This window comes from Pseudoalteromonas sp. BZB3 (genome assembly GCF_040104455.1).
GTDB lineage: Bacteria > Pseudomonadota > Gammaproteobacteria > Enterobacterales > Alteromonadaceae > Pseudoalteromonas.
The window spans coordinates 1-115,343 of the sequence record NZ_JBECOS010000011.1 but is presented as its reverse complement, the minus strand read 5'-3'; the positions used below and the strand labels follow the sequence as shown (position 1 = coordinate 115,343).

102 protein-coding genes, 4 tRNA genes and 2 pseudogenes (1 of these 108 running past the window's edge) are annotated in these 115,343 nt (G+C 39.9%); 39 read left to right on the top strand and 69 right to left on the bottom strand.

Going from position 1 to position 115,343, the window contains the following annotated elements; all coding sequences use genetic code 11:
- Window positions 1–11, bottom strand: partial view of a LysR family transcriptional regulator gene (locus tag ABMY35_RS12870; RefSeq protein ID WP_349286553.1) — the 5' end (the start) only. The gene continues 880 nt to the left of window position 1, outside the view; 11 of the gene's 891 nt are visible here — the first part of the coding sequence; it begins with the start codon at window positions 9–11; the stop codon falls past the left edge of the window.
- 125 nt (window positions 12–136) lie between these two features.
- On the opposite strand from ABMY35_RS12870, the gene ABMY35_RS12865 reads away from it, so the two are divergent.
- Window positions 137–658: an NAD(P)H-dependent oxidoreductase gene (locus ABMY35_RS12865; RefSeq protein WP_349286552.1), complete on the top strand. Its 522-nt coding sequence runs from the start codon at window positions 137–139 to the stop codon at window positions 656–658.
- Window positions 659–695: 37 nt separating this feature from the next.
- Here the strand turns inward: ABMY35_RS12865 and ABMY35_RS12860 are convergent, their stop codons facing one another.
- The 11 genes from ABMY35_RS12860 to seqA all read right to left on the bottom strand — a co-directional run bounded on the left by ABMY35_RS12860 (window position 696) and on the right by seqA (window position 15,609).
- Entirely contained in the window at window positions 696–1,370 is a 675-nt protein-coding gene (locus tag ABMY35_RS12860; protein ID WP_349286551.1) for a transporter substrate-binding domain-containing protein, read from the bottom strand.
- A 186-nt stretch (window positions 1,371–1,556) separates the two neighbouring features.
- Window positions 1,557–2,750, bottom strand: coding sequence for an organoarsenical effux MFS transporter ArsJ (gene arsJ / locus ABMY35_RS12855; RefSeq protein ID WP_349286550.1), 1,194 nt, complete (start codon window positions 2,748–2,750; stop codon window positions 1,557–1,559).
- Between the two features lie 5 nt (window positions 2,751–2,755).
- Window positions 2,756–3,766 carry an ArsJ-associated glyceraldehyde-3-phosphate dehydrogenase gene (locus tag ABMY35_RS12850; RefSeq protein WP_349286549.1) on the bottom strand — a complete coding sequence of 337 codons (1,011 nt, stop codon included), beginning with the start codon at window positions 3,764–3,766 and terminating at the stop codon, window positions 2,756–2,758.
- A gap of 167 nt (window positions 3,767–3,933) precedes the next feature.
- Window positions 3,934–4,959: a proline racemase family protein gene (locus tag ABMY35_RS12845; RefSeq protein WP_349286548.1), complete on the bottom strand. Its 1,026-nt coding sequence runs from the start codon at window positions 4,957–4,959 to the stop codon at window positions 3,934–3,936.
- Window positions 4,960–5,057: 98 nt separating this feature from the next.
- Window positions 5,058–8,045, bottom strand: coding sequence for a TonB-dependent receptor (locus ABMY35_RS12840; protein ID WP_349286547.1), 2,988 nt, complete (start codon window positions 8,043–8,045; stop codon window positions 5,058–5,060).
- A gap of 260 nt (window positions 8,046–8,305) precedes the next feature.
- The gene (locus ABMY35_RS12835) at window positions 8,306–9,862 is read right to left on the bottom strand and encodes a dihydrolipoyllysine-residue acetyltransferase (protein ID WP_349286546.1); all 1,557 of its coding nucleotides are present in this window, start codon (window positions 9,860–9,862) and stop codon (window positions 8,306–8,308) included.
- Between the two features lie 9 nt (window positions 9,863–9,871).
- Window positions 9,872–10,849, bottom strand: coding sequence for a transketolase C-terminal domain-containing protein (locus ABMY35_RS12830; protein WP_058029906.1), 978 nt, complete (start codon window positions 10,847–10,849; stop codon window positions 9,872–9,874).
- Entirely contained in the window at window positions 10,849–12,066 is a 1,218-nt protein-coding gene (locus ABMY35_RS12825; RefSeq protein ID WP_138478635.1) for a thiamine pyrophosphate-dependent dehydrogenase E1 component subunit alpha, read from the bottom strand. The genes ABMY35_RS12830 and ABMY35_RS12825 overlap by 1 nt, the downstream gene beginning before the upstream one ends.
- Window positions 12,067–12,313: 247 nt before the next feature.
- Entirely contained in the window at window positions 12,314–13,348 is a 1,035-nt protein-coding gene (gene astE / locus ABMY35_RS12820; RefSeq protein ID WP_349286545.1) for a succinylglutamate desuccinylase, read from the bottom strand.
- 71 nt (window positions 13,349–13,419) lie between these two features.
- On the bottom strand, window positions 13,420–15,057 hold the full coding sequence (gene pgm, locus ABMY35_RS12815) for a phosphoglucomutase (alpha-D-glucose-1,6-bisphosphate-dependent) (RefSeq protein WP_349286544.1): 1,638 nt from the start codon (window positions 15,055–15,057) through the stop codon (window positions 13,420–13,422).
- 9 nt (window positions 15,058–15,066) lie between these two features.
- The gene (seqA, locus tag ABMY35_RS12810) at window positions 15,067–15,609 is read right to left on the bottom strand and encodes a replication initiation negative regulator SeqA (protein ID WP_138478629.1); all 543 of its coding nucleotides are present in this window, start codon (window positions 15,607–15,609) and stop codon (window positions 15,067–15,069) included.
- A gap of 126 nt (window positions 15,610–15,735) precedes the next feature.
- On the opposite strand from seqA, the gene ABMY35_RS12805 reads away from it, so the two are divergent.
- The 5 genes from ABMY35_RS12805 (at window position 15,736) to fur (ending at window position 18,169) form a co-directional block, all read left to right on the top strand.
- Window positions 15,736–16,494, top strand: coding sequence for an alpha/beta fold hydrolase (locus ABMY35_RS12805; protein WP_349286543.1), 759 nt, complete (start codon window positions 15,736–15,738; stop codon window positions 16,492–16,494).
- 85 nt (window positions 16,495–16,579) lie between these two features.
- Window positions 16,580–16,801, top strand: a complete 222-nt coding sequence (locus tag ABMY35_RS12800) for a DUF2788 domain-containing protein (RefSeq protein ID WP_058029912.1) — start codon at window positions 16,580–16,582, stop codon at window positions 16,799–16,801.
- Between the two features lie 2 nt (window positions 16,802–16,803).
- Window positions 16,804–17,082, top strand: coding sequence for a LexA regulated protein (ybfE, locus tag ABMY35_RS12795; protein ID WP_058029913.1), 279 nt, complete (start codon window positions 16,804–16,806; stop codon window positions 17,080–17,082).
- A gap of 14 nt (window positions 17,083–17,096) precedes the next feature.
- Window positions 17,097–17,624, top strand: coding sequence for a flavodoxin FldA (fldA, locus tag ABMY35_RS12790; protein WP_058029914.1), 528 nt, complete (start codon window positions 17,097–17,099; stop codon window positions 17,622–17,624).
- A gap of 101 nt (window positions 17,625–17,725) precedes the next feature.
- On the top strand, window positions 17,726–18,169 hold the full coding sequence (gene fur / locus ABMY35_RS12785; RefSeq protein ID WP_349286542.1) for a ferric iron uptake transcriptional regulator: 444 nt from the start codon (window positions 17,726–17,728) through the stop codon (window positions 18,167–18,169).
- Between the two features lie 498 nt (window positions 18,170–18,667).
- Here fur and ABMY35_RS12780 read toward each other — a convergent pair whose 3' ends face one another.
- The 4 genes from ABMY35_RS12780 to ABMY35_RS12765 form a co-directional block, all read right to left on the bottom strand.
- Window positions 18,668–19,600: an ornithine cyclodeaminase family protein gene (locus tag ABMY35_RS12780; protein WP_349286541.1), complete on the bottom strand. Its 933-nt coding sequence runs from the start codon at window positions 19,598–19,600 to the stop codon at window positions 18,668–18,670.
- Window positions 19,601–19,609: 9 nt separating this feature from the next.
- Window positions 19,610–20,689: a Xaa-Pro peptidase family protein gene (locus tag ABMY35_RS12775; RefSeq protein ID WP_349286540.1), complete on the bottom strand. Its 1,080-nt coding sequence runs from the start codon at window positions 20,687–20,689 to the stop codon at window positions 19,610–19,612.
- A gap of 69 nt (window positions 20,690–20,758) precedes the next feature.
- On the bottom strand, window positions 20,759–22,093 hold the full coding sequence (locus ABMY35_RS12770; RefSeq protein ID WP_349286539.1) for a DUF1501 domain-containing protein: 1,335 nt from the start codon (window positions 22,091–22,093) through the stop codon (window positions 20,759–20,761).
- 9 nt (window positions 22,094–22,102) lie between these two features.
- A complete protein-coding gene (locus ABMY35_RS12765; protein ID WP_349286538.1) occupies window positions 22,103–24,136 on the bottom strand; it encodes a DUF1800 family protein in 2,034 nt (677 codons plus the stop codon).
- A 172-nt stretch (window positions 24,137–24,308) separates the two neighbouring features.
- Here ABMY35_RS12765 and rsmF point away from each other — a divergent pair, with 172 nt between their 5' ends.
- Complete coding sequence (gene rsmF / locus ABMY35_RS12760; RefSeq protein WP_349286688.1) at window positions 24,309–25,751, top strand: 16S rRNA (cytosine(1407)-C(5))-methyltransferase RsmF; 1,443 nt, start codon at window positions 24,309–24,311, stop codon at window positions 25,749–25,751.
- 261 nt (window positions 25,752–26,012) lie between these two features.
- On the opposite strand, the gene ABMY35_RS12755 is transcribed toward rsmF, so the two are convergent.
- A complete protein-coding gene (locus ABMY35_RS12755; protein ID WP_349286537.1) occupies window positions 26,013–27,515 on the bottom strand; it encodes an aldehyde dehydrogenase (NADP(+)) in 1,503 nt (500 codons plus the stop codon).
- A gap of 61 nt (window positions 27,516–27,576) precedes the next feature.
- Entirely contained in the window at window positions 27,577–28,578 is a 1,002-nt protein-coding gene (locus ABMY35_RS12750) for a 4-hydroxyproline epimerase (RefSeq protein WP_349286536.1), read from the bottom strand.
- Between the two features lie 377 nt (window positions 28,579–28,955).
- Here ABMY35_RS12750 and ABMY35_RS12745 point away from each other — a divergent pair, with 377 nt between their 5' ends.
- The 4 genes from ABMY35_RS12745 to map all read left to right on the top strand — a co-directional run bounded on the left by ABMY35_RS12745 (window position 28,956) and on the right by map (window position 32,515).
- The gene (locus ABMY35_RS12745; RefSeq protein WP_349286535.1) at window positions 28,956–30,197 is read left to right on the top strand and encodes an FAD-binding oxidoreductase; all 1,242 of its coding nucleotides are present in this window, start codon (window positions 28,956–28,958) and stop codon (window positions 30,195–30,197) included.
- Between the two features lie 9 nt (window positions 30,198–30,206).
- The gene (locus tag ABMY35_RS12740) at window positions 30,207–31,430 is read left to right on the top strand and encodes a Xaa-Pro peptidase family protein (RefSeq protein WP_349286534.1); all 1,224 of its coding nucleotides are present in this window, start codon (window positions 30,207–30,209) and stop codon (window positions 31,428–31,430) included.
- A gap of 115 nt (window positions 31,431–31,545) precedes the next feature.
- Entirely contained in the window at window positions 31,546–31,749 is a 204-nt protein-coding gene (locus tag ABMY35_RS12735) for a ParD-like family protein (protein WP_138478613.1), read from the top strand.
- Entirely contained in the window at window positions 31,742–32,515 is a 774-nt protein-coding gene (map, locus tag ABMY35_RS12730; RefSeq protein ID WP_349286533.1) for a type I methionyl aminopeptidase, read from the top strand. The genes ABMY35_RS12735 and map overlap by 8 nt, the downstream gene beginning before the upstream one ends.
- An 86-nt stretch (window positions 32,516–32,601) precedes the next feature.
- Here the strand turns inward: map and sucD are convergent, their stop codons facing one another.
- From sucD to sdhC, 8 genes are all read right to left on the bottom strand, one after another.
- Window positions 32,602–33,474 (bottom strand): succinate--CoA ligase subunit alpha, encoded by an 873-nt coding sequence (gene sucD / locus ABMY35_RS12725; RefSeq protein ID WP_349286532.1) that lies wholly within the window; start codon window positions 33,472–33,474, stop codon window positions 32,602–32,604.
- Entirely contained in the window at window positions 33,474–34,640 is a 1,167-nt protein-coding gene (sucC, locus tag ABMY35_RS12720) for an ADP-forming succinate--CoA ligase subunit beta (protein WP_058029927.1), read from the bottom strand. The genes sucD and sucC overlap by 1 nt, the downstream gene beginning before the upstream one ends.
- Window positions 34,641–34,815: 175 nt before the next feature.
- Window positions 34,816–36,309, bottom strand: a complete 1,494-nt coding sequence (gene odhB / locus ABMY35_RS12715; RefSeq protein ID WP_349286531.1) for a 2-oxoglutarate dehydrogenase complex dihydrolipoyllysine-residue succinyltransferase — start codon at window positions 36,307–36,309, stop codon at window positions 34,816–34,818.
- A gap of 10 nt (window positions 36,310–36,319) precedes the next feature.
- Window positions 36,320–39,133 (bottom strand): 2-oxoglutarate dehydrogenase E1 component, encoded by a 2,814-nt coding sequence (locus ABMY35_RS12710; RefSeq protein ID WP_349286530.1) that lies wholly within the window; start codon window positions 39,131–39,133, stop codon window positions 36,320–36,322.
- 83 nt (window positions 39,134–39,216) lie between these two features.
- Window positions 39,217–39,927 carry a succinate dehydrogenase iron-sulfur subunit gene (locus tag ABMY35_RS12705; RefSeq protein ID WP_058029930.1) on the bottom strand — a complete coding sequence of 237 codons (711 nt, stop codon included), beginning with the start codon at window positions 39,925–39,927 and terminating at the stop codon, window positions 39,217–39,219.
- A gap of 9 nt (window positions 39,928–39,936) precedes the next feature.
- Entirely contained in the window at window positions 39,937–41,709 is a 1,773-nt protein-coding gene (gene sdhA / locus ABMY35_RS12700) for a succinate dehydrogenase flavoprotein subunit (protein WP_349286529.1), read from the bottom strand.
- Window positions 41,710–42,057 (bottom strand): succinate dehydrogenase, hydrophobic membrane anchor protein, encoded by a 348-nt coding sequence (gene sdhD / locus ABMY35_RS12695; protein WP_058029932.1) that lies wholly within the window; start codon window positions 42,055–42,057, stop codon window positions 41,710–41,712. It lies immediately after the preceding gene.
- Window positions 42,048–42,425 carry a succinate dehydrogenase, cytochrome b556 subunit gene (gene sdhC, locus ABMY35_RS12690; RefSeq protein ID WP_058029933.1) on the bottom strand — a complete coding sequence of 126 codons (378 nt, stop codon included), beginning with the start codon at window positions 42,423–42,425 and terminating at the stop codon, window positions 42,048–42,050. The genes sdhD and sdhC overlap by 10 nt, the downstream gene beginning before the upstream one ends.
- A gap of 400 nt (window positions 42,426–42,825) precedes the next feature.
- Here sdhC and ABMY35_RS12685 point away from each other — a divergent pair, with 400 nt between their 5' ends.
- The 3 genes from ABMY35_RS12685 (at window position 42,826) to ABMY35_RS12675 (ending at window position 45,818) form a co-directional block, all read left to right on the top strand.
- Entirely contained in the window at window positions 42,826–44,112 is a 1,287-nt protein-coding gene (locus ABMY35_RS12685) for a citrate synthase (RefSeq protein ID WP_130253794.1), read from the top strand.
- 80 nt (window positions 44,113–44,192) lie between these two features.
- Window positions 44,193–45,410 (top strand): cysteine desulfurase, encoded by a 1,218-nt coding sequence (locus tag ABMY35_RS12680; RefSeq protein WP_349286528.1) that lies wholly within the window; start codon window positions 44,193–44,195, stop codon window positions 45,408–45,410.
- Between the two features lie 3 nt (window positions 45,411–45,413).
- Entirely contained in the window at window positions 45,414–45,818 is a 405-nt protein-coding gene (locus ABMY35_RS12675) for a SufE family protein (protein ID WP_349286527.1), read from the top strand.
- Here the strand turns inward: ABMY35_RS12675 and tcdA are convergent.
- The 7 genes from tcdA to ABMY35_RS12640 all read right to left on the bottom strand — a co-directional run bounded on the left by tcdA (window position 45,815) and on the right by ABMY35_RS12640 (window position 53,375).
- Complete coding sequence (gene tcdA, locus ABMY35_RS12670; protein WP_349286526.1) at window positions 45,815–46,612, bottom strand: tRNA cyclic N6-threonylcarbamoyladenosine(37) synthase TcdA; 798 nt, start codon at window positions 46,610–46,612, stop codon at window positions 45,815–45,817. The genes ABMY35_RS12675 and tcdA overlap by 4 nt on opposite strands.
- A 1-nt stretch (window position 46,613) precedes the next feature.
- A complete protein-coding gene (locus ABMY35_RS12665; protein WP_349286525.1) occupies window positions 46,614–47,273 on the bottom strand; it encodes a TIGR01621 family pseudouridine synthase in 660 nt (219 codons plus the stop codon).
- Window positions 47,266–48,024, bottom strand: coding sequence for a 3-deoxy-manno-octulosonate cytidylyltransferase (gene kdsB, locus ABMY35_RS12660; protein ID WP_349286524.1), 759 nt, complete (start codon window positions 48,022–48,024; stop codon window positions 47,266–47,268). Before kdsB ends, ABMY35_RS12665 begins: the two co-directional genes overlap by 8 nt.
- Entirely contained in the window at window positions 48,012–48,209 is a 198-nt protein-coding gene (locus ABMY35_RS12655) for a Trm112 family protein (protein WP_130253800.1), read from the bottom strand. The genes kdsB and ABMY35_RS12655 overlap by 13 nt, the downstream gene beginning before the upstream one ends.
- Entirely contained in the window at window positions 48,199–49,179 is a 981-nt protein-coding gene (gene lpxK, locus ABMY35_RS12650; protein ID WP_349286523.1) for a tetraacyldisaccharide 4'-kinase, read from the bottom strand. The genes ABMY35_RS12655 and lpxK overlap by 11 nt, the downstream gene beginning before the upstream one ends.
- Window positions 49,180–49,181: 2 nt before the next feature.
- Entirely contained in the window at window positions 49,182–50,930 is a 1,749-nt protein-coding gene (gene msbA / locus ABMY35_RS12645; RefSeq protein ID WP_349286522.1) for a lipid A export permease/ATP-binding protein MsbA, read from the bottom strand.
- Between the two features lie 213 nt (window positions 50,931–51,143).
- Window positions 51,144–53,375: a DNA internalization-related competence protein ComEC/Rec2 gene (locus tag ABMY35_RS12640; RefSeq protein ID WP_349286687.1), complete on the bottom strand. Its 2,232-nt coding sequence runs from the start codon at window positions 53,373–53,375 to the stop codon at window positions 51,144–51,146.
- 27 nt (window positions 53,376–53,402) lie between these two features.
- Between ABMY35_RS12640 and ABMY35_RS12635 the strand changes: the two genes are divergently transcribed.
- The gene (locus tag ABMY35_RS12635) at window positions 53,403–53,909 is read left to right on the top strand and encodes a DUF2062 domain-containing protein (protein WP_138478583.1); all 507 of its coding nucleotides are present in this window, start codon (window positions 53,403–53,405) and stop codon (window positions 53,907–53,909) included.
- 62 nt (window positions 53,910–53,971) lie between these two features.
- On the opposite strand, the gene ABMY35_RS12630 is transcribed toward ABMY35_RS12635, so the two are convergent.
- The 21 genes from ABMY35_RS12630 to ABMY35_RS12530 form a co-directional block, all read right to left on the bottom strand.
- A complete protein-coding gene (locus ABMY35_RS12630; RefSeq protein WP_349286521.1) occupies window positions 53,972–55,711 on the bottom strand; it encodes a DUF3466 family protein in 1,740 nt (579 codons plus the stop codon).
- A gap of 11 nt (window positions 55,712–55,722) precedes the next feature.
- Window positions 55,723–57,633 (bottom strand): ABC transporter ATP-binding protein, encoded by a 1,911-nt coding sequence (locus ABMY35_RS12625; protein ID WP_349286520.1) that lies wholly within the window; start codon window positions 57,631–57,633, stop codon window positions 55,723–55,725.
- 1 nt (window position 57,634) lies between these two features.
- The gene (locus tag ABMY35_RS12620; protein ID WP_349286519.1) at window positions 57,635–57,862 is read right to left on the bottom strand and encodes a glutaredoxin family protein; all 228 of its coding nucleotides are present in this window, start codon (window positions 57,860–57,862) and stop codon (window positions 57,635–57,637) included.
- Complete coding sequence (rlmKL, locus tag ABMY35_RS12615; RefSeq protein ID WP_349286518.1) at window positions 57,855–59,966, bottom strand: bifunctional 23S rRNA (guanine(2069)-N(7))-methyltransferase RlmK/23S rRNA (guanine(2445)-N(2))-methyltransferase RlmL; 2,112 nt, start codon at window positions 59,964–59,966, stop codon at window positions 57,855–57,857. Before rlmKL ends, ABMY35_RS12620 begins: the two co-directional genes overlap by 8 nt.
- Before the next feature lie 68 nt (window positions 59,967–60,034).
- The gene (locus ABMY35_RS12610; RefSeq protein ID WP_349286517.1) at window positions 60,035–60,562 is read right to left on the bottom strand and encodes a cell division protein ZapC domain-containing protein; all 528 of its coding nucleotides are present in this window, start codon (window positions 60,560–60,562) and stop codon (window positions 60,035–60,037) included.
- 122 nt (window positions 60,563–60,684) lie between these two features.
- Window positions 60,685–61,695, bottom strand: a complete 1,011-nt coding sequence (gene pyrD, locus ABMY35_RS12605; RefSeq protein ID WP_349286516.1) for a quinone-dependent dihydroorotate dehydrogenase — start codon at window positions 61,693–61,695, stop codon at window positions 60,685–60,687.
- A 79-nt stretch (window positions 61,696–61,774) separates the two neighbouring features.
- On the bottom strand, window positions 61,775–66,613 hold the full coding sequence (locus ABMY35_RS12600; RefSeq protein ID WP_349286515.1) for an NAD-glutamate dehydrogenase: 4,839 nt from the start codon (window positions 66,611–66,613) through the stop codon (window positions 61,775–61,777).
- Between the two features lie 200 nt (window positions 66,614–66,813).
- A complete protein-coding gene (locus ABMY35_RS12595) occupies window positions 66,814–69,144 on the bottom strand; it encodes an MMPL family transporter (protein ID WP_349286514.1) in 2,331 nt (776 codons plus the stop codon).
- Window positions 69,144–70,142, bottom strand: a complete 999-nt coding sequence (locus ABMY35_RS12590; protein ID WP_349286513.1) for a YCF48-related protein — start codon at window positions 70,140–70,142, stop codon at window positions 69,144–69,146. The genes ABMY35_RS12595 and ABMY35_RS12590 overlap by 1 nt, the downstream gene beginning before the upstream one ends.
- 99 nt (window positions 70,143–70,241) lie before the next feature.
- Window positions 70,242–71,609, bottom strand: coding sequence for a DUF1329 domain-containing protein (locus ABMY35_RS12585; RefSeq protein ID WP_349286512.1), 1,368 nt, complete (start codon window positions 71,607–71,609; stop codon window positions 70,242–70,244).
- 11 nt (window positions 71,610–71,620) lie between these two features.
- Window positions 71,621–73,732 (bottom strand): DUF1302 domain-containing protein, encoded by a 2,112-nt coding sequence (locus ABMY35_RS12580; protein WP_349286511.1) that lies wholly within the window; start codon window positions 73,730–73,732, stop codon window positions 71,621–71,623.
- 315 nt (window positions 73,733–74,047) lie between these two features.
- The gene (locus ABMY35_RS12575; RefSeq protein WP_349286510.1) at window positions 74,048–74,269 is read right to left on the bottom strand and encodes a DUF2835 family protein; all 222 of its coding nucleotides are present in this window, start codon (window positions 74,267–74,269) and stop codon (window positions 74,048–74,050) included.
- Entirely contained in the window at window positions 74,270–76,867 is a 2,598-nt protein-coding gene (pepN, locus tag ABMY35_RS12570; protein WP_349286509.1) for an aminopeptidase N, read from the bottom strand. It lies immediately after the preceding gene.
- Between the two features lie 55 nt (window positions 76,868–76,922).
- Window positions 76,923–78,383 carry a Na+/H+ antiporter NhaC gene (gene nhaC, locus ABMY35_RS12565; protein ID WP_349286508.1) on the bottom strand — a complete coding sequence of 487 codons (1,461 nt, stop codon included), beginning with the start codon at window positions 78,381–78,383 and terminating at the stop codon, window positions 76,923–76,925.
- A gap of 314 nt (window positions 78,384–78,697) precedes the next feature.
- Window positions 78,698–80,734, bottom strand: coding sequence for a carboxy terminal-processing peptidase (gene prc, locus ABMY35_RS12560; RefSeq protein WP_349286507.1), 2,037 nt, complete (start codon window positions 80,732–80,734; stop codon window positions 78,698–78,700).
- A gap of 10 nt (window positions 80,735–80,744) precedes the next feature.
- Window positions 80,745–81,398: an RNA chaperone ProQ gene (gene proQ / locus ABMY35_RS12555; protein WP_138478556.1), complete on the bottom strand. Its 654-nt coding sequence runs from the start codon at window positions 81,396–81,398 to the stop codon at window positions 80,745–80,747.
- 14 nt (window positions 81,399–81,412) lie between these two features.
- Window positions 81,413–81,691 (bottom strand): hypothetical protein, encoded by a 279-nt coding sequence (locus ABMY35_RS12550; protein ID WP_349286506.1) that lies wholly within the window; start codon window positions 81,689–81,691, stop codon window positions 81,413–81,415.
- Complete coding sequence (locus ABMY35_RS12545) at window positions 81,691–82,149, bottom strand: GAF domain-containing protein (protein ID WP_349286505.1); 459 nt, start codon at window positions 82,147–82,149, stop codon at window positions 81,691–81,693. The genes ABMY35_RS12550 and ABMY35_RS12545 overlap by 1 nt, the downstream gene beginning before the upstream one ends.
- Before the next feature lie 131 nt (window positions 82,150–82,280).
- Window positions 82,281–82,655, bottom strand: a complete 375-nt coding sequence (locus ABMY35_RS12540; RefSeq protein WP_349286504.1) for a hypothetical protein — start codon at window positions 82,653–82,655, stop codon at window positions 82,281–82,283.
- 154 nt (window positions 82,656–82,809) lie between these two features.
- Window positions 82,810–82,900, bottom strand: a tRNA-Ser gene (locus ABMY35_RS12535).
- 40 nt (window positions 82,901–82,940) lie between these two features.
- Window positions 82,941–83,031: transfer RNA gene (locus tag ABMY35_RS12530), tRNA-Ser, on the bottom strand.
- A 264-nt stretch (window positions 83,032–83,295) separates the two neighbouring features.
- Between ABMY35_RS12530 and ABMY35_RS12525 the strand changes: the two genes are divergently transcribed.
- The 5 genes from ABMY35_RS12525 to ABMY35_RS12505 are packed head-to-tail and all read left to right on the top strand — an operon-like array spanning window position 83,296 to window position 85,322.
- Complete coding sequence (locus ABMY35_RS12525) at window positions 83,296–83,964, top strand: Bax inhibitor-1/YccA family protein (protein WP_058029962.1); 669 nt, start codon at window positions 83,296–83,298, stop codon at window positions 83,962–83,964.
- A gap of 54 nt (window positions 83,965–84,018) precedes the next feature.
- Window positions 84,019–84,372, top strand: coding sequence for a sulfurtransferase complex subunit TusD (gene tusD, locus ABMY35_RS12520; RefSeq protein ID WP_349286503.1), 354 nt, complete (start codon window positions 84,019–84,021; stop codon window positions 84,370–84,372).
- A complete protein-coding gene (gene tusC, locus ABMY35_RS12515; RefSeq protein ID WP_349286502.1) occupies window positions 84,369–84,728 on the top strand; it encodes a sulfurtransferase complex subunit TusC in 360 nt (119 codons plus the stop codon). Before tusD ends, tusC begins: the two co-directional genes overlap by 4 nt.
- A complete protein-coding gene (locus ABMY35_RS12510) occupies window positions 84,725–84,991 on the top strand; it encodes a hypothetical protein (RefSeq protein WP_349286501.1) in 267 nt (88 codons plus the stop codon). The genes tusC and ABMY35_RS12510 overlap by 4 nt, the downstream gene beginning before the upstream one ends.
- A gap of 1 nt (window position 84,992) precedes the next feature.
- Window positions 84,993–85,322 (top strand): TusE/DsrC/DsvC family sulfur relay protein, encoded by a 330-nt coding sequence (locus ABMY35_RS12505; protein ID WP_349286500.1) that lies wholly within the window; start codon window positions 84,993–84,995, stop codon window positions 85,320–85,322.
- A 65-nt stretch (window positions 85,323–85,387) separates the two neighbouring features.
- On the opposite strand, the gene ABMY35_RS12500 is transcribed toward ABMY35_RS12505, so the two are convergent.
- The gene (locus ABMY35_RS12500; protein ID WP_349286499.1) at window positions 85,388–86,626 is read right to left on the bottom strand and encodes an amidohydrolase family protein; all 1,239 of its coding nucleotides are present in this window, start codon (window positions 86,624–86,626) and stop codon (window positions 85,388–85,390) included.
- Between the two features lie 9 nt (window positions 86,627–86,635).
- Entirely contained in the window at window positions 86,636–88,018 is a 1,383-nt protein-coding gene (locus ABMY35_RS12495; RefSeq protein WP_349286498.1) for an amidohydrolase, read from the bottom strand.
- A 439-nt stretch (window positions 88,019–88,457) separates the two neighbouring features.
- On the opposite strand from ABMY35_RS12495, the gene ABMY35_RS12490 reads away from it, so the two are divergent.
- Complete coding sequence (locus ABMY35_RS12490) at window positions 88,458–88,823, top strand: DUF3718 domain-containing protein (protein ID WP_349286497.1); 366 nt, start codon at window positions 88,458–88,460, stop codon at window positions 88,821–88,823.
- A gap of 69 nt (window positions 88,824–88,892) precedes the next feature.
- On the opposite strand, the gene ABMY35_RS12485 is transcribed toward ABMY35_RS12490, so the two are convergent.
- A complete protein-coding gene (locus ABMY35_RS12485; RefSeq protein ID WP_349286496.1) occupies window positions 88,893–89,585 on the bottom strand; it encodes a DUF445 domain-containing protein in 693 nt (230 codons plus the stop codon).
- 157 nt (window positions 89,586–89,742) lie between these two features.
- Here ABMY35_RS12485 and ABMY35_RS12480 point away from each other — a divergent pair, with 157 nt between their 5' ends.
- Together ABMY35_RS12480 and ABMY35_RS12475 are read left to right on the top strand one after the other, a co-directional pair.
- Entirely contained in the window at window positions 89,743–90,600 is an 858-nt protein-coding gene (locus ABMY35_RS12480) for a fructosamine kinase family protein (RefSeq protein ID WP_349286495.1), read from the top strand.
- Between the two features lie 81 nt (window positions 90,601–90,681).
- Entirely contained in the window at window positions 90,682–90,885 is a 204-nt protein-coding gene (locus ABMY35_RS12475) for a CPXCG motif-containing cysteine-rich protein (protein WP_138478534.1), read from the top strand.
- Window positions 90,886–90,903: 18 nt separating this feature from the next.
- Here ABMY35_RS12475 and ABMY35_RS12470 read toward each other — a convergent pair whose 3' ends face one another.
- A complete protein-coding gene (locus ABMY35_RS12470; RefSeq protein WP_349286494.1) occupies window positions 90,904–91,533 on the bottom strand; it encodes a riboflavin synthase subunit alpha in 630 nt (209 codons plus the stop codon).
- A gap of 138 nt (window positions 91,534–91,671) precedes the next feature.
- Here ABMY35_RS12470 and ABMY35_RS12465 point away from each other — a divergent pair, with 138 nt between their 5' ends.
- The 4 genes from ABMY35_RS12465 to ABMY35_RS12450 all read left to right on the top strand — a co-directional run bounded on the left by ABMY35_RS12465 (window position 91,672) and on the right by ABMY35_RS12450 (window position 94,269).
- Window positions 91,672–93,021: an MATE family efflux transporter gene (locus ABMY35_RS12465; protein WP_349286493.1), complete on the top strand. Its 1,350-nt coding sequence runs from the start codon at window positions 91,672–91,674 to the stop codon at window positions 93,019–93,021.
- Window positions 92,999–94,000, top strand: coding sequence for a DUF3080 family protein (locus ABMY35_RS12460; protein WP_349286492.1), 1,002 nt, complete (start codon window positions 92,999–93,001; stop codon window positions 93,998–94,000). The genes ABMY35_RS12465 and ABMY35_RS12460 overlap by 23 nt, the downstream gene beginning before the upstream one ends.
- Before the next feature lie 102 nt (window positions 94,001–94,102).
- Window positions 94,103–94,179, top strand: a tRNA-Val gene (locus tag ABMY35_RS12455).
- 13 nt (window positions 94,180–94,192) lie between these two features.
- Window positions 94,193–94,269 (top strand) — tRNA-Val (locus ABMY35_RS12450).
- A gap of 32 nt (window positions 94,270–94,301) precedes the next feature.
- Here the strand turns inward: ABMY35_RS12450 and ABMY35_RS12445 are convergent.
- Both ABMY35_RS12445 and msrA read right to left on the bottom strand, forming a co-directional pair.
- Window positions 94,302–95,333: a sensor domain-containing diguanylate cyclase gene (locus tag ABMY35_RS12445; RefSeq protein ID WP_349286491.1), complete on the bottom strand. Its 1,032-nt coding sequence runs from the start codon at window positions 95,331–95,333 to the stop codon at window positions 94,302–94,304.
- A 172-nt stretch (window positions 95,334–95,505) separates the two neighbouring features.
- A complete protein-coding gene (gene msrA, locus ABMY35_RS12440) occupies window positions 95,506–96,702 on the bottom strand; it encodes a peptide-methionine (S)-S-oxide reductase MsrA (RefSeq protein ID WP_349286686.1) in 1,197 nt (398 codons plus the stop codon).
- 220 nt (window positions 96,703–96,922) lie between these two features.
- On the opposite strand from msrA, the gene ABMY35_RS12435 reads away from it, so the two are divergent.
- The 7 genes from ABMY35_RS12435 (at window position 96,923) to asnB (ending at window position 104,469) form a co-directional block, all read left to right on the top strand.
- Entirely contained in the window at window positions 96,923–98,437 is a 1,515-nt protein-coding gene (locus tag ABMY35_RS12435; RefSeq protein WP_349286490.1) for a leucyl aminopeptidase, read from the top strand.
- 142 nt (window positions 98,438–98,579) lie between these two features.
- Window positions 98,580–99,227: a 5-oxoprolinase subunit PxpB gene (gene pxpB / locus ABMY35_RS12430; RefSeq protein WP_349286489.1), complete on the top strand. Its 648-nt coding sequence runs from the start codon at window positions 98,580–98,582 to the stop codon at window positions 99,225–99,227.
- Window positions 99,227–100,162 (top strand): biotin-dependent carboxyltransferase family protein, encoded by a 936-nt coding sequence (locus ABMY35_RS12425; RefSeq protein WP_349286488.1) that lies wholly within the window; start codon window positions 99,227–99,229, stop codon window positions 100,160–100,162. Before pxpB ends, ABMY35_RS12425 begins: the two co-directional genes overlap by 1 nt.
- Window positions 100,163–100,166: 4 nt before the next feature.
- Window positions 100,167–100,895 (top strand): DUF969 domain-containing protein, encoded by a 729-nt coding sequence (locus tag ABMY35_RS12420; protein WP_349286487.1) that lies wholly within the window; start codon window positions 100,167–100,169, stop codon window positions 100,893–100,895.
- The gene (locus ABMY35_RS12415; protein ID WP_349286486.1) at window positions 100,892–101,914 is read left to right on the top strand and encodes a DUF979 domain-containing protein; all 1,023 of its coding nucleotides are present in this window, start codon (window positions 100,892–100,894) and stop codon (window positions 101,912–101,914) included. Before ABMY35_RS12420 ends, ABMY35_RS12415 begins: the two co-directional genes overlap by 4 nt.
- On the top strand, window positions 101,907–102,590 hold the full coding sequence (pcp, locus tag ABMY35_RS12410; RefSeq protein ID WP_349286485.1) for a pyroglutamyl-peptidase I: 684 nt from the start codon (window positions 101,907–101,909) through the stop codon (window positions 102,588–102,590). Before ABMY35_RS12415 ends, pcp begins: the two co-directional genes overlap by 8 nt.
- 217 nt (window positions 102,591–102,807) lie before the next feature.
- Complete coding sequence (gene asnB, locus ABMY35_RS12405) at window positions 102,808–104,469, top strand: asparagine synthase B (protein WP_349286484.1); 1,662 nt, start codon at window positions 102,808–102,810, stop codon at window positions 104,467–104,469.
- 94 nt (window positions 104,470–104,563) lie between these two features.
- Here asnB and ABMY35_RS12400 read toward each other — a convergent pair whose 3' ends face one another.
- The 5 genes from ABMY35_RS12400 to ABMY35_RS12380 form a co-directional block, all read right to left on the bottom strand.
- The gene (locus ABMY35_RS12400; RefSeq protein ID WP_349286483.1) at window positions 104,564–104,884 is read right to left on the bottom strand and encodes an AzlD domain-containing protein; all 321 of its coding nucleotides are present in this window, start codon (window positions 104,882–104,884) and stop codon (window positions 104,564–104,566) included.
- Window positions 104,874–105,689 carry an AzlC family ABC transporter permease gene (locus ABMY35_RS12395; RefSeq protein ID WP_349286482.1) on the bottom strand — a complete coding sequence of 272 codons (816 nt, stop codon included), beginning with the start codon at window positions 105,687–105,689 and terminating at the stop codon, window positions 104,874–104,876. The genes ABMY35_RS12400 and ABMY35_RS12395 overlap by 11 nt, the downstream gene beginning before the upstream one ends.
- A 140-nt stretch (window positions 105,690–105,829) precedes the next feature.
- A complete protein-coding gene (locus ABMY35_RS12390) occupies window positions 105,830–106,657 on the bottom strand; it encodes an AraC family transcriptional regulator (protein WP_349286481.1) in 828 nt (275 codons plus the stop codon).
- Window positions 106,658–106,864: 207 nt separating this feature from the next.
- Window positions 106,865–107,470: a DUF2987 domain-containing protein gene (locus ABMY35_RS12385; RefSeq protein WP_349286685.1), complete on the bottom strand. Its 606-nt coding sequence runs from the start codon at window positions 107,468–107,470 to the stop codon at window positions 106,865–106,867.
- Between the two features lie 46 nt (window positions 107,471–107,516).
- Window positions 107,517–108,341 (bottom strand): glucosaminidase domain-containing protein, encoded by an 825-nt coding sequence (locus tag ABMY35_RS12380; protein WP_349286480.1) that lies wholly within the window; start codon window positions 108,339–108,341, stop codon window positions 107,517–107,519.
- 232 nt (window positions 108,342–108,573) lie between these two features.
- Here ABMY35_RS12380 and ABMY35_RS12375 point away from each other — a divergent pair, with 232 nt between their 5' ends.
- Window positions 108,574–109,866, top strand: a complete 1,293-nt coding sequence (locus ABMY35_RS12375; RefSeq protein WP_349286479.1) for an anti-phage deoxyguanosine triphosphatase — start codon at window positions 108,574–108,576, stop codon at window positions 109,864–109,866.
- Between the two features lie 127 nt (window positions 109,867–109,993).
- On the top strand, window positions 109,994–110,455 hold the full coding sequence (locus ABMY35_RS12370; RefSeq protein ID WP_349286478.1) for a hypothetical protein: 462 nt from the start codon (window positions 109,994–109,996) through the stop codon (window positions 110,453–110,455).
- Between the two features lie 480 nt (window positions 110,456–110,935).
- On the opposite strand, the gene ABMY35_RS12365 is transcribed toward ABMY35_RS12370, so the two are convergent.
- Entirely contained in the window at window positions 110,936–112,645 is a 1,710-nt protein-coding gene (locus ABMY35_RS12365; protein WP_349286477.1) for an ATP-binding protein, read from the bottom strand.
- Between the two features lie 376 nt (window positions 112,646–113,021).
- Here ABMY35_RS12365 and ABMY35_RS12360 point away from each other — a divergent pair.
- A pseudogene (locus ABMY35_RS12360) lies at window positions 113,022–113,135 on the top strand (IS110 family transposase); the annotation flags it as partial.
- 39 nt (window positions 113,136–113,174) lie between these two features.
- On the opposite strand, the gene ABMY35_RS12355 reads toward ABMY35_RS12360, so the two are convergent.
- The 3 genes from ABMY35_RS12355 to ABMY35_RS12345 form a co-directional block, all read right to left on the bottom strand.
- The gene (locus ABMY35_RS12355) at window positions 113,175–113,432 is read right to left on the bottom strand and encodes a hypothetical protein (RefSeq protein WP_349286476.1); all 258 of its coding nucleotides are present in this window, start codon (window positions 113,430–113,432) and stop codon (window positions 113,175–113,177) included.
- Window positions 113,433–113,510: 78 nt separating this feature from the next.
- Complete coding sequence (locus ABMY35_RS12350) at window positions 113,511–114,068, bottom strand: GNAT family protein (protein WP_349286475.1); 558 nt, start codon at window positions 114,066–114,068, stop codon at window positions 113,511–113,513.
- A gap of 176 nt (window positions 114,069–114,244) precedes the next feature.
- Window positions 114,245–114,373, bottom strand: a complete 129-nt coding sequence (locus ABMY35_RS12345; RefSeq protein WP_349286474.1) for a hypothetical protein — start codon at window positions 114,371–114,373, stop codon at window positions 114,245–114,247.
- A gap of 238 nt (window positions 114,374–114,611) precedes the next feature.
- On the opposite strand from ABMY35_RS12345, the gene ABMY35_RS12340 reads away from it, so the two are divergent.
- Both ABMY35_RS12340 and ABMY35_RS12335 read left to right on the top strand, forming a co-directional pair.
- Window positions 114,612–114,773, top strand: coding sequence for a hypothetical protein (locus ABMY35_RS12340; protein ID WP_349286691.1), 162 nt, complete (start codon window positions 114,612–114,614; stop codon window positions 114,771–114,773).
- Window positions 114,774–115,092: 319 nt separating this feature from the next.
- Window positions 115,093–115,343 (top strand): annotated as a pseudogene (locus ABMY35_RS12335) (IS110 family transposase); the annotation flags it as partial.

The following is a 115,343-nucleotide window of genomic DNA, read 5'->3' as shown; positions in this document are numbered from 1 at the left end:
AGCTTATTCATAGTCATATGGAAATAGTGAAAACCCAATCGAGGGATTAATAACTAGATAAAGATAATATAGACTAAGTTTCATCGAGTCGAGCAATGAATTGAAGACTCATCACTTAATTAATGAGGAAGAAATCATGAAAGTATTAGCATTTGCAGCAAGTAGCAGCCGCCAATCAATAAACAAACATTTGGCTCAGTACACGGCAAACCAAATTGAAAACGCAGACGTTGAATTATTAGATTTAAACGATTTTGAAATGCCAATCTACAGCTCAGATCGTGAAAATGAATCAGGTATTCCAGAACAAGCACAAACTTTTTTCAAAAAAATTGGTGAAGCAGATGCCATTGTTATTTCTTTTGCTGAGCACAATGGCTCTTATACTGCTGCTTACAAGAACATTTTTGATTGGGCATCACGTATTGATATGAAAGTTTACCAAGGTAAACCGGTTATTTTGTTAGCGACTTCACCAGGTCCCGGTGGTGCGCAAAGCGTACTCGCTTCTGCAGTTGGTTCATCTCAGTTTTTTGCGATGGATGTAAAAGGCTCACTTTCTGTACCAAGCTTCTATGATAATTTCGATTTAGAAACTGGTCATTTAACGAACTCTGAACTTGTAGATCAAATCAAAACTATTACTGCTTTAGTTTAGAACATTCTATGAGCTGTGTATTAAACACAGCTCAGGTTTAAAATTTAATCACTTTTGCTAAAAGTTGATCATAACGACCTGATTGCTTCATTCTAAGTAAAGCTTCATCAAACATCTTCAGAATATCTGCGTTATTCTTATCTGCTTTCGATAAGATAATGTGGCTGTTTTTGCGCATGAACGGCTGTTCAATATGACCTATTTTATTCATGTTTTGCTCTGAAAAATGCTGACGTAACAGATAATACCCCACCGCCATCTCCTGAGGGTAAATCGATACTCTGTTTTTTAATAACATGCCAAATGCTTGTACATCATTAGACACTCTGTGCATGTTGATTTGTTTCGCTCGAATAATGTTATCTAGATCTATGCCATAACTGAAATCTTCAAGGCCAACATAACTATATGACTTTAATGCTTCAAAGCTATCTAATATCGGCTTATCTGTTCTGTTGTAAAAAAATACATGCTTTTCTTCTAATACTGGCTCAGAAAAATAGAATTCACTTTCTCTATAGTCAGTCTTAAGCCATAGGCCGGTGCCATCAACTCTTCCTAGTTGCGCTTGTTCCATCGCTCTCGCCCACGGGTAAAATTCAAAAGCAACTTGATACCCGATATCTGAAAATGCTTCTGTGATTATCTCTCCAATGGCACCATTATTCGGAAGATCGCTCCCTATATAGGGCGGCCACTCTCCTACAGACAAAGTTAATTGCTTTGCTAAAGCATTAAAATTTGAAAATAAGGATAGTAAGAGAACAAAAAAGATGTATTTAAACTGTTTCAACGTGACACCAATCATTATCAAACCTACATTAACTGTAGTTGATAATTATGGGTAAAAAGTGGAAGTAAAACCCAGAATTTAAGTTTCTGGGTTTTATAAAGGAGATTAAAGTCGCTTAGTTAGTACTATGGCAATGCCTAACATAACTGACGAAACCAATAAGCAGGCGCTTAAGCCATAATATTGATACATAACACCAGACAATACAGTACCAGTTAAGCGCCCTGCCGCGTTGGCCATATAATAAAAGCCCACATCCATTGATACGCCGTCACTGTCTGCACACCTCACAATAAGATAGCTGTGTAACGATGAGTTGATGGCAAATACAGCACCAAAAATTAGCAAACCACCAACAAGGATAAGTTCTGGTGAAAAGTTTGAGTCTAAACCCAATACTATCATTGCCGGAATTATCGCAAGAGTTGTTACCCACGACGCAGCTGATTGCTTACTTTGGGTTAACGCCATATTTCGACCAGTTACTTTGGGGGCGTTTGCCTGTACTAAGCCGTATAAAATGACCCAAACAGCCATAAAAGTGCCTACAGTGCTACTTTGCCAGCCCAGTTCACTGACAAAATAAACCGGCAATGCAACCACAAACCATACATCTCTGGCTGCAAATAGAAATAGTCTCGCAGCTGAAAGGCGATTGATTTGCGGGCTTTTTGAAAACATTTCAGTGAATTTAGGTTTTGCTTTCTTTTTACCTAAGTCTGCTTTTAATCGCCATATACTCAATAGCCAAACAAGTGTCAGCATACCTGCCATTAACCATAATGCGCCTTGAAACCCAAACAAGGTCAATAGCAAACCACCTAGAAAGAAACCGACACCTTTTAGCGCATTTTTAGAGCCTGTTAAGATTGCAACCCACTTATACAAAACACCATCGGCGTCTTCAGGGACCAATTTTTTTATGGCACTTTTGGCGCTCATTTTATTGAGATCTTTTGCAATGCCAGATAATGCCTGTGCACACATGACATAAGCGACACTCAACCACTCTGGGTTAATAGCCAGCATGACCAAAGCAAAGATTTGTATAGATAAACCCAGATTCATGGTTTTATTCAATCCAAGTCGCGCACCTAGCCAGCCACCCACCAAATTCGTAACAACACCAAAGAATTCATAAAACAAAAACAACATGGCGACTTCAAGTGCGCTGTAGCCAAGCTGGTGGAAATACAACACCACCAGCATTCTGAGCGCTCCATCTGTCAATGTGAACGCCCAATAATTACTGGTGATGAGTAAATATTGTTTTATGTCATCCGAGAGTTTGGACAACATTTAGATTATCCCCACTTTTGCTCAATAACATAACGAACTAGATCTGCAGTTCTATTTGCATAACCCCATTCATTGTCGTACCACAGATACATTTTTACTTGCGTACCATTTATGACCATGGTTGATTGGGCATCAACAACACTGCTTCTTGGATCTGTTTTATAATCAATTGACACAAGTGGACGAGTCTCAAAGCCTAGAATGTCTTTTAGTTCACCTTCTGCCGCTTCTTTCATCCATTCATTGATTTCTTCAGCGGTAGTCGCACGGCTTACTTCAAATACACAATCTGTGATTGATGCATTTGCCAATGGAACACGAACAGCATGACCGTTTAGTTTACCTTTCAATTCAGGGAATATATGTGTAATTGCAGTAGCAGACCCCGTTGTGGTTGGGATCAAACTCATACCACATGCCCTTGCTCGACGAAGGTCTTTGTGTGGCGCATCAAGGATGGTTTGAGTATTGGTGATATCGTGAATTGTTGTCATTGAGCCATGTACAATACCAATTTTTTCTTGTAATACTTTTATAGGTGGCGCTAAACAGTTCGTTGTACATGATGCTGCGGTCACAATTTTATGCTTCTCAACATCAAATAAATCATGGTTCACGCCATACACTACGTTTAATACACCATCTTCTTTAACTGGCGCAGTCACGACTACCTGTTTTACACCTTGATCAAAATAAGCTTGAAGTTTGGCTTTGGTTTTCATTTTACCTGAGGCTTCAATCACTAAATCACAGCTTGACCAATCAGACGCTTCAATCATTTTATTCTGAGTAACTGAAATAGTGTGACCATTGATTTGCATGGTATCGCCTAAAAAATCCACTTCATGGCTCCAACGACCATGCACCGAGTCAAAATTCATTAGATGCGCCAATGTTTCTGCATTGCCTGCGGGGTCATTGATCTGAATGATCTCAATGCCAGCAGTATCATATAAGGCACGCATAGTTAAGCGACCCATACGGCCAAAGCCATTTATTCCAACTTTTATACTCATGTTTACTCCCAGAAATTAAATGAAGACACATCGATTATGGTCAACTTTCTTGAAAATGTGATTACTAGTTTTTAGGAAAAACTGTCAACCTCAACAATATATGGAAAATCATATATTCGATTTTCCATATATTCAAGTTTAATTTTCGTTCTGGGTCATTCGGCGCGTTATTTTAAGAAAAAACCATATTTGAATGGATCTGAGTCTTCTAAAACGAAGTTAGAAAATGCAGTGATATATGCAGTCCCAAATACTCGTGGTATCACAGCGTTATAATCATGAAATTGTGATTCTTTTTGAATTTGTACATCAAAGCTACTATCAACAATACTTTCAATGGTAATTTTGTCACCAACGTTTATTTGCTTTCTAGCATGAAGTATTGCGGCTCTTGCACTTACCCCTGTTCCTGTTGGGCTTCTATCAAGCTCACCATCAGCAAATATACACACATGTTTACTATGGCTTTCTTTGTCTCTAGTTTGGGTAGACGAGTAAAAAATCACACCATATAAAAAACTCAAACTTTCATCTTCTGGGTGTGAAAGCGCTAAAGAAGCGTTAACTAAAGCTTTAATCTCTTCACCAAGCTCAGATAATTTAGAGGCATTTGCTTTTGACAACGAGATATCAAGCTTATCTGCATCTACGTAAGCATAATAGGCGCCACCAAAAGCAACATCAGTTGTAAAAGACCCAATAGCAGGATGATTAATTTGATGATCGAGTTTCACTACAAAACTGGCGACATTATCAAAAAACGCCTGCCCATTTTTATAATATGCAGTTACCTGCCCTGCTGGTGAATCAATTTTTAGATCGTCTTTTTCTTTAAAATGGCCTGCTTTTTCAGCCAATGTAGACAATGCAATGATGGCATGACCACACATAGTGCTATATCCTTCGTTGTGAAGGAATAACACACCAAAGTCACTGTCTGCTCTTTCATTTTCAGTGATTAAAGCACCATACATATCTGAGTGACCTCTTGGCTCTCCCATAATGGCTGTTCTTAATTGATCTTGATGTTCAAGACATTCAAGCCGTTTATCGAGTATGCGCTTACCTTTAATGGGCGCAAAGCCACTTTTAATAACTCTAAGCGGTTCACCACCTGTATGCATATCAATGCACTTTATTTGTGTCCCAGACTGAATGTTTAGTGTTTCTAATTGTTTAATAAAATCTGACATGAAACTTCCTTAGATCGAAAAATGCCAAGCAAGCTTGGCATTGGGTGAATGCTGAGCGTAGGTACTTCGCTCAGCGCGCACGGGTATTTTCAGGGAGATTAGAAAACCATACGTGCAGTCAGTGAGACATAGCGAGCCGCTTGACGACTAGTCACCATGCCGTAGTCTGGGTTTAACTCAATACCATCATCACCATAACGAGTACGCTCTTCGTTGATGTTTAATGCACTATCAGCATTTAATAAGTTATAAACAGTGGCTTTCAGTGATACTTCATTACCCATTAGCTCTGTGAAATATGACATTGAAAGGTCAACATTCGTTACCCATGGTAGTGTGCCTACGCTACCACGAGGTGCTGGGTTACCATTTTCGTCATAGTGTGAGGCATGATCATAGTAACGACTGATACATGCGTCCCAAGGGTTACCTTCTGCACAACTATCGACATTCTTAGGGTGCACTGAGAAATAACTTTGCGGACGACCTGAAGTAGTACGAGCAACTAAACCAGCAATTAGGTTATCCGTGATATTATACGAGCCAGAAAATTTGAAGGCATGACGGTGGTCATTTGGTAAGTTACCGTAGCCATGGTCCATTAGGTCAGCATAGTCGTATGAAGTCGTCCAACCTGGATCTGCCTGGTTATTATCAGTTTTAACTAGGCCTTCTGTGTTACCGTAGTTTTTAGACCAAGTGTAAGATGCATTAATTCTTAAATCATCCGTCACGTTGCCATCTAAAGTGAACTCAACCGCTGTGTACTTACGTACTGCTGCAGGTAAAGCTAGCTCTTCTGCAGATAAGTTAATTACATCAACTGTACCATCGCCATCAAAGTCATAAGACATTTCAATCGCTTCACCTGGGTTGTTCAACACATAATATGAGCCTTGACCCACATTATCTATGATACCCATTTCAGCTAATTTCTTAGCAAGTACAGGACCTACATCTGTGTCTTCTACACTGCGACCTAGGTCACGGTGAACCACACGTACACCCGCTGACATAGTGTCAAAAATTTCCTGCTGATAACCAATGGTGATTTCATCAGAATACATAGGTTTCAAGCTTGAAGAAGCGATAAGGCCAGGTTCAGTAATACCACGTTGACGCCAGCGACGGTCACGTAACATATCGCCACGACTTGGTGAACCATCTGCTAACAGTACTGGTGTACCATCTGCATTTACGTCGCCCATTTCATGATATTCGAACCATTCAACTGACGCTGAGCCTTGCGTGATATTCATGTTTGCAGAAACCGGTTGGTAATAACGGCCAAATGTTGCGAACACTTTAGCTGTACCATCACCATGTAAGTCATAGATTGCTTGAAGACGAGGCGAAATTTGGTCTTTCATATCAACGTATGCACGACCATCTGTTACCGTGTTTTCGAATTCACTATAACGTAGACCTAAATTAAGCACTAAGTTGTCAGTTGCTTGCCAAGTGTCATTAATATAGAACGCAATTGAAGTTGAATCAGAATCTACATCACGTGTTCTTACACGTCTTTCGATGAAAGACTCACCTTCTGCTGCACCTGAGATATCATCAACACCTGCGTTTTTGATTTCCCACCAGCCCATACCATCACCGATACCATTTTGACCTGAGCTAAATTTAACTTTTACTTTGTTATAGTCGATACCGAATTGCAATGCATGCTCATCTAAATCAAGCGTAAAATCTACACGCGCTTGCTCACGAACATATTCCTCTTCAGATACAGTTGAGGTTGTGTGTTGACTTAGTGTTGTCCAGCCATTTCTAGAATCCCATACGCCAGGATCTGTCGATGCAACCACATTTTCAACATTCTCAGTAACCTGACCAACGACAGCAGACACTGACATAGTATCTGTTAAGTAACCGTTATAGTTCACACTGAAAACTTTACCGCCATCTTCACCTGGTGCAGCAACCCCTTTTTGATCGCCGATGACATTCGTTTGCCAATCATATACAAAGTTTGTTGTATCCCAAGTACGTTTGTTATTCATCGCTGAGAAACCAAATGAATGATCTTCATTAATGAACCAGTCTAACTTAGTGAACCAACGGTCTTCTTCTGTTGATGTTGAGCTGAAGGTTGTTTGTCCTGCACCTTCACCGTCTGAACGACGGGGTGAAAATAATGCATAGGCAAAAAGTTTATCTTCAACTAATGCGCCTGAAGCCCATACCTGAAACTCTTTAAAGTCGTATTCATCGCGTTGATTATTTGTAGAAATAGTGCCATTGCTCTGGTAGATAGAGTCATGGTGTGACTCTAGGCTTGAAGGATCCCAACGTACTTCAGCACCAAAATCAAAATCATTTTCACCCGATTTAGATACCGCGTTTACGATACCACCCATAGCGCCACCGAATTCAGGGCTTACACCACCCGTTTTGATTTGCGTTTGAGAAATTGCTTCCCAAGGTAAGCGAATTGAACCTAGGCCAGTTTTGATTGAAGCAACATTTAAACCATTGAAGTAGTATCCATTTTCAGCTGATGACGCACCACCAAAGCTTGATGCACCATTGAAACTGCTACCACCAGGCGCAGACGTACCCGGTGCAAGTAGTGCAATGCTTTCGAAACCCGTATTCACTGGCATCATGTTTAATTCTTCATCACTGAATGTCACACCTGATGTCGAGTTACTTAAATCAACTCGACGAATTGAAGCACCTGTTACAGCGATGCGCTCAATATTTTGACCAGCTTGCGACATTTGTGCATCAATGATCATAGATTGACCAATGGTAACGTTTACATTTTCTTGTAGTACACTTTGATAACCATCTTTGACGATTGTTACGTCGTAAGTACCAACAGGTACATTACGTAACAAGTACTCACCTTCAGCATTGGTTGTCACTGTATATTTCAAACCTTTAGTTTTGTGTTTGAAAGTCAATGTTGCACCAATAATATCAGAGCCCGTACTTGCTTCGATATGACCCTTAACAATACTGCTACCGTCTACAGCTAACGTTGGCGCGTGCCAACTTAATGCTGCAGCGATTGCAGTCGCTGCAAGGCTTTTTCTTAGATAGTTACCTTTTTTATTATTGTACTTCATGAGTTGTCCTACTCCTGTGAGTTTTGCGTTTTTCATAATGACGCGTAACACAATACATACAATTTATATTGTATACAATATTTTATTTGATCTTTTGTTAACTGGAATATGTAACAAAATATACATTTGCTCATAAATTAAGGGTTAACAGGTACAAAAAAGAAATATCGACAAGGTAGGGTTAGAATAAAAACGTGAAGTGGTCATTAACAAAAAACCCCGCACTTGACGGGGCTTTACAAATTTATTTTGAAAATAACTTAACGCATCGCCATCATCATTTTCGCAGGGTTTTCTAGGTAAGCTTTCCAAAGGTTATTGAATCGAGCAATTGTGCCACCGTCAATAACTCTGTGGTCGCCAGACCAACTTACTTGCATAATTGCGCGAGATACAACATTACCTTGTGAATCAAAACGTGGGAGGTGCTGTAATTTACCGAGTGCAACAATGGCAACTTCCGGCTTATTGATAATTGGTGTAGCGGTTGTGCCACCAATTGCACCAATATTCGAAATCGAAATTGTGCCGCCCTTTAAATCATCAGGTGAAACGCGCCCTTCTCGAGCTGCATCAGTTAATCGCGTAACATCCTGCGCAACATCAACGATAGATTTACTCTGACAACCTTTGATATTTGGCACCAATAAACCAAGTTTCGAATCTACGGCCATACCGATATTGTGATCATCAAAATAGGTGATTTCAGTACAGTCGTCATTTACTTTTGAGTTAACGATTGGGAACTCTTTAATCGCAAGCGAGAGTGCCTTGATAAAGAATGGCATCATTGTCAGCTTAATACCTTCTTTCGCATACTGCTCTTTAAGCTCTTTACGAAGTGCAATAAGATCGGTTAAATCGATTTCATCACTGAATGTGAAGTGTGGAATAGTCGAGACCGACGAAACCATTTGTTTTGCCATTGCTGCTTTCATGCCTCGAATAGGCTCTACACGTGTGCCACCTGAAGTAACAGCTTGAGCTGCCTGGACAACTGGCGCATTGTTGTTTGTTAAAGCTGGTTTAGTTTCAACAACCGCATGATGCTCAGTCTCACCACTTACAAACCTGGCAATATCTTCTTTATACACTCGGCCATTTTTGCCAGAGCCAGGTACCAAGTTAATGTCGATATCTTGCTCACGTGCTAAACGACGAACAGCTGGAGACGCGATTGCTTTACCATTTTTTGGTAATTGCGTTTTCACTGCAGTATTTTGTGTTTTGGCTTTTGCAGCTGGCTTACTCTCAGCTACCGAAGAAGTTTGAACATTGCCACCTGCTAAACGCATTTGGAATAACGGACTGTGAACCTGTGCAATTTCACCCTTTTGATAGTAGAGCTTTTCAACTACACCATCGTATTTAGCAGGGATCTGTACCAAGGCTTTGTCTGTCATTACGTCACACACAGCTTGGTCTTCTACAATGGTGTCACCTTCACTAACTAACCACTCAACGATTTCACACTCAACAATACCTTCACCAATGTCTGGCAAAATAAAGTCTTCTAAATGAGAACCTGAAGTGTCTGATGACGTTTGAGTGTCATTAGCTACTTCGGCAGGAGCAGCACCTGCTACATCCATTGCAAAAAGCGGCTCATGTACTTTGGCAATTTCGCCTTTTTCATAGTGTAACTGTGTAATCACACCATCATGTACAGCAGGGATTTGTACCAAGGCTTTATCGGTCATTACGTCACAGATAGGTTGATCTTCTTTTACTTCATCACCGACTGATACTAACCATTCAACAATTTCGCATTCTACTATGCCTTCACCAATATCTGGTAAAATAAATTCTTTTGACATGTCTAATCCTTAAAACTCAACCGACTTTTTAATCGCAGAGAACACTTTAAGTGCATCTGGTACATACTCTTTTTCAAGTGCAAGTGGGTAAGGAGTATCTAAGCCACACACTCTTAAAATCGGCGACTCTAAATGTAAGAAACATTCTTGCTGAATAGTTGCAGCAACCTCAGCACCAAAACCATTGGTGATCGGTGCTTCATGACTAATAATCAAGCGACCTGTTTTGGTGACTGATTTAGCAATGGTTTCAACATCCCAAGGCAGAATACTGCGTAAGTCAATGATCTCACAGCTGATACCTGCTTCTTCTGCTTTTTCAGCAGCCTGCTCGATGATTTCCATCTGCGCACCCCAAGCGAGGAGCGTCACATCTGAGCCTTCTTTTACGACTTCAGCTTTACCCAGTTCAATTTCGTAGTCTTCTTCAGGTACTTCACCAACTGAAGCACGATATAAACGCTTAGGTTCGAAGAAAATGACCGGGTTATCGTCTTTAATACATGCGCGCAATAAGCCTTTAGCTTGGTAAGGGTTACGAGGTACAACTAGCTTCAAACCTGGCGTATGCGCAAAGTAAGCTTCTGGAGATTGTGAATGGTATAAACCACCCGCAATACCACCGCCGTAAGGCGTTCGAATTGTTAGATTACCAACATTGAACTCATTACCACTACGGTAACGGAATTTTGCAGATTCGTTCACGATCTGATCGAATGCCGGGAAGATATAATCAGCGAACTGAATTTCAGCCAGTGCCGGTGCGCCAAAAGCAGCTAAACCGTTTGCGAAACCAAGAATACCTTGCTCTGTCAGAGGTGTATTGAATACACGGTGCTTACCGTATTTTTCTTGTAAGCCTGATGTCGCACGGAACACACCGCCGAAGTAACCCACATCTTCACCGAAGATACACGCTTGCGGATGCTCTGCCATGGTAATGTCTAGCGCCGAGTTAATGGCGTGTAGCATGTTCATTTTAGCCATTATTTGATTCTCCCTGCAGTCACTGGGTACGCTTCTGGATGTTGCTTGATATGTTCTTTTAATTCTTCGTATTGTTTTTGAAGCGCTGGAATTGGTGTGTCGTATACATCAGAAACGAGCTCTTCTAGTGCTGGTTTTTGTACTTTTTCAGCAACCTTTAATGCAGCAAGTATTTCTTCACGGATCTTATCTTTTGCCGCTTCGTCTTCTGCTTCGTTTAACCAGCCTTGCTTTAATAGCCAGCTTTTGAATCGCTCGATTGGGCAAGCCGCTCTGAATTCAGCTTCTTCATCTTTACTACGGTAGCCAGATGGATCATCTGATGTTGAGTGAGCACCTAAGCGATAAGCAATAGATTCAATTAGTACAGGGTCGCCCTGCTCTGCTGCGATTTTACGTGCAGCTTGTGTTGCGGCATAAACCGCCAGTGTGTCAGTACCATCAACACGAATAGTCTTAATACCATAACCAACACCACGTGCAGCAATACCATCGCCTTTAAATTGTTCATCTGCTGGCGTTGAAATCGCATAACCATTATTACGCGCGAAGAAAACAACCGGAGCTTTGTGCACAGCAGCCATGTTTAAACCGGCATGGAAGTCACCTTCAGATGCAGCCCCTTCACCGAAATAACAAATTGTCACATTATCGATTTCAGAAGCTAGTTCACCAGTTGCAGCATCAATATGGTTCAATTTTTGACCATACGCATACCCTGTCGCTTGCGGGATTTGCGTACCAAGCGGTGAAGAAATCGTCATATAATTAAGTTCGTTAGAGCCATAGTGGATTGGCATCTGACGACCTTTACCTAAATCAAGTTCATTGGAAAACATTTGATTCATAAAGTTATCTAGGCTAAAACCACGATAAGCAAGCGCTGCTTGCTCGCGGTATTGGGCCATAATCATGTCATCATGTTTAAGCGCTGCAGCACTTGCTGTCACTGCGGCTTCTTCACCAAGACATTGCATGTAAAAACTAACACGACCTTGACGCTGTGCAGCCTGCATACGTTCATCTAGTAAACGAATGAAGCGCATAGTGCTATATATTTTTAATGCTGTTTCTTTATCTAGCTCTGGTGCGGTTGCACCATCAAGGATCTCACCATTGTCACCGAGAATTTTTAAGGTGGGGATATTCAGTGCATGGCCATCAATAAATTCCAGCGCGTGGCTGATATTTAGAGATATGTTATTCGGGTTAATCATAACCTACCTTCTCTTGTTGTCATTATCCATTTGCATGCAAATAACTACTCAAAAGTATTTATTCGTTCGCTATGTTGTTTTATGAATAATCTGTGCGATTTATGCAATTGGTTTAAATTAAACCAATCGACACTTTACGTTAACGTAAAGTGTTATTCAACTGATCATAGATGAATAACACTTAATTTGCATAAATATTACTGGAAAGAAAAGAATACGCTATGTTATTAGCTTTTAATTCAGTTACTTATATGAACTTTTCATTAATTTGCATAGGAATAACGGTTAATAATGCACGTTGACCTAGTGCAACTTTAGCATTTGGGAAAATAATGGCTTCACCTTCAACTTCTGCAAAATACTGCTTTTCGCCGTCATTTGCTAACAACTCACCCTTTGCAAAGCCTGTGAAGTTCACTGCGCTGTCAGGGAAAGTAAAGCTAAATGCTTCTTGTGTTCTATTAATCGTTCGATACACTTCGAACAACTCAAAGTCTTCAGAATTAAATTCCTTATATTCGACCTTTTCTTGGCTAATTAATGCATTGAGAGTTTGTTTGGTTTTCTCAAAGCGCGCCATATCATTTTCACCAAAAGGCCTAACTTGACCCAGCTCTATGGTAAACGCATCAGCTCCAAATTCATTTGAAGAAAAATAACTGAATGTCGTTGCCGGTGCTGCCATCATTAATACGGTGTTAACACCACAAGAAAGTAAGAACTGAAGTTGTGACTTTTTCCAAGGCTTGCCATTTAAAAACGGATAAACTGCAAATTTCTCGTTTTTTGAACCTCGAATAGCCGTGTGTAAATCATAGTGACAACGATAACGTCCAGCTTCTACCTCATTAAAAAAGTCAGACACATAAATTTCTAATTTTTTTGCTCTGTCTCTTTCTGCATTGTGCACATCCCCTTTGCTATGCGAACCACTGAACAAACGGTTCAAGTTCTCTTCTACAAATCGCTCACCAATATTAATTGACTTAGGATTACCAAAAATAAACAACACACGTTGATTAAGTTCTAATTTGCCTAAGATAATGTTTTGGATCAGTTCATCGCAAATTTCAATGGGGGCAGTCTCATTACCATGAACCGCGCTTGATAAGACAATATCTTTTGTTGTTTTTGCACTAGGTGTGAATTTAATAACACCCGTATCAAGTACATCAACTTGGGTACCATTTGCTAGTAAAAATGATGTCGGTTCTAAATGAAATTCGTTTTCACGAGTGATAGATAAAAAGTCACCAGACTTTTTAAGTGTTTCAAGGTACATACTGTCCCCTTTTGTGAGAGTGTATAAATAAAAAAGCCATGCTTGAGCATGGCTTTTATAGAATAAATTGTTTAGCTGATTACAGAATCAACAAGCGCTTTGGCCTCTTGTTCTAGTAACGCTAAATGTTCTTCACCTTTGAAAGATTCAAGGTAAATTTTGTAAATATCTTCAGTGCCTGATGGACGAGCAGCAAACCAGCCTGACTCAGTTACGACTTTTAAGCCACCAATTCCAGCTTTGTTACCTGGTGCTTCAGTGAGCTTTTCAACAATCTTGTCACCTGCTAGTGTATCTGCAGTCACATCTGCAGCACTAAGCGCTTTTAATTTTGCTTTTTGCGCTGCATTAGCGGGGGCATCAATACGTTTGTAAAGAGGCGCACCAAATTCTGCTTCAAGCTCTTTATAACGTTCAGATGGTGTTTTACCGGTTACAGCTAAAATTTCTGCTGCAAGTAGACCTAAAATAAAGCCATCTTTATCGGTATTCCAAACACTTCCATCACGACGTAAGAATGAAGCGCCTGCACTTTCTTCGCCACCGAATGCAAGCCACTGCTCACTTAGACCTTTTACAAACCATTTGAAACCAACAGGTACTTCAAACACTTCTTTATCTAATGATTTAACCACTTTGTCGATCATCGCCGAAGACACAAGTGTTTTACCCACTTTAATGTCTTTCGCCCAATCACGATGAGTAAGCAAATAATCAATTGCAACCGCTAGGAAATGATTTGGGTTCATTAAACCATCTTTGGTTACTATGCCATGGCGGTCATAATCTGGATCGTTACCGATACCAATATCGAAGTCATCTTTTAACGCAATTAAGTTTGCCATCGCATAAGGTGACGAACAATCCATGCGGATCTTGCCATCTTTATCTAAAGGCATAAATGCAAAACGCGGGTCAACTTCAGGATTTACAACGGTTAAATCAAGGCGATACTTTTCTTTAATTACAGGCCAGAAATTAATACCAGAACCACCCAGAGGATCGATACCAATTTTTACACCTGCTTTTGCAATAGCGTCTAGATCAACAATATTGATTAAATCTTCAACATAAGGTGTGATTAAATTTTCGTACTTAATGAAGCCAGATTGCTTAGCCTTCGCGAAAGGAAATAACTCAACTTCGACTAAATCTTCAAGCAATAACTGATTGGCTCTGTCTTCGATCCACTTTGTAATATCAGTATCAGCTGGGCCACCATTTGGCGGGTTATATTTGAAACCACCATCTTCAGGTGGATTGTGCGAAGGCGTGACAACAATACCATCACTTAATTCGTGTGGATGCACTTTGTTGTAACACACAACCGCATGGCTGATCACAGGTGTTGGAGTATAGTCATCATTTTCTTGCGTAATGACTTGTACTTCATTCGCTACTAACACTTCTATGGCTGAGTTAAAAGCTGCTTCAGATAACGCATGCGTATCTTTACCTAAAAATAACGGACCAAAGATATTATTTTCTTTACGATAATCACAAATAGCTTGTGTAATAGCTAGAATATGAGACTCGTTAAACTTAACATTTAACGAACATCCACGGTGGCCTGATGTGCCAAAAGCAACACATTGCTCAGGGTTTTGTTCTAAATCTGGTTCATTTAAATAATAAGCCGAGACAAGTTTTGGAATATTCACTAATGTGTCGTGTTTTGCTGGTTTGCCAGCACCTGGATGGATAGACATAAAACGTCCTTATAGGTAATCTCTAATAGTTTCAGCGTCAGCTTCTTTATACCCTAAACCTAGGGCAACCTCATGTAACATCATCTTCTTACGTGTGGTATTAGAATTGGTCATGACCCAATATTCACTGTCTGCGATATTTTTAGGGTTCATACTACTGCCACTTTCTAATAAAGCTTCTTTACTTTTCGCAAAATAAATTCTATCACGGCCTTTGATTTCTAATACTGAATCAAAGCTGTCTTTATGAGTGCGGTGTAATGCACTTAAAATAAATAAGAAGCGACCTACTACACCTTTTTGCATAGCGAGCTCTTCTTTATTAAGAATATTAAAAACATTAGCAGTTTTAGTGGTCACTTTTGTGACGCTTTGTTCTTCAACTGTCTCTTGCTGTGGTTCTTCTTCTAATACAACATCATCAACTTCTGAAGATGTGTTGGGTGATAACTTTAATAAACGACGCAGAATGTCTGAGGCACTTTCACCAATGCTTTGCGTATTACTGGCGATATATTGATAAAGCTCGTCATCTATTTCTATTTTTTTCATGCTTTTCCTGTCATTACTGATTTTGGTGCACCGAGCTGATTATATAATGAAATGAGCCAAGACACTATGCCTTTGCATTTCACCAATACACTGGCAAAATTACCTCATAATTTATCGGAGTGCAAAATGCTATTAAATTTCAAGCAAACAGGAGCTGGTCCCGTTGTCGTGATCATGCATGGCCTATTCGGTTCATTGGAGAACCTTAACGTTATCGCAAAAGCCCTTAGCGAACATTACACTGTCATTAATATAGATTTAAGAAATCATGGTGTATCTTTTCATGAAGATGAAGTAAGTTACCCTGCTATGGCTCGAGATGTGCTCAATTTGCTTGATGAATTGAATATAGAAAAAGCGCATATAATCGGCCATTCTATGGGTGGTAAAGTTGCAATGCAATTAGCCATGCTTGATGAAGCACGTGTTAATAAACTGGTGGTACTTGATATTGCACCTGTTGATTACCACCCTCGCCATAATTCAATTATAAATGCCCTGCAATCTGTTCAGAAACAAGGTGTCAGCTCGCGAAGTGAAGCTGACGCAATAATGAAAGAATTTATAGATGAGATGGGTGTTAGACAATTTTTATTAAAAAGCTTGTCTAAGTTTGAAAACGGTTACGCTTGGAAATTCAATTTAAATACCATTGTTGAAAACTATTCAAAGATCATTTCAAATATTAATGCGACTCATTCTTGCCAATGTGATACCTTATTTATTAAGGGGAATAATTCGGACTACATATTGCCAGAACATAGAGAAGCAATCGTCTCATTATTTCCAAAGTCGAAAGCAAAAGTCATCCATGGCGCTGGTCATTGGCTGCATGCTGAAAAACCACAAGCCGTAAATCGGTCAATTATTGATTTTCTTCAATAATTAGCGAGTTTTTCACTCACACTATTAAATTATGATACTCGGTTATGGTATAGTAGCCGCCGTTTAAATATTAGTTAGAGCAAGTATGGCCAATCAGTATATTCAACAGTTTGAAACTATGGGACTGTATTTCGGTTTAGCAGGCATCTTTTTCTTTATCGGAATGGCAATCAACGATGTTTTAAAAAAAGGTGATGTGCCTAAATTTGGTCGATATATTGTTTGGCTCGTATTGTTTCTAGGCTGTTCAGGTTTTATTGCGAAAGGGCTTATACAAGCATTTTGGCAAGGCGCTGGCGTAGGATAAACATGGCCAAGTCAGAAACAGATCGTACAACAATCGATCTTTTTGAAAATGAAAAACGTCCTGGTCGTCCTAAAACTAACCCGCTTCCACGTGAAGTGCAGTTAAAAGTTAATAAGCGGAACCAGATCAAACGTGATAAGGCAAGAGGGTTAAAGCGTATTGAGTTCAAAGTATCCTCTGAGCTTTACCAAGCTCTAAGTGATATGGCACAAGCGCAAAATATCAGTAGAAGCGCACTGATAGAAACCATTTTGCAAGAGAAATTAGCGAATAATAGATAGAAGGTAAGTATTACATGGCAAGCGTAGGTATTTTTTTCGGTAGCGATACTGGTAACACTGAACACGTTGCTAAAATGATTCAAAAAGAGCTTGGTAAAAAGCTTGTTGATGTAAAAGACATCGCTAAAAGTAGTAAAGAAGAAATTGCTGAGTTTGATTTAATCCTGTTCGGTATTCCAACTTGGTATTATGGTGAAGCACAGTGTGATTGGGATGACTTCTTCCCTGAGCTTGAAGAAGTTGATTTCGAAGGCAAGCTAGTTGCTATTTTCGGTTGTGGTGACCAAGAAGATTATGCTGAATATTTCCTTGATGCAATGGGCATGATCAACGATATCGTTACTGAGCGAGGTGCTATTGTTGTAGGTCATTGGTCTACAGAAGGTTATGACTTCGAAGCATCTAAAGCGATGGCTGATGATAATCACTTTGTTGGTCTGGGTATTGATGAAGACCGTCAGCCAGAGTTAACTGAACAACGTGTTAAAGCATGGTGTGCACAAGTTTTTGATGAAATGTGCCTTAGCGAACTTGTTGACTAATCAATAAGTTTTGCACTTATAGTTAATGCACGTTACCTTTAGTAATGAAGTCGTGCTCATTACTAGAGTAAATAGAATTAATAAAATTACTGAGACAGATAATGACTGATCATAATTTAGAGTTGAAGAAAGCAGGGTTAAAAGTTACTTTGCCACGAATTAAAATTTTAGAAATCTTACAGTCTCCTGATAACCAACACATCAGTGCTGAAGATGTTTATAAAATTTTATTAGACAAAGGCGAAGAAATTGGCCTTGCAACAGTTTATCGAGTGTTAAACCAATTTGATGATGCAGGCATTGTTACTCGCCACCATTTTGAAGGTGGTAAATCTGTCTTTGAATTAGCGGGTAGCACTCACCACGATCACCTAGTATGTTTAAAATGTGGTCGAGTTATCGAGTTTGAAGATGAAGTTATTGAAACTCGACAAATTGAAATTGCAACTCAAAATGGTATTAAGCTAACTAACCACTCTCTGTACCTTTATGGTGAGTGTGTTGATACCGAAGCGTGCAAGAAATACGCTGAAGAAAATAGCTAAGTCAAAAAAGCCGACGTAAGTCGGCTTTTTGTTGCTCTATTGAAAGTACAATTTCTTTTATAGATACCTACTGTCTATATTTAAGCAATCAAGTATTTTTTAACAAAGCGATTAGAATTAAACAAGCACTAAGACAAAGAGAAAGATTCACCCACAACTTTACATATCTAGTTTGCTGACAAGCATTGTAATAACACTGTTTGGGATTCTCAGGATCAATTAAAATGAAAGTGGCCTTTTGAGCTTTAAACGATTCATATAAATCGGGTCTAAAGGCAGTTTGACAACAATAGCTAATATTATTAAAAGTAAACTCAACTAAAAGGCTCGACTCACCTAACATTTCTAATGGCCCAGCCTTATGCTGCTTTACTTTAACTAAGTTCTCGACTTGCACCTGACGCCAAATACGTTTGTTTAATTGTTTCTTTTTGCTCTGCCACATAATGAATGTGGCAGCAAAAAATAACGAGGTAACGAGTATACTTAACCAAACCATTACTGTGTCTTATACACCATATGTGCTGTTATAAGGTCACTTAGCGCAGTGCCAACTGATTTAAATAAGGTAATGTCGGTTTTAGCTCTTAAAGTATTAAGTTGATGCATTTCGCTAAGATCAGCGATGATCTGTTGTTCAGAAAAAACGCCTTCTGAAATAGGAATGAGTATCTCCCCTGCTTCATTAAGCACGTTCTTTCTACTGTCGACAAACACTTTTGAACGAACAACAGAAACTGAATCACACTCTCTAAACTGTCTGTGATGATTGCCAATTAAGTCTATATGCGCGCCATCTGTTACCCAATTTCCATCAAACAAAGGGTTATGTGCCCCCGTACCACAACTGATGATGTCAGCCGAACTAATGGTTGCTTGATTTGACTCTCCAAGTAAAAATTCTACTTGTGAATATTTTTCAGCAAGTAACGATCGTAAACTTTCTGCTTTATCTATGTTTCTTGCAATGATGGTTACTTTCTTAATATCACGTACACTCATATGGGCTTCAATCATGTAACGTGACAAATTACCTGAACCAAAGTACACCAAATGGGCACTATCTTGTCTTGATAGATATTGACTTGCTAGCGCGGACACTGCAGCAGTTCGCCAAAGTGTCACACTCGTCCCATCTACCAATGCCAGTGGCTCACCGTGACAGCGGTCAAACAACATAATTTTAGAATATAAACTTTTATAGCCATGCTCTGTATTCGAAGGAAAATAAGTAAAAGATTTAACACCGATAACTTCTTCATTCCATGCAGGTAAAACGGCAAAAGCATCATGGTTCTCTTCAGACTCTGATAATTCAAACACTTGTCTGGTCGGTGTGCCCGCAGGTCTTGAAAAGCCTTCTTTTAATGCGTCGATGACCTTGTTGAAACTTAAACTAGCATGTACTTGTTGTTCGGTAACTATTTTCATTTCTTTTCCTTATTTAATCACAAACGATTTTGGTGCATGGGTTATAAACTCAAAACCATCATTGGTTACGAGTACATCATCTTCAATGCGAATGCCACCGACGTCAGGTATATACACTCCAGGCTCAATAGTAATAATATTGCCTGCTTCTAACCGATAATCTGTATTTGGGTTTATAAAAGGCATTTCATGTAATGCCAAACCCACACCATGTCCCAACCCTTTGCCTGCATACTCTAAAAAACCAGCTTGAGCCAAAACATCTAATGAAATCTGATTTAGCTGCTGACAATCAACTCCTGCTTTAAGACTCTCTAAAGATTTGCTTTGAGATGCGAAAACAGCATCATACATAGCTTGCTGATGGGAGTTTGGTTCGCCATAAACATAAGTACGCGTCATATCTGAGCGATAGCCATTGACCACAGCACCAAAATCAATCAGTAACAAGTCACCATAATTAAGCTTTTTATCTCCAGGCTTTCCATGGGGCAAAGCACTGCGCTCAGCAAACAATAAAATGGTGTCGAAGCTTACCCCATCAGATCCAAGCTTTTTCATTTTATAGTCAAGTTCAGTTGCCAAATCTAATTCGGTCACCCCTTTTGAAACTTGTGTGAGCAAATCTGCAAGGGCCAAATCTGCAATAGCTGCTGCTTTTTTAATTGAAGCAACTTCGAACTTGTCTTTAACCATCCTGAGTTTTTCAATGTAGCCATCAAGTGGTGAAACGTCATATGAAGCTAATTCATTCGCAATAGATAACCACACGCCATAATTGACGGCTTGGCTTTCAAATCCAGTCTTTTCGTGAGGTAAAAAACGCTTGATACATGCGCCCAATGATTCTGTATCTCTGTCTCTGCAAATAATGTCACAACCATTGCTTTCTGATTTTGCTCGTTCAAAATATCGGTAATCAGTGATCAGCCATAGACCTTGTGTAGAAACGATGAGGTAAGCTGCGTTACCACTGTAACCTGTTAGATAAAAGATGTTTTCGTAGTTAAACACCAACAAGTTTTTTACGTCTTTCTCTTGTAAAGCTAATAATAAACGCTGCTGACGTTGAAGATATCGTGTTTGCATTTGAGTTATACCACCACCAATAATGGCAATAACATAACTCAAACTACGATTGTATACAATATTCTTTTGTTAGCTACGCATAAATGGTAAGGTATGCGAGTTAAAATTAGTTAAGTTTGGAAAGATATCAACCAACTCTGTGTTATCTAAACCAAACCACTGTGCCAAAGACGCAAAGTATTGCTCGTTCGCAACTTGTGGGATCAAACGCCCTCCCCGCGTATCATTCGGGCCATCTAGGTGTTGCGTCATCAGTGAGCCATAAATTTCTCCGCCATTTACCGCGCCACCCATAATGATTTGATTTCCCGCCCAACCATGATCAGTACCGTCACCATTCGACGTTAAAGTGCGGCCAAAGTCACTCATCGTAAATAAGGTTACATCATCGTTTGCATTGATGGATGACATCGCTGTATTGAACTCTGACAAAGACTGAGATAAAGCGCCTAATAATGCTGGATGAGTTGTGAGCTGATTATCATGTGTATCAAAGCCCCCCATACTCACAAAGTAAATTTGTCTTTTTGCATTGAGTGTTTCTCTAACTGAGATTGATTTAGCCACAGTATGCAGTTGTTGTGACAAACTACTATCAGAAAAATAGCTGCTTAGATCTTCGCTGGACTCAATAGCACTGTTCATTGCTTCTGTATTTGTGATCGCTTTTTGCATTTTTGTACCATATGCACTCGCTAGAGGGTGGGTTGACTGGGCAAGCACTCTATTCATTATACTTTTTACATGGGCTGCGCGATTTCCAGTACCATTAATTGGGTTTATTTTACTGACACCACTTCTATGTAATGAGAATGGCGTTTGATTAACACTGGTTTGCCACGGGTTGGTTCCCGCTAATGAAATGTTATTTACGAATGAACCACCTTGTTCTATTCGCTCTAATAGTCTTGCGCCCCAGCCACTGTTTAAAGAGACTTTTTCTCTGCCATGCATCCAAGTAGCTTGCTGATCATTATGAGAGAATAAGTGTTTAGGAAGAGGCACACTTTCATTTTGATATTCTGCTTTGCTAGTTGGCACAATCAAGCTGCCTACACCGGATATAAAAGCTAAATTTCTATTATCAAAAATATTTTTTATTGAGCCCATAGCAGGATGAAGACCTACTCCACCAGCAAATTCTGTAACTGGAGCGAGTTGGAGTGCATCTGTCACCGCTAAGTTTTGTCGACTTGCTTCATATAAAGTCCGTTGTTCGCCCTCTAACGGTACCAACATATTTAGGGAATCATTGCCACCGAATAAAAATACACAGACAAGCGCTTTATGATCGTCAAAGCTATAAGACAAAGATCCCTGAAAAGCCTGTAGTTGCAATTGAGTTAATGCAGCAACCGATACGCCACCTTTCATACAATAAGATAAAAACTTTCTTCTATTCATGTCCGTCTCCTACTGCTGCAAGGTAAATTCGGGTGAAATTGAAATTAAATAAACAAGATTGGAAATACGTTGATAACTGTCTCGGCTTGCAAAAAACTCATCCATATCGATCAGTGCTTGTCTCATTTCTTGTGACATATTACCGGCGAAAAATAGCAAATCGTATTTATCTAAAACTGCACTCAGCCCATTCATATTGATTAAGTCGTGGTCTGCTTGCATATATAGATAAAGGCTGTTTTCATTTAACTCATCATGACGCTCAGCCACACGCCAAACGAGATCTGCATAGTGCGTGTTAATAATACCGATTAACGCTGCGTCATTAGCGATTTGCAGTTCGGGAGCAACAAATTCAGTGCTTGCCAGCTCCCCAGGTTTAAAGTCAGGTCTAAAGAAGTTGAAAACCGAAGGCGATTGCAAAGGGCCCTGACCATAAGTTGAGGATAAATTCCAAGTGTAATAACGGTGATTAAGGGTTTTAGCGTTAAAAACCCGCCAGAACTGAACTGTTTTGAGTAAAGGCTCTTTTATCTTGCCAAAATGTGCAAGCGGTGTAGCGAGGCCTCTAGCTTCATTATCTAAATAAATCGCTTTCACTGTGGCAGCTAAATCTCCTCTTACCCCCTCACCATTATCATTGAATACCATAGCGACCCGCTCTACGTAACCTGGGCTTGGATTAGAAGTAATTAATCGTTGTATTAGCTGCTTTGAAATAAATGGTGCGACATTATCGTGATTAAACAAATTATCTAACGCAATTTCTAGGCTTTGTTCCGCGCTCGTATTTGCTGGAATAACCTCACCATTTAGCAATGTTTTTTCAGCTCTTGAGTGATAGTCTTCAAAAGCTTGCATTGGCAAAGTATAGTTTCTACTTGGTCGGCTCCATCTTGCGCTATAAGCAAATGTCCAACCAGTAAACACTTTTGCAAACCCTTCAATTTCAGTTTGACCGTATGTTGGTATGATTTCGCCATTCTCATCTTGCTTATTCATACCGTTTAAGTTTAGTTCGTTAAGACCTATAGTGAACAACTGCATAACTTCACGTGCATAATTCTCATCAGGGCGAATATTACGCTCAGGATCCGCTTTTTCATTTCCTAGGTGGCTTAGGTATACGCCCATCACAGGTGATAAAGTGACTTGCTTTAATAAGTCTCTATAATTTCCAAAAGCATTTTCAAGTAAAATGTCATAATAAGCAGCCATGCCTTCAGGCTCACCACTAAGTGATGTATTTAGATCGGATACAACAAAGATTTCACTCAGGGCAAAAGCAACACGCTGTCTTAACTGATCTTCTGCGTTTAAACTTGCTTTCCACCATGCATCTATACGGTTAATTTGATTAGGCTCATCTCGATCTGGGTAATTTTCGACGAGTGGACTATGATAAGTAATCGGGAGGTTAAATTGATCATCAAGCCATTGTTCGTAACTTTTACCTGTAACTGCCAGAATTTCATTGTAAGTCGGTCCAAAACTTGCCTGGTGGAGAAGCCTTGCAGCTTGTATATCGTTCATATCCTTCAATACTGAAAATCTAACTTCTTGTTGAGAGGAAAGACCAGCTGAATTGGTCACTGTCACTAAGAAATGATACTTTTCATCTAGAGCAGTGGAATTATTAGAAGCTGTAAACTCTAACGAATCAGTCGTTGTCAGTGCGATTTCAGGTCCTGATAATTGTTGCCATGCAAAACTGAATGATTCTGAGCCTTGCTCTGTTACCTCGACCTTAACTTTAACTATTTCACCTTGTTTAAAGGTATCTGAATCTATTTTTATGGCTATAACCGGTGGTTTGGCTTCATCGCTACTATCATTATCAGAATCGTTCCCTGAATCCTGGTCAGACCCACTGCTAGAGTCATCACTAGAACCGTCTCCCCCCCCATCTGAATCCGAGCCATTTTCATTATCAGAATCGGATACTGCGGGCTGTTCTGGTACTGGCTCTTCAGATTGCGATCCGCCACCACACCCTGTTATCAAGCAAACTATCAGTATTATAAAAACGTACCTAGCGATCATGTGTAATTATTCCAATTCGAACAATTTATAAACTTTAGTACCAACTAGCATATGTTTAAATACGAATATTTGAGTAAATTTAGATTTTTACACTAAACATCTTTTTTATTTGAAAGAAATTTATCCTTTAAATGATAAAATCATGTCAAAAGCAAATTTGCTAGAGATTATTTTGAATACCGATACCTTCATACCACAGAATTTCATCGACGATGTGAAAACCTATTTACCTGACAGCTTGAGTATTGAATCTTTTATAGAGTATTGTCAAAAACCGCTTAGGCGCTCAGTCAGAGTGAATACATTGAAGATGACAGTCAATGAATTTAAGCAATATTGCTCAACGAATAATTGGAAAATTGAAGCTGTTCCTTGGTGTGACACAGGTTTTTGGCTTGAGCGAAGTACTGAAGAGGAAGAGACCCTTCCCCTGGGCAGTACGGATATACATTTGAGTGGTGGTATTTATGTTCAAGAGGCCAGCTCAATGTTGCCCCCTATGGCACTTAAATCGAGTTTAAAAGAAGACGACATAGTCCTAGATATGGCTGCCGCACCTGGCTCAAAAACATCGCAAATAGCTACAATGATGAGTAACCAAGGCATTCTGGTTGCAAACGAGCTTTCTTCTTCACGCTTAAAAGTACTGGCTGCAAATATGAAGCGTATGGGCGTGCATAACTGTGCACTGTCTCATTTTGACGGTGCTGTCTTTGGCGATTATATGTTTGAGTGTTTCGATAACATTCAGCTTGATGCACCTTGTTCTGGTGAAGGCACAGTCAGAAAAGATGCTGACGCTTTAAAAAATTGGTCTGTTGCGTCAAATATTGATATAGCCAATGTACAAAAACAACTTATCAAGAGCGCATTCTTTGCTCTTAAACCCGGTGGCTCTTTAATTTACTCAACCTGTACACTCACGCCTGTCGAAAACCAAGCGGTTTGTCAGTATCTGCTTGACCAATTTGGTGATAATATTGAAATCGAACCATTAAATGCACTTTTTGAAAATGCAGATAAAGCCTGCACAACAGAAGGCTATTTGCACGTATGGCCTCAGGTTTTTGACAGTGAAGGCTTTTTCATCGCTAAATTTAAAAAATTAAAATCGGTTGATAACCCGAATTTAAAAACTAAAAAAGGCGCTTTCCCATTTTCATCGGCTGGTAAAAAGTTAACACAAGCCTTTATGTCAGCAATCAAAAAACAATTCGGTATTAAATCACTACCTGGTGAACTAACAGTTCGAGACAAAGAGCTCTGGCTTTTCCCTGAGCGATTCTCTGAAATTGAAAACAAGATCAAATATTCTCGTATCGGGATCAAGTTAGGCACAACCCATAAAAATGGCGTACGGCTTGAACATGAATTTGCAACAGCACTTGGCAAACATGCAGAAAATAACACCTATGCGCTTACCCAATCACAAGCTGCAGATTATTATCAAGGCAAAGATATTCGACTTGAAACAGTCTCTAATCATAGTGGTGAGGTTATTTTAACCCTTTGTGGTGCACCGATAGGTTTAGGAAAATGGCAAAAAAATAAGATAAAAAACTCATTACCTAGAGATTTGGTTATGAATAATAGAGTTATTGAATGGTCGCGTTAGCAGTCTAATTCAGTTTTTAGACTAAATTCTTATAAGGATATATACTACTGATAATTATAGAGTTTATTTTATGTTGTTTATTTGTAGTTTTTGTTAAGAGTTAACTACAATTAAATTACTTTCTTACTTCTCCCTGATTGTTAGAAAGGTGTTTTAAGTTAACGCATTGGCTCAAATGAGCCGTCCCCTAAGCCCAGAGTAACCTGTACTCTGGGTCTTTTTTTGCATTAAATATGCGAATTAAGTAATTCAATACTTAGATTAGATCGCACTTTGGCGACAGATCGGACGTAAGAAACGTTGAATCGCATTCAAGCCAACAGAGGTTGAACGTACATCTGTTGAAGATGGGAATGGACCACCATGGTTCATTGATGCACAAACTTCAACGCCCGTAGGCATTTGATTCTCGATTAAACGCCCTACTTTGTACTGTAGATCTTCACTTAGATCAGACGCAGACGCTAAATCGCTGTCCGTACCATGAATTGATGCTGTTAACTGACCTTCTAGAGCATCAACCAAGGTTTCTAGCTTTGCCATAGAGTCGTAGGTCACCAACATAGCAGCAGGACCAAATACTTCTTCATGTAATGAAGGTGAATTCAAGTAAGTGTCAATATCAGTTTTAAAGATATGGGCATTTGCATGAAACGCTTCAGATAACTCTGCCGCAGCCAAAAGCTCTACACCCTCGATATCTGAACGCTCAACCATGGCTTGTTTGAAGCTATTCAGAATATTTGGTGATAATAAAGTATCTGAACTGCTTGCAGCCACAGTTTTCTTAACGCTTTCTAGTAGCGCATCAGAGCCATTAGGTACTAACCAAAGACCTGGGCTAGTACAAAACTGGCCATTACCCATCAACATTGAATTACATAAATTCGCACCAAGCTCTTCGCCATTTTGTTCTGCCATTTCTGGTAACACAAACTGCGGGTTAATACTGCCTAATTCACCATAGAATGGAATAGCTTCTTTACGTGTATTAATCGTCTCGATTAATTTACTCGCGACAGACATGGAACCCGTGAAGCCAACCGCTTTAACCGACTCTGCTGCAACAAGTGCATGTGCCATGTCGTACTTCTTAGCTTGGATCATTGAAAATACGCCTTTTGGCATATCACACTTCTCAATCGCTTTTTCAATAGCACGGGTCATTAACTCGCTGGTTGCTGGGTGCGCAGTATGGCTCTTCATAACAACTGGGCAACCTGCAGCAAGTGCCGATGCCGTATCACCACCAAGCGTCGAGAATGCATATGGGAAGTTTGAGGCACCAAAAACAGCCACCACACCAACTGGAATAAAATCAAGTTGGGTACGCGGCTTAGCTAACGGTGCACGTGCAGGATCTGCCTCGTCTAGTACACTTAGGTTCACAATGCCGTTTTGACTTAGCTCTAAACCTTGAGCAAAAGCACGTAACTGATTCATAGTACGGCCGCGCTCGCCTTGTAAACGTGCAAACGGCAGGTTTGTCTCTTCGTGAGTTACCTCTAGTAATTGATCACCAAGGGCTTCTATCTCATCTGCAATAGCATGTAAGAATGTTGCACGCTCAATAAGAGAAGTCTTTCTATAAACTTTAAATGCTTTTTCAGCTTCATTGATCGCTGTTGCAAGCATGTCTTGGCTTGCTTCGAAAAACTGAGTATCGATTGGCTCATGGCGCTTTGGTGAAAAGGCATGAAATACTGATGCGTCTGCATCTTTTAACCATTCACCTGCGATAAAACTTGCACCGCTAATTTCCATCTTTTTCTCCTCAATGAAAAAACCAGCTACTAATTGCTGGTTTTAGTCTAGTTTAAATTTGTTATACAACTTGAAAGCCAAAAGCATACGGGTCACTATCATCCACGCTAATGTTGCTAGTGCCCGTTACTTTCGACCATCCTTTGATACTTGGTAGAATTGCTGTTGTACCCGCTACTTCTGTAACGCCTTCAATGCAACCTACGAACTGGCTGCCTATGTAACTTTCGTGTACAAAATCTTCACCAGGCTGTAATTTACCTTTTGCAAATAACTGCGCCATTCTTGCGCTGGTGCCTGTGCCACAAGGCGATCTGTCTATAGCTTTATCGCCATAGAAAACCGCATTGGCTGCGCTTGATTCTGCGTGTTTTGGTTTGCCAGTCCAAAGCAGATGCGACGCACCTTTTACGGTTGGATCTTCGGGGTGTACACACTCAAGCAACTCATTTATTGCAGTGCGAACAAGCGGACTATATTTAAGAATTTCTGCGGCAGACCAATTTTCAATACCCGGGAAGTTTTCTTGTGGCTCGACAATAATGTAGTAGTTACCACCATAAGAAATATCAACCGTTAACTTGCCTAGCTCTGGCACTTCAACTTCAATATTTTCATAGGCTAAAAAAGCTGGCACATTGAATATTTTTACCCATTCAACTTTGCCATCAATCATTGAGTATTCTGCATTTACACGCCCTGCTGGCGTATCAAGTTTTAATTTACCAGGTACTTTTGGATGCATTTGTGCATTTTCAAGTGCAAATGTCACAGTGCCTATGGTGCCGTGACCACACATAGGTAAACAGCCAGAGGTTTCAACAAATAAAATAGCTGCATCGCCATCATCAGTTGTCGGTGGATAAATAAATGAACCTGACATCATATCGTGCCCGCGCGGCTCAAACATCAGTGATTGACGGATCCAATCAAACTCGGCAAGAAAATGCTGACGTTTTTCGCTCATCGTTTCACCCTTAAGATATGGGTGACCACTGGTGATTAAGCGTACAGGGTTGCCACAAGTATGGCCATCGATACAAGCAAATGTCCCTTTACGCATATTAATAACCCTGCTTGACTAAGCTAAGAACCGTATTCGTGTTCATAGCATTTTGGAATTGATTAGTGAAAATATCATTTAATTGCGGAGCAACTACTGAATACAGAACTTGGCAATTAATGTTCATTGTCTTTCCTCTTTACCTCTTATGGTTTACATCCTACGCATATTGTATACAATGTTCAATATTCTGCTATGTATTTTTCTTTAAAAGTTTTTATCGTTTTAAATACATATTGACAATTAAAAGATTAAGCATATGAAAGTATATATAAATTCCATTAATAGAAGACAACTAAAGTTTTCTATACGAAGTAAAGAATAGAGACATGCAATATCTTGAAATTAGGCTTTCAAGGTGTTTGTGGAGATTATCAATGCAAGAAAAGCAACATATTGCTGTAATCGGCGCTGGGATCATTGGCCTTTGTAATTCGAAGAGTCTGACTGATGCTGGCTTTTCAGTCACATTATTTGATGAACACGGTATTGCAGAAAAATGTTCGAAAGGTAATGCCGGTCACTTTGCTACTGAGCAAGTTTTCCCACTCGCACAAGCGAGTTTATTACCAAAACTTCCAAGTATGTTGCTAAACCCAAAAGGTGCATTAAGAATAGATTGGTTATATCTGTTCAAGGCCTTACCTTGGTTCACTCGCTTCCTAATCAATATGTCTAAGTCAAAATATAGTGCGCACACCAAGGCACTTAGGCAATTAAACGAAGCCTCATTACCTGCATATAAAACTTTATTAGGTGAGGAGAATTTCGAAAGGTTGGTCCATGTAGATGGCAGCCTACTCAGTTTTGAACATGAAGATTTTAAACTGGCTGCGTCTATCGCTGAATCATTTCGAGCTAATGGCGTTGCAGTTAAACACTTAAAAGGTGATGAGGTTTTTGAACTAGAGCCAAGTCTAAGCAAGAACATTAAACAAGCTTTATATTTTACTGAGGTTGGCCACAGCGTTGACCCATATGACTTATGCCAAGCTATATATAAAATGTCAGAGTCTCAGGGCTTAGTATTTAAAAAAGATAAAGTGACACAAATTATCCCGAACAAAAAAGGCGTGATGATAGAGCTCGCATCAGGTGCTAAACATCAGTTTGCAAAAGTGGTAGTTTCAACCGGCGCTTGGAGCAAACCTTTAGCAAAACAACTTGGTTTCAAAGTACCGATAGATACCGAGCGTGGTTACCATGCCATGGTTGATAATTCGACTTGTTTGAAACGCCCTGTAGCTTCAGCCGATAGACAATTTATTATTACCCCAATGAAGCATGGGCTTAGACTTGCTGGGACAGTCGAGTTTGCAGGACTAGAAGCCGCTGAAAACATGACAAGAGCAACCATGCTTTTAGATCACGCTAAAGCGCTAGTTAACGGTATCGAAAAACAAACCGTTAAAACCACGTGGATGGGTCATCGCCCTTCTCTTCCTGATTCATTACCTGTATTAAATACAGCACCCAATAATAAAAATATTGTATTTGCCTTTGGCCATCAACATTTAGGTCTGACCCAAGCGGCAATTACAGCACAAATTGTCTCACAACTTTGCTTAGGTGAGAAAACTAGCATAGATTTAACCCCTTACAGAATAGACAGATTCTAGGAGCAAAATATGAAGCCATTAGGCGTTGGTACGAAAACCAAACAAGAAGCTTTAGAGTCATTACAAAATATGACTCATGACTTAAAGCCAATTAGCATCGAAGAATACCAGCAGCGTATTAAAAAAGCGCAGCGCTATATGCAAGACAACGATATTGCAGCTTTATATTTGAATGCAGGCACGAATTTAAAATACTTCACAGGTATGCAGTGGTATGCCAGTGAACGCATGGTTGGTGCTATTTTGCCAGCAAAAGGCGATGTGCAATTCATCGCGCCTTATTTCGAAATTGGCACACTATTAGACTACCAAGTCGTTGAAGGTCCAATTCACGGCTGGCAAGAAGAACAGAGCCCTTACCAATTATTTTTAAACGTGCTTGAACAGTATGGCATTGGCTCTGATGCTAAAGTTGCTATTGATGAAAGTGCGGCGTTTTTCATTTTTGATGGTATTCGTAACCATGCTCCTTCTCTTAACCTAATTAACGGTAAAGAAGTCACTGCACATTGTCGTATGCATAAATCAGAAAACGAATTGAAGCTTATTCAACGTGCTATGGACATGACTTTAGAAGTACATAAGGCAACGGCGAGCATGTTGCATGAAGGGATCACCACGACAGAAGTTGAAGCTTTCATCAACGAAGCCCATAAAAAAGTGGGCGCCCCATCAGGAAACTACTTCGTCATAGTACTGTTTGGTAAAGCAAGCTCGTTTCCTCATGGTGTGAAAGATCCGCAAACATTAAAAGAAGGTGATGTGGTTCTGATTGATACTGGCTGTAAAGTACATGATTACCTATCGGATATCACCCGCACATTTGTATTTGGCGAAGTAACTGAACGCCAAAGAACAATGTGGCAACATGAGAAGAATGCGCAAGCCGCTGCATTTGAAGCGGCACAAATCGGTAATACATGTGGCGATGTAGATAAAGCGGCAAGAGATTATTTAGCGTCAGTTGATCTTGGTCCTGATTATCAAACACCTGGGTGTCCACACAGAACAGGCCATGGTATTGGCTTAGATATTCATGAATGGCCTTACCTTGTAAAGAATAACCCACAACTATTAGCCCCAGGTATGTGTTTTAGTAACGAACCTATGCTAGTGATCCCAGATGAGTTTGGTATTCGTCTTGAAGATCATTTCTATATGACGGAAAACGGCCCTAAATGGTTTACTGAGCCAAGTCATAGTATTGATGACCCATTTGGATTAGAAAAATAGCAAAAAGTTAAAAAAGCATTTTAGATGTAATGTTAAGGAAACCAAAGGAAGCATTCGCTTCCTTTTTTTATTTTACGATATACAATGCATATATGTTTTATATATGGAATATATAATGGGTATTGTAAAAATTTCAGATGAACTACACGAAGAAATTCGTACAACGTCGTCAGTTATGTCTCGCTCTATCAACTCACAAGCCGAATTTTGGATAAAAATCGGTCGCTTATGCGAAATGCATCCTGACAAAACATTTAACGAGTTAATTCAACAAGAGCTCATGTTACAGCGACAAAAAGAGGCATCACTGAATGAATGAAGTTACCATTAAATCGGTAGATGAAATTGAACTGATGCGAGAATCAGGCAAATTGCTCGCCCAAGTGTTCAAAATGCTCGATAATTTCATCAAACCCGGTGTTTCAACGCTAGATATAGATTCGCAAGTAGAAAGCTATATCATTAATGAATTAAAGGCGCGCCCTGCTTCAAAAGGACAATACGGCTATCAGTATTGTCTCAATAGCTCAGTTAACGAAGTAGTCTGTCACGGCGTTCCTAGTGCAAGCCAAATTTTAAAAAGCACCGATATCGTCAATATCGACATTACCTTAGAGAAAAATGGTTTTATCACAGACTCAAGTAAAATGTATGTCATGCCGGATGCTAAACCTGATGCCAGAGCATTAGTCAAAGTCACAACAGAAGCGATGTGGTTAGGTATAAAAACCGTAAAGCCAGGTGCAAAGCTAGGTGATATTGGATTTGCAATACAGAATTATGTGAGTAAATTTGGCTACACGGTTGTAAAAGAGTATTGCGGTCACGGTATAGGCCGAGAAATGCATGAAGAGCCAAATGTTTTACATTATGGCCGCCCTAACACTGGCCTAACATTAAAAGAAGGCATGACTTTCACCATTGAACCAATGATCAACCAAGGCACAGCTCGCGTTAAAACAAAGAAAGATGGTTGGACTGTAGTGACTAAAGACAGAAAGCTTTCAGCACAAGCTGAACACACTATTCTTGTCACAAAAGATAGTTTTGAAGTACTCACACTTCGTGAAGAAGAACAAATTTAAATTTTATTTTACATTCCTAGCTTCTAGCTATAGAAATTTAAATACAAAAAAGGCTCCCTCAGGAGCCTTTTTCAAGCAAGGTTAGATTACCAACCCGCTTTTTCTTTAAGTGCAACACCGATGTCAGCTAGTGAACGAACAGTCTTAACACCTGCAGCTTCTAGTGCAGCGAACTTCTCGTCAGCTGTACCTTTACCACCAGAGATAATTGCACCAGCATGGCCCATGCGCTTACCTGGAGGAGCTGTAACACCAGCGATGTAAGAAACAACTGGCTTAGTTACGTTGTGCTTGATGTACTCAGCTGCTTCTTCTTCAGCTGTACCACCGATCTCACCGATCATTACGATAGCTTCAGTCTGCTCGTCTTTCTCGAACATTTCAAGTACGTCGATGAAGTTAGTACCAGGAATTGGGTCACCACCGATACCAACACACGTTGATTGACCGAAACCTGCGTCAGTTGTTTGCTTAACTGCTTCATAAGTAAGCGTACCAGAACGTGATACGATACCTACTTTACCTGGCTTGTGGATGTGACCAGGCATGATACCGATTTTAGTTTCACCTGGAGTGATAACACCTGGGCAGTTAGGACCGATCATACGAACGCCAGTTTGCTCAAGCTTCTCTTTCACGTCAACCATGTCTAGTGTAGGGATACCTTCAGTGATACAAACGATCAGCTGGATACCAGCATCGATTGCTTCTAAGATAGCATCTTTACAGAACGCAGCTGGAACGTAGATAACTGAAGCAGTTGCGCCAGTAGTGTCTACAGCTTCACGTACAGTGTTGAATACAGGAAGACCTAGGTGAGTTGTACCACCTTTACCTGGAGAAACACCACCAACCATCTGTGTACCGTACTGGATAGCTTGCTCTGAGTGGAAAGTACCTTGACCACCAGTGAAACCTTGACAGATTACTTTAGTATCTTTGTTAATTAAAACAGACATTATTTGCCCTCCGCAGCAGCAACTACTTTCTCAGCAGCGTCAGTTAGAGACTCAGCTGCAATGATGTCAAGATCAGAGTTAGCAAGAACTTCACGACCTAGTTCAGAGTTAGTACCTTCAAGACGTACAACAACTGGTACGTTTACACCAACTTCTTTAACAGCACCAATGATACCTTCTGCGATCATATCACAACGTACGATACCACCGAAGATGTTAACTAGAACTGCTTTAACATTGTCATCAGAAAGGATGATCTTGAATGCTTCAGCAACACGCTCTTTAGTAGCACCGCCACCAACATCTAGGAAGTTAGCTGGCTTACCACCGTGTAGGTTTACGATGTCCATAGTACCCATTGCTAGGCCTGCACCGTTAACCATACAACCAACGTTACCGTCTAGCGCAACGTAGTTTAGCTCGAAGCTTGCTGCGTGAGCTTCACGTGCGTCTTCTTGTGAAGGATCGTGGAATTCACGGATCTTAGGCTGACGGAATAATGCGTTACCGTCTACACCGATCTTACCGTCTAGACAGTGAAGGTTACCAGCGTCTGTGATTACTAGAGGGTTGATTTCAAGAAGTGCGAAATCGTGATCGATGAACATGTTCGCAAGACCTAGGAAGATCTTAGTGAACTGTTTAATTTGTGCAGGAGTTAGACCTAGTTTGAAGCCTAGCTCACGACCTTGGTATGCCTGAGGGCCTACTAATGGATCGATTTCTGCTTTGTGAATTAGTTCTGGTGTTTCTTCAGCAACTTGCTCGATTTCTACACCACCTTCAGTTGAAGCCATGAACACGATTTTACGTGAAGCACGGTCTACAACAGCACCTAGGTATAATTCATTTGCAATATCAGTGCAGCTTTCTACTAAGATTTTAGCAACTGGCTGACCTTTTTCGTCTGTTTGGTAAGTTACTAAGTTTTTACCTAACCAGTTTTCTGCGAATGCGCGGATTTCGTCTTTGCTGTCAGCTAGTTTTACACCGCCAGCTTTACCACGTCCACCTGCGTGCACTTGACATTTAACAACCCACTTGTCACCACCGATTTTACCAGCAGCTTCAACTGCTTCTTGTGGTGTATCACAAGCGAAACCTTCAGATACAGGTAAACCATAGTCGGCAAAAAGTTGTTTTGCCTGATACTCATGCAAATTCATGATGCTTTATCCAATTTCTTATACTATTAAAGCTATCTACATTTCATAAATAGCTATCCCAAATTGCGCCCCTAGTATAGATCCCAAGGCTAAGTATGAAAACCCTAGTTAGACCAAAGCCGCAAAAAAAAAGCTGTATGATGAGTCATACAGCTTAATATCTAAACAATAACTATTATACGTCTAGAAGAAGACGCGTTGGATCTTCAAGAAGTTCCTTAATTGTTACCAAGAAGCCTACTGATTCTTTACCATCGATTTGGCGGTGGTCGTAAGAAAGCGCTAGGTACATCATAGGTAAAATTTCAACATTACCGTTTACAGCCATAGGACGCTCTTGGATTTTGTGCATACCAAGAATTGAAGACTGAGGTAAGTTGATGATAGGTGTAGAAAGTAATGAACCGAATACACCACCATTAGTGATAGTGAAGTTACCGCCTGTCATATCGTCAACAGTTAGTTTGCCGTCACGACCTTTAAGCGCTAATTCACGGATACCCTTCTCGATTTCAGCAACTGAAAGCTTGTCACAGTCACGAAGAACTGGTGTAACAAGGCCACGTGGAGTAGAAACCGCGATGCTGATATCAAAGTAGTTGTGGTAAACGATGTCATCACCGTCAATTGACGCATTTACTTCAGGGAAACGCTTAAGTGCTTCAGTTACAGCTTTCACATAGAAAGACATGAAACCTAAACGGATACCGTGACGCTCTTCAAATACGTCTTTGTATTGCTTACGAAGGTCCATGATTGGCTTCATGTTAACTTCGTTGAACGTAGTAAGCATTGCCGTTGAGTTCTTAGCTTCAAGAAGACGATTAGCAATTGTCTTACGTAGACGTGTCATTGGTACACGTTTCTGTGAACGGTCACCTAAAGGCGCAGCAGGTGCTTGTGCAGATGCTGCCGAAGGAGCCGCAGCAGGCTTAGCCGCTGGAGCTTTAAGGAATGCATCAACGTCTTCTTTCGTGATACGACCGCCTTTACCAGTACCTTTGATCTGCGAAGCATCAAGGCCTTTTTCAGCGATTAAACGACGAACTGACGGTGTTAATACGTCTGAAGACTCATCAGAAGCTGGTGCCGCTTCAGCAGGTGCCGCCGCTGGAGCAGAAGCGCCAACAACGATATTACCAATGACTTGTTCACCAAGTACAGTTTCACCTTCAGCATGGATCTGCTCACCCATCACACCGTCTTCAGGTGCAACAACTTCTAGTACAACCTTGTCTGTTTCAATATCAACAAGATTCTGGTCACGGCTTACCGCTTCACCAGGTTGAACATGCCAAGTTGCAATTGTAGCGTCTGCTACTGATTCTGGAAGTACAGGTACTTTAATTTCCACGTCTTTACCTTCTGTTGCTGCAGCAGCTACTGGTGCAGCTTGTTCATTTGATTGTTGAGCTGGTGCAGCAGCTTCGCCAGCAGCACCAAGTTGAGCAATCACTTGCTCGCCTAATACAGTTGCGCCTTCATCTTCAGAGATAGAAACAATTACACCATCTTCTGGTGCAACTACCTCTAGAACAACTTTGTCAGTTTCGATGTCAACTAAGTTTTGGTCGCGTGATACAGCGTCACCAACTTTAACATGCCAAGTCGCGACAGTAGCGTCTGCTACTGACTCAGGAAGAACTGGAACCTTAATTTCGGTTGTCATCTCTTATCCCTTATTTCTTAATTGTTAATGCGTCAGCAACTAACGCGTTTTGTTCTTTAGTATGAGTAGACATATAACCACATGCTGGAGCAGCTGAAGCCTTACGTCCTGCGTAAGAAAGATTTGCACCTGCTGGGATTGCTTCCCAGAAGTGGTGTTGAGAGCAATACCAAGCACCTTGGTTTTGTGGCTCTTCTTGACACCATACAAAATCTTTAACATGTTGATAGCGAGACATGATGTCTTCCATTTCCTGGTGAGGGAAAGGATATAGCTGTTCAACACGAACAATAGCAACATTGTTTAATTCAAGTTTACGACGCTCTTGCAATAGTTCGTAATAAACTTTACCACTACAGAAAACCACTCTTTCAACATTTTCAGGATTGATATCGTCAATCTCATCAATCATGTTGTGGAAAACACCTTCCGAAAGCTCATCTAAAGAAGAAACAGCTAGAGGATGACGTAATAGTGACTTAGGTGTCATTACAATCAGAGGACGACGCAAAGGACGAACCGATTGACGACGAAGCATTGCATAAACTTGAGCTGGTGTTGAAGGAACACACACCTGCATATTATGGTCAGCACATAGTTGTAGGTAACGTTCTAAACGTGCAGAACTGTGCTCTGGCCCCTGACCTTCATAGCCATGTGGAAGAAGCATAGTTAAGCCACATAGACGACCCCACTTTTGCTCGCCTGAGCTCAAGAACTGGTCAAATACAACTTGAGCACCGTTAGCGAAGTCACCGAACTGAGCTTCCCAAAGAACCAGTGAAGTAGGCTCTGCTGTTGCATAACCATATTCAAACGCTAATACAGCTTCTTCAGATAACACTGAGTCATAAACTTCAAATGCGCCCTGACCTTCACGGATATTCTGTAGAGGTAGGTAAACAGATGCATCTTCTTGGTTGTGAACAACAGCATGACGGTGGAAGAAAGTACCACGGCCAGAATCCTGACCTGTCATACGGACGTCTGTGCCTTCATCTACTAAAGTTGCATACGCCAAAGATTCAGCCATACCCCAGTCTAGTAATTTGTCACCGCTCGCCATTGCTTTACGGTCGTCATATATTTTCTTAACACGAGACTGTGCTTTGTGGTTTTCTGGATAAGCAGCAAGCACATTACCAAGCTCTTTCAGCTTCTCAACAGATACCTTCGGATCGTAAGCTACATCCCAATCATGACCTACAAACTTAGACCAATCAGATGAGTGCTTAGTTTCTTCTTTAACTTCTTCAACAACACATACACCGTTGTCTAAGCCATTGCGGTATTCATTCGCAAGCGCTTTTGACTCATCAGCAGAAATCACACCTTCAGCAGCAAGCTTGTCTGCATAAAGCTGACGAGGAACTGGGTGCTTTTTGATTTTTTGATACATCAGTGGCTGTGTTGCATTTGGCTCATCTGCTTCGTTGTGACCGTGACGACGGTAACAAACTAAGTCAATAACAACATCGCGCTTAAACTGATTACGGAAATCAAGTGCTAGCTGAGTTACAAATGCAACTGCTTCTGGATCATCAGAATTCACATGGAAGATTGGAGCCTGAACCATCTTAGCGATGTCAGTACAATAATCTGTAGAACGCACATCTTCTTGCTTAGATGTTGTGAAGCCTACCTGGTTGTTTACAACGATTCGAACTGTACCACCAACGCCAAATGCACGTGTTTGCGATAAATTGAATGTTTCTTGAACAACACCTTGACCAGCAATTGCTGAGTCACCGTGAATAGTAATAGGTAGCGCTTTAGAACCGTTCTTACAACCTAAACGGTCAAGACGTGCTCTTACTGACCCCATAACTACAGGATTAACGATTTCAAGGTGAGATGGGTTGAATGCAAGCGCCATATGAACATCACCACCATTGGTAGCGAAGTCAGACGAATAACCCATGTGATATTTAACATCACCCGAACCAGCTAGTTCACCGTATTTACCAGCAAACTCATCAAAAAGAACCTGTGGATTTTTACCTAGTACGTTTACAAGAACGTTTAAGCGACCACGGTGTGCCATACCAATTACAGCTTCTTCTTGGCCGCTTTCACCTGCACGGTGAATAAGCTCTTTAAGCATAGGTACCAATGCATCACCACCTTCTAAAGAGAAGCGTTTTGCACCAGGGAATTTTGCACCTAAATACTTTTCAAGACCATCAGCTGCAATTAGACCTTTAAGAATTCTAAGTTTAGTTTCTTTGCTAAATTGAGGCTGTGAGAAGGTAGATTCTAAACGTTTTTGTAACCAACGTTTTTCTTCTGTAGAAGTGATATGCATGTATTCAGCACCAACAGAACCACAATAAGTGGTTTTCAAGGCTGCATACAAGTCTTTTAGTTTCATTGTCTCTTTGCCACAAGCAAAAGAGCCAACGTTAAATTCTTTGTCTAAGTCAGCATTGTCTAGATCATGGTAAGACAAATCTAGATCTCTAACACGTTCACGTTGCCACAAACCTAACGGATCTAGGTTTGCATTTTGATGGCCTCGGAATCTAAACGCATTAATAAGCTGTAGTACACGTACTTGTTTAGCATCTGTAGTACCAGCTGCTGCAACAACTACTTCTCTGTGTTTGTTTTTCGCAAGTTCAGCAAATTGTGCTTTCACTTCTGAATGTTTTACATCAACATCCACACCATCAACTTTAGGAAGTTGATCAAACACTTCACGCCATTCTTCTGGCACTGAAGTCGCATCGTCTAGATACGCTTCATAAAGCTCTTCTACATAAGCTACGTTTCCGCCATATAAATGCGAAGATTCTAGCCATGCCTTCATCACACCTTCGTGCATTAATTAGCCCTTTTTATTCGCGCAGAAATTAAACTAAAACAAGATGGCATCTGCAGATGCCATCTTGTGGATTTAACTATGGATTAAACCGAACGATTTAACAACATAGATTTAATCTGACCAATGGCTTTAGTTGGATTTAAGCCTTTTGGACATACGCTTACACAGTTCATGATACTGTGACAGCGGAATACGCTAAATGCATCATCTAAATCTTTCAGACGCTCTTCAGTCGCAGTATCACGGCTATCCGCTAAGAAACGGTAAGCGTGTAATAGACCTGCAGGACCGATGAACTTATCTGGATTCCACCAGAATGAAGGACAAGATGTTGAACAACAAGCACATAAAATACACTCATAAAGACCATCAAGCTTTTCACGATCTTCAACACTCTGAAGACGCTCAATACCACCTGTTGGCTTATCATTAATTAAGAAAGGCTTAACTTTCTCGTATTGAGTGTAGAACTGAGTCATGTCGATAACAAGGTCACGAATGACTGGTAAACCTGGTAAAGGACGTAAAATAACTTTGTTGCCCTTTAATGCAGATAACGGAGTAATACATGCAAGGCCGTTTTTGCCGTTCATGTTTAAACCATCAGAGCCACATACACCTTCACGGCAAGAACGACGGAAAGATAGTGTTGGATCTTGCTCTTTTAATAATAAAAGCGCGTCCAAAACCATCATATCACGGCCTTCTTCTACCTCGAGTTTATAATCCTGCATACGTGGCGCGTTGTCCACATCAGGGTTATAACGATAAACAGAAAATTCTAATGTTGCCATCGTTAACTCCTAGTAAGTACGTGCTTTAGGTGGGAATGCTTCACGCGTAGTCGGCGCAAAGTTTACATCACGTTTAGTCATCACATCTGACTCAGGGTGATGTAATGAGTGACATAGCCAGTTTGCATCGTCACGCTCTGGGAAGTCAAAGCGAGAGTGAGCACCACGGCTTTCAGTACGGAAATTTGCAGCTACTGCTGTAGAGTAAGCAGTTTCCATAAGGTTGTCTAACTCAAGACATTCGATACGTTGTGTGTTGAAGTCTGACGACTTATCGTCAAGACGTGCGTGCTTAAGACGCTCACGAATCGCTTTAAGCTGTTCAAGGCCTTCAGCCATTGAGTCACCTTCACGGAATACCGAGAAGTTAAGCTGCATACACTCTTGTAAGTCTTTCTTGATTTGCGCTGGATCTTCACCTTTACCAGGTTCAGAGTTCTCCCAACGATTGAAACGAGCAAATGCTTCGTCAATGTTATCTTGCGTCGCATCACCTGTAGACTCAAAGTCTTTCAGGTAAGTACCTAAGAAGTTACCTGCCGCACGACCGAATACAACAAGGTCAAGAAGTGAGTTACCACCTAGGCGGTTTGCACCGTGTACAGATACACATGCAATTTCACCAACAGCGAATAGACCTTCAACGATGCGCTCGTCACCGTTTTCATTCACATTTAGTACTTGGCCATTTACGTTAGTCGGTACACCACCCATCATGTAGTGACATGTTGGGATTACAGGGATTGGCTCTTCTGCAGGGTCAACGTGTGCGAATGTCTTAGATAGATCACAAACACCTGGAAGACGTAGGTTAAGCATTTCAGCACCAAGATGGTCAAGCTTAAGTTTGATATGTGGACCCCAAGGACCTTCACAACCACGACCTTCACGGATCTCAGTCATCATTGCACGTGCAACAACGTCACGACCTGCTAAGTCTTTAGCGTTTGGCGCATAACGTTCCATGAAGCGTTCGCCGTCTTTATTAAGAAGGTAACCACCTTCACCACGACAACCTTCAGTTACAAGTGTACCTGCGCCAGCAATACCCGTTGGGTGGAACTGCCACATTTCCATGTCTTGCATAGCAATGCCTGCACGAACTGCCATACCAACACCGTCACCAGTATTAATGTGTGCATTCGTTGTAGACGCATAAATACGACCAGCACCACCTGTTGCAAGTACAACAGCTTTTGATTTGAAGTAAACAACTTCACCTGATTCAATACAGATGGCTGTTACACCAACAACGTCACCCTTGTCATTTTTAACAAGGTCTAACGCATACCACTCAGAGAATACGTTTGTTTTGTTTTTAACGTTTTGTTGGTAAAGACAGTGAAGTAGTGCGTGACCAGTACGGTCAGCTGCTGCTGCAGTACGCGCAGCCTGTTCGCCACCAAAGTTTTTAGATTGACCACCAAATGGACGTTGGTAAACACGGCCGTTTTCGAAACGCGAGAATGGTAAACCCATGTTCTCAAGTTCTGTGATAGCTTCTGGACCTGTCTTAGTCATGTATTCGATAGCGTCTTGGTCACCGATGTAATCAGAACCTTTAACCGTATCGTACATGTGCCATTCCCAGTTATCTTCATGAGAATTACCAAGAGCAACTGTAATACCACCTTGCGCAGACACTGTATGCGAACGAGTTGGGAATACTTTAGAGATCAGGGCACAGCTTTTGCCTGATTCAGAAATCGCAAGAGCAGCACGCATACCAGCACCACCGGCGCCTACTACTACTGCATCAAATTCACGAACATTATATTTCACTTAAACACCCCATAAAACGAATAGACCAATTGCTACGTAAGCAACGGCCATAAGGTTTAATACGAAACCTAAAACTGAACGCAACGCAGATGCTTTCACATAGTCTGTTAGGACTTGCCAAAGACCAATGCGAGTGTGAACCATAATGCACACTAAAGTGATAAACGTTGCTGCTTTAACGAAAAGGTTTGAGAATAAACCCGTCCAAGCTTCATAAGTAAGTTCAGGGGTAAGGAATAAATAACCAACGATAAAGAATGCATATGCTGCAATAATTAACGCGGTAGCACGTAATGATACATAATCTTGTACACCATCACGCTTCAGAGTTGCTTGATTTAAGACCATATCCACACTCCAGCTAGAATTGCAACGATTACCCAAAGTGCAATCGCAATTTTAGCGCTGCTATTGCCCGATTCTAATTCTTCCCAGTGACCCATGTCTTGGATCATGTGGCGAATACCACCGATTAGGTGATATGAAAGCGCCGCGAAGGTGCCCCATGCAATGAATTTTGCAATAAAGCCAGTGAATAGCTCTTTTACAAATTCAAACCCTTCAGGAGAAGAAAGAGACTCAGACCAAGCCCAGATAACAAAAGTTAAAGCAATGAACAATGCCACACCCGAAATACGGTGAAGAATTGATGCTTTAGCAGTTGCTGGCATAGATATAGTCGTAAGATCTAGATTTACAGGTCTTTGCTTTTTCACAGTTACTTGCCCATCTTGCCCACATAAGGAGCTTCATCTACTTGTTTTTATAAAACCATTTATACCGAATGTATAAATGACACACTCTAAGTAAACCTTTTTTGCAACAGAAACGGATTTTTGTTGTAAAAATAGGTTTACCCACAGACGACATGGTATTAAACCGCATACAGTATATAAGGCCGTGAGTGCTTTTACAATTCTTGTTTAGATTGAGAAGCTTGCGAATTAGCCAATGGTATAATATTTAAACTCGAGTAGAATATTTATTATCCATTTTTGCATAATCCTTATAAAAATTGACTTTATACCCCTGTTATACGTTAAAATGATCTGAATTTGCTTAACATTAGTATCACAACATAACAATCGACATTGTTATTTCATAGGAGATAAATAGATGGCAGATAAAAAAGCCACAGTCCATATTGATGGTCATGATCCAATCGAACTTCCAATTTACTCTGGCACTGCTGGTCAAGACGTAATTGACGTTCGTACCTTAGGCGCTCACGGCCACTTCACATATGACCCAGGTTTTATGTCTACTGGCTCTTGTGAGTCATCTATTACCTACATCGATGGCGGTAAAGGTGTACTACTTCACCGTGGTTACCCTATCGAGCAGTTAGCTGAGAACTCAAACTACATCGAGTTATGCTACTTACTTCTTAATGGTGAACTTCCTACAGAAGAACAACATGCTGAGTTCGCTGAAGAAATCACAACCAACACTATGATGCACGAGAAGATTGCTGCTTTCTTCCAAGGTTTCCGTGTAGATTCACACCCAATGGCTATGCTATGCGGTGTTGTTGGTGCACTTTCTTCATTCTACCATGATGACTTAGACATCTCAGATGCTGAACAGCGTCACCGCAGTGCGGTTAAACTAATCGCTAAACTGCCTACTATCGCGGCTATGTGTTACAAGTACAACATCGGTCAGCCATTTGTATACCCACGCAACGACCTTAGCTACGCTGAAAACTTCCTACACATGATGTTCTCAGTACCAGCTGAAAAGTATGAAGTAAGCCCTGTTCTTGCTAAAGCAATGGACCGTATTTTCATGCTTCACGCTGATCACGAGCAAAACGCTTCAACGTCTACTGTTCGTCTTGCTGGTTCTTCTGGTGCAAACCCATATGCATGTATCGCTGCTGGTATCGCGTCACTATGGGGCCCTGCTCACGGTGGTGCAAACGAAGCATGTTTAAACATGTTAGAAGAGATCGGTTCAGTTGATCGTATTGACGAGTATGTTGCTAAAGCGAAAGACAAAAATGACCCATTCCGTCTAATGGGCTTTGGTCACCGTGTTTACAAAAACTTCGATCCTCGTGCAACAGTAATGCGTGAAACGTGTCACCAAGTACTTGAAGAGCTAAACATTCAAGATCCGCTACTAGACGTTGCTATGCGTTTAGAGCAAATTGCGCTTGAAGACCCATATTTCATCGAGAAGAAACTATACCCTAACGTAGACTTCTACTCAGGTATCATTCTTAAAGCGATTGGTATTCCAACAAGTATGTTCACTGTAATTTTTGCAATGTCTCGTACAGTTGGTTGGATCTCACACTGGGATGAGATGCTTTCTCAACCAGGTCACAAAATTGGTCGTCCTCGTCAGCTTTACACAGGCTATACACAGCGCGACTACAAAGCAAAATCTGAAAGATAATGCTTTAAGATTTGAAAAAGGCCGCACTCGCGGCCTTTTTTATTGTTATAATTTGCAAAATTTTACTTAATTTCTTTAGTATGTGCCCTATCTCTGAGCTTAGACAACAGTTCCCTATCTTTAACACTTCTAACAATGAAGACCTTTTTATCTATCTTGATTCGGGTGCAACGAGCCAAAAACCAAGACAAGTTATCGAGGCTGTAGATTCTTTTTATCGCGAGCAAAATGCAAATGTACACAGAGGTTTACACACATTAAGCGCTCAAGCCACCTCAGCATTTGAGCTAGCCCGTGAAAAAGTCGCTAATTTTTTAAATGTTCAGAGTAAAGAAGTCGTTTGGACATCAGGTGCAACAGATAGCATTAATATTATAGCTAATGGAATTAAAGCGCAGCTAAACCAAGGTGACGTGATATGCGTATCTGCTTTGGAACATCACGCAAACATCGTACCTTGGCAAGAATTATGTAAAGAAAGAGGCTGTATTCTTAGAGTTTTACCTATCAAAGAATCGGGGATTTTAGATATAAAATCATCTGTTGAACTAATTTGTGAACAGAAACCAAAAATTGTTGCCATAAGCCACGCTTCAAATGCCTTAGGAAATATTCAACCTGTAGAGAAAATTATTGAAGCTGCTCATAAAGTTGCAGCAACTACCGTTGTTGATGGCGCACAAGCCTTTATGCACCTTCGTCCTGATCTTCGTAAACTTGACTGCGATTTTTATGTATTTTCTGCACATAAGGCATTGGGACCGACAGGATTGGGAGTTTTGTATGGTAAATATGACCAATTAAATGCACTTAATCCTTTAAGGTTTGGTGGCGAAATGATCAAAGAAGTTTCGTTTGAGCTGACATCATTTCAAGATGCACCAAGCAAGTTTGAGGCGGGTACTCCAAATATTTCAGCTGTCATTGGTTTTTCTGCTGCGCTCGACTTTTTAAACTCAATTGATCACAAAGAATTACAACAATATGAGCAAGGGCTTTATGACTACTTGCTAACTCACTTGCGCAGCATTAATGGCATTATCATTTATGGTGATACTGAAAATAATATAGGCACGGTGAGTTTTAGGTATAAAAATGAGCACCATTTTGACCTGGCAACATTTTTGAATGGCTATGGGATCGCAATACGCAGTGGTCACCACTGTACACAGCCCTTAATGAAGTCACTTGGTATCGATGGCACAATCCGTGTTAGCCTTGCTTTTTATAATAATCATGACGACATTGATGCATTTATTCATGCATTAAAAGAATCCATTGACTTACTTGAAATCTAAAAAATGACGTATAAAGAATTTAAAGAAAAACTCTCTAATTTAAAATCTTGGCAGTTAATGTATCGAGAGATCATGTTACTCGGCAAAAGCTTACCAGAAATGCCTGAGCTGCTAAAAACAGACGATGTTTTGATTAAAGGCTGTGAAAGTAAAGTCTGGCTGAGAGTTGAATTGAGTGATGATCAAATACTTGTGCTGATTGGTGATTCTGACACGCGCATTGTGAAAGGTCTGATGGGACTAATTATGCTTATGCACCAAGGAAAAACGCCAGAGCAAAGCTTAGATATTAATACCTACCATGAGTTTGAAGAGTTGGGCTTAATCAAGCATTTGAGTCCATCAAGAGGCAATGGTATCAAAGCCATTGCTGATACCATTCATGAACAAGTAAAACAGTGGCTTTAAACTGCCACTGTTTTTTTCTTTTTCTCTAGATATTTTTTTATTGCTTTTGATGAAGCGAAAAAGCCAAAACTGGCTGTGACCATAGTGGCAGAACCAAACCCTGTCGCGCAGTCCATATTCTTTGCCCCCTCAGTGCCCTGCTTTGCAAGACAAACTTCACCATCAGCTGTGGGATAAGCCAATTGCTCAGTTGAGTATACACAGTCCACTGCAAACTTACGCTTAGGATTCGTGGTGAAGTTATACTTCTTACGCAATAAGTAACGAACTTTAGCCAATAACGGATCTTGCGTCGTTTTTGCCACATCACCATATAAAATCTGGCTTGGATCGATTTGACCACCCGCACCACCGGTTGTGATTACTGGTATCTTGTTTCTTTTACAATGCGCGATCAACGCTGCTTTTTCATTTACCGCGTCGATACAGTCAATAACATAATCAAAGCCAGTAATATATTCACGAATGTTCTCTAGCGTTAAAAAATCATCAATGAGTTGAACATCGCACTCTGGGTTGATTTGTTTAATACGCGCAGCCATAGCTTCAATTTTTTGCTCACCCACAGAGTCAGTCATTGCATGGATCTGACGGTTGATATTGGTCACACAAATATCATCCATATCAATCAGCGTGATTTTACCAACACCTGTACGCGCTAGAGCCTCTGCAACCCAGCTACCAACACCGCCAATACCAATGACACAAAAATGTGCTTCACCTAGCCAAGTTAAAGCTTGTGCACCATATAGACGGCCAATGCCACCAAATCGTAATTGTTGCTCTTCTGTCATGTTACCAATCTAAATTCAAAGGCGCTTTCCATTGTTGAAAAGCATCTGTTGTTACTAGTTTACTAAATTCTTTGCCCGTATCAGGCAAATAAGTAAAATACTTGTCTTGACCTTGCCATTGAAATGACAAAGCAAAGGCATGCAGATATACCCTGTCGGATGGCGAGGAAGTATATGCGGTATCGCCCAATATTGGACTTGAGATACTTTTCATCGCCACTCGCAGCTGGTGTGTTTTACCTGAGAATGGCTTTAATATTACCCCTCTTAAGCCTTCACCGAGACTTGTTGAATAAAAGCGTGTTACAGCAGGGTTATTAGATGTTTTCTCGAGCTTATAAGTACCACGCCTTGACGCTGACATATCGCCTTTTATCCAACCTTGTTTCTTCTTCGGCTTGCCTTCAGTGATAGCTAGATAAAACTTATCTACTAATCGATTTGAGAATAACTCAGTTAGGCTAGCCGCTGCTTGGCTAGATTTAGCCAAGACGATTAATCCAGAGGTGACCTTGTCTAACCTATGAACCGGGTAGAGTTTGTACTCTTGCTGCGCTTCCAAAAGCGCAACGAAACCCGCGCCTTGCTCAGAGTGAAAGCTAAGTCCAGCAGGTTTTATTGCAACGATAAAATCAGCTTCGTCAGAAATAACTTTAAGCATTGCCACTCAGAATGTTATTAACTCGAAGTAAGTCCTCAGGGGTATCAACACCAGCATAAACAGGTTTACACGCTTTGGTGATTTTTATTTGATAACCGTGGTACAAAACACGCAACTGCTCAAGTGATTCTTGAACCTCTAATGGTGAAACATCAAGATTTAAATATTCAGAAATAAAACCCGCTCTGTAAGCATAAATACCCACATGTCTTTGAAAATGCTGCAAAGGAATCGCTTCTTTTTTCGCTAGCATACTGTCTCTTTGAAACGGAATAGACGCACGAGAAAAATATAACGCGTTGTTATACACATCTTGAACAACCTTTACTGCATTTGGATTGTAAACCTCTTCTTCGTCTGCAATATCCACACTTAGCGTTGCCATTGGTGCTGTAGAGTTAAATAGCAGCTCTGCAACTTGGTCGATATTTTCAGCTTCTAATAGCGGTTCATCACCCTGAACGTTAACGATGATTGTATCTTTATCTAGCGATAATTTTTCAACCACTTCAGACAAACGCTCAGTACCTGACTGATGGTCTTCTCTAGTCATCAAAACATTGTCTGTAAAGTTTGTTGCGCTTTCAAACACTTTTTGATGATCTGTAGCGATATAGACCGCAGCAGCTTTTGACTTACAAGCTTGCTCATAAACTCTTTGGATCATTGGCTTACCGCAAATATCAGCCAAAGGTTTGCCTGGTAAACGAGTTGATGCGTAACGTGCAGGAATAACGACTACGAATTCCACTGCTCTACCTCATCAGCAGAAAGTTCACGCGCTTCATTTTCTAATAGTACTGGAATATCATCATTTATAGGGTATGCAAGCTTAGCCGCTGTGCTGATCAACTCTTTATTTTCTGCATCGTACTGTAACTTTCCTTTTGTTACCGGACACGCGATGATCTCAAGTAATTTTCTATCAAATGCCATGTGTAATACCCTTTTGTTTTAATAATTGATTAATCTGTTCAATCAATTCTTTGGTTGGTGTGGCGTCTACTTTTAAGTAATACCAATTATTTTTTGCAAATTGCTGACATTTTACGGCATCTTTTTCCGTCATAAATACAGCGTTTGATTCTGTTTCTATAAAGTCTTGTTCAGTATAGGCATGATGATCACGGAAATGCTTACATTCAATCAACTTTTTACCGAGTGTTTCAAGGCTTTTTTCAAATCGCTTCGGAGAGCCAATGGCACTGACAGCAATCCCCTCGTTCGGTGTGTTCTCAGCAAACTCTTTATTTTTCACGCTATAAAAGCCTGAAGTCGCTAACTGATATGATAAGAGACTATCACCGCCATTTTCTATCGCTAAATCAACACTGTTAATACGCGAAGGTAATTCTCGTAATGGCCCCGCGGGAATTAAAAAACCATTTCCGAAACGCCTTTTTGAGTCAATAATACAAAACTCAATGGCTCTTGGCATTTTATAATGCTGCATGCCATCATCAGAAACGATGACATCTACTTTGTATTTTTCTTTGAGTATTTTATAACTCGCTTCTCTATCTGCACCTATCACCAAAGGGCATAGCAAGCGATTGTAAATTAGGAAGGGTTCATCACCGGCTTCTTCTACCGTCGAGGTACTTGATAATTCATATGGGTAAGCAAGCGCTTTAGCACCATACCCTCGACTAATCACACCTACTTTCAGCCCCATACTCTCCAAGTGCGGTACTAGCCATAATACAAACGGAGTTTTACCATTGCCACCAATACCAATATTACCGACAACTATAATTGGAATGTCAGCCTTAAATGATTTTGCAATACCGAGTCTAAACAGGAGTTTTCTAAAACTTGATAGGATGAAAAAAAGGCCACTTAATGGCGCGAGCAGCCAAGTCAAAAGTGACTTTTTTTTATACCAAGATGATTCAATATAGCTCATGATTATTCGCCATATTGCATTTGGCAAAGCGCAGCATAGGTGCCTTTTTGAGCAAGTAACGATTTATGATCGCCCTGCTCAATCACTTTGCCTTTATCAAGTACATAAATACAATCAGCGTTTTCTATCGTCGATAATCTATGAGCGATAACAATAGACGTTTTTTCTCTCATCAGTTCATCAAGGGCTGCTTGAATCAAACGCTCAGACTCAGTATCGAGTGCAGAAGTGGCTTCGTCTAGAATTAATATCGGTGCATCCTTAACGATTGCACGTGCAATTGCAATACGTTGTCTTTGACCACCAGACAACATCACTCCATTTTCACCTACCACTGTGTTAAGACCATGCGGTAAGTCTTTTACAAACTCCCAAACATGGGCTTTTTTGGCTATTTCGATGATTTCTTGTTCAGATAAAACCTTATCGGCACCATAACAGATGTTGTTTGCCAACGTATCGTTAAACAACACCACTTGCTGAGAAACGATGGCAAATTGTGCACGAAGATCTTTAAGCGGATATTCTGAAATATTGTGTTCATCTAATAAAATTTCCCCCTCTTTGAAGTCATAAAAACGAGGCAATAGAGATGACAATGTAGATTTACCAGAGCCAGAGCGACCAACTAACGCGATACTTTCACCGGCTCGGATCTTTAATGACAAATTACTTAAAACCGGTTCCCCCTTCGTAGGGTAAGTAAATGTAATGTTGTTAACTTCAATATCACCCTGCGCTTTTTTGAGCTCGCGTGTGCCCGTGTCTTTTTCAATGTCTAGATCTAAAGTTTCAAAAATACTTTGTGCTGCAGTAATACCACGTTGCAACTCGACATTGACATTCGCTAATTGTTTTAGTGGCTTTAACATCATCATCATTGATGACAAAAGAACCACAAATGTGCCTGAAGTAATGGTATCGATAACACTTGGCATCGCAATAATGGCTAGAATTAATGCCATAGCACCAGCCGCTAAAAACTGAATAACAGAGACACTGATAGCTCGTGTTGCATCCATTTTTACTCTTTGCTGACGGTTTTGATTATTTACTTGAGCGAAATTGGCAATTTCTTTATCTTGGCCACCATAGCCATGGATCACTTTATGGCCTGCCAACATCTGTTCTGAGCCACGAGTCACCCCACCCATGGCGTCTTGAATATTTTTTGATATTTTTCTAAAACGTTTTGCGACTACAGCCACAATTATTGCAACTACAGGAATGACGGTTAAAAATATTGACGATAACTTCCAGTTCGCTTCGAACATAACGTACAGTAAGAAAAAGACAAACGCGCCTTCTCTGATAATGACTTGTAAGGCTCTAGTAATGGCTTGTTGAACTTGTTCAGTGTCAAATGTGATTTTAGATATCAGTTCACCATTGGAGTGCTGATCATGAAATGAAACGGGTAAAAACAACATATGCTCAAATAATTGCTGTCTTAGTTTTTGTACTACCCTAGAGCCAACATAACTTAAGCAATAAGAAGCCATGTAATTAAATACACCGCGACCTAGCACAAGCACAATAACAACCACGGGGGCCCAAGTTAATACTTCTGTATTTCTTGATGTTAAACCATCATCAATAAATGGCTGCATTAAGCGTATGAACTGGGCATCCATCGCCGCGTAGCCCAGCATACCAATGACTGAGAATATGGCTGCTAATTTGAAATCATAGGTGTATGAAAAAAGACGTTTATAAATTTGCTTTGCATTATGCTTGGCATTGGTTTGCATAGAAGCTCTCAACTACTTAATAACCTTGTTATTGTACTTCTCAAATGCATAAAACTAAATGCTCTACTTAAAATAACCTCAGCTCTATATAAAAAACTAGTTATTACACTCGCTTTAGTTGTTAAATCAGATGGGTAAAGTTACAACGAATGGTGAACATTTATGTTAATGTTTCATTTTACTTTAAAACTAAAGCTGCATTTAAACACTCAGTCAAAATCTATATCTATGCTTTACCCAAAAGTTAGTTTTTTCTCTTGCCTGTTCTACTTCATAATAATCATCAAAGAAATTAATAGTGATTTGACCAGAAAGTGCGGTGTCAATTAATTTTATATTTTGCGAAGAGTAGCGTTCTTTAACCGTTTTATGGGGTAAATGCCAAGGAGAGAAATAATTTCTTGAAATTAAGCCTATCTCAGGCTTTACAGCTTCTAAAAGTTCAGCACTTGAAGAGGTTTTACTACCATGATGTGGTACAAGTAAGATATCTGACCTTAATATTTGCCCATACTGTTCAACGAGTCGCTTTTCTGCTTCAAATTCAATGTCACCTGTTAATAAAATACTTCCACTAGGGCCTGTCACTTTAGCTACACATGAATTGTTGTTATCAGAGTTCATGTTTTCAATAGGCCAAATAGTCTGAATACTTATATTTTTCATTTTTATATTCTTAATATGACAGAAATTTAGCGGTTCTCCGTTATGAAATGTCCTTAATGAAGCAAAATTATCAAACGCATAAAGCTCCTCAAGGCCGCCACTGTGGTCTTTATCGTCGTGGCTAATAATGGTGTGCCTTAACTCTAATCCACGCGCCTTTATTTCAGGTAAAGTGACATGTTCAAACAGTGAATAAAAGTTAAAGTATTTGGCTCCTAGATCATACAATAATACTTGGTTATCAGACGCTATAAGTACTGATGTACCATGACCCACATCCATCACATCAACCTGCCATAATGGTTTTGAAATGGCATAACTAGATACCATTGAAAATGCTGGTACAAGTGAAAATACTCTGAAGTGTTTGATTAGCAACAGCATCACAATCAGATAAAATAGCACCACAGTTTCAAGTGATAACTGTGACCATTTCAGCCATGCGAAGTCGAGAAGGTAATGCTTTGTCATATCTAATCCTGCTGACAATAAATAATCAACAAACATAAAATCTATGTTGCTAGATACACCGTTTACTAATAAACATAAGATAATGTAAGGAAAAATAACCGTACTTAATAATGGGATGACGCATAGGTTAACAAGCAAGCCAACAATACTCACCCCATTGAAATAGTAAATGCTGAGTGGCGCTAAGCTAATTAACAAAGCAAACTGAATTAAAAACAACCTAATTATAGAATTTGAAAAAAAGCTATGGGCTTTGGTTTTACTCAAAACCCATACAACGGTTGAGTAACCGATAAAGGATAAATATAAACCTGGATCAAGCAAAGAAAAGGGGTTTAACAGTAACACTAATACCAGTGCATAACTTAACATTTGAGCTACTTTTACTGCTCGCCCTGTAAGGAATATATACGAGAATATGGCCACCATTAGCCAGGCTCTGATTGCTGAGACGGGAAAACTACAAAGATAAATATATTGAAATGATATTAATAAACTTAAAGAAATATAGAGTTTATTAAGGTTTAGGCGCTGATAACTAACCGGCAACACACTTAATGTCACCCAAGCTGCGCCCTTAACTAGATAAAAACAAATGAAAACAAGGATCCCGACATGTAACCCCGAAATTGCCAGGATATGCCCAATGCCTAGTTTAATGACATGATCTTTTGTTTCTTCGGGTGTTTTTGATTTATCACCTGTACTTAACCCATATAAGAGCCAGTTTAATTTTTTCTTCTCAAATACCGTCCAGAGCTTATCTCGATAAATTTGCCTTATAGTTTTTTCTGCTGAAGTTCGCCCTTCAAGTGCTTCGATTGTTCCTTTAAAGTAAATTTGTTGTCTAAAAGCATATAATTCTGAATTAAAGCTATGATTATTTTTCCGAGTTCTAAAAACTTTTAGCTTAACCTTCGCTGTGATTTCGTCTCCTTGGGCTAAATTTACAAAATCTGGTTGTATTGCTAATTGCGCTTTAACTGATTTGTAAAAGGGGATTTTTTGATTATTTATTGCGATTAATTTTACTTCTACGAGTGAGTTTTTGTGAGGTGCAATCGCCTCTGTGACAATACCCTTTAACTCACTCACTTCATTCAGTACCCTTTTATCCGGTTCATAGCTATAAAAAAGTTCAGATTGTATGCCTACGACAAAAATAGCAAAAATAAACCCTAACAATAGATTCAAAATGGGCTTAAAATAGCAACTCATTACGATGAGGAATATCAGTGAGCTGTAAAACTGCCAAGTGTGAAAGTAAAATACCGCTTGAACACAGCCGTACAGAAATCCCCAGCACATCAACATTGAAGTATATGGTTGCTTGTTATGCCAAAAAAAACGATCCAAAAATTTTTACCTGATCACAATAAGGTCAAACAGCAGAAATCTTTGAAGATTTTTGGCAGTTTACTCCACGATGCTAACCTTTGGCATCTCAATCGCCGCTCTGCACGGGGCGCTTTTTCTGTAGGCTTATTTTTCGCTTTCATCCCTGTTCCTTTTCAAATGGTATTAGCAGCAGCTTGTGCAATTCCTTTTAGGGTCAACTTACCTTTATCTGTTGCATTAGTTTGGTTAACAAACCCTTTAACTATGCCGCCTATTTTTTACTGCTCTTACAGAGTAGGTGTATTTGCATTAGGCCAAGAGACACAACCTTTCCACTTTGAAGCAAGTTGGGAGTGGCTTGTGGAAAGCTTATCAACAATTGGCCCTGCATTCATGGTTGGCTCTCTCATCTGTGCATCCATCGCAGCACTCATTGGTTATTTCGGCATTGATTGGTTATGGCGACATTCAGTCAACAAGGCTTGGAATTCTAGAGGCCAATAACTATATAAACTATAGACATAAAAAAAGCCCTTACGGGCTTTTTTTATGTCTTGAGGCAAATTTTATGCTTTTCGTCTTCTTAACCACAATAAAGGAAGTGCAAAGATAGAGAGGAATCCAAAGCTTGCTGATTGTCTTTCATATTGCTCAGCTTCAGGAGGTGTACACTCTTCGATTGTGCCACCTGCGATAGGCGTTAAAAGGACGGGAACAGCAACAGTTTCTTTCTCAATGTTACCTTCTGAATCCTTCATTACTTGACCTAAGCTGTCACGACGCTCTACAGTTTTTGTTGCATTTGCGTATATATGACCGGATTCAGTGATTTTTGTTGCTTCTGCAATTGTGTAAGGAAACGCAGTACCGTCTTCAGCTCTACAAGGCAGGAAATCATTGATGTTTGTAACTTTGTCTGAACCAATTTCATATAAAAATGCTTCATATTTTGGCACTGAGGTGTTCTTTTCGACCTCACCTTGACCAATGATTTGCCCTTTGTCATTAATATCTCTTAACGTCGCTTTTGAGCCATTAAAGAATGCTGGAATTTCTTCGTAAGTATCGGAGTTAATATCATAGTAGAAGCCAACTTTTTTTCTTACTATAACACCACCACCAATGCTTCTACCCTGTTCATAGTAATTACCAATAACAATATTATTGTTATTGATGTCAATGGCTTTACCACCTTGAATATAGTTTTCGTGAGGATGGATTCGAATAAACTGGCCATCTTTAAAGTAACCAGCCTGCTCATAAGAATAAAGCCTGTCATCATCAGTATTTCTTACAACTGAATATCCTACCGATATCCCATTTTTATTCGTAGCAAGCGCTAAACTACTGAAGGCACTTTTTTCATCTTCTTTACGAACTAAACCCAAACCTAATTTTGCAGTACTTACCACATTTAAATTATTATCTAATTCCCATTGATAAGCTTCAGTGTTATAAAAACTTCCCCTTTGCAGATCCCATGAACAGACTTGTACCAGTTCATCAATCCCGTCACATTGTTCATTATATCTTTCTTGACTATTTTCTGGGATAGATATACTACTGCTACCAACTGCAATGTAATTACCAGAATCTAATTGAACAATATCTGTAACTAATGAAGAACCACCATAAGTATCAATTTCAGGTTCAAGCGTTACCTTTTTACCACTAGGCGAAATAACTATTCCACGAGAAGACCAATCTCTGACAAAAACGGTTTTATCGTCTTCGCCTTCTTTTTTGAAAACTTCCGGTCTGTATGGTGCAGAACCCCAAGCGACAATGACACCGTCGTTAGTAATTGCAGTCGGGAAGTTAGTTACTGAACGTGTTAGTGAATCAGCATAGGTTGCTTGAGTATCAAAAATAACGAGTTCATCTGCAGAGTTAGCAGTAATTGTTAACCCAATACGATCATTGAGTTTTTGGTATTCAGCATCGCTGCTTTTACCAGCCAAAAATCCGAGCATAAATGCGTTAGCATCCGCATTTGTAGTAGAAATACCATTTTTTACATCTTCTAACGTAAAGGTGGCTTCTTTGTTTATGTCAGAAAGCGCATCGACATACCTATCATAGGCTGTCTTTAAATCTGAATCATCGAAGTTTAAATACGACACATCGATAGCATAATTAAATAATTGTGTTGCGGCACCTATGATATCCCCAGACTCATTTACATCTGAAACAAATGTATTTTTGCCATTTTCATATCTTGGTAATTCAGTTAACTGGTAAGTAGCAGCTATTGCTGTACTACTTAGTACAGACAACATGCTTGCTGCTAAAATTGTTTTTTTCATTTTAATCCTTACTACTGATTCTGTAATTCTTCTAACTCTTCCCAGCGGACATAAGCAGTTTCAAGCTCAGACTCTAGATTTGCCAATTGGTTCAATGCCGCTTGCGTTTCTTGTTGAGGTTGTTTGAAAAACTCTGGATCATTTACCAAAGCTTGATGTTCTTCAAGCGCAAGTTCAAGGGCTTCTACTTTACTAGGCAGTTGTTCTAATTCAAGTTTTAATTTGTAACTTAGCTTACTGCTTTTGTTACTTGTTTTATCTTTTTTTACTTCTTTTACAGCTTGTGAAACTTGCTGCTTTTCCAATTGCTTTCTTTTTTCATCAAGTTCTGCTTTATAGACCTGATAGTCTGTGTAACCACCAATAATATCAATTACTTCACCGTCACCTGAAAACGCCCAGACACTATTACAAGTGTTATCAATGAACTCTCGGTCGTGACTTACAATTAGGATCGTGCCTTGATATTGGTTAATAATATCTTCTAACAACTCAAGTGTTTCAATATCCAAGTCATTAGTCGGTTCATCTAGCACAAGCACATTGGAGGGTTTCAAGAAAAGCTTGGCCAATAACAAACGGTTTTTCTCACCGCCTGACAATGCCTTAACGGGTGTTCTTGCTCTGGCTGGCGGAAATAAGAAGTCTTGTAGATAACCCAACACGTGTCGGCTACGACCGCCCATCATGACTTCCTGCTTACCTTCAGCAACATTGTCTTGCACCGTTGCCTCTTCGTCTAACTTTTCTCGATATTGATCAAAATAAGCAACTTCAAGGTTTACGCCTTGCTTTACACTACCTGACACGGCTTCAAGTTGACCGAATAACAATTTAAGCAAGGTTGTTTTACCAACACCATTTGGCCCAATTAAACCGACTCTATCTCCACGCATAACAAGAGTAGAGAAATCATTGACAATAGGCTTGTCTTTAAATGCATGTTTTAAGTGTTTAGCTTCAAAAACAAGCTTGCCAGAGCGTTCTGCAGTTTCGATATTGAAGTCAGCTTTACCAACTTGCTCTACTCGCTGCTTTCGCTCTACACGCAGTGCTTTTAACGCTCTTACACGACCTTCATTACGAGTACGACGTGCTTTAATACCTTGTCTGATCCAGGCCTCTTCTTCGGCTAACTTTTTATCAAATAAGGCATTTTGCGCTTCTTCTACTTTCAAGTCATGCGCTTTTTGCTCAAGGTATTTTTCGTAGTTACCTGGATAAGAAATTAACTTACCGCGATCTAAATCTAGAATACGTGTTGCAATACTGCGGATAAACGCCCTATCGTGCGAAATAAATACAATGCCGCCTTTAAAATCTTTTAAAAACTGTTCAAGCCAAATAACACTGTTCATATCTAAGTGGTTCGTTGGCTCATCAAGTAGCAACAAATCAGGTTCACTCACTAGTGCTTTTGCTAGGGCTACTTTTCTTAACCAGCCACCTGATAGCTTCTCTAAACGCATATCAGGAGTCAGTTCTAGCTGTGCTAAAACCAACTTAATACGGCTTTCGAAGCGCCAACCATCTTGTGCTTCAATACGAGAAGACAATTTCTCAAATTTATTTAGTACAGACTCAGAGTAGTCTGATTGCATTTGCTCGCTGACATGATGATACTCAATGAGTAAATTAGCGATGTCTGGAATGCCATTCGCTACATAATCAAACACTGAGCCTTCAGCACCTTTAGGCGGATCTTGCTCTAATCGTGATACCTTTAAATCACCAACTTGGTTGATTTCACCATCGTCGAGTTGAACTTGCCCGTCTAGTACTTTGAGTAAAGTTGATTTACCTGCGCCGTTACGTCCAACAATACAAACGCGTTCACCGGCTTCAATCACCGCATCAGCATTATCTAATAGTGGGTGTGTACCAAAAGCTAACTGCGCTTTTGCAATTCTGATTAAATCCATCTTAATTTATAAACTCTTTTAATTTTTGCTCGTCGAATGGCCAACCTAGCTCTTGATTGTTGTTATTTGCCACGACAGGAATGGTGTACTGATACTTCTCTACCAATTCTGGCTCTTCGACAATATCTCTTAGAATTATTTGCTCAGATTGTAACTGAGCATTCAGTAACGCAAGGGCTTGCTCACATAAATGGCAGCCCTCGGTGTGATAAAGGGTAAACTTATCCATGGGTTATCAACCAACTATTATGGATCTGTTTATTGCGTTTGAAGTCAGGTGAGAGTGTCTTGTCGGAGATATTCACCGCTTTCAATCCTAGGCCCATCAATGCAACCTCATCCATTTTGAATCCACGTTTATTATTAGAAAACAATAAGGTACCCTTTGGACTTAAGATTTTCTTTACCCACTCCATCAATTTGATATGGTCTCGTTGTACATCAAATTCTGCTTTCATACGCTTTGAGTTTGAGAAGGTTGGTGGATCTAAAAAGATCAAATCATATTGACCTTGAGCGTGTTCTAGCCATTTTAAGCAATCTGCTTGCTCGAATCTAAAGCGAGGGTTTTTGAGGTGGTTTAAAGCAAAGTTTTCTTCAGCCCACTTTAAATATGTTTTTGACATGTCGACGGTTGTAACCGACTTCGCACCACCCACTGCAGCATGAACAGATGCACTGCCAGTGTAAGAGAATAAGTTCAATACACGTTGACCCTTTGCATTTTGCTGGATATAACGACGTGCTAGACGGTGATCTAAGAATAAACCCGTATCTAAATAGTCGAACAAGTTTACTTTAAATTTTGCACCAAATTCTTCAACAACATCAACTCGATTTTGCTTATCAAAACTGTTATATTGCGCATCGCCTTTTTGCTTTTTACGAACCTTAACTGCAATATTCTCAGCTGGAATTTTAAGTTGTTCAGACGTTAAGGTGATGACATCTTGTAGACGCTTTTGAGCAACGGTATCGTCAATTTCTTTCGGTGCTGCATATTCAAAGATAACCGCAGAATCGTTATAAATATCAACAGCGACATTGTATTCAGGAATGTCAGCATCATATAAACGATACGCATTAATGCCCTCTTTTTTAATCCAAGACTTAAGCGCGTTTTTATTTTTCTTTAAACGGTTTCCAAAAGCTGAAGAACCTTCAAAGTTAAGTCCTGTTTTCTCTTGGCTTTGACTTACCTGTTTTTCGTTCACATCGTAAAGATAGAGTGCAACATCAAGTGGACCATTTTTAAACTTATAGGTTTTAGATTTAGCTAACTTGAGTAATTTAAATAAACTTTCGTCAGTGCCTAAAAGTGCCAGTTGCCAATTTTGGAAGTACTTTTTAAACCCTAGACCCATATTTCTGTATAGGTTTATAAGTTCTGCCATCGCACCTAAACGCTCACCATAAGGTAAGTTACTTAACACAACCCCAGAACGTTTAGCAATTTGAGACAATTTATTTGCATCTTTAACACTAAAATCGATAATGTTTTCAACACCTGCTCTGCGCGCATTTTGCTGTGCAACATTGATCACTCGCTCATCAAAATCTGACCCCATGATCCATAGGTTGTTTTCTGTTACTTCACTTTTTAAAGCCTGTTTGATTTCATCAAATTTTGCGGGTCTGAAGCTAGGTAAGTTTTGGAATGCAAACTTGCGATTAATATTTGCAGGCACATTGTTTGCCATACCCACAGCTTCAATGAGTAAAGTGCCCGAGCCACAACATGGGTCAAATAGAGGTTGGCTTATATCATTCAACCAGCCACTTCGCTTAACCAGTGCTGCTGCTAAGTTTTCACGAATGGGCGCTTTACCCTGACGAGTTCTATAGCCTCTATCTGATAAGCGTGGGCCTGAATAATCAAGATAAAGCATACAATGGCTTTTATTTAATTTGGCCACAATACGAATACTTGGTTCGGCTTTGTCTACGTTCGGACGTTGCTCGAACAAGTCATTAAAATAATCTACGACAGCATCTTTAATCACTAAGCCTGAGAATTGCGTATTTTTTAAAGCTTGGTTTGTACCATTGAATTCAATCGCAAATGTTTGTTTTGGGCCAAAGAATTCTTGCCAAGGCTGGAAACGTGCAAATTTATATAAATCTTCTTTGGTGTTTATCTCAGCATTTTCTTCTAGAAGCAGCATGACACGTGTTGCAAAACGTGTGACTAAACAAAATCGTTGTGCTTGGCTATTATCCGCCTCAAACTTTACCGAACCAACAGACTGTTTGATAACTTCTAAGCCTTGCTCTTTGATTTCATCTACTAATAAATTTTCAATACCAATGGAAGTAAGTGCGATAAATTGCAATGTTTTAACCCTATATACTTTAATGGTTGAAAGTATATCACAGGTTGTTTGTAGCTTGCGTTGTTGAGTTAAGCTCTTTTAGTAATTTTGTCAGTTAACATTAGAGGGTGAATACGATTATTCAATACTCGTATTGCTTGAAATGGCTCTAAAGTAAGATGCTCATCTAGTTTGAACTCAGCGTTTAAACTAATACACAAAGAACTCTCAGAGTCACACTCAACGATGAAAAATTCACCGGTTTGCTCAGATGAAGTAAGTGCAATGATGGCTTCCGTTCTATCAGCATTTCCTGTGTATTCGCTAAAAAACCAACTTTTTGCCAGCATGGGTTTTAAATGAAACTTAGCAGCTGTGGCATTCAAAGCTATTTGACAACACTGGGCGTCAGTCCAGACCTTAAAGTTTTGCAAATAGAAGTATACGTTTTGGTAGAATTCTGCATCATCGATACAAAAGTTCGGATTAGATAAAGAATCGCCTGTGAGTTGGTGTAGCTTGTAGGGTGTGCAAAGTTGAAGCTCATCGCCTAAGTCAATGAGAAGACGGTTGCGTTCATTGCAACGTAACCACTGCCATTCTTTAGAAGCTTGCACTGTGAAATCTCCTGCCTACTAGCCATATCTAGATAGAGACAGGAGTATAGCGAAAAATAACGAATGTTAAAAATGTTTATAAGAACAAATTTAAAAGGATCGTTTAGTTATATAACTGATCATTATAAAGCGTCAACAATACGCTTAACCAATTGCGGTCCTTCGTAGATAAACCCTGTATATACCTGGACTAAATCAGCACCCGCATTCAGTTTTTCTTTCGCAGAATCTGCTGAGTCGATCCCACCTACACCAATGATCGGAAGTTTGCCTTCAGTGATCCTTTTCAATTCGTTAACAACAAAGGTCGATTTTTCGCGAACTGGACGACCAGACAATCCACCCATTTCATCAGCGTACTGTAAACCCTTAACCGCTTCACGCTCAAGAGTTGTGTTTGTCGCAATCACACCGTCAATACGATTCTTCATAAGAGACTCGGCAATTTGTTGAACTTGCACAGCATCAACATCTGGTGCAATCTTCACAAGCATTGGTACCGACTTATCATGTTTTGCGATTAAATCCACTTGTTCATTTTTCAGGCTTTGTAGTAAGTCATCCAGAGCATCGCCATATTGTAGATCTCGAAGCCCTGGGGTGTTTGGTGATGAAATATTCACAGTGATGTATGAAGCATGTTCAAATACTTTTCGCATGCAGTGAATGTAATCATCTTTACCCTTTTCGTTTGGCGTGTCTTTGTTTTTACCAATGTTGATACCTAAAACACCGGTGTATTTTGAAGCTTTTACATTGTTTACTAAATTATCAACACCTTTGTTATTGAAACCCATGCGGTTAATAACAGCATGTGCTTCAGGTAGCCTGAAAATTCGTGGTTTATCATTACCAGCTTGAGGACGTGGTGTTACTGTGCCTACTTCAATAAAGCCAAAACCCATTTGGCCAAATGCATCGATACATTCAGCATTTTTGTCTAATCCGGCAGCGAGACCGACTGGGTTTTTGAAATCTATACCAAGAAAGTTTACAGGTTTATCTGCAACAGATTGCGACCAAGCCATACTGAGCGGTGTATTGGCAAAACGACGAAGGTTACCCAATGCAAAATCATGGGCCCACTCGGCATCTCGACCGAACATATAGCGACGCGCTAGTTCATAAAACATGAAAACTCCTTAGTAATCGTTAAAAAATCTGGGCAAAAAAATACCCCAGCAAGGCTGAGGTATTTTAGCGGTTTATAAATTATTTGGAAGTGTCACAGTTGTGGCTAAGTAACATTAATTCACGTAGCGCAACTGAAATCTTAGCAAAGTCATGACTCTGTGACGTCTTAAACTCTTGAAGCATATGCTGCCAACGTGTTAGCAACACAGATTGAGTATCCATCCAAGACTCTACAAGTTCATTAACATCTGCTGTTTCAGTCTCTAGGCTGTTAAGTACAACTTCAGACAATGAACGCTGTTGCCAGTCTAGCTCTTCACGATATGAGGCACGTGCTAGTGCTTGCCAGTGGTTTGTCACTGGCTGAGCTGTAATTTGGTCTAAGAACCAATGCAGACCCATTTTCGCACCTAACTTGAAGTAAGTATTAGATACCATATCAATTGCTTTAGACGAGTTGTCTGCAACTTCAGCTAAGTCCATTACTGAGAACAAGCTAGATAGAGAGACAATTCGTGTCGCAATTTCAGAAGGAACGCCTTGTTCAATCAACTTATCTGCATTTTTAGCAATAGATTCAGCTTCGTCAGCAACTAAGTAATCACTTAGATTTGCACTTACATCTTTAAATGTCGGTGCAAAGAACGCAATTGTTTGTTCAATAGTCATAGCCTTGTTACGGTGACGCAAGAACCAACGCGTTGCACGACGAACCGTACGACGAAGTTGATATAGCATTTCAGTTTGAACATCTGCCGAGATTTGGTTATCTAAATCAGCAATGTCGTTCCAAGTGCCTGTCATTTCAAAAATCGCACTTGCAATTGAGTAGCAAAGTGCAATCTCGCTGTCTGACGCACCTGTTTCTTCATGCATACGAACCATAAAGTTAAGACCCATGTCATTAACAATATTATTCGCAAGTTTAGTCGCAATAATTTCTTTGCGTAGTGGATGGTTATCCATTGCCGCATTGAATTTGTCACGAAGCGGAACAGGAAAAGAATTCACCAATAACTGGCGGTAATAAGGGTTTTCAGAAACTTCATCTGTTACTAAAGACTCTTTTAGTACCATTTTAGAGTAAGAAACAAGAACAGAAAGCTCAGGACGCGTTAAGTCTTGACCTGCAGCTGCACGTTCTGCTAACTCTTCATCTGTCGGAAGGAACTCGATTGCTCTGTCTAACTTGCCATCTTTTTCTAAAGCATGAATAAAGCGGATCTTCTCTTTAAGCGTCGCTGGCCCCTTAGACTTAGTGATAGAAAGCGTGTGAGTTTGACGGTAACAGTCAGCCAATACAAGCTCAGACACTTCATCTGTCATTGCATAAAGTAATTCATCACGTTGCTTCTTAGTTAAGTCGCCTTCTGCCACTAAACCATTTAGCAAGATTTTGATATTTACTTCATTATCTGAACACGCAACACCACCTACATTATCGATGAAATCAGTATTGATACGGCCACCTTTAGCAGCAAACTCAATACGACCTAATTGCGTCGCACCTAAGTTACCACCTTCGCCAAACATTTTTGCACCTAGCTCAGAACCATTAATACGCAGAGCATCATTCGCGCGGTCACCAACATCAGCATCTGTTTCAGATTTAGCTTTAATGTAAGTACCAATACCACCATTCCATAGGAGATCTGAAGGCATCATTAATAATGCTTTGATCAATTCGTTTGGTGTCATGCTGGCTTTTTTAGTGCCTAGCATTTTCTTAATTTCAGGTGTCAGCGTAATTGATTTAGCAGCACGAGAGAATATACCACCGCCTTCAGAAATTAATGACTTGTCGTAGTCTTCCCAACTTGAACGAGGTAGTGCAAATAATCTCTCGCGCTCTAGGTAAGAGCTTGCCGCAACTGGGTTCGGGTCGATGAAAATATGCATGTGGTTAAATGCAGCTTGTAAACGAATATGCTTAGATAGAAGCATACCGTTACCAAATACGTCACCTGCCATATCACCAATAGCGACCGCTGTAAAATCAGTTGTTTGACAATCGATACCCATTTCTCTGAAATGACGTTTAACTGATTCCCAAGCACCTTTGGCTGTGATACCCATCTTCTTGTGGTCATAACCAATAGAACCACCTGAAGCAAACGCATCGCCTAACCAGAAATTGTACTCTTCAGCAATACCATTTGCGATATCTGAGAATGTTGCCGTGCCTTTATCAGCTGCAACAACTAAGTAAGGGTCGTCTTCATCGTGTCGAACAACATCAACAGGTGGCACAATGTCACCATGAATGATGTTATCAGTGATGTCTAATAGACCACGGATAAATAGCTTGTAACATTCTTGACCTTCTTTAAAGAAAGCCTCTCTTTCTGTAGGAAGCTGCTTACAAACGAAGCCACCTTTTGAACCAACAGGGACGATAACCGTGTTTTTAACTTGTTGTGCTTTTACAAGACCCAGTACTTCAGTACGGAAATCTTCACGGCGGTCAGACCAACGTAGGCCTCCACGAGCAACTTTACCACCTCGTAAGTGAACACCTTCTACACGAGGCGAGTATACGAAGATTTCAAACGCTGGCAGCGGTAATGGCATTTCAGGGATAGCACTTGGCTGGACTTTAAATGATACATACGATTTGTTCGTACCATCAGCTTCTTTCTGGAAGAAGTTTGTACGAAGTGTTGCATTGATCATATCAACATATAAGCGAATGATACGGTCATCATCCAGGTTTGCCACATGTTCTAAGTCTTCATGAATAATTGCAACTAGCTTGTCTAAGGTCTTCTGCGCTGCAGGTTTTGCAGGAGAGAATTTTTTGGTGAATAGCTCAACAATCTTGCTTGCGATCTGAGGATAATGCTCAAAAGTATTTTCGATATATGACTGAGAGAAAGTCACACCGATTTGACGCATATACTTAGCGTATGCACGAAGAATTGACGCTTCGCGACCTTTTAAGCCACCCATAAGCACTAGACGGTTAAAACCATCATTTTCCAAACGGTTGTTCCAAACATTTGTTAGTGCTGCACGGAAACGCGCTGAAACTTGATTGAAATCAGAAATTCCTTTGCTATCAAGTAGCATAGAGAAATCCATGATCCAGTTTACTTGACCATCGCTGGTTTTCACTGCATAAGGTGTTTCACCAATAACACGTAAACCAAAGTTTTCAAGCATCGGCATTACATCTGACAAGTGAATAGGCTCATCTTTGTGGAATAAGCTTAAACGAACAATGTTAGAGTTTGCTTCTTCTTGAGGACGATAGAACAGCATTTCGAGCTTGTTCTCTTCATCTAGCGTTTCAAGCTTTTCGATATCGACAACCGCAGCTGAAGGTAAAACTTGATCTTTATATGCCGATGGGAACGCATTGCTATATTTACGGTTTAGCTCATTACCACGAGACTCGCCATTGCTTTCTAAAAGCGCTGCTTGAAGCTTATCTTCCCAAGTGCGGGCCGCTTCAACTAAATTATTTTCGATATCTTTCACGTTATATTCAATATTGTTGTCAGCTACACGCACAATATAATGTGTACGCGCTAACGTAGATTCTGAGAAGAAAGTGGTAAATTCAACTTTATCCGTTGAATTAAATGAACGGGCAAGGAGTTGCTGAGTTTCACGACGAAGCGCTGTGTTATATCTCTCTCGAGGTACATACACCATACAAGAGAAGAAACGGCCATAAACATCTTTACGGATGAATAGACGGCACATGTTGCGCTCTTGAACCTGTAAAACACCGGTTGCAACTTCTAAAAGCTCAGCTTCACGCGCTTGAACTAATTCATCTCGAGGATAAGTTTCAAGGATGTTCAATACCGCTTTGTATGCGTGCGTGCCTTTTGCAAAGTCACATGCTTCCATGATGTGATTAATCTTGCTTTTTAAGATTGGCACATCTGCTGCGCTGTTGTTGTAAAAGCTTGAAGAGAATAAACCAATGAAGCGGTCTTCACCAACTACATTACCTTTATCATCAAAACGTTTGATACCAACGTAGTCAACATAAGCTGGTCTGTGAACACGCGATAACGAATTTGTTTTTGTAAGAATTAATAAGTTATTGCTACGTGCTTCTTTACGGGCGACTTCTGGTAACTCAGAAAGTAAACGGCTGTTTTCATCAGACGTATTCTTCATAAGACCCAAAGAAGTACCTGAAACCGGTTTTAACTCGTAGTCCCCTTGCACTGGGTTCAAGTCATACTGGCGGTAGCCCATAAACGTAAAGTTATCTTTTACAAGCCATTCTAAAAATTCAGCGGCTTCCTTTACTTCAGCTTCAGAACAGCCAAAGTTACGAGAAGGCAGCTCATTTGTCACAGAAACTAGTTTGTCTCTGATTGGCAACCAGTCTGCTACTGCAAGCGAAACGTCTTTTAGAACTGACTGTAATTCACTTGTCAAAGTTTCAATTGCTTGAGTATCTGTTTGACGATCAATTTCGATAAAGAAAACAGTTTTAGTAGAATTTGATTCTTGCTCGGCTTTTAAGTTTGAAATTGCAGAGATTTGGCTGTTTTCGTCACGTTTGATTTTCAACGGACTGTGAAGAAGAAGATGAGAGACGATGTTCAGACGATTCATTGCCATACGCACTGAATCAACTAAGAACGGCATGTCGTTTGCGATGATTTCAACAATCGTATGAGACGATTGCCAACCATCTTTTGATACCTCTGGGTTAAACACTCTAATTACGGCTTCATCAGACGTATTTTTTTCAAGTGAATTCCAAAGGCTCAGTGCTGCACCGTATAGGTCACTGTCGTTACGTTTTGCCAGATCCTCTTTAGACATATTGCTGTACAAGGCTTTGGCAAAAGTTTCAACGAGTGACACATTGTCTGCATGAACTTTCTTTTGGATCAACTTACATACATTATCTAAAATAACAGATGCTGGACCTTCATTTTGTGTCATATGTGTTCCTTAATCTATACCACCTTGAACGGTAGATTATTTGTACAGCCATTTATTAGCGTGGAGTCAGGTAAATTCTAACCTTTCTGACGCTAATAAACAGCTTTTTCGACGAAAACATTTCAAGCTTTTCAGCCATTTGCTCATCTATTCACAAATAATAGATATAAATAGGCAATCCTTGCCATTTTACAGCACATTTATTCACAATTTTTTTTCTGGTCAGGCCAGAGAAGCGTCCCTATAGCAGGCAATAACAGGACTGCACCCAACATATTCACTAAAAACATGAAGGTGAGCAGAATCCCCATATCAACTTGAAATTTAAGTGCAGAGAATATCCAAGTACTCACACCTATTGCTAGCGTAATACCAGTGAATAGTACAGCACTGCCTCGTTCAGCCAGAGCATTACTATAGGCAATAGATAAAGGCACATTTTGCTTAAGCTGAGTCATCATCGATGAAAGGATATAGATACCATAGTCAACACCAATGCCCACACCGAGCGCTATAACTGGTAATGTTGATACAGTTAAACCAATTTCCAGCTTCACCATCAGTGCTTGCGCCAAAGTAGATACAATGTAGAGAGGTAGGACGACTGCAATCGTCGCTTTAACACTTCTAAAGCTTAATAAGCATAGAATGATGACAGCACCATATACATAGATCATCATCGGAATTTGTGCTTCAGCTACCGACTCATTGGTCGCAGCCATTACCCCTATCGGGCCCGAAGCTAACTTGAATTGTACTTTGTCTGTATTCTCTATTGATGCAAACTCTTTGATTTTAGCAACGACATGGTCAATGGTTTCAGCTTTGTGATCTTCCATAAAGATAACAATTGGCATCACTGAGCAATCGCCATTAAGTAAACCCGTGCTCGTTTCAACACGAGAAGTTGCCTGAACTAAAGAAGCACTATTACGTGGAAGTGTTTGCCACTTCAAATTGCCTTCGTTGTAACCTGCATTCACTGATTGCGCAACAGAGCTTAAAGACACTGCAGATTGCACACCTTCTAAGTTCTCGATTCTCCATTGGAAACGACTAACTCGTTCCATAGTATCAAACTCAGTACAGGCTGCAGGGTACGCTTCTACTAGTACCTTTAAGATATCTGACGATATGGTGTATCTATCATTAATCAGGAAGGTATCTTGGTTGTATCTTGCTGTTTCATGAAGCGCTGGGGCACCGGCATGTAGATCACCAATCTTCATGTTATTTGATTGCCAATAACCAAAGGCAAATAACACAACAGAGATAAAGATGATTATTTTGGCTTTTTTAGGGTCTGTCGCTGCAACTAAACTTTCACGCATCGCAGTGAATAACTTATGCGATGATGTATCACCATCATCAACACGGTGGATCTTTGAAGAGTTAAAATAAGAAGCAAGTACAGGTAATAACAGTAGATTAGTAAAAATAATAACAGCAACACCTAAACTCGCTGTGATAGCAAGCTCACGAATAATGCCGATATCAATTGCTAATAACGTTAAGAAGCCTACTGTATCTGATAATAATGCGATACCACCCGGAATAAGTAGCGCTTTAAAACTTGCTTGCGCTGCAACTTTACTCGATACCCCTTCAGATACTTTCTTACCAATGGCATTGATCATTTGCACGCCATGGCTCACACCAATTGCAAACACTAAGAATGGCACCAGGATTGACATAGGATCTAAACCAAACCCTAAAGTAGCCAGTAAGCCCATTTGCCAAATAACGGCAATCAACGAACATAAAATAGGTAAAAGCGTTAGTTTAAAACTCTTGCAAAACAACCACACCATGATAAAGGTGAAGACGATAGCTATAACGAAAAATAAAACGACCCCTTTCGCACCATCTGCGATATCACCAGCCATTTTAGCAAAACCAATAATATGAATACTCACATTATCATTCTCTAGTGGCTTGCGAATTTCATCCTCTAGCTTTTTAGCAAACGCCAAAGTATCTAACTTCTCCTGCGTTTGCGGATCAGTCTCTAGTAATTGCGCTGTTACCATGGCACAACTGTAGTCACTGGCAATCATGCGCCCTACTACATTAGCTTTTTCAATGTTTTGCTTTACGACTGCTAAACCATTTTCTGTTGGTGCAAAATTAGCAGGAATAATAGGTCCACCGGCGAAGCCATCTTCTACAACTTCCACAAAGCGTGCGCTCGGTGAAAAGATTGAATTAACCAACGGTCTATTTACACCAGGAATAAAATAAAGTTGGTCGTGTACTGATTTCAGTGTAGAAAAAAATGGTTCGTTGAAAATGTCGCCATTTGCATCACACACTGAAATTAAAATACTGTTAGCACCACCGAACTGCTTTTCATGTTTAAGATACACTTTCATGTAGTCATGCTGCAGAGGAATATTCTTCGTAAACGCGGCGTCTAGTTGAATATGTGTTGCTTTGTAACCAAGAAAAATAGTGGCGAATATAAACGCCAAAACCATAAAGAGTCTGTGACGAAATACGACATATTCGAGTTTATTCAATATAGCTTGCATTACTTGCTATCTCCCCAAGTAATTAGCCCTTTTTCTGTTGCCATAATTACTTTGTTATTAAATATGGTGGCTGACAAAATTGCATGACCTGAAGGCAGTTGTTCACTAGTAACCTGGTGACCATTAAAAGCGTGGATCAACCCCGAGTTTGCTAAAAGTAAAGATGAATCTTTAAATGGCAAAATTGAATTAATTGTTGCCGTTTTCGCAATGTCGATTTCAGTGAAACCAATATCACTTTGTGACTTAATGAAGGCATTTCCTCTTAGTCCTGCAACCAGAATATGTCCATCTGGTGTTTCGTTCACACTAAAAAAAGAACCAGGGTAAAACTCTTCAAACTTTTGCCAGGAGATGCCTTTGTCTTCACTTTTACCCACTAAGCCCATTTCTCCCACAAGATAAAAAACGTTATCTTGTATTAGCAAACGATTAAAATGCGGCAGAATAAACTTAATTTCATCTTGATAGGCTTCAGGATCATCCTGCTTTAGTTCTTCAAGATATTCTTTGTCATCAGGGTGCACAAAATCACTGATGAATTGTGATTGCCAAGTTTGGCCACCATTATCAGTCTTATAAAACATGCCATAGGCACCAATAGCAAAACCCGTATTCTCATCGATGAATTCAATATCTAAGCATGGCTTGCCTTGTCCAGGTAAGTGCTGTTGTAATTGCCAAGTTTTACCATTATCTGAACTATGTACTATGGTTGCATCATGACCACATGCCCATGCTGCTTTATCAGATTTTATCGTGACAGCGGTTAAAAGCGATTGAACTGGCACTTCAGCTTGTTGCCAACTCTGTCCATCATTTGAAGTCACAATAGTGCCAAACTTGCCAACTGCAACGACTTGATTATCTGTGCTATCAACGTCTGCAAATAGTGTTGTATGTGGTTTTGCAACTTGAAGTGAAGTGGCTGGCGCTGATAATGCTTCATAAGAAGAAAAAGCCGCCATTAAGCAAAACGCGTACTGATTAAATTTCATGCTGAATACTCGAACATCTGTTGTCGAAGACAAAGAAACTTGTCTTGAAAGTTGAATAAAGTGGCTGGGTGACAGCCACTTTTTATTTCTATTTGAAGATTAACGCTTACCTTCGCGACGAAGTGCACTTTGCGTAAACTCATTGTCGTTGAATGACTGTGTGAAGTCATACATAGACTCTTCGTTATCAAGACCAATAGCTAGGTAACGGCGAGAGTTTAAGTCATGGTAAACATCTAATGTACTCCAATGCGTAGGTACATCGTAATAGTTCAAACCATGTGCCATCGCAACGCGATACATTTGATCACGGTTATCGTAAATATCCGTTACATGGATCTGCCAGCTATCTTCATCAATGTAGAATACACGCTTCTTATAAATATGGCGTGTACCTTCTTTAAGATTTGCTTCAACAACCCACACACGGTGCTTCTCATAACGTACATGCTCAGGATTGATATGGCCGGCATGAAGAATGTCATCATACTTTAGCTTATCGCTGTGAAGCTTATAGCTGTTGTAAGGAATGTACATTTCTTTTTTGCCTTTTAAAGTCCACTCGTAACGATTTGGTGAACCGTTGAACATATCAAAATCATCGGTTGTACGAAGACTATCTGACGCTGTTCCTGGTGCATCATAAGCTACATTTGGCGCACGACGAACACGACGTTGACCCGTGTTATAGGTCCACGCTTGACGAGGTGTTAAGATTTGGTCCATTGTTTCATGTACAAGAAGTGCAGTACCGGCAAGTCGTGCAGGTTCTGTTACTTTTTGCTTGAACTTGAATAATACATTCGACTCTTGAAGTGCTTCAGGCGTTGCCGCTGGATCAGAATATTTAACAAGTAGCTTTTCATCAAAGCCAATAATGTTATACGAACCTGACGCCGTAGGCATTGCTTGACCACCAAAACGCGCGATTGATAGACCACGGTAACGTAGTAAGTGGTTCCAAATTGCTTCTAGACCATTTGCAGGTACAGGGAATGGAATACCGATAGCCGTATTTTTAATACCATTACCACCTTCAATCAGCTCTGCAGTTTGTGCATATTTCTTAGTTGCGTCATAAACAAACTGAGGATATGCAGCACTTCGACGAGTTGGGTAAATGTTCATTTTGAAGGTATCAGGATACGTTTCGAATAGTGCAATTTGGCCCGGACTCAATAAGTCTTTATGCTTATCAAGGTTACTCTTGTCGATAGTTAAAATAACTTTATCGTCTGCATATGGGTCAATGTGGTGCATGCCCGGCTCAAAACCTGCAGGTGGCTTAGTAATACCGCCAGTCCATGCCGGAATTGAACCATCAGCGTTGCCCGCTTTTTCTGCACCAATTGGCGTTAAATCCGTACCTAATCTAGCTACTTGCTCAGCAGTCATATCTGCAAGAGCGAATGGAGCAGCCATCATTGTTATTATTGTTGCTGCGATCATGCTTGGTTTTTTAAACATATAACAAGCCCTTAAATTGAATACTTAATATTGAAAGAGACAAAATCACGGTCTGCAAAGGTATTTGTTGCACCGCCACCCCAGAATGTGTTGTAGCTAAAGTCAAATGACCAAGCATTCTGGTAAGTGAAGTTCATTGTCATACCCAAAGACTTTCTGTCTTCGACAAATAGATACATAGGATCTGGCGTCGTACCATTTACATCATGTGAGAACACAATACGAGGAGAGAAGTTAACGCCAGCAAAAAGGTTATTGTAATCACCCTTCGCTATTAAACGATAACCCCAAGAAGACGCTGTTGGGAATGGGTTTGTTTCTGGCCCATTCGAGAGTGCCATATGAAGAAGGTCATACCTAGCTCCCTTCTCAATCAAAGGACCATAGCCTTCAATCGTGCCACTGCGGCCCGTGCCTGCAACATTCAGGCGAAGCTCGTCGTAGCTAGGCATGTCTTTAATCGTTACAGCACCAACTTCACCAACTACAGCCCAGCTATCAGCACCTAAAGAAGGACCGAATAAATGCGTTGCAGTAAACTGAACTTGCATAGAGTCTTTTAGAATGTAACCTTGTGCAACTTCGCCTGGCTTAACGTAGCTCACTTCATCTCTTGCACTTAACTGAGACAGACTGCTGAAATCTTCACGAAGACCCGAGTAAGCTAGCTGTTCAGCCATACCAGCGTAAAGTAACTCTACGTCGTCAATCTGCAGAGGCTCGTCTTGACGATAAGAAAACTCACCTGAGAAAGCAGTTTCACCAATGGCTGTATTAAAGCTTAAACCATAAAGCTTGATATCTTCAGGGTAAGTAATAGTCGCTTGAGTGAAAGCATTTAAATTAGTTACATTATTCTCATCAATTGGGTTTGCAGCAATATATGCTAAGTCCTGTGCAATAACATCAGCTTCAAAGTTTGATGCTTTACCAGAGATAAGCGGACGGCGGCTATGATAGTTAATGTAGTACAGCGCAAATTCTGTATCATTTAACTCAGGTGCAAACATACCAAGACGAATACCATACTGGCCTGCGTCTTTAGGTTCACTCTTACCGTTTAATCCCTTACCTTTAAGCGCAACTTTCGTTGGGTAAGCCATATACATTGACGCTGCAGTTTGACCAACTAATTCAGGAGTTGGCTCTACGCCTTGAGCAATTAAAGCCGCTGTTGCATCAGCATAAAGGCTGTTAAGTGACTCAGTTAAATGGTGTAAATCAATATCAGGGTTTGACGTAAAACCTAACTGTACGTTTTGCATATAACCGTTTTCAGATGCAAAATCGTTTGTAGAGAAATAACTACCCGATGCAGGCAAACGGGTCTCATGCCACTGGTACTGATAGAAACCTTCTAAGGTTACATTTTCAGTAATACCTAAAGACGCCCAGAACATACCGACAGGAATAAACGCTTCTTTTAATTCAGAACCTGGCGCTCTTAAACGGTCAATATCGACAGGGTTTACATTGATACCGTGAGAGATTAGTGTGCTTTCACCCCAGTTTACAACTTGTTGACCTAGTCGAACAGAAAGTGGATTTTGACCATCATTTAAATCAAAGTCAGCCCAAATGAAAGCATCTAATAAACGCACGTCAGAGCATACCTGCTCTTTAGTTTGTTTATCAGCACAAGGATCTACTTTTTTACCTGATACTGGGTTGGTATAGGCAAAATCACCATCTTCCATCGCAAAATCTTTAAAATACATAAAGCGCGAGAAAATACCCCAGTTATCTTTAGAGATACTGAAATCGTGAGTACCTTTAATTAATTGAGAAAAAGTGTCACCAGAATCAAAGTTCAGGTTACCAGCGTCGCCATTATTTGAATAAGCGCCTGGCTGAGCCCAAACTTGAGCAGAGCCATACTTTGTATTACCAAGACCTGCATTGTAACCAGACCAATCAAACCTTGGGTGGTTACTTTTACCAATATACTGGAAGTCGCGATCTTCTACACGAATACTTTGGCCGTATGAAAAGGTTGAATCGAATGTGATGTCAAAATCACCGACTTGGAAACTTGCAGCTGAAACATTTGCACTTGTTACAGCAACTGTGGCCGCTAAGCCGAGCATTATTTTGTTTGGAACAAAGAGCGCTCTTTTAATCATTATGCGTTCCCCCTATGCGGGTTATTTTAATCAAGTTGTTGTTTTTATATTGAAGTAACATTAGAAGTGAACGTACAAAAACTCAAATTCACTAAACCAAAAGTTACTATTTTTTTGTTCTGGACACGACTTTACCCTTGGTAAGACGTCTTACCAGATAATTTATAACACGTAATTCTGCTTTATAACAAATCCTATTCTCAAAATTATGACGATTTAATGCGCTGAACAATAAACTATTAATATTTTATTCTAAATTATCGATTGTTATTCAGCCGAAATTTGAAGTTATTAATAACAATACAATTTTTGTTTTTAAGACACTTTATCAAGAGAAATAAAGCTATTTTCGTCTGTGAGACAAAGTCTAAACCGCCCCCTTATGCCTAGGGTGCTGACAAAACGTCTAATATGTGTAGCGGGAAAACGAATGCTTTTACCACCATCTTCGATTACTTGAACAAACTCGTAATCGCCTCGATAGTAAGCCATGCATTCGTCATAGCTTAAAGATAAATAAAAATAGTACTCTATCATTTATGCGTTTAATGCCTTATCCACTTTTTCAAATAAGTCATCACTCAAGTTATCAATGCTTGCAATACGCTGTAACTGAGCCTGTATTAATTGCTGACGGGTGCTGTCATAACGTTTCCATGACATAAACGGCGTCACCATTCTCGAGGCATTCTGTGGGTTAATTGCATTTAGCTCAATTAATAAATCTGCAAGTAGTTCATAGCCCTTTCCATCAATACGATGGAATTGAGCAGGATTACTGCGCGCAAATTGACCAACTAAAGCTCGCACTCGGTTTGGATTTGATTTATCGAAACAAGGGTGATCATATAAAGACTTTATTAAGTCAATCGCGCCATCATTATCTGTAGTCGCTTGAAGTGCAAACCATTTATCCATGACTAAAGCATCATGTCGCCATTGCGCATCGAATTGTGAAATTAACTGTTCAGTAATTTTATGATCGGCATTTTTTACCGCTTTAAGCGCAGACAATTTGAGTGTCATATTGTCTTGCTGGCTATTTACAAGTAACCAATCAGTTACCTCATCATTTTCAATAAGTGCCAAATAATACAGTGCCGTTGCTTTTAAGCTCCTGGCTGCAACCGCATTAGCAATTATTTCACCAGAGTCTGAGCAACTTTCATAAGCAGCGATCAGTTCTGATTGCAATTGTGTCGCAATTTGACGTTCGAATTGTTTGTAGATGTGAACCAGCTCAGTGATTGGAACAGGAGAAAACTCAGCACTAACAGTGTCAAAATTAGGTAGTTTGATCAGTTCAGAGATAAGGGCTTTGTCAGTGTTTTCTTCAGTAAAAATTGATTTAAGCGCCTTAATTAATGTATCAGAGATACTCACTAAATCATTACCAGACATTGTGTTCACAGCGTGTTTAATTTCCATAGTGAACGCACGCTGGGCCGCTTCCCAACGCGTGAAGTCACTAGAAGCATGTCTAAGAATATGTATCAACTCTTCAGCCTCGTAGTCATAGTTTACAACACAAGGCGCAGAAAAGTTTTCTAGTAATACAGGCGTTGGCTTAGATGAAATATTTTCAAAAGTAAACTCGGCACTCATTTCTTTCAATTCAATAACAGCATCGAAATCTTTACCATTAGAAATAAGCGGTATTGAATTGCCTGATGTATCAAGAAGTTCGATTGCAAAAGGAATATGCAGCGGCTCAGAAACAGGATCATTTTCAGAATGAATCTGATTCAGTTTCAATGTGAAGGTTTGTTGCTCAGCATTATAAGAGGTTTCGACTTGAACCGTTGGCGTACCAAACTGACGGTACCAAAGTTTAAATTGCTCTAAGCATTTTCCACTGGCATCACTCATAGCCGCAACGAAGTCATCGCATGTAACAGCTTGGCCATCGTGACGTTCAAAATAAAGTTTCATGCCTTTTTGAAAATTAGCTTCACCTAACAAGGTGTGCATCATTCGAATGACTTCTGCCCCCTTGTTATAAACTGTCACAGTATAAAAGTTATTCATCTCAATCACTTTTTCTGGACGTATAGGGTGAGCCATTGGGCCTGCATCTTCAGCAAACTGATGTGTTCTCATCGCCATAACCGCGTCGATTCGATTCAACGCGCGTGAGCCAAGGTCACTACTGAACTCTTGATCTCTAAATACTGTCAAACCTTCTTTTAAAGACAACTGAAACCAATCGCGGCAAGTAACACGGTTACCCGTCCAATTATGGAAATATTCGTGGCCAACAATTGATTCGATTGTGTGATAGTCACGATCTGTTGCTGTTTGTTGATTTGCCAAAACGCAAGCACTGTTAAAGACATTTAATCCTTTATTTTCCATTGCCCCCATATTGAAGAAGTCAACAGCCACTATCATATAGATATCTAGATCGTACTCTAGGTCAAATCGTTCTTCATCCCACCTCATGGCATTTTTTAGCGATGCCATTGCATGAGGTGTTTTATTTAAATTGCCTTTATCAACAAAAATCTCAAGCGCAACTTCACGACCGCTTCTGGTCACAAAGTTATCTCTAAGAACATCAAAATCACCGGCTACAAGGGCGAATAAATAACTCGGCTTTTTATGTGGATCTTGCCACTTAGTGAAACGACGTCCGTCAGGCCAAGTGCCCTCTTCGATTTTATTGCCATTAGATAACAAGTAAGGAATATCTTTATCAGCAATAATTGTTACTAAGTAATCAGTTAACACATCGGGTCTATCTAAGAAATACGTGATTTTTCTAAAGCCTTCAGCCTCACACTGAGTGCAATAAGCACCTTCTGAAAGATAAAGGCCCTCTAATGATGTATTTGTACTAGGAGAAATCGTGTTCTCAATTTCTAGTGTGAATTCATTTGGAAGATTCTTGAGCGTTAATGATGTCTCAGTTTGAACAAAATCTTTAAATAATTGACCATTCACTTTAACCGAGATCAAGTTTAATTCAACACCATCTAGACAAAGCTCAGAGACTGCTTTCGCTGCTGAATAAAGTGCTTTGCTGACTACCTTGGTATCTGTTGGATCTAATTCTACGGTTAACTCAAAATTAGTTACTGTGTGAGAAGGTGCTTGATAATCTTTTAAATACTTAGCTTGAGGCTGGCTTTGCATATCGAATTCCTTAAAAGAGTTAGCCCTTTAAAAAGGGCTAATCATTATGCATGGATTATGCTTGTTCTTTGTCTAACTGTTTTGGCTCAATTTTTAAAATCTTAATGCCTATGTACGCATAGATTATTGCCAAGAATGGATTAATTAAGTTGAAGAAGGCATAGACTGCGTAGTCGAGTGGATTGATCATTAATACACTTTGCATATACGCACCACATGTATTCCATGGGATTAATGGGCTGGTAATTGTACCACCATCTTCAAGTGTTCTTGATAAGTTCACACTTTTCAACCCACGTTTTTTATATTCTTCTTTAAACATACGTCCAGGTACAACAATGGCGATATATTGATCAGCGGCAATTAAGTTCGTACCGAAACAAGTTGCAATCGTTGACGCTATCAACGAGCCAGTACTGCGTGCCACTCTTAAAATACTTCTTACAAACACTTCTAGTAAGCCTGTCTTTTCCATAATGGCACCGAACATCAAAGCTGTCATGACCAACCATGTCGTTGTTAGCATGCCAGCCATACCGCCACCACTTAATAAGTCATCCATGGTGCTGTCACCTGTTTGAATTGCGAAACCATCATAGAATGTCGCCCAAACGAGTTTAAAGTAACCAACTAATTGCCCTTGAGATACATCAACTTGCGTGGCTAGTAGATCTGATTGAAAAATAAGTGCCCAAACAGCACCGATCACTGCACCGATTGAAATTGCCGGAAAGGCTGGCATTTTTTTATAAGCCAAAACTAGCAAGACAATTAAAGGAACCAACATCATAGGATTAATATTGAAGTTGGCATTTAAAATTGAAACAATGTCATCAATGCGACCAATATCACTTGATACATCTGCGCTGAATCCCATGATGACAAAGATGATCATCGCAATTACAAAGCTTGGTACCGTCGTCCAAAGCATATGTTGAATATGTTCAAAAAGGTCGCTGCCAGCAACAGCTGGGGCTAAATTCGTTGTTTCAGAAAGCGGGCTTAATTTATCACCAAAATATGCGCCTGAGATTACCGCACCCGCTGTGACAACTTGATCTAAACCAAGACCTGTTGCAACACCAAGTAAAGCGACACCTATGGTGGCAGCAGTCGTCCACGAAGAACCGATACTCATTGCAACAATCCCACAAATTAGACAACTCGCTGCATAGAACCATTGTGGACTGATTATTTGTAACCCGTAATAGATTAATGTCGGGACAGTTCCTGATAGCAACCACGTGCCAATTAAAGCACCAACCATCAGAAGGATTAATATCGCGCCCAAAGATAAGGTGATGCCTTTGATCATTGCCTCTTCTAATAAACGCCAAGTGTAGCCATTTTTTAAGCCAACGAGGGCAGCTGTAAATGTGGCAAAAAGAAGCGCAATTTGATTAGGGCCTGATGAAGAGTTATCACCATACAGATACACTGCAGAGCCTAATAAACAGACCAATACAAAGATTGGTATAAATGCATCAAGAAATGATGCTTGCTTTTGTTGTTTCAACTGGGTTCTCCCGGCAAGGTGGACCTTGCTCTAATTAATATACAAAAGGCTCAAGGCCGTTTTTATTTTTATATCATTTACACGATTGAATATTTGCTAAAGCACTGACATCTTCTCAGTGTTTTAGCAAAAGCTCAGTTTTTCGTGTGGAAGCTATACCAATCTTTTTAATTGAATGCTCTATTTTAAGACTGGCCTTACTTACGGTAATCTTCTTTTATGAAAAAATTACGTACTTATTCCAATAATAACAAAACATATTGCTTAGAGTAATAAAAAAGGCGCCGAAGCGCCTTTATTGAATAGGTTCTCGCTTAATTCTGAAGGTTATTCTTAGCTAATCGCCCATATCTGATTAAATCTTGAGTGATCAGAGCCGCTTCTTCTAAATAAGGGTCAAGTTCAGAGATTACATCGGGCACATCGTCTAAGTCTTTCACTGGTTCTAAACCAAGACGTTTTAATCTTTCATTTGTTCTCGCTAATGAACGCTGTTCTGATTCCTCTCTGTCTTTTAGTCTCTGAGATTCAACTAAAGAGATAAAGTTTTTATCTTTTTCTTCGTTATAACGAGCTATATCTGCCAATACATAATTAAATTCAGGCTCTTGCGCCACACGTAATGCATGCTTTTCGTTTAAATATGTTACAAGCGGGTTTAAGTTATCTAAACTCTTATATTTCGCTTGCTTAATCTTATCCCAAGGCAACGCATTGTCCTCTTGACTCTCACCCCACTCTTCAGGTTCGATAGCCGAAGGTAATAAAATGTCAGGTACGACACCTTTATGTTGCGTGCTACCGCCGTTAATACGATAAAACTTCGCAATTGTGTAAGTTACGCTGCCGAGGGCATTGCTGAACAAGTCATAGTTTTTTGCAAGAGGTCGGTGCTGCTGCACTGTACCTTTACCAAACGTTTGCTCACCAATTACAATACCACGACCGTAATCTTGAATAGCTGCAGCAAAAATTTCTGATGCCGATGCGCTATATCTGTCTACAAGTACAGTGATTGGACCATCATAAAAAGTAATGCCGTCTCTGTCTTTTTGAGCTTCTACTCGATTGTATGCTGTATGAATTTGAACAACTGGACCTTGGTCGATGAACAAGCCAGTCAATTGCGTAGCTTCATACAATGAACCACCGCCATTTTGACGAAGGTCAATCACAATACCATCAACGTTTTGTTCTTTTAACTTTGTTAGTTCGACCTTAACGTCTTTAGATAAGTTGTTATAGAAACTTGGGATCTCAATCACACCGATTTTTGAAGTTAAATCAGAATATTTTGCTTCAAAAACGTCAGATTTTGCGGCTCTATCTTCTAGCTTGATCTTATCTCGAACAATTTCAACCACTTTAGGCGTGCCATGGGTATCTGAACCTTTTAAATACTGAAGACGAACTTTAGTGCCTTTGGGACCTTTGATCAGATCAACAACGTTATCTAAACGCCAGCCGATAACATCGACAAATTCTTCACCCTCTTGAGCCACACCAACAATTTTATCATCTGGCTTAATCTTTTCAGACTTGTCTGCCGGACCACCAGGCACAAGTGAACGAATAACAGTGTAGTCTTCATCATAACCAAGTACTGCGCCAATGCCTTCTAACTCAAGATCCATATCCATCTTGAATTGTTCAGCTCTGCGTGGCGATAAGTAGGATGTATGTGCTTCAATGCTTCGCGCAAACGCATTCATCACGACTTGGAATGCATCTTCACTGTCGGTTTGACTTAAACGTTTTAACGCATTGTTGTAACGTTTAGTCAGTAATTCTTTAATTTCAGGCCACGTTTTGCCTGTCAGTTTTAAACGTAACGCATCAGATTTTACGCGTTGACGCCAATACTCATTCAATTCGTCTTGTGTTTTAGCAAACTCAGCTTCTTCTCTGTCATAGTAAAATGCATCTTCTTTATCAAAAGTCATTTCTTTATCTAGCAGCGAGATGGCGTATTGAAAGCGTTCAAAACGGCGTTGTAAGCTTAAGTTGAATAAGTCATAAGCAAAGTCAAGTTTGCCTGACATAAGGGCATCGTCAAATTGCTTTTTTTTCGCTTCAAAACGCGCAATGTCAGATTGCAAAAAGATAGACTTACTGAAATCTAAAGACTCAACATATCTATCAAAAATTTGCTCTGACAGCGCGTCATTGAAACTAAATCGCTTGTAATGCTGTCGAGTAAATAAGTTAGTCACCCTTTTACTTGCTGTTGTATGCTGAGCCTCTTGCTTTAATACGGGAATATCCTTCGCTGTAACAGCATCAACTGCAGCAAAAGAAGCACTAGAGATGAGTGCAGCGACAACGGGAATGAGCGAAAACTTTTTACTCATACACTACTCCTTAAACGATAAATAAGCTGTCAGCTTTTGTTTTAACTTGCATACCAGTTACTAGTTCAACATGAACTTCGTCTTTGTTTACTTCAGTAATGGTCGCATTAACAAGGGCCTGACCAAGTTTAACTTTTACTTTGTTATTAACCTTGACTTCAGAAGCTGGCAAAGGTTCAACTTTTCCTGAGCTACGTTTTGCTTGTTGAGCTGCAGGCTTCTTGTTAACTCTAGCGCCTTTGTCGTTAGAACGTGACTGACCATGCGGTTTCTTTTTGTAAGATTTTGTGTCACCGTCTTGTTGACGAGGACGCTGTGGCTTTTTACGCTTGGCCATTTTTGCACGGCTTTCTTCAAGTGCTTTTTGAGCGTGTTCAATGTGCTCTTGTTCCACTTTTTCAGCATCATTACCATCTAGGTCTACGCGGAATTCATTTTTAGTTACGGCTTCTAAATAACGCCAATTTGAAGTGTACTTGCGAAGTGCTTGACGAACTTGCGTTTTACTTACAACTTCTGAACCTTCAATACGTTCAGCAACGTCTTTAAAAATACCAACTTTTAACGGTTTAATACCGTCTTTTTTCTTGAAGCAGTTAGGAAATTCTTTAAATAAGAACTCCAGTACTTCATTAATGTCTTTTAGCTTGTTTGTGGTTTCCATGTTTAACCTATTTGTTATACCTGTTCATCTAGTGATGAATGAATATAGTGAGTAACCCAATCTGTTAACTCTTCAAATTCAGCCTCAATCAGTGCTAAATCACCACGAAGATGTTCCCAGATACCGTTAATCAAATTATCGATTGTTTCACAATCTACATCATCAGGTAGCATATCCCATGCAAAATGAATTAGTTCATTTAAGGTTTCAGCTACCTGTTCTTCTTCTCCTTCCCAATCACCAACGTCATGAATGGCAAAAAGATAATCTTGTACATTTAAAAGGTCTTTCACTAAAGTGTGGCCTCAAAAATCTTCACAATTTGTTCAAGACCTGCTTGGTCATCTAAATCAAAGCGAGCATGCAGTGGACTATCAATATCTAATACGCCAAATACTTCACCGTTTTTGAAAACAGGTACAACAATTTCAGAGTTTGACGCTGCATCACAGGCGATATGACCTGCAAAAGCGTGCACATCTTCAACAAGTTGTGTACTTTTCGAGTGTGCTGCAGTACCACATACCCCTTTTCCAACCGGAATACGGATGCATGCAGGGTTACCTTGGAAAGGCCCTAACACTAACTCGTCAGGCGTATCAATTAAGTAGAAACCTGACCAGTTAACGTCATCTAACGATGTAAAAAGCAAAGCACTGAGGTTTGCCATGTTTGCGATTGCGTTTTTTTCGTCGCTGATCAAACCTTCGGCCTGCTTGGCCAAAGATTGATAGAAGTCTGTTTTTTGCATTCGACTCATCAAAATAAAATGTTCAAATGCTTAAGGTACTCTTTAGCGTTAAGAATTAAAACCTTTTCAGCAGAAAAACTGTTAATAAACTGAAAAACAGAGCATTAATTGGTTAGTTTTCAGGCTGTACGTTAATTAAAGCGCCTTAAGCCATATAAAAAAAGACCCGAAGCAAGTGCAGCCATCACTGTATTGACTAAAAATACCATATCTGCTGAAGCTGAAAACAAGAAACTAAATAAGGCTCCGCCAAGCATCCCTAGAGTCAAGACACCTGAATATTGAACTTTATTATATTTATACATGAGCATATAACCAGGGACGACAAGTAACGCCATTGAAAGTCCGACTATATGCGCATTCGCAATGGCACTCATCAACAAAGAAAAAAACATTTTTGCTCCACCGCTTTCTACACTCAGTGCGTAGTATACCCCTAACGTTGTCCCTACAATTACAGGAGCCAGTAGTGACATTGCCACACTTTTAGCCAGTTGTTGTTTCATTGAATCTCACCCTTCTTTTTATTGTATGAATTAGAGAGTGTATGAAAACGTACAAATAACCAGTGGACTTTAGTCTAAGCTCTAGCCAAGTGAGAGAGTGAAAGGCAAAAAAAAGCCGCTAGTAATCTAGCGGCTTACTTATTCTATGAATAAGTGGCGGAGAGATAGGGATTTGAACCCTAGATACGCTATTAACGTATGCCGGTTTTCAAGACCGGTGCTTTCAACCACTCAGCCATCTCTCCGAAGTTGGAACTTTTTGATTGTTCAAAAAGTCAAAATTAGTGGCGGAGAGATAGGGATTTGAACCCTAGATACGCTATTAACGTATGCCGGTTTTCAAGACCGGTGCTTTCAACCACTCAGCCATCTCTCCGCAGCGGGGCGAATAATAGGGAAAGCTGAGGCAGTTGTGAAGCTTTTTTTTCAACTTTTTGTTTAACCGAGCAAAAAAAGGACACAACGTTCGTTATTTCAGCGAAAATGGGCATTCAGTATATCGAAGTCAGGTTTTTATTGTGTTTGACCCAAAAAAAACCGATCGGGTATTTGAATAACTATATTTGCCCACATTTATAAGACTTGATACTCTTAGGTAGTTCATTTATCGGAACATTTGTTTCATTTAAGGAGTTTAACCATGGCATTCAATCATTCGTACGGCGCCGCTAAACCGGTCATGTCGACAATTGAAACGAACAAGGTTTTAAAAAATACTTATTTCCTATTGGCTATGACACTGGCATTTAGTGCAGTGACTGCCGCTATTTCAATGACAATGGCATTACCACGCTTCACTGGCCTGGTTTGCTCGTTGATTGGTTTTGGTTTGATCTTCGTAATTCAGAAAAAAGCCAATTCATCATCAGCAATCGGTCTAGTATTCCTTTTCACTGGTATTATGGGTTTTGGTTTAGGTCCTCTACTTGCTCATTACGCAGCAATGCCGAATGGCGGCCTACTTATTACTCAAGCGCTAGGTTCTACTGCACTGATTTTCTTCGGTCTTTCAGCGTACGCGTTAACAACTAAAAAAGACTTCTCGTTCATGGGCGGCTTTTTAACTGTTGGTTTAATCGTGGTTGTAATCTCAAGCCTAGTAAACCTTTTCATTGGTAGCTCAGTTGCATTTATGGCTATAAACGCTGCTGTTGTATTGCTGATGTCAGGTATGATTTTATTCGATACAAGCCGTATCATTAACGGTGGCGAAACAAACTATGTAATGGCAACGGTAAGTCTTTACCTTAATATCTACAACCTGTTTGTATCACTACTTCAACTTCTTGGCATGTCAAATGATGACTAAGTCATAAGTTTTGTTAAAATAAGCCCCATATGGGGCTTTTTTTATGAGAAAAATTTGCGTAATTTCGTCTTGTCACTGCATTCTGGTGTAGATGATCACCACAATGTATTCCTTTTAAAACGATTTGTTGATGCTGCTTTACAAGCTGGTCACCAAATTGATTGTATTTTCTTATACCAAGATGGGGTGTATCACGCCAACCAAAATATTCAACTCGCTAGTGATGAGTTCCCTCTCGTAGAGACTTGGCAATCACTTCATGCTTTAAACATTCCTATTTTACTGTGCGTCACTGCAGCAGAAAAACGTGGCATTGATATAGATGACACGGGTAGCTTTAAAGTTGCAGGTCTGGCTGAGTTTTCAATGTTGGCAGCAAAAGCTGATAAATGGGTGCAATTCAAATGAAGAATATTTTAGTCATCAGCAATAAAGCCCCCTTCGATAAAATGCATATTCGCGAATCATTGGATACGTGCTTAATTTTCGCAGCCATTGAGCAAAACATCAGTTGGCTATTTAAAGATGACGCTGTTTTAGCTTTAAAAGCTGGCTATAATCTCTCAAATTCAGGTTTAAAAGATTTTTTTAAAACCCTTAAGACGCTTGAAATCTATGATGTTGAACAAGTCTATGTGTGTGCTGAAAGCCTTAAAAAGTATGCGATGACTTCCGATAATTTAAGTATCGACGTCACCCCACTCTCTTCAGAAAAGCAACAATCACTAATTTCTAACCAAGATCATACGGTGGTTTTATCATGAGTACTGTTCATATTTTCTCAAAGCCATTCAGTAACTATAGCGCCACGACAATTGAGCTGATACAAAATGACGCTAACCAGCTTTTATTAACCGGTGATGCTTGCTTTGATTGGCACGCGTTTATGTCACTACAAGTGAAGAATATATATTTATTAAAAACATGTGTTGAGCTTCGAAATATTGAAACTTCAGACGCTGTTAACTTAGTTGACGACTCAACTTGGGTCGAGCTAATCACCACCAACAACACAGTAAATTGGTAATATGATCGAATTTAATAACACCCAAATAGAGACCGATAAGCAAGGTTACTTACTTGACCATACACAGTGGTGCGAATCATTAGCGCCTATTATTGCTGCGGAAGAAAATATCGAGCTATCAGAAGCACATTGGGAAGTTGTGCGTTTTGTCAGAGACTTTTATGAAGAGTACAACACCAGCCCTGCAATCCGTATGCTCGTGAAAGCCATGGCCAAAGCGCTTGGTGAAGATAAAGGTAATAGTATGTATTTATATAAACTATTTCCAAAAGGTCCAGCTAAACAGGCGACAAAAATAGCTGGTCTACCAAAACCTGCACGGTGTATTTAAGCATCTAACCAAAATTTAGTTATAAAAAAAGGGCTGATTATCAGCCCTTTCTCATTTTTTAGACCTTACTTAGTATATGCTCGTGGCATATCTGAAGGCGTATTGTAACGGTCACGTAACTTGTCATGGCGTGAATCATTTGTATTCACTTTTTCACCGTTGATCCACATTGATTCAATACTTGTGCTGAATTCAAATGGATCTGCGCTCCAAAGTACTAAATCAGCGCGTTGACCCTTAGCTACTTTACCTGCATTCAGACCAAATACATCTGCAATATTGCTTGTTACTGCTTTTAATGCACCGTCATGGCTCATGCCATTTGCAACAGCAATACCCGCATCAAAACGTAGCTGATAGACATTGTGGCTTGAGTCTGAACCCACTGCTAAAAGAACTTTAACACCCGCTTTTTCAAGCTCACCCGCCGTTTCAAGACTTGCGTGAAGCGAATCAAAGTCACTAGGTAAATTGCTAACAGCGCTTAAGATAACCGGCGTTTTGCTTTCAGAGATCTGAGTTTTTACCAAAGGCGCATCTTCAGCATTCCAAAGTACTAGGTTTAAGCCAAACTGCTTTTTAACCTTTAACAACTCTAAAATGTCTGATGCACGAGATACTTTAGTAATAACAGGTAGCTCGCCTTTAAGAACTTTTGTTAAAACCTGCTCTTCTTTACTAGGCTCGTCTTTCTTATCCTCTTTTTTGTCTTTCTTAGCTAATTTCTTTTGTTGACCTTCAAGTTTGTCAACTAGCTGCTTTAAAGACACTGCACGAGAACCACTGCTCTTTGCACCTAAACGCACAATCAAGGCTGTCTCTGTAGCTGTAACACTTTCAAAGTCACCAGTAAGGTCTGTTACAAAGCTTAAACCTGAGAAAATGCTCTCACCACCACGTGGTACAACCACGTTTTGTGTTAGACCACCTTTACGCGCATAAGGAATTAACGAAGAGCGAGGGTTGAATGCTGTGCTTGCATCAAACATTGCACTCGCTTTCTTGTCATAGCCATCGTTTGAACGTGAAACGGCTCCAACTTCAACCAATCCCACTTGATTCATTGAACCAATGAAACCCGGCGTTAAGATTTTGTCTTGCGCATCGATAGTTACGTCTGCTGAAACTGATGATGGGTTAATGGCAATGATTTTTCCGTCTTCGATTAGTACTGTGGCGTCTTTAAGTACACCTTTATCAGTCATCGTATGAACTGTGGCATTCGTAATTGCCGTAACTTGTGCAAATACTGTAGAGCTCGCAAGTAAAGCACCCGTTACTAAAGATAAATTAAACTTTTTCATGCTTTACTCCTATCGCTGACCTAGCATAAAGTCACTGACTGCTTGATACTTTTCATCGTTACGGTCATATACTTTTGCACCATCAACGTAAACTTCTTGTGCTTTACTGTATACGCTGAACGGATTTTTATCCCAAATTACAACATCAGCCTGTTTACCCGCTTCAAGTGAACCTGTTTTATCTGCAACACCTAGTGATTTAGCTGCATTGTAAGTGATCCACTTAATTGCATGTTCTTCAGTTAGGTTGAAACCATTTTGGTTCGCTGTGTACATGATTTTTGCAGCTTCTTGGTTTAGACGCTGAATTGTCGTGTCTGAATCTGAATGAACAACAGCACATGAGTTCTTAACTGCATCAACGATAGCCACGTTTTCTTGAACCATGTCATACGCTTCCATCTTGAAGCCCCACCAATCTGGCCAAAGCGCCGCACAGTTGCCGTTTTCGGCAAGCAAGTCAGCGACTTTATACGCTTCAATACCGTGGTGGAAAGTACCAGCGTGATAACCAAACTCTTTAGATAGGTCGATCATCATCGCCATTTCTTCTGCTTTATAACAGTGGTTATGGATCAGAATTTCACCGTCTAATACACCACGTAACGTATCGTACTTAATATCACGCTCAGGGGCTGTTGGGTTCAAACCTGCTTTATAAGCAGCTTCATATTGCTCCCAAGCCGCTTTATATTCAGTTGCTTCGATCCAAGCTTGACGGTAGCCAGCCATGTTACCCATACGCGTATATGGCGCAACGCCTTTACGGCCATAAACACGTTTCGGGTTCTCACCACATGCCATTTTTAGACCGTATGGTGCATCAGGGAATTTCATTGCCTGCATGGTATGTGCTGGCACATTTTTTAGTGTTACTGCACGACCACCAAACAAGTTAGCTGAACCTGGTAAGATTTGTAACGTAGTAATACCGCCTTCACGAGCACGGTTGAAACCAGGATCTTGTGGCCATACCGAGTGCTCAACCCATACTTCAGCAGTGTTCGGGCTGATCATTTCATTACCATCTTGGTGTGACTCAACCGATGGGCTTGGGTATGCTCCAAGATGCGAGTGAACATCTATGATACCTGGTGTTACCCATTTACCAGCTGCATTTACTGTAGTATCAGCTTGAACGGCTAAGTCTTTGCCTACTTGTTGAATCTTTCCGTCAACAATATATACATCAGCACTTTCTAAACGCTCACCCGTACCAGTCAGAACAGTCGCATCAGTAATTAACACTGATTTATTTGATACTGGTTTATAAGTACTCGGATATGGATTTTTTTCGATTGATACAAACTCTTTTTGCGGGCCTTTATCCTGACATCCAGATAAAGCTGCAGCAAGTGCAAGTACAACCGAAGACATTGCAAATTTTTGCATAAGATTATCTCAGTTTGTTGATTTTAGTTTGTCATTAATAGGTTACGACGTGTGTAACTGTCACTGCAATGATTTACGATGAAATATTACATTTTTACGCCATATAACAAGCTTAAATATAAAAAGGTTTAAAAAGTGAGTTGTAAGAATTACCGAAAAGTATGTCGTAAATGACACATTTTGCCATTCACCGTTGCAAATAAATACTTTCAGATAATATAAGGTACAAATTATGAAAACAGGCTGTTAACAATGAAATATCTACAATTTTTTTCAGTGTTTAATTTACATTTCAGAACTATAAAAACCAAATAAAACATAAACTTAAACGTCTAGAAATATAAAACACATTTCATTACATTCTGTCGATTTTGTTTTACAGCATTCTATTTAAGAACAGGCGATACTAAACCTGTATCTCATAAACACATGGAGCAAAATGATGAATACTTTAACTACATTAGGTGCAACTTTACTTCTAGTAACATCAACATTTGTAGCAACTAATGCAAATGCAACTGAATTTACAGCTGCTGACAACTCAATTGGCACTCAACTATGTATGGCAGTTGCGAAAGACGACAAACTAACACTCTCGCAAACAATGAAAGATGTGCGCATTAAAAAGCACTTACTAGTAAACAAGTTAACCTGTAATGATTTAAGCGTCGCTAAATTTGCCGCAACTTATGATTTAGAAAACAGTGCTAAATTTCTAAACCTTGATTTGAATACTGTAACCACGATTCGAGACTTAGCAGCTAAACGCGCTCAGAAAGTACTGGTTGTTGCTGGTTCAAGATAACTGCGGGTATGATTTATATGCTTTACAAACAAAATGCGTCAAATTATCTTATTTGACGCATTCTATTCTCTAACCTAAAACCGCAGCGGCTAAACCGAACAACCCGCCAAATACACCGCCCCAAACAACTAACCAACCCAAATGAGTTCTTATCATATTTTGAATAATGTCTTTCACCATCACAGGTGTTAACTCTGCAAGTCTGCCATCGACTGCTTTTTCAATGGTTGAAAAAATTTTATCTGAGCCACCATGGCTAAATAGTTCGTCTTTTAATATGTGCTTAAATTTTTCTTCTTCGGTAATCTCTATTATCGCCCCTTGCATCTTCTCAGTGAATGACTCACGCATTGGCTCTAAGGCTTCTTTACCGCCGAACATACCTAGCATCGGACCAAATTGAGACCCTTCAATCACAGTGACTAACTTATCGAAGGCTGGGCTTAAATCTACTTTCTCAATAACAGGTTTGAGATCTACGTCACCTTGACTTTCTAATACCGATTCTATTTTTTCTTTGGTAAAGAATTGCTCCAGAATGAGCGAGCGTATTGATGCTTTAAATTCTTTAAACTTTAGCGTGATAACACCGCTGCCATATAAAAAAGGGACTTTTTCAAACAACATATGGATTGCAATAAGGTTTGTCATTGCACCAGACAAAGCAAATATACCAACTGAAAATAAAATCGGTTGAGGGTAAAAATAGCCAATAAAAACCAGTAGACATGCAATTATGTTAGTAATGTAGCTCTTATTCATTTGTCCTCCCATGTTAAGGACACGGATTGTAACTATGCTTTTGCACAAAATACAGATTCAATCACAAATATCATGGATATTTTTGTTTGCTTTTATTGAGTTATTTGAAATTTAAACCATAGTTTTAGTATTCAAATCGAAAAAGCTGAGCTGTCTTATGTGGCAATGTGTCAAACAACAAGTTTCCGCGGCCATTCATACCTCTTTTGAATTAACCCAAAAACACGCAATTACTACACACTCTGCTTTCAAGCACTACAAGATTTCTGATGATAACCACTGCTTTTTAGTCAAAGTTGCCCCAATAGAGCAAATTGAACTTTTCGAAGCCGAGAAGCACGCCAGAGATACCCTCACCAGAGATTCTGATTTCATCATTGCAGACACAATAACACTGGGCACCTCAAAAGAGTTTGCATTTATCGTATTAGAGTTTCTAGAAGATTTAACATCTCAGGATAATTGGTATTTATGCGGGCAAACCTTAGCAAAAATGCACATAAAGTGTGAGCAAGAAATGTTTGGCTCAGATGAAGATAACTACGTTATTGACCAACCTCAGCCAAATCAGTGGCATAAGAAATGGCACATATTCTTTGCTGAAGAACGCCTTGGCTGGCAACTGCAACTCTTATCAGAGCAAGGAATAAAACTGGTCGATATTGATGAATTTGTACATATCATAAAACCCCATATCCCTCATCACATTACACCTTCTTTACTGCATGGTCACTTTTGGAAAGGAAATATTCGTTTCTATCATGGTAGGCCCATGTTGCTTGATCCCGCTTGTTATTACGGTGATAAGCTTGTTGATATTGCAACAGCCGAACTGTTCGCTACATTGCCTGATGAGTTTTATGCTGGGTATCAGTCAATCTCTGCGATAAATTTATCGCCTATCTTGAAAGATATTTACCAACTCTACCCACTTTTAGTGTTAGCTAACCGTTTCTCTGGAGATTATATAAATCAATCGAAAGAAAAAATAAAACACATACTTGAACAGCTTTAAATTATACATCTTTTAACAACAATGTAATTCTCATGACAGCTGCTATATTTAAATTACATTCTTTGATTTATGGAGGCTTCAATGAAGTCTTTATATCAACAACGTATTAGCTGTCCACATTGTGGCCATCATGTATTTGTCAGTTTAGATGCTAGCGAAGGCGATCAAGATATGTATGAAGATTGTGCTGCGTGTTGCAACCCCATTCACTTGAATATGCATATTGACTATGCACAAAATAAATTAGAGCTACATGTAGATAGCGATGACGAACAGATCTTTTAGATCTGTTCGCATAAACCATTATTGAATATGCTTTTGCATATACTTTTCTACTGTATTTACTATTGTGTAGGTTTGCTGATCAACCTCAATATTAAGTTTATCGCCTACTTGTGCAAGTCCAAGGTTGGTGATCGACAAGGTTTCTGGGATTAAGTGTAGCCAGAACCCAGTGTCAGTCATTTCTCCCACCGTCAAGCTTGCACCATTAATACATACAAAGCCCTTATACACTATGTACTTCAACCACGCTTTAGGTAAATCAAGCAAGATTTTGCAGTTATTGCCACTCACAACAATATCTTCAATTTCTGCCGTACAGTGAATATGACCTGAAACGATATGGCCGCCGAGTTCAGTGCCAAATGTTACCGAGCGTTCTAAGTTTACAAACATACCACGTTTTAACTCGCCAAGATTGGTGAGCTTCAGCGTTTCTTCAATCACATCAAAAGTCGCTTGCCCAACCACATCTTGCGGGTTTAATTCATAACTTACGACGGTTAAACAACATCCATTGATTGCAATACTTGCTCCTAAATTAAGGTGTTGTAAGTATTCAGAACCAACTGACAATACCAGTCTAAGTACACCACCATTTAGGTTTGTTGAAATTACACTCGCTTTTGTTTGAATAATGCCTGTAAACATGAATACTCCTCTATCTTAATAAGGCAATCATACAGGAACGAAATAGCTGCAGTAAGCGATCATTTAAGTTATTTATCTCTTTTGATAGCTTATAGCTTATAACCAGATTAGAATTATGGTTTTTTACCGTAGTACCTTATGAAATTTAGTCTTTGGGAAGCCAAACGCCTTCTACAACTTGCCATACCTGTATTTTTTGCACAGATCATTCTTGTTTTGATGTCTGTGGTAGACACCATGATGGCCGGCCAAGTTAGTGCCAATGACCTCGCAGCTTTATCGATTGCAACTGGGGTATTAAACCCGGTTATTTTTTCTTTGCAGGGGATCTTATTGGCGTTGACCAGCGTGGTTGCCCACTGCCATGGCGCTAAAGACAAAAAAGGGATAAAACACTACTTTCAACAAAGCTTATTTTTAGTTGCCATATTAAGTGCATTGGTCTTTCTGTTCCCTCTTATTACCCCTTATATTTTTTCTAAACTTGGTGCGAAAGCTGAAATCATTAACACCTCGCAAGCCTATATTGAATATGTAAAATGGGGCGTTTTAGGATTTTTGTTGTTTAACGTTTACCGTAACGTTTCAGAAGGCATTGGGCTGACTAAAGTTACTTTTTATATCAGCATTATCGGGCTGTTGGTAAACATAGTAGCTAACTATATTTTTATATACGGAAAGTTAGGCATGCCGGCGATGGGGGCAGCTGGCTGTGGTGTCGCTACAAGTCTAGTCGCATGTGCGATGGCGTTGAGCCAAATTATCTATAGTTTCAATAGCAAAAAACTGAAAGGCCGATGGCTGGTAAGCCGCTTTGAAAAACCTAACTTTAAATCCATGTTTTATCTGACTAAACTTGGTTTTCCAATTTCAATGGCGACCTTTTTTGAAGTCACTTTATTTGCATGTATTCCACTGTTTATTGCTGATTTAGGTGCCATTATGGTATCAGGACACCAGATTGCCGCGAGTGTCACAGCCGTGTTATTTATGATGCCTTTAAGTCTCTCTATGGCCATTGCGATCCGTATTGGTAACCTTTCAGGCCAACAAGCATACGCACAACTTAAAACGGCCATTTTTACGAGTTTTTGTTTAGCGGCAATGATCGCTTTCTTTGTCGCACTCGTTACATTTATATTCAGAGAGCCAGTTACTTACTTGTATACTCAAAACGAACAAGTTGCTCAGTTAGCAATGGGGATCATCATATTAGCTTGTTTTTATCAGTTACCAGATGCCCTTCAAGTTGCAGCCAGCGGTGTACTCAGAGGCCTTAAACATACTCAGCCTATCATGGGTATCACTTTTGTCTCTTATTGGTTGATTGGCTTCGCGCTGGGCTATGTGCTTGCAAAAACAAATTGGCTGGGTGCACCAATGGGCGCGAAAGGGTTTTGGATTGGCATTATCCTTGGTTTATCTGTTGCCGCCTTTTTACTCTTACTTAGTGTGAGGTCTCGTCTTGCAAAAATGGTTACTGATTAGTTGTTTGCTTATTCTATCAGCGTGTACTGAGCACGCTGTTGATATAAATGAAGATTACAAAGCCCGTTTAAATACCGTGTTAGGAGATGCACCTGACAAGCCAGTATTAAAAAATATCCAAGTGCCAGTTGTATCTCAGCTTGAATCGCAGTTTCAAATTTCTATACTCGAATTAGGTTCACTGGGGCACTGTAAGCTATCTAATTTAGTTGCAAAAAGAAACAGTCAGCTAGGTAAAACGCAAGTTGCCAGTGAGCGTTTAAAGTATCAAATTCAGTTCATTAAACTTGCTAATGATTGCCTAAATGACCCGCTTACCAAAGATGAGTCGCTAAAAGCTACACTTAAAAGCGCATCTGTAGAAAAGCAGCAAAACCTAATGAGCGAATTTAATTATATGCTTTTCAATGAAGTTGAATTAAAAGGTTTATTGCAGCTTACTAGTGACTTTCTTCCTGCAGACAGCAATGAATACAGCAGTGCTAGTGCTTTAGAAGCGTTAGATAACCTTCTGAATATACGTAAAAAAATAGCCAGCAAAAAAACCAACTCTATCGATGCATCGTCAATCACTACATCGTTAGAAAAGCTGCACCAAAATCGATTTATTAGACGACTTTTATCAAGTGCCCAGTTGCAAATTGCCTACAACCAACAATTTACTGCTTGGATTTCCGGTTTTGATTATATGAATTCTGTGTGTAGAGAAGGGAAAAGTAAGAAAGAGGCCCAAATCCTAAATACGATTTTCAATAAATTTTATTTAAATAAAATTCAGGGATATCAGGCCGACTTAACAGGACTACTCGAAAAGACCTCTCTTATGTTGTTTGAATTGTGGCAATCACATCCTGAATTGTCAGAATTAGTCGATGTTGAAAGTAAGAACTCGTTACTTAACCAATTAAAACAAACAAGCAAAGAGCACGTTATATGGTGGCAAAATTATTATAAAGCGTGTGACATTAGACCGTTGTGAACAAAAAAACTGCAATTAAACAAAATTTTAGCTTCAACGCTTGAACATTTTATTTCAGCGCTATATATTAGCCGCCGTTGCTTAGGAACTTCCTAGCATTGTACAACCGTAGCTCAGTTGGTTAGAGCACTACCTTGACATGGTAGGGGTCGGTGGTTCGAATCCACTCGGTTGTACCAACTATTCTTTTATACAACCGTAGCTCAGTTGGTTAGAGCACTACCTTGACATGGTAGGGGTCGGTGGTTCGAATCCACTCGGTTGTACCAACTATCTAAATGACTTCCAGTAAAACTAGCATTTACACCCTTTTTGTATAAACTCCCAGATCATTTTGTTTTGCAAAGTACATAGCTTCATCAGCAATATGAATTAACTTTTTCAGAGATAATTGCTCATACGTAGACATTTTGGCAATACCTATACTCACCCCAAAATTTAACGCTAGAATATTTTCAGAAACGCTGCCAATAATTGCGTGGTGAATTCTCTTTGCTACTGATTCGCCATCATCTTCTGATGTATTTTCCATAATGATAATAAATTCATCACCGCCAAACCTCGCCGAAATATCGCTTTTACGAGTTTGCTTTTGAATTATCTTAGCGACATGAACAAGTAATTCATCGCCAGTTTTGTGACCTAGTTCGTCGTTGACGCGTTTAAACTTGTTTAGATCCATGAATAGCACAGAGCAATTCATTTCATTTCTGGCGCAAAGTGATAAAAAGTTTTCACCAGCTTCGTTTAAGAAAGCGCGGTTATGGAGACGAGTGAGTTCATCATGTGTCGCACTAAATATTAATTGCTCTTCTAATTTCAGCTTTTCCATTGCAACTGATGTTATAAGAGCTGCTACTTGTACAATTTCAATTTCAGCTTCCGTCGGAGATTTTGCTTCATGATGATAAATCGCAAACGTCCCCATTACCTCTTTGTGAGAATCAGTGAAAGGAATAGACCAACATGCATGTAGATTAGCTTGTCGGGTAAGCGCTAAATAAGGTTGCCAATTTGCATGCGAATTTATATTTTCAACAATAACAGGCTTGTTTAAAAATGCTGCTGCGCCACAACTTCCCACATTTTCGCCTATTCTAACGCCTTCAATGGCATCGTTATAGAAGTCTGGTAGGTTATTTTCGGCACCACTGTGGAGTGTATTGTGTTCTTTATTTAAAGTTAGAATAGAAACCTTACAGCCAGGCAAAAATAGTTCTACTGTTCCGATCACTTCTTTGAGAAAAGGAGCAATGTCAGAGCTTAATGCTAAATCGCTCAAAAGACGATTAAACTGCCTATGAACTGTTAATAAAAATAAATTTTGGTCCAAAACTACACCATTTAACAAATAAATAACCTGCGAATAGAACCATGCCGTAACTTACGCATCTTCTACAATTAAAGTATACGCTAAACAATGAAAAGTAGTGCACTTTCGCATCATTTAGCATAAACATGTTCTGTATAACACTGAATTTATTAGTCGTAGTTTAAAGCCAAGCTTAAACCTTTTCTTTAAACTCTAGCACCGTAGCGTTAATACAGTATCTATCTTGTCCTCTTGGACCTTCGCCTTTAAAAACATGACCTAGATGAATACCGCTTGATTTAGAACGTATTTCAATTCGTTGCATACCAAAACTATTGTCGTCATGGTAAGTGACACTGTCTTTTACAGGACGAGTAAACGACAACCAACCTGTACCTGAGTTGAACCGTTTTGATGTTTCAAACAATGGCGCACCGCTTAGTTTATCAATAAACACGCCCTCACCTGTTTTCTTGAACAAATCGTATTCTTTACAAAACGGTCTGTCAGTTCCCTTTTGAAAAGCAACTTCATAGGCTTCTGACTCACCTAATTTAAATGCACCCAGCGCTTGATAAAAGTCTTCACGGGTCATATAACCCTGAAAACCAGCCACTTCTTTACCATTTTCAAAAAATAAAATGGTAGGAGTTGCCCAAGTCGCTGAACGAACCACTAAACCGTCAAGTTGATCTGCATAGCGATAAGTTAATGGCATGGTGCCTTGATAATCGTTCAGTACGATAGATTTAAGTTTTTCACAATATGGGCAGTAATTGCGAGAATCAATGATCACCACTTGCTTGCCCACCAGCAATGAACTGTTATCAACTTTATTTGGTTTTGTTTGCTTAAACGTCACACCAGTAGAATGATCAGGGCAGTAACCATTTGGGTTTTTAGCAATGTAATTTTGATGATATTCTTCGGCACGATAAAACTGCTCAAGTGGTTTCACTTGGGTCTTTATTTCTCCATAGTCAGCCTTGCTTAATAAGTTCTGAAACTCTGTTTTTGCTTCATTGATCACTGAAAGCTGTTCAGGTGTGTTATACAAAATAATTGAACGGTACTGAGTACCAATGTCATTGCCTTGGCGATTTTCTTGTGTTGGATCATGCTTTTCAAAAAAATGTTCAAGCAATGCACGTGTACTGAGCATATTGGCGTTGTAAGTCACTTTCACGACTTCAGCATAATTATTGTCATCAAAACGTCGTTTACGTTTGATGATCTCTTTATAGGTTGCTTTAAAGCCACGGCCATCTGCATAACCAGACTCAGCGTCTAGCACCCCTTCTAACTGTTCATAGCCTTTTTCAGCCCCCCAGAAACATCCCGAACCTAGCACCAATGTTTGAATATGAGAAGTTGCATTGTCTTTATCCATTGCATTTGAAAATAGAGGAAAAAATAGCAACGTAGACAAAATCGTAATTATTACTTTCATTTGTTTAACCTAAAATGTGCTTGAAACATATTAACTATGACCTTGAGGATGTGAATTTACTTTCATCCACCGTTTAAACTCGTAAATTGAACGACATTGAGTGTCTTTTTTTACGAATTTAATGTAAAAAGCCAACAAATTATTTATCTAGGAATGTACTATGAAATTTGTTTCACAGATCAGTGCAATCGCTTTAGCAGTCTCTGCTTCAAGCGCATTTGCAGCAGACTTCAATTTCAACTCTAAATTAAGCAAAGGTGATGCGCTTGTTGTTTTCCAAGCAGGCGAAACAGCGACACAATTTGATTTCTTAGATAGAGATACCAAAAAACAAATTAATCGCGCTATCAAAACAGCTGAATTCAAAGGTGCTTACGGTAAAACATTAGAAGTAATCGCACCAATCGACAGCGATTACGGCCGCATCTTAGTGGTTGGTTTAGGTGAAGAAGACAAGCTTGACTCAGCAAAAATGGCTAAGCTTGGTGCTAACTTACACGCTAAACTTGAAGGTAAAAAAGTAAATAAAGCGACAATCGCGTTTGAAGATGTAAAAGGCACAGTGAGCAACGCTGACCTTGCAGCACAACTTGCACACGGTGCAAACTTACGTGATTACACGTTTGAGCTATATAAAAAAGAGCCAAACAAATTTAACGTAACTTACAACATCGATGTAGCTAACAAAAAAGCAGCATCGAAAGCGTACCAGCAACTAGCAAACATCGAAAAAGGTGTATTTTTAGCACGTGATCTTACGTCTGAAGTACCAACTGAAATGACGCCTGTTGATTTCGCAAAAGCAGCAAAAGAGCTTGAGCAATACGGCGTTAAAGTAACTATTTTAGAGCCTGCAAAACTTAAAGAGCTTGGTATGGGCGCACTTGAAGGTGTTGGCCGTGGCTCTAAAGACGGTTCACGTCTAGTAGTTGCACACTATGAAGGTAATAACAGCACACCAATCGCACTTGTTGGTAAAGGTATTACATTCGATTCAGGTGGTTACAGCATCAAAACTGGTTCATCTATCAACCGCATGAAATCTGACATGGCAGGTGCTGCAGCGGTACTTGGTACTGTTAAAGCAATGGCACTAAGCAAAGCAGACGTAAACGTAGTTGCGGTTATGGGTATGGCTGCAAACATGGTGTCAGAAAACTCAATCGCACCGGGTGATGTACTTCGCACAGCGGAAGGTATTAGTGTTGAAGTATTAAACACTGACGCTGAAGGACGTTTAGTATTAAGTGACGCTATGTGGTACGCACGTGAATACTACAAGCCAGAGATCATGATCGATGTGGCAACACTAACTGGTTCTAAGATCCGTGCAGTAGGTAACCGTTACTCTGCAATCTTCTCAGATGACCAAACGCTAGTTGACCAAATCACTGTTGCTGGTAAGCAAGTAAACGAGCCAGTATGGCGTTTACCATTAGGCTACAAAGACATGCTTAAGTCACCAATTGCTGACATCGCAAACATTGGTTCAGGTGGCCCAGGTGCAACAACGGCAGCATCATTCTTACAACACTTTGCAGGTGATACACGTTGGTTACACATCGATATCGCGGGTAACGCGTTAACTAACTCTGCAAAAGATGAAATACCAGCAGGCGGCACAGGTTACGGTGTTCGTATGCTAAGTAACTGGCTTTTAACTAACAAGCAGTAATAACTGCTGCAGTTAAAACAGTTCATCTAAAAAGCCACATCTATTTATAGATGTGGCTTTTTTGTATTGATGAATCGCTAAGGTACTCAATACTTGCCTGTTATGACACAATAAGAAAATAAATATAATAATCGGAACAACCATGACCTGCGTGCAATGCTATCAACTTAGTGAACAAGCATTAGTTCTATCAATTGACGGATTAATTACTCAGGAAGTACGACAAAAAATCTTTGCACTCGCACAAACCGCAAACAATACCAATGATTTTTTTGACATAGTTCCAGCCAACTCATCTATTACCTTCTACCTCAATGATTTTACTCGAGCTGATTATTGGTTAGAACAACTAATCACCCTATGGGAAAAATGTGAACCTGAAGCATTCACACCGAAGACACATCTAATCGATACCTTCTATGGCGGTGAATACGGCCCTGACTTAAATGAGGTGTCTGAGCTTACCGGTTTAAACCAAAAACAAGTCGTCGAGTTACATGCATCGAAAGAGTATCTGGTCGGATTTTTAGGCTTTTTACCTGGGTTTGGTTATTTAGAGTCGCTCCCAGAGCAACTTAGGTTGCCTCGAAAAGCCACGCCAAGAGCGCATGTACCTTCACTCAGTGTTGCAATAGCAGAATCTCTTACTGCTATTTACCCGTCTAGCTCTCCAGGAGGTTGGCACCTTATAGGCAGGTGCGAGCAGCCCTTATTTGACCCTCATGCTGATTCGCCTAGCTTGTTAGCACCCGGTGACGTTGTGAGATTTATTCCTAAGGAGCACCGCTGATGCTAAAAGTAATCAAACCCGGCGTTTTCAGTAGCATTCAAGATTTAGGTCGTCACGGGCATCGTCATTTAGGTGTCTCGCAATCTGGCGTACTAGACCCAATCGCATTGAAAGCAGGCAATGCACTACTAGGAAATAAAGAAACTGCCGCCTGTATTGAAATTACTGTTGGTCTGGCTGAATTTGAATTTACTCAGCCATGTAATTTTACCATTACAGGGGGCAACCTGAATGCAAAACTCAATTCAAAAGCCCTCTACCCTGGATGGCGTTATCATGCAAAAGCGCGCGACATCATTAAATTTGCCAGTCACCCAGAGTTTTTACGCGCCTATTTATGTGTAGAGAATGGTTTCAATGTACCAAATCTAATGAAGTCTCGCAGTACCGACTGCCAATCCAAATTTGGCGGTTTCGAGGGTAACGCTTTGCAAAAAGGTGATGTCATTCCCTTCTCTGAAAGCTGTGTTCCTTGTTCAGAGCTGGCTATAAAGCCTACTGACTATACAAACGTGGTAAGAGTACTCAAAGGCCCACATTGTGATATCTTGCCAGTGGATTACTTGGCACAGCTTTTATCGCAAACTTGGACGGTCAGCGATTTAAGTAATCGTATGGGTGCCCGTTTAGAACACTCCTCATTGTTAACGCACCAAAAAAGCATTGATTCGCAAGGTGTTCACCCCGGCGTTATTCAATTACCGCCAACAGGCACCCCGATTGTTTTGCTCAATGACTGCCAAACAACGGGTGGCTACCCAATTATAGCCTCTGTGATCCAAGCAGACTTACGTCATTTTAGCCAATTAGCGCCAACTAAAACTTGTCGCTTTGAGCTGGTAGATTTTGATGTGGCTAACACTGCATTGAAAAAACAAGAACAAGAAATAACGCGGTTCAAAATCGCAAAACAACAATTAGAAAATAAGAAGTAACATCATGTTTGATTTAAACTATATGCCGCTGATTGGCATTCTAGTCGTTGTGGTTGGCTTTGCCTTAAAGTTCAACCCACTACTGGTTGTGACCGCGGCAGGTATTGCCACAGGTATAGCTGTAGACATGGACTTTATCGCCTTAATCGAAACCTTTGGCGAAAAGTTTATGAACTCCCGCCAACTCGCTAGCTTTTTACTTATCTTGCCTGTGATAGCTATTCTAGAACGCTACGGTCTGCAGCAGCGAGCAAAAACTTGGATTGCTAACATTAAAGGCGCTACAACCGCCCGTATTTTAAGCATGTATTTTGTGGTACGTGAATGCTCTGCGGCTCTAGGCCTTTTAAGTCTAGCGGGCCAAGCGCAAACAGTTCGCCCATTACTTGCCCCTATGGCATTAGGTGCCGCCGCGAATACGCATGGTGAATTACCTAAACCAATTAAAGACTTAATTAGTGCCCACGCCGCGGCTTGCGACAACATTGCGGTGTTTTTTGGTGAAGATATCTTTATTGCTTTTGGCGCTGTACTTTTGATGGACGCCTTCTTAAAAGAAAATGGCATTGCGGGCATTGAGCCTCTAAACATTGGTCTTTGGGCTATTCCAACTGCTATCGCCGCTTTAATCGTTCACCTGTTCCGTCTTGCGCGCTTTGAAGCAAAAATTAGAAACCTAATTGCAGAGCATAAATCACAGCAAGCGAAAAACGCTGAGGGGGCATTATCATGAGTGCCCCAGTAAACGAGAATACAGTGAATAGCGCAGCCATTATTTCAATTGAAAACATCTATCTTTTGATTGGCTTTGTTGTGATGTTTTTAGTGGTTAAAACCTTACAAGATAAACAGCATCCGCAAAAATACACCACAGCCCTATTTTGGTTCTTGTTTGGTAATGTATTTTTATTTGGTGATCTCTCAATACAATTAATTGGCGAGTCTCTCACCTATCAGTGGGTTGGCTTTAGTGTCATCGCCATTGCCTTACTTGCTGGCTTTGGCAAAGTCTCGATGGGCTCTTACCATCAGCCATCAGAAGAGCAACTTGAAAGTGACGCTAAGCGAATAGGCAATAAGTTATTTGTGCCCGCAGTTTTAATCCCAGTCGTCACTGTGGTCTGTACATTGCTTTTAAGTAATTTGAACATTGCTGAGGTGTATTTATTTGACCAAAAACATGTAACGCTTGCTTCACTCACCCTCGCATGTGGTGTTGCACTGATTGTTGCTTGGCGTTTTACCTCAGGCTCGCCTTTCCAAGCACTCTCTGAATCGCGCCGTTTGGTAGATTCAATTGGCTGGGCGGCTATTTTACCTCAAATGCTCGCCATGTTAGGTGGCGTATTTATCGTAGCCAACACCGGCACTGCCATTCAAGATCTTGTGAAGCTATTTATCTCGCCAGATAACCGCTTTATGTTAGTGGTGTTGTACTGTGTTGGTATGGCGCTATTTACCATGATCATGGGCAATGCGTTTGCGGCTTTCCCTGTGATGACTGCGGGTGTCGCCCTACCGTTTTTAATTGAAGGCCACGGCGCCGCTGCAGCACCGCTTGTTGCCATAGGTATGTATTCTGGTTACTGCGGTACGCTGATGACGCCAATGGCTGCAAACTTTAATATTGTGCCTGCCGCACTACTTGATTTAAAAGACAAATATCAAGTTATCAAAGTGCAGATCCCAACGGCCATTGCATTACTAATTATCAATATTTTCTTAATGTACGGAGTGATCTTTAATGACTAAACAAACCAAGACCGAATTAAAGACCGTACTCCTGACGGGTTTTGAACCCTTTGGCGGTGAAAGTATTAACCCTTCATGGCAAGCGGTAAAACAATTACATGGTCAAAGCATTAATGACCACCAGGTTGAATGTGTAGAGTTGCCTTGTGAATTCGGGCGTTCCCTTAAACACTTATATCAAGCGATAGAAAAACATCAGCCAAGCTTAGTGTTGTGCATTGGTCAAGCAGGCGGCCGCTCTCATATTTCAATAGAACGTATTGCCATTAATATCGATGATGCTCGCATTGCTGACAATGCGGGTAATCAACCAGTCGATACTACCATTATTGATGATGCACCTGCGGCATATTTTGCCAAGTTGCCTATCAAAACCATGTTTAAAGGCTTGATAGAAGCAGGCATTCCGGCTGAAGTGTCAAATACGGCAGGCACTTATGTGTGTAACCATGTCATGTTTGGCTTACTGGATTATATAGCGCGCCATTTTGGTGAGAACGATGAATCGATTCGAGGCGGCTTCATCCATATTCCATTTTTGCCAGAGCAAGCTGTGCACCACAGTGGTGCACCAAGCATGAGTCAAATAACGGTTGTTGATGCACTCAAGCTATTGATAAGAAATGGACTTTCAAACGAACCTGATCTCAAAGTAGCCGCTGGTACTACACATTAATCACGCAATTCACTCTCTTTTTCATATTGGTGCAATAGTGTTTTGCTATTGCACCAGCTTTGACATAAAAAATTCATTTTAAGCCTAATTATCTATGTGACTTAACTAAAATTTTCTGTTAGTTATAGAGGCTGTAGCTGCGCAATTTTACAATTCTTTAACTATGCCTGACAAAACAGGCAATGCGCAGACAGCAATTAACAGGAATGAGGTAATTATGTGTTCTATTTTTGGAGTACTAGAACTTAAGACAGATCCCGCTCAGTTGCGAACACAAGCAATTGAGATGTCTAAAAAGCTACGACATCGAGGCCCAGATTGGTCAGGTGTCTATTCATCAGATAAAGCCATTTTAGTCCATGAGCGCTTAGCAATCGTTGGCGTTTCAAGTGGTGCGCAACCACTATACAACCCTGAGAAAACCCATATTCTTGCAGTCAATGGTGAAATCTATAACCATAAAGAACTTGCTGCAAATTTAACCACTGACTTTGAATTTCAAACAGAATCCGATTGCGAAGTCATCTTGGCGCTATACAAACAAAAAGGCCCTGAGTTTTTAGACGATCTGAACGGTATTTTCGCGTTCTGCTTATACGATGAAGAAAACGATGCTTATTTAATTGGTCGTGACCACATTGGTATTATTCCACTTTATACGGGTCGCGATCAGCACGGCAACTTTTATGTCGCCAGTGAAATGAAAGCGCTTACACCGATTTGTACCAGCATTGAAGAGTTTCCTCCAGGTCATTATCTATATTCAAAAGAAGGCACGCTACATAGCTACTATCAACGTGACTGGCAGTCATTTGATGCGGTAAAAGACAACTCTGCCAGTGCTGAAGAAGTAAAAGACGGTCTTGAAGCTGCAGTTAAACGCCAACTTATGTGTGACGTACCTTATGGCGTATTACTGTCTGGCGGCTTAGATTCTTCGGTTATTTCAGCCATTACCCAAAAGTTTGCCGCTAAACGTATTGAAGACAACGATGAGTCAGACGCATGGTGGCCTAAACTACACTCTTTTTCTATCGGTCTTGAAGGCTCACCAGATTTAGCTGCTGCGCAAAAAGTTGCAGATGAAATTGGTACTGTGCACCATCCTATTCACTTTACCGTTCAACAGGGGCTAGATGCACTACGAGAAGTGATCTATCACCTAGAAACTTATGATGTGACTACGGTACGAGCATCTACGCCAATGTATTTAATGTCGCGTCAAATCAAAGCTATGGGCATTAAAATGGTGCTTTCAGGCGAAGGGGCTGATGAACTATTTGGCGGTTACTTATACTTCCATAAAGCGCCAAATGCGCAAGAATTCCATGAAGAGTTAAACCGTAAAGTTTCAAAACTGCATATGTTTGACTGTTTACGTGCTAACAAATCAATGGCCGCTTGGGGTGTTGAAGCGCGCGTACCATTCTTAGACAAAGAGTTTGTTGATATTGCCATGCGCACCAACCCTGATTACAAAATGTGTAAAGATGGCCGCATTGAGAAGCATATCGTTCGTGAAGCATTCGACGGCTATTTACCTGATGAAGTGCTATGGCGTCAAAAAGAGCAGTTCTCTGATGGCGTGGGCTATTCTTGGATTGATTCTTTGAAAGAATTTGTTGAAGAGCAAGTATCTGATTCTGAGCTTGAAAACGCGCAATATCGCTTCCCTATCAATACCCCTGATAGCAAAGAAGCCTATTTCTATCGCACAATCTTTGAAGAGCACTTTCCGGGTGAAGCTGCAGCGAAATGTGTACCACATGGTAAATCAGTTGCCTGTTCGACTCCGCAGGCTTTAGCTTGGGATAAAGCATTCCAAGAAAATGCCGACCCATCTGGTCGCGCAGCAAAAGTGCATAACGACGCTTATTAAATTTTACGTTTTACTCTAAACAAAACGCAGCTCAAGGGCTGCGTTTTTATTTACTCGGGGAATAGCCCCTGACTTCAAGCTTTTCACTCTCAAATCATAAAACCAAATTCAGTATCAAAAATGACCCCATACCTATAACCACCACTGCCAAGGTATTTTTAATCTTTAAACTCGCCAACACGGTAATTAATCCAGCATACAAAAATGGACTATGGAAAAACGCAGCGCCTTCGGTTTTATGTCCTAAAAACACAATCGGCACCCACATTGCGGTTAACACTGATGGTGCTGTGTACTGCAACAATTGTTGTAATCTCGGGCTCAAACTGATGGGAAGTGACTTCATAAAAAACAGATATCGACATGAGAAAGTGATGGCAGTCATTAATACTATCAATAGATCGTTATTCATCATTTTGCTCCTGCTTAGCTGTGTATTTATCGCTCACATTTCTTGAGGCACTCTTTCTCGCAACACTCTTTATTGCAAAGGAATACCCAGCAAACATACCAATAAAAGTCGAGGCAATTAACGCATACTCAAATGCTAACAGCTCTAAAACCAGAACAGAGACTCCACTTGCCAATACCGACATCAAAACAGGCTTGTCTTTTATGGCTGGCACTACTAATGCGATGAAAGTTGCCGCTATGGCGAACTCCAATCCGTAGGCTTGTAAATTCTCTATATTATTACCCGCCACTATGCCCACCAGCGTGGCTAGATTCCACATCACATAAAAGGCAATACCCGACGCAACCGCATATGCATAACAAAAACGTTTATGTTTTGCGATGTAGGCGTTGGTCAACGCAAACATTTCATCAGTTAAAAAAAATGCAAAAACGATACGTTTAAACAAGGGTAAATCTCTCACGTAACTTTGAAAAACCGCTGAATATAATAAGTGGCGAGAGCTTATTACAAATGTTGAAGATAAAATCGGCATAGCAGGGCTACCCAAGCCAATTAATTGCATGCCCGCTAACTGCGCGGCTCCTGCAAAAACAAACAAAGACATGGCTTGTGCCTGCAAAGGCGACAACCCAACTTGAATGGCTAAAGATCCGCATAAGATCCCCCACGGGATCACAGCCACACAGAGCGGGAACATATCAATGAACCCGCGCACAATAATACTCAAATTTCCTTGTTGATTTTCAGCTTGCATAGGTGCTGTATTGTCTAACTCTTCTATTAGGGGTTTGGATGATGCCATATTTTAAGCTCAACGATGAATAGTTTGTCGTTAAAGCATAATCAGTGCTTAAAACAATTTATTGTACAAAGTTGCGCTCGTAAAATTGCTTTTATACCCATCCTCTTAAATAAGTGTTCTATTTTGAGGGTTGGTTTTAGCTAGGCTACTACTGACGTGAGTTGAAACTGTTTAGGCGTTGTGCCTAATGCTTTTTTAAAATGGCGGTTGAAATGACTTTGGTCATGAAAACCACAGCCGATAGCGGTATCTAAAATAGATGCACCAGCGCGAAGCATCTTCTTTGCTTTGATAAGCCTGGCTTGAATTTGATAGGCATGGGGCGTAATACCAAATGCCTGATTGAATTGGCGCACAAAGTGAAATTTACTGCAGCCAACTACATTCGCTAGCTGCTCTAACGAGACGTTAACTTGGGTATATTCGTCTAAAAACTCTCTTGCGAGTTTGAGTTTTTGCACATCAACACTGGCTGCTTTTACCGCTTTGACATGACGACCATAGCCAGCCGCTAATTGTGCCAAGGTACTGTACAACAGCGTTTCAATAAGTAATTTTGATGCCCCATTTTCAATCTGTTCGAATAGACATCTGAGCTGCGCCGCTATTCGAGCATCTTCAATCACAGAGTCTTTAAAGTAAGGCGTGAGGCTTTGATTATTTACTAAATCTTTAGAGATTTGATTAAAGTGCTCAACAGTCGGGTAAAGGGCTTTATATTTCCAGCCGCCCGCCGTTGCCGTTTCGCCTGTGTGAACATCATCGGCATTAACTAGAATAATGCTATTTTGAGCAGCAACATGGTTTGCCCCACTGCGATAAAAACGCTGCGCCCCCTGCTCAATCAAGCCAATGGTATAGCCTTCATGAACATGCTTTGAAAAGGTTTGTCGCTCATATTGTGCATCGACTACCTCAAGGCCGTTTAATACATCGGCATAGTGATATTTTGCCTGCTCTTTTGCCAACCGATTTGCCTCTAAATAATGGTATCTCTTTTATAACACTATTTAGCAATCTGTTTTGTACAAAATTGCTGTTTCAATGCCCTATTTTATAAACCACATCTCTGTAGCACCGACTTTATGTCGGGTTAAACACCCATAAAAAAAAGCGATGAGTTCACAACTCAACGCTTTCTCTTTTTCGATAAAACAAACCGTTAATTTTAACGCTTATTTTTCAATCCAAGGTGTGATTAATACAGGTTTTGCACTCATAGAATCACTGGTAAATCTAAAGTCATCGCCTTCCCAGCTGTCTTCCACAGTAAACTTACACACGTTATTCGCGCAGCTAACACCCGGCTGCTTGAAAGCAACCTGATTATCAAACTTAACCGAGATCCCTTTCTGCGATGGCAATAAAAAGCTCATTAGCTTACTTACAAAGAAGCCAGATAAGTCCGATAACAGTTCATCAAACTCATGATGAAGCTGATAAATGTCAGCTTTGGTTAAATTTTCTAACCCAAAGTGCTCAGCTTCAATCTGAAACTTTAACTGGCAATCATGCTTTGGGTTTTGTGGTTCAATGACCAATACCGCTTTGTCTTTATCTAGTTTGTCGTCGTAAGGAAGTAGTAATTGCGCATCTTCAGTGTAGGTTAAAGGCGTTTCACTGTTCTCGGTTACAATTTTACCTTTGGCAATTTTACACGGCTCAAGCGTGGCAATATCGACAATGTAAAAATTAACGCGGGCAAACTCGAACTCACCTTTTTCAATCACCTTCAAACGGTCGTGAAAGCCATCGTAAGACACCACAAAGTTATCGGCCATAGCTGGTTGAGTAAACCCAATAGCCGCTAACGCGAGCGCAAAAAATTTATTCTTCATTAAAATAAGCCTTGTTCTGACGGATCATGTCATTTAATTCTTCAATATACGCATCACCGCGCTCAGAATAAGAAAGCAAGCCTGCAGTCAGCTCTGTTGCATCAATTGGCTTTTTCTCAGCACGTAATTGTGCACGTTTTGCTCTTAGCTCGGTGTACGCATTATGGGTGTTTAAATTTCTAAAATACGATTTAACACTGGCTCTCACAGACTTAAACGCTGCAACTTCATGGGCTGCTTCGTCTGCGCGTCTTTTAGGAACCAAACCGCAGCCCTTCTTGTAACACCACTGCCCAAAAAAGTTAAGGCCAATTCGCGCAAACCTTGATGTACCCCAAGCAGATTCATTGGCTGCCTGCATTAGCGCCAATTCTTTTGGAATAATATCAACATGTACCAAAGCAGTTTGTAGGCTTTCGACTGTATAGTCGGCATCACCCAAACGGTAATAAGCAAAAATATCGTCTAGTTTTTTAACTTGTGTTGAGGTCAACTCTTCTTCAAATTGCAGCATCATTAATGCAATCTCAATCGACGCGCGTTGCTGCAAAATAGCTTGGTTTTCTTTTACTACATGAGGTTTTATGAAATCAAAGAATGCCTTTTTCTTGGCTCTCACATCTTTGATATTTGCAAAGTCTGGTAACTCTACATCATGAAGTGGTTTTTCTACTTCCACTTTTTTTACTGGTAGCTGCTCTTGAACAGGTGCTTCAACCACCTCTTCAATCACTTCTTCAGGCTGAATGAATGGATATATCAAACCATAAATAGCAACCACAGCAATAACCAGTTTAAGTAAATTTCTTAGCATTTTTTCTCCGATAAAACAGCACATTCCCCGCTTCCATGAATGGGTTGTTACCTGCTAAACACCACACTTTATGCGTTGCGAAAAGCAATTGTAACCTGCACTATGTATACTATTAATGAACTCAAAAGCGCGTAATTATATATAAATTCGCCAATAAAGGCGAATTACCCCAAAATACGCTGAGATTATGTCACTATTTTGATACACCTGAATGAGGAATATTCGAGGATTTATGGACTTGATTTGGCAGCAACGACGATGTGAACAACGTAAAAATAGACCCAACGATAACCGCTCAGCTTTTCAAGTTGACCGCTCTCGTATTATTCATGCAGCCGCTTTCAGGCGACTGCAAGCCAAGACGCAGATCATGTCGATTGGCGTTAACGACTTTTACCGTACTCGACTGACTCACTCGCTCGAAGTTGCACAAATTGGTACCGGCTTATTACGCCACTTACAAAATAGCCATCCCGATTTTTCGTTGTTTCCAAGCACAAGCTTAATTGAAACCTTATGTTTAGCCCACGATATCGGCCACCCACCCTTTGGCCATGGCGGCGAAACTGCACTGAACTTTATGACGCGTAAACATGGTGGTTTTGAAGGCAACGCCCAAACACTGCGCATCGTTGCCAAACTTGAGCCTTATTCTAAAGGCTTTGGTATGAACCTAACGCGCCGCACCTTACTGGGCTTTATAAAATATCCGGCATTAATCAATCAGCTTTGGCATTCGCAAGCTGAGCACGACCCTGCTTCATCATTTATTACCGCCCACCATTGGCTGCCAGCCAAAGGCGTGTATAACTGCGACCAAGACATTTTTGACTGGGTACTCGCGCCTTTCTCAAACGCCGATAAAGACTTACTGCAATCGAATAGACCTTGGGATGACTTTAGAAATAAAACCCAATTTAAGTCGCTCGATTGCGCCATCATGGAAATGGCTGACGACATCGCCTATGCCGTTCACGATTTAGAAGACGCCATTGCCACAGAAACATTGTCAGCCTCAGATTGGCACAACTACGCCATGCCAAAACTCAAAGCACTCGATTCACCTTGGTTAAAGCAAAACTTAGACGCACTTACTCAGCGCTTATTCTCAGATGATGAGTCACTCAGAAAAGACGCCATTGGCGAGCTTGTAAACTTATTCATTGTCAACAGCAGTATGCAAACACAAAACGACGCGTTTGAATCAGACTTACTTAAAAACACCGTTAAACTCGAGCCCGAGTTTGCAGCAATTCTGCAAGTGCTGAAAATCTTCGTTTACGAGCGACTCATCCGCGAACCCAAAATGCAGCAAATAGAATTCAGTGGCCAAAACCTGTTGATGGACTTATTCAAAGCATTCGCCAGCGACCCAATGCGACTACTGCCACACACAACCCAAGTGATCTTTGAAAAAGCAAAAGATGAAAATGCGAGAATGCGCGTACTAACCGACTATTTATCGGGCATGTCTGATGAATATGCGAGAAAGACACATGCGAGGTTGTTTGCAGGAGCGGTTTAAAAGAAGAGTCATTGAGGCTCTGTGATTTAATGGGCCTCCAAGAAAATAACTATTATGAATTAAAGCTTTAGAATCGAAGTTTTGGAGAAACAACATCAATACACTTATCACAAAAGAACTCAAATTAATGATGACACTTGGTATATCACTCATCATAGCCATTTTTGTTATTATATGGGCCAGAAGCGAAAGCTCTATCTATAGACCACTTATTCAAGACATGCGCTTAGTCGACTCGGTAAAAATTGCCGATGTATTAGATCAAGAGCGTATTCAATATCGCGCTGATGTTAAAAACCACATGCTTTATGTTGACCAAGCACAATCTGAGCTTGCACGGATCTCGCTGGCTAAAATTGGCTATGTTATCGAGTATCCAGAAATCACCAAACACGCAGATTTAAATAAAGCTTATGACGAATTCATCAAACAGAAAAAGTTACAAGAAGAAACAGGAGAGATATGGCAAAAGCCATGGTTTTTTAAAACCGTTAGGTTAGCACTCGGTGCAATTGTCATAATCGTGCTCATTCTGTCTGTGGTAAGACCTGCTCTAATGGCGATGTTAAATGAAGACGATGAAACCTAGCTCCCGTACTCTGTTTTGCCTCAATAAAAAACAAGTGCTTCACAGCTTTCACTCAATATTTAGAGCCATCTTGATGTCGTTTATTCCATTCATGGTGCTGTTTTGGTCTAACGAATCAAGTTATGTTTCAATTGATTTATATTACTTCTACACCTCAATTACCTTTGTTGGCCTCTTTTACTTTACTTTTTCTATTATTGGCTGGGTTATTTTCGGCTTACCGACTCATTTCATTGCAACTAAGTTTTTTAACGGCAGTCATTGGTGCTATTTAGGTGGTTTTCTTTTATTCAGCGTCATGGTCATATTCATTTCAGGGGGTATAGACACACTGTGGTTTTACAGCGGGGTAGCTGGGCTTCAAATCGCGTTATTTTTATGGTGCTTTCGGAGAAGTCGATTAATATAAGCTTGCAAGTTAACAAGAAATCTGCGGTTCATAACCGCACTAACTTTTAAAGATTACGAAAGCTTAGTTGGCTAATTAGCCCTACTTTGATGAATAAATGAAGCATAAAGGTCATATAGTTTTTGCATGTCCAATGGCTTAGATAAATACCCATCAAAGCCTACCTCTTCATATTTTCTAATGTCATCTTCAAAAAGGTTAGCAGTTATTGCTATGATCGGTATATTATTTGACAGTTGTCTAATTGCTTTACATGCTTCTATACCGTCCATATTAGGCATTTGAATATCTAAAAAGATAATATCCACATGTGACTTTGAAAATAAGTCGATGGCTTCTACCCCATCCTTAGCAAATAAAATATGTGTATTTGTGGGTGACATCATCGCCTCGAAGACGACATAGTTGATCATGTTGTCTTCAGCAATTAAAGTTGTAAGCCCTTCGCCATTTGGCACCTTTATATCTTGTTCTTTTACTTGCTCTACATCATGAGTTTGACTCTCTTGCAAAGGCAAACTTACGGTAAAAGTGCTTCCCTTACCCAACTCACTTGTCACCTCGATTTGACCATTCATTAAACTAACAATCTCAAAACAAATTGCGGTTCCGAGGCCTGTACCACCATATTGCTTTGAAGTAGACGGCTCTGCTTGTGTAAAACGTTGGAAAATTTGCTGAAGAAAATCCTCACTCATGCCAATGCCAGTATCAGAAACAGAGATTTCCAAGTTCGTCGTTTTTTGTGAAAGATTTACAGAAACCTGGCCTTGCTCGGTAAACTTTACTGCGTTAGATATCAGATTCAACATGATTTGTTTGAGTCTTAATGAATCAAATTGCCAAAACTGTTCCATCTCTAGGTCATATTTAAAGTTCAAGCTAAGTTTTTTTTCAGAAGCAAGGTAGCTCATCTCCCTTACAGCTTCTTCAATAGTCAAAACAATATTTTCACTTTTAATATCAAGTTTAAGCTGGCGTGATTCAAGCTTTGAAATATCAAGAATGTCATTAAGCACACAAAGCAAAAGCTTTGAACTTGAAATACCATTACATAGAAGTTGCTGCTGCTTATGATTAAGTGGTTCACGCTCGAGTAATTGCAGGCTCCCTAAAACGCCGTTCATAGGTGTGCGTAATTCATGTGACATGTTGGCAAGGAACTGTGATTTAAACGCTTCTGTATTTATTGCTTTATCTCTTGCTAGTGCAAGTTCAGATTTTCCTTCTAAAACTCTGTATGACAAATAAATAGATATCACGCTGGCGTAATAAACAATCGCTTGTTTGTAAATAATGTTTGTTGGACTGAGATGATCTGAAAAAACACCAATTAATGGAGGAATAAGTGCATTAAGTATGAATAAACAAACATTCCACTTAGGGCTACCTAAGTAAATTGAGAAAATAATGCCGATAATTTGTGAAGAGATCCATAGGTGATCAACCGACTCATAAAAAGGTTGATGAAGCAGAAAAAGTGATGTTGTGAATACTGACATCAATGATGGTAAAAAAAGCACAAAGTGGTTTTTGTAAACACGTGATAAAAAATAACTCACGATGAAACCTGAAATAATGAATAACCCACCAATATTGTCGATAATGAAAACAACTGAATCAGTACCAAATTTAGGAACTATTAGAAAAGTATAGTATAAGAAGAAAAAAGCGACGCAAAAATAAATTGAAGGAAGTAATAACTTGCGTTTATCTTCGAAATCAAGTGCAAGTATATGTACTGGAAAGTCTTTGAAAAGAAATATTTTTTGTTCACTCATAGCTGTTTTGATTAATCCGATACAGTATTAGAAAAAAGTTATTTTTATTTTCTTTACTTTAATAATTAAGACAACTTAAGCAAAAATATCAATGTTTTTTGGCATTTTAATTTATTTAACTTCAATAATTAGAAATTCTCCCTCTTATACGTTTTAAACTGAGCTTACATGACCTACTTTCTAAATTTGATGAGGCCTCATTCTATACGTAAGATATAACATGGCAGCAAGATATATGTGTATACCAATAAGCATAATCAGGTACAGAATCAAGAACATCATTTGTTCTAACTAAAAACAGAAGATGTAACCTTTAAAGGTCCTTATAATTAAAATGTTTACTCGTAACCAAATTGCTTTTAGTACAACCTAGTTTGTCACAGCAAGCAAACCGCGCAAAGTGGCATCTATAGCGTGCGTTCGCAAAATAATTATGTTTTTAAGTTCTATACTCAGAGATGGTGTAATGTGGGAGACGCCAAAAGTTTAAAGTTTGTTATTGACGCCATAGTCAATTGCAATAAGCCTTTTAATCTCCGCCACCAGTGATATTTGAGCTATCGCTTGAACCACCGCCCAAAGGCTTTGATGAACTAAAAGGTGCATCTTGTGAGCGGTGGAATAACCACAACCCAACCGGTGCAAATACTGGAATTAGCCAAACAATAATAATCTGAGCTATTTTTTGAAAAGCTTCTAAATCAGTCCTCTTAGCCAAGTAAATAGAAACAACTAAATTTAATAGAGCTACAAAAGCTAAAATGATGAACCAGTAATTATTTTCCACATTACCTCCTTGGCGAATAACGCATTGCTTAGCCGACACAATATAGCAGACTAAAGTTAGCTTTGGTTTAGTCTCTTATTATATTTCTTTAAACTCAGGCTTTATTAAGCCAAAACACTTTAAATCATGGAACTCGTTTTTCCAAAAACCACTGGAACGCCTAATTCCTTCCTCTTTGAAACCCAGCTTTTTTAACACCGAGTCAGAAGCTGTATTTCCAATCATAGTGTCACCTTGAATACGGTAGAGTTCACCTAATGGTTGGCCATTAGAGAATACAAATTGTATAATCTTACTAACGGCCTCGGAAGCATACCCAACCCCCCAATACTTTGAGGACAACTCGTACCCAATACCTGCACTTTTCATCTTTAGGTTTATTGAGTTAAAACCACACGTACCAATTAACTTTCCCGTACTCTTAACTCGAATAGCCCAACGAACACCACTTTTGTCAGCAAATCGTTGATTAAAAAATTTAATTAACTCCAAAGATTGTTTCTCAGAATCATAAACATCAATATCGTAAAATTTAATAACGTTTTCATCAGAGAAAATATCAAGTAAAGCCTGGCTATCACTTTCTGATAACTCATTAAGAATTAACCGAGGTGTTTCTAGCTCTGGAAATTGCACTTAGTCCTCCTTGAAATATGACGCCTTAATAAACGGCGTATTAATGTTGGCTAAAATTAGCGAACAATGAACCCATAGCCAACTTTAAAATGTTCTTTCGCTTCATCATCTTTTAATGCATAAGGTACTAATATTGTTAGCCCTAATTTTAACTGCCTGTCACAAAAGCATAGCAATTACATAATAACGAAATTTACAAACTTTGCGGTCAACATAAATGCCACACCAACTGCAAAGCCAATTAAAACTGCTTTTAAGATGGTGCTTTTATTACTAGGTTTTTCTTGAGAAGATTCTGTACTCATATTTAATACTCCTTAAAAACTCAACTATGTAGTCTCTTAATTTGTAATGTAAGTTCATATCGTAAAATGTTTGATGGAAGAACTACACTATAGCAATTATTCTAAACTAAAAACTAACTTTGTAATAAGTGCATAGACATAATGACTCCCACACGGTACTAGCCTCCGCATTTTCGTGGGTTAGCTTAAAGCCAGAGCCATAATTAGTTTGTCAAATAACTAAACAGCAGTGGCTACCATGACTAAACATAACATACTTTTCATTGGCTTAGATACTCATAAAGAGTTTGTTGAAGTCGCTTACATTGAAGATATTCGAGAGTACCCGCTTAATATGAACGAATTAGAGTTAATGCATTGGGTCAAGCATCGGGTGTGGCACAACCACCGACGGCGTTAGGATGGCAATGTTGCTACCGCAACATTGAACCACGAACATAGACTGAAAACAGGTGCCACGTCGAGTTAAGTAGGGTCTGCTCTGTTACTAGCAATAGTAATAACCAACGAATACCAGCATGAAAACCGACGAAATTACTTGCTTTATCCTATGCGTTAACTCGCTCTAATTTGAGTTAAGAGATTATGGCTTAAAGTTAGGCAAGGATCAGTGTGTTTAACTTGACAGTGGGAGTAATACCAACGAATGAGATGGACTCCCCCTTTCTAGGCACTTGTGCCATGTTTAAGGTGCGACACTCAAATAAGAGGAATCCATCATGAATAACATTAAAACACTTGGTATCGATTTAGCAAAAAATTCATTCTCTCTTGTCGGAATGAATGCTCAAGGAAAGGTTGTTCTTAGAAAAACATTGTCACGTAAAAAGCTACTTGCCTATGTTGCACAACTCAATCCTTGCTTCATCGCCATGGAAGCCTGCTCTGGGGCGCATTATTGGGCCCGTGAGTTTAAACTTCTTGGTCACCAAGTGGCGATTATCGCCGCTAAGTTTATCGAACCTTTTCG

Excerpts from the sequence above, each read along its gene's own strand:
- ABMY35_RS12865 (WP_349286552.1), top strand. The coding sequence starts at position 137 with ATGAAAGTATTAGCATTTGCAGCAAGTAGCAGCCGCCAATCAATAAAC.
- arsJ (WP_349286550.1), bottom strand. The coding sequence starts at position 2,750 with ATGTTGTCCAAACTCTCGGATGACATAAAACAATATTTACTCATCACC.
- ABMY35_RS12850 (WP_349286549.1), bottom strand. The coding sequence starts at position 3,766 with ATGAGTATAAAAGTTGGAATAAATGGCTTTGGCCGTATGGGTCGCTTA.
- ABMY35_RS12845 (WP_349286548.1), bottom strand. The coding sequence starts at position 4,959 with ATGTCAGATTTTATTAAACAATTAGAAACACTAAACATTCAGTCTGGG.
- ABMY35_RS12840 (WP_349286547.1), bottom strand. The coding sequence starts at position 8,045 with ATGAAGTACAATAATAAAAAAGGTAACTATCTAAGAAAAAGCCTTGCA.
- ABMY35_RS12835 (WP_349286546.1), bottom strand. The coding sequence starts at position 9,862 with ATGTCAAAAGAATTTATTTTACCAGATATTGGTGAAGGCATAGTAGAA.
- ABMY35_RS12830 (WP_058029906.1), bottom strand. The coding sequence starts at position 10,849 with ATGGCTAAAATGAACATGCTACACGCCATTAACTCGGCGCTAGACATT.
- ABMY35_RS12825 (WP_138478635.1), bottom strand. The coding sequence starts at position 12,066 with ATGATTAACCCGAATAACATATCTCTAAATATCAGCCACGCGCTGGAA.
- astE (WP_349286545.1), bottom strand. The coding sequence starts at position 13,348 with ATGTACCTTGAAACACTTAAAAAGTCTGGTGACTTTTTATCTATCACT.
- pgm (WP_349286544.1), bottom strand. The coding sequence starts at position 15,057 with ATGTCTATCCATCCAGGTGCTGGCAAACCAGCAAAACACGACACATTA.
- seqA (WP_138478629.1), bottom strand. The coding sequence starts at position 15,609 with ATGAAAAAAATAGAAATAGATGACGAGCTTTATCAATATATCGCCAGT.
- ABMY35_RS12805 (WP_349286543.1), top strand. The coding sequence starts at position 15,736 with ATGCTATTAAATTTCAAGCAAACAGGAGCTGGTCCCGTTGTCGTGATC.
- ABMY35_RS12800 (WP_058029912.1), top strand. The coding sequence starts at position 16,580 with ATGGCCAATCAGTATATTCAACAGTTTGAAACTATGGGACTGTATTTC.
- ybfE (WP_058029913.1), top strand. The coding sequence starts at position 16,804 with ATGGCCAAGTCAGAAACAGATCGTACAACAATCGATCTTTTTGAAAAT.
- fldA (WP_058029914.1), top strand. The coding sequence starts at position 17,097 with ATGGCAAGCGTAGGTATTTTTTTCGGTAGCGATACTGGTAACACTGAA.
- fur (WP_349286542.1), top strand. The coding sequence starts at position 17,726 with ATGACTGATCATAATTTAGAGTTGAAGAAAGCAGGGTTAAAAGTTACT.
- ABMY35_RS12780 (WP_349286541.1), bottom strand. The coding sequence starts at position 19,600 with ATGAAAATAGTTACCGAACAACAAGTACATGCTAGTTTAAGTTTCAAC.
- ABMY35_RS12775 (WP_349286540.1), bottom strand. The coding sequence starts at position 20,689 with ATGCAAACACGATATCTTCAACGTCAGCAGCGTTTATTATTAGCTTTA.
- ABMY35_RS12770 (WP_349286539.1), bottom strand. The coding sequence starts at position 22,093 with ATGAATAGAAGAAAGTTTTTATCTTATTGTATGAAAGGTGGCGTATCG.
- ABMY35_RS12765 (WP_349286538.1), bottom strand. The coding sequence starts at position 24,136 with ATGATCGCTAGGTACGTTTTTATAATACTGATAGTTTGCTTGATAACA.
- ABMY35_RS12755 (WP_349286537.1), bottom strand. The coding sequence starts at position 27,515 with ATGGAAATTAGCGGTGCAAGTTTTATCGCAGGTGAATGGTTAAAAGAT.
- ABMY35_RS12750 (WP_349286536.1), bottom strand. The coding sequence starts at position 28,578 with ATGCGTAAAGGGACATTTGCTTGTATCGATGGCCATACTTGTGGCAAC.
- ABMY35_RS12745 (WP_349286535.1), top strand. The coding sequence starts at position 28,956 with ATGCAAGAAAAGCAACATATTGCTGTAATCGGCGCTGGGATCATTGGC.
- ABMY35_RS12740 (WP_349286534.1), top strand. The coding sequence starts at position 30,207 with ATGAAGCCATTAGGCGTTGGTACGAAAACCAAACAAGAAGCTTTAGAG.
- ABMY35_RS12735 (WP_138478613.1), top strand. The coding sequence starts at position 31,546 with ATGGGTATTGTAAAAATTTCAGATGAACTACACGAAGAAATTCGTACA.
- map (WP_349286533.1), top strand. The coding sequence starts at position 31,742 with ATGAATGAAGTTACCATTAAATCGGTAGATGAAATTGAACTGATGCGA.
- sucD (WP_349286532.1), bottom strand. The coding sequence starts at position 33,474 with ATGTCTGTTTTAATTAACAAAGATACTAAAGTAATCTGTCAAGGTTTC.
- sucC (WP_058029927.1), bottom strand. The coding sequence starts at position 34,640 with ATGAATTTGCATGAGTATCAGGCAAAACAACTTTTTGCCGACTATGGT.
- odhB (WP_349286531.1), bottom strand. The coding sequence starts at position 36,309 with ATGACAACCGAAATTAAGGTTCCAGTTCTTCCTGAGTCAGTAGCAGAC.
- ABMY35_RS12710 (WP_349286530.1), bottom strand. The coding sequence starts at position 39,133 with ATGCACGAAGGTGTGATGAAGGCATGGCTAGAATCTTCGCATTTATAT.
- ABMY35_RS12705 (WP_058029930.1), bottom strand. The coding sequence starts at position 39,927 with ATGGCAACATTAGAATTTTCTGTTTATCGTTATAACCCTGATGTGGAC.
- sdhD (WP_058029932.1), bottom strand. The coding sequence starts at position 42,057 with ATGGTCTTAAATCAAGCAACTCTGAAGCGTGATGGTGTACAAGATTAT.
- ABMY35_RS12685 (WP_130253794.1), top strand. The coding sequence starts at position 42,826 with ATGGCAGATAAAAAAGCCACAGTCCATATTGATGGTCATGATCCAATC.
- ABMY35_RS12680 (WP_349286528.1), top strand. The coding sequence starts at position 44,193 with ATGTGCCCTATCTCTGAGCTTAGACAACAGTTCCCTATCTTTAACACT.
- ABMY35_RS12675 (WP_349286527.1), top strand. The coding sequence starts at position 45,414 with ATGACGTATAAAGAATTTAAAGAAAAACTCTCTAATTTAAAATCTTGG.
- tcdA (WP_349286526.1), bottom strand. The coding sequence starts at position 46,612 with ATGACAGAAGAGCAACAATTACGATTTGGTGGCATTGGCCGTCTATAT.
- ABMY35_RS12665 (WP_349286525.1), bottom strand. The coding sequence starts at position 47,273 with ATGCTTAAAGTTATTTCTGACGAAGCTGATTTTATCGTTGCAATAAAA.
- ABMY35_RS12655 (WP_130253800.1), bottom strand. The coding sequence starts at position 48,209 with ATGGCATTTGATAGAAAATTACTTGAGATCATCGCGTGTCCGGTAACA.
- lpxK (WP_349286523.1), bottom strand. The coding sequence starts at position 49,179 with ATGAGCTATATTGAATCATCTTGGTATAAAAAAAAGTCACTTTTGACT.
- msbA (WP_349286522.1), bottom strand. The coding sequence starts at position 50,930 with ATGCAAACCAATGCCAAGCATAATGCAAAGCAAATTTATAAACGTCTT.
- ABMY35_RS12640 (WP_349286687.1), bottom strand. The coding sequence starts at position 53,375 with ATGTGCTGGGGATTTCTGTACGGCTGTGTTCAAGCGGTATTTTACTTT.
- ABMY35_RS12635 (WP_138478583.1), top strand. The coding sequence starts at position 53,403 with ATGCCAAAAAAAACGATCCAAAAATTTTTACCTGATCACAATAAGGTC.
- ABMY35_RS12630 (WP_349286521.1), bottom strand. The coding sequence starts at position 55,711 with ATGAAAAAAACAATTTTAGCAGCAAGCATGTTGTCTGTACTAAGTAGT.
- ABMY35_RS12625 (WP_349286520.1), bottom strand. The coding sequence starts at position 57,633 with ATGGATTTAATCAGAATTGCAAAAGCGCAGTTAGCTTTTGGTACACAC.
- ABMY35_RS12620 (WP_349286519.1), bottom strand. The coding sequence starts at position 57,862 with ATGGATAAGTTTACCCTTTATCACACCGAGGGCTGCCATTTATGTGAG.
- pyrD (WP_349286516.1), bottom strand. The coding sequence starts at position 61,695 with ATGTTTTATGAACTAGCGCGTCGCTATATGTTCGGTCGAGATGCCGAG.
- ABMY35_RS12600 (WP_349286515.1), bottom strand. The coding sequence starts at position 66,613 with ATGACACAAAATGAAGGTCCAGCATCTGTTATTTTAGATAATGTATGT.
- ABMY35_RS12595 (WP_349286514.1), bottom strand. The coding sequence starts at position 69,144 with ATGCAAGCTATATTGAATAAACTCGAATATGTCGTATTTCGTCACAGA.
- ABMY35_RS12590 (WP_349286513.1), bottom strand. The coding sequence starts at position 70,142 with ATGAAATTTAATCAGTACGCGTTTTGCTTAATGGCGGCTTTTTCTTCT.
- ABMY35_RS12585 (WP_349286512.1), bottom strand. The coding sequence starts at position 71,609 with ATGTTTAAAAAACCAAGCATGATCGCAGCAACAATAATAACAATGATG.
- ABMY35_RS12580 (WP_349286511.1), bottom strand. The coding sequence starts at position 73,732 with ATGATTAAAAGAGCGCTCTTTGTTCCAAACAAAATAATGCTCGGCTTA.
- ABMY35_RS12575 (WP_349286510.1), bottom strand. The coding sequence starts at position 74,269 with ATGATAGAGTACTATTTTTATTTATCTTTAAGCTATGACGAATGCATG.
- pepN (WP_349286509.1), bottom strand. The coding sequence starts at position 76,867 with ATGCAAAGCCAGCCTCAAGCTAAGTATTTAAAAGATTATCAAGCACCT.
- prc (WP_349286507.1), bottom strand. The coding sequence starts at position 80,734 with ATGAGTAAAAAGTTTTCGCTCATTCCCGTTGTCGCTGCACTCATCTCT.
- proQ (WP_138478556.1), bottom strand. The coding sequence starts at position 81,398 with ATGGAAACCACAAACAAGCTAAAAGACATTAATGAAGTACTGGAGTTC.
- ABMY35_RS12545 (WP_349286505.1), bottom strand. The coding sequence starts at position 82,149 with ATGCAAAAAACAGACTTCTATCAATCTTTGGCCAAGCAGGCCGAAGGT.
- ABMY35_RS12540 (WP_349286504.1), bottom strand. The coding sequence starts at position 82,655 with ATGAAACAACAACTGGCTAAAAGTGTGGCAATGTCACTACTGGCTCCT.
- ABMY35_RS12525 (WP_058029962.1), top strand. The coding sequence starts at position 83,296 with ATGGCATTCAATCATTCGTACGGCGCCGCTAAACCGGTCATGTCGACA.
- tusC (WP_349286502.1), top strand. The coding sequence starts at position 84,369 with ATGAAGAATATTTTAGTCATCAGCAATAAAGCCCCCTTCGATAAAATG.
- ABMY35_RS12510 (WP_349286501.1), top strand. The coding sequence starts at position 84,725 with ATGAGTACTGTTCATATTTTCTCAAAGCCATTCAGTAACTATAGCGCC.
- ABMY35_RS12505 (WP_349286500.1), top strand. The coding sequence starts at position 84,993 with ATGATCGAATTTAATAACACCCAAATAGAGACCGATAAGCAAGGTTAC.
- ABMY35_RS12500 (WP_349286499.1), bottom strand. The coding sequence starts at position 86,626 with ATGAAAAAGTTTAATTTATCTTTAGTAACGGGTGCTTTACTTGCGAGC.
- ABMY35_RS12495 (WP_349286498.1), bottom strand. The coding sequence starts at position 88,018 with ATGCAAAAATTTGCAATGTCTTCGGTTGTACTTGCACTTGCTGCAGCT.
- ABMY35_RS12490 (WP_349286497.1), top strand. The coding sequence starts at position 88,458 with ATGATGAATACTTTAACTACATTAGGTGCAACTTTACTTCTAGTAACA.
- ABMY35_RS12485 (WP_349286496.1), bottom strand. The coding sequence starts at position 89,585 with ATGAATAAGAGCTACATTACTAACATAATTGCATGTCTACTGGTTTTT.
- ABMY35_RS12480 (WP_349286495.1), top strand. The coding sequence starts at position 89,743 with ATGTGGCAATGTGTCAAACAACAAGTTTCCGCGGCCATTCATACCTCT.
- ABMY35_RS12475 (WP_138478534.1), top strand. The coding sequence starts at position 90,682 with ATGAAGTCTTTATATCAACAACGTATTAGCTGTCCACATTGTGGCCAT.
- ABMY35_RS12470 (WP_349286494.1), bottom strand. The coding sequence starts at position 91,533 with ATGTTTACAGGCATTATTCAAACAAAAGCGAGTGTAATTTCAACAAAC.
- ABMY35_RS12465 (WP_349286493.1), top strand. The coding sequence starts at position 91,672 with ATGAAATTTAGTCTTTGGGAAGCCAAACGCCTTCTACAACTTGCCATA.
- msrA (WP_349286686.1), bottom strand. The coding sequence starts at position 96,702 with ATGGATAAAGACAATGCAACTTCTCATATTCAAACATTGGTGCTAGGT.
- ABMY35_RS12435 (WP_349286490.1), top strand. The coding sequence starts at position 96,923 with ATGAAATTTGTTTCACAGATCAGTGCAATCGCTTTAGCAGTCTCTGCT.
- pxpB (WP_349286489.1), top strand. The coding sequence starts at position 98,580 with ATGACCTGCGTGCAATGCTATCAACTTAGTGAACAAGCATTAGTTCTA.
- ABMY35_RS12425 (WP_349286488.1), top strand. The coding sequence starts at position 99,227 with ATGCTAAAAGTAATCAAACCCGGCGTTTTCAGTAGCATTCAAGATTTA.
- ABMY35_RS12420 (WP_349286487.1), top strand. The coding sequence starts at position 100,167 with ATGTTTGATTTAAACTATATGCCGCTGATTGGCATTCTAGTCGTTGTG.
- ABMY35_RS12415 (WP_349286486.1), top strand. The coding sequence starts at position 100,892 with ATGAGTGCCCCAGTAAACGAGAATACAGTGAATAGCGCAGCCATTATT.
- pcp (WP_349286485.1), top strand. The coding sequence starts at position 101,907 with ATGACTAAACAAACCAAGACCGAATTAAAGACCGTACTCCTGACGGGT.
- asnB (WP_349286484.1), top strand. The coding sequence starts at position 102,808 with ATGTGTTCTATTTTTGGAGTACTAGAACTTAAGACAGATCCCGCTCAG.
- ABMY35_RS12400 (WP_349286483.1), bottom strand. The coding sequence starts at position 104,884 with ATGATGAATAACGATCTATTGATAGTATTAATGACTGCCATCACTTTC.
- ABMY35_RS12395 (WP_349286482.1), bottom strand. The coding sequence starts at position 105,689 with ATGGCATCATCCAAACCCCTAATAGAAGAGTTAGACAATACAGCACCT.
- ABMY35_RS12385 (WP_349286685.1), bottom strand. The coding sequence starts at position 107,470 with ATGGCCGATAACTTTGTGGTGTCTTACGATGGCTTTCACGACCGTTTG.
- ABMY35_RS12380 (WP_349286480.1), bottom strand. The coding sequence starts at position 108,341 with ATGCTAAGAAATTTACTTAAACTGGTTATTGCTGTGGTTGCTATTTAT.
- ABMY35_RS12375 (WP_349286479.1), top strand. The coding sequence starts at position 108,574 with ATGGACTTGATTTGGCAGCAACGACGATGTGAACAACGTAAAAATAGA.
- ABMY35_RS12370 (WP_349286478.1), top strand. The coding sequence starts at position 109,994 with ATGATGACACTTGGTATATCACTCATCATAGCCATTTTTGTTATTATA.
- ABMY35_RS12365 (WP_349286477.1), bottom strand. The coding sequence starts at position 112,645 with ATGAGTGAACAAAAAATATTTCTTTTCAAAGACTTTCCAGTACATATA.
- ABMY35_RS12345 (WP_349286474.1), bottom strand. The coding sequence starts at position 114,373 with ATGAGTACAGAATCTTCTCAAGAAAAACCTAGTAATAAAAGCACCATC.
- ABMY35_RS12340 (WP_349286691.1), top strand. The coding sequence starts at position 114,612 with ATGACTAAACATAACATACTTTTCATTGGCTTAGATACTCATAAAGAG.